The 115,343-nt window shown below is 60.0% G+C and carries 98 protein-coding genes and 2 pseudogenes (1 of these 100 running past the window's edge); 42 read left to right on the top strand and 58 right to left on the bottom strand.

Translation table 11 applies throughout. The features are described 5' to 3' along the window. The 8 genes from ftsW to lpxC all read left to right on the top strand — a co-directional run. Positions 1-737: the 3' portion of a putative lipid II flippase FtsW gene (gene ftsW / locus ACYP2Q_RS23100; RefSeq protein WP_008060279.1), read on the top strand. The gene continues 481 nt to the left of window position 1, outside the view; the window shows 737 of its 1,218 coding nt (coding positions 482-1,218); its start codon lies off the left edge, out of view; its stop codon occupies positions 735-737. Further along, positions 727-1,797 carry an undecaprenyldiphospho-muramoylpentapeptide beta-N-acetylglucosaminyltransferase gene (gene murG / locus ACYP2Q_RS23095; protein WP_459732626.1) on the top strand — a complete coding sequence of 357 codons (1,071 nt, stop codon included), beginning with the start codon at positions 727-729 and terminating at the stop codon, positions 1,795-1,797. The genes ftsW and murG overlap by 11 nt, the downstream gene beginning before the upstream one ends. Next, positions 1,790-3,250, top strand: a complete 1,461-nt coding sequence (gene murC, locus ACYP2Q_RS23090) for a UDP-N-acetylmuramate--L-alanine ligase (RefSeq protein WP_459732625.1) — start codon at positions 1,790-1,792, stop codon at positions 3,248-3,250. The genes murG and murC overlap by 8 nt, the downstream gene beginning before the upstream one ends. Continuing rightward, positions 3,247-4,221: a D-alanine--D-alanine ligase gene (locus tag ACYP2Q_RS23085; RefSeq protein ID WP_459732624.1), complete on the top strand. Its 975-nt coding sequence runs from the start codon at positions 3,247-3,249 to the stop codon at positions 4,219-4,221. The genes murC and ACYP2Q_RS23085 overlap by 4 nt, the downstream gene beginning before the upstream one ends. A gap of 4 nt (positions 4,222-4,225) precedes the next feature. Further along, a complete protein-coding gene (locus ACYP2Q_RS23080; RefSeq protein WP_459732623.1) occupies positions 4,226-5,092 on the top strand; it encodes a cell division protein FtsQ/DivIB in 867 nt (288 codons plus the stop codon). 14 nt (positions 5,093-5,106) lie between these two features. Next, the gene (ftsA, locus tag ACYP2Q_RS23075) at positions 5,107-6,366 is read left to right on the top strand and encodes a cell division protein FtsA (RefSeq protein WP_008060298.1); all 1,260 of its coding nucleotides are present in this window, start codon (positions 5,107-5,109) and stop codon (positions 6,364-6,366) included. An 80-nt stretch (positions 6,367-6,446) separates the two neighbouring features. Further along, positions 6,447-7,640: a cell division protein FtsZ gene (gene ftsZ, locus ACYP2Q_RS23070; protein ID WP_459732622.1), complete on the top strand. Its 1,194-nt coding sequence runs from the start codon at positions 6,447-6,449 to the stop codon at positions 7,638-7,640. 112 nt (positions 7,641-7,752) lie between these two features. Further along, positions 7,753-8,664, top strand: coding sequence for a UDP-3-O-acyl-N-acetylglucosamine deacetylase (lpxC, locus tag ACYP2Q_RS23065; RefSeq protein ID WP_008060300.1), 912 nt, complete (start codon positions 7,753-7,755; stop codon positions 8,662-8,664). Positions 8,665-8,742: 78 nt separating this feature from the next. On the opposite strand, the gene ACYP2Q_RS23060 is transcribed toward lpxC, so the two are convergent. The 12 genes from ACYP2Q_RS23060 to ACYP2Q_RS23005 form a co-directional block, all read right to left on the bottom strand. After that, entirely contained in the window at positions 8,743-10,233 is a 1,491-nt protein-coding gene (locus ACYP2Q_RS23060; RefSeq protein WP_459732621.1) for a GGDEF domain-containing protein, read from the bottom strand. A 119-nt stretch (positions 10,234-10,352) separates the two neighbouring features. Then, the gene (locus tag ACYP2Q_RS23055) at positions 10,353-11,708 is read right to left on the bottom strand and encodes an OprD family porin (protein ID WP_459732620.1); all 1,356 of its coding nucleotides are present in this window, start codon (positions 11,706-11,708) and stop codon (positions 10,353-10,355) included. Positions 11,709-11,871: 163 nt separating this feature from the next. Continuing rightward, positions 11,872-12,093, bottom strand: coding sequence for a hypothetical protein (locus tag ACYP2Q_RS23050; protein WP_459732619.1), 222 nt, complete (start codon positions 12,091-12,093; stop codon positions 11,872-11,874). A gap of 270 nt (positions 12,094-12,363) precedes the next feature. Next, positions 12,364-13,728, bottom strand: a complete 1,365-nt coding sequence (locus tag ACYP2Q_RS23045) for a heavy metal sensor histidine kinase (RefSeq protein ID WP_459732618.1) — start codon at positions 13,726-13,728, stop codon at positions 12,364-12,366. Then, positions 13,718-14,395, bottom strand: coding sequence for a heavy metal response regulator transcription factor (locus tag ACYP2Q_RS23040; protein WP_175391038.1), 678 nt, complete (start codon positions 14,393-14,395; stop codon positions 13,718-13,720). The genes ACYP2Q_RS23045 and ACYP2Q_RS23040 overlap by 11 nt, the downstream gene beginning before the upstream one ends. A 9-nt stretch (positions 14,396-14,404) precedes the next feature. After that, positions 14,405-17,518, bottom strand: a complete 3,114-nt coding sequence (locus tag ACYP2Q_RS23035) for a multidrug efflux RND transporter permease subunit (RefSeq protein WP_459732617.1) — start codon at positions 17,516-17,518, stop codon at positions 14,405-14,407. Continuing rightward, positions 17,515-18,675 carry an efflux RND transporter periplasmic adaptor subunit gene (locus ACYP2Q_RS23030; RefSeq protein ID WP_459732616.1) on the bottom strand — a complete coding sequence of 387 codons (1,161 nt, stop codon included), beginning with the start codon at positions 18,673-18,675 and terminating at the stop codon, positions 17,515-17,517. The genes ACYP2Q_RS23035 and ACYP2Q_RS23030 overlap by 4 nt, the downstream gene beginning before the upstream one ends. Positions 18,676-18,780: 105 nt before the next feature. Next, complete coding sequence (locus ACYP2Q_RS23025; RefSeq protein WP_459732615.1) at positions 18,781-19,095, bottom strand: hypothetical protein; 315 nt, start codon at positions 19,093-19,095, stop codon at positions 18,781-18,783. An 89-nt stretch (positions 19,096-19,184) separates the two neighbouring features. Further along, positions 19,185-19,643, bottom strand: coding sequence for a GNAT family N-acetyltransferase (locus tag ACYP2Q_RS23020; protein WP_459732614.1), 459 nt, complete (start codon positions 19,641-19,643; stop codon positions 19,185-19,187). Positions 19,644-19,670: 27 nt separating this feature from the next. After that, entirely contained in the window at positions 19,671-20,573 is a 903-nt protein-coding gene (locus ACYP2Q_RS23015) for a chemotaxis protein CheW (protein WP_459732613.1), read from the bottom strand. Positions 20,574-20,772: 199 nt separating this feature from the next. After that, entirely contained in the window at positions 20,773-21,249 is a 477-nt protein-coding gene (gene bfr, locus ACYP2Q_RS23010) for a bacterioferritin (RefSeq protein ID WP_180205315.1), read from the bottom strand. Positions 21,250-21,447: 198 nt separating this feature from the next. Further along, entirely contained in the window at positions 21,448-21,666 is a 219-nt protein-coding gene (locus ACYP2Q_RS23005; protein ID WP_008057530.1) for a bacterioferritin-associated ferredoxin, read from the bottom strand. A gap of 305 nt (positions 21,667-21,971) precedes the next feature. Here ACYP2Q_RS23005 and ACYP2Q_RS23000 point away from each other — a divergent pair, with 305 nt between their 5' ends. Then, a complete protein-coding gene (locus ACYP2Q_RS23000) occupies positions 21,972-22,574 on the top strand; it encodes a peroxiredoxin (RefSeq protein ID WP_008057532.1) in 603 nt (200 codons plus the stop codon). A gap of 170 nt (positions 22,575-22,744) precedes the next feature. Here ACYP2Q_RS23000 and rnt read toward each other — a convergent pair whose 3' ends face one another. Next, the gene (rnt, locus tag ACYP2Q_RS22995) at positions 22,745-23,422 is read right to left on the bottom strand and encodes a ribonuclease T (RefSeq protein WP_008057533.1); all 678 of its coding nucleotides are present in this window, start codon (positions 23,420-23,422) and stop codon (positions 22,745-22,747) included. Next, positions 23,419-24,465: a dihydroorotase gene (gene pyrC / locus ACYP2Q_RS22990; RefSeq protein WP_459732612.1), complete on the bottom strand. Its 1,047-nt coding sequence runs from the start codon at positions 24,463-24,465 to the stop codon at positions 23,419-23,421. The genes rnt and pyrC overlap by 4 nt, the downstream gene beginning before the upstream one ends. A gap of 160 nt (positions 24,466-24,625) precedes the next feature. On the opposite strand from pyrC, the gene ACYP2Q_RS22985 reads away from it, so the two are divergent. Next, positions 24,626-25,531, top strand: coding sequence for a flagellar protein MotY (locus tag ACYP2Q_RS22985; protein WP_459732611.1), 906 nt, complete (start codon positions 24,626-24,628; stop codon positions 25,529-25,531). A gap of 129 nt (positions 25,532-25,660) precedes the next feature. Continuing rightward, positions 25,661-26,878, top strand: coding sequence for an argininosuccinate synthase (locus tag ACYP2Q_RS22980; RefSeq protein WP_008032151.1), 1,218 nt, complete (start codon positions 25,661-25,663; stop codon positions 26,876-26,878). A gap of 75 nt (positions 26,879-26,953) precedes the next feature. Here ACYP2Q_RS22980 and ACYP2Q_RS22975 read toward each other — a convergent pair whose 3' ends face one another. Next, entirely contained in the window at positions 26,954-27,715 is a 762-nt protein-coding gene (locus ACYP2Q_RS22975) for a hypothetical protein (RefSeq protein ID WP_459732610.1), read from the bottom strand. Positions 27,716-28,231: 516 nt separating this feature from the next. Here ACYP2Q_RS22975 and ACYP2Q_RS22970 point away from each other — a divergent pair. Next, entirely contained in the window at positions 28,232-28,858 is a 627-nt protein-coding gene (locus ACYP2Q_RS22970) for a response regulator transcription factor (protein ID WP_179055796.1), read from the top strand. 90 nt (positions 28,859-28,948) lie between these two features. Here the strand turns inward: ACYP2Q_RS22970 and ACYP2Q_RS22965 are convergent, their stop codons facing one another. The 8 genes from ACYP2Q_RS22965 to metG form a co-directional block, all read right to left on the bottom strand. Further along, positions 28,949-29,128, bottom strand: coding sequence for a PA3496 family putative envelope integrity protein (locus ACYP2Q_RS22965; protein WP_459732609.1), 180 nt, complete (start codon positions 29,126-29,128; stop codon positions 28,949-28,951). Between the two features lie 106 nt (positions 29,129-29,234). After that, positions 29,235-29,873, bottom strand: coding sequence for an endonuclease III (nth, locus tag ACYP2Q_RS22960; RefSeq protein ID WP_459732608.1), 639 nt, complete (start codon positions 29,871-29,873; stop codon positions 29,235-29,237). 25 nt (positions 29,874-29,898) lie between these two features. After that, positions 29,899-30,486 carry an Rnf-Nqr domain containing protein gene (locus ACYP2Q_RS22955; protein WP_459732607.1) on the bottom strand — a complete coding sequence of 196 codons (588 nt, stop codon included), beginning with the start codon at positions 30,484-30,486 and terminating at the stop codon, positions 29,899-29,901. After that, positions 30,479-31,090, bottom strand: a complete 612-nt coding sequence (locus ACYP2Q_RS22950) for an RnfABCDGE type electron transport complex subunit G (RefSeq protein WP_459732606.1) — start codon at positions 31,088-31,090, stop codon at positions 30,479-30,481. The genes ACYP2Q_RS22955 and ACYP2Q_RS22950 overlap by 8 nt, the downstream gene beginning before the upstream one ends. Next, on the bottom strand, positions 31,087-32,073 hold the full coding sequence (locus ACYP2Q_RS22945; RefSeq protein ID WP_459732605.1) for an RnfABCDGE type electron transport complex subunit D: 987 nt from the start codon (positions 32,071-32,073) through the stop codon (positions 31,087-31,089). The genes ACYP2Q_RS22950 and ACYP2Q_RS22945 overlap by 4 nt, the downstream gene beginning before the upstream one ends. Further along, positions 32,060-33,091, bottom strand: coding sequence for an electron transport complex subunit RsxB (gene rsxB / locus ACYP2Q_RS22940; RefSeq protein WP_459732604.1), 1,032 nt, complete (start codon positions 33,089-33,091; stop codon positions 32,060-32,062). Before rsxB ends, ACYP2Q_RS22945 begins: the two co-directional genes overlap by 14 nt. Beyond that, positions 33,088-33,657, bottom strand: a complete 570-nt coding sequence (locus ACYP2Q_RS22935) for an Rnf-Nqr domain containing protein (protein ID WP_459732603.1) — start codon at positions 33,655-33,657, stop codon at positions 33,088-33,090. The genes rsxB and ACYP2Q_RS22935 overlap by 4 nt, the downstream gene beginning before the upstream one ends. 121 nt (positions 33,658-33,778) lie before the next feature. Then, complete coding sequence (gene metG / locus ACYP2Q_RS22930) at positions 33,779-35,830, bottom strand: methionine--tRNA ligase (protein WP_459732602.1); 2,052 nt, start codon at positions 35,828-35,830, stop codon at positions 33,779-33,781. Positions 35,831-36,007: 177 nt separating this feature from the next. Here metG and apbC point away from each other — a divergent pair, with 177 nt between their 5' ends. Continuing rightward, positions 36,008-37,102 carry an iron-sulfur cluster carrier protein ApbC gene (gene apbC, locus ACYP2Q_RS22925; RefSeq protein ID WP_459732601.1) on the top strand — a complete coding sequence of 365 codons (1,095 nt, stop codon included), beginning with the start codon at positions 36,008-36,010 and terminating at the stop codon, positions 37,100-37,102. Positions 37,103-37,220: 118 nt separating this feature from the next. On the opposite strand, the gene ACYP2Q_RS22920 is transcribed toward apbC, so the two are convergent. After that, the gene (locus ACYP2Q_RS22920; RefSeq protein WP_459732600.1) at positions 37,221-37,979 is read right to left on the bottom strand and encodes an SDR family oxidoreductase; all 759 of its coding nucleotides are present in this window, start codon (positions 37,977-37,979) and stop codon (positions 37,221-37,223) included. A 154-nt stretch (positions 37,980-38,133) separates the two neighbouring features. Between ACYP2Q_RS22920 and ACYP2Q_RS22915 the strand changes: the two genes are divergently transcribed. The 4 genes from ACYP2Q_RS22915 (at position 38,134) to groL (ending at position 41,645) form a co-directional block, all read left to right on the top strand. Beyond that, the gene (locus tag ACYP2Q_RS22915; RefSeq protein ID WP_459732599.1) at positions 38,134-38,865 is read left to right on the top strand and encodes a HugZ family pyridoxamine 5'-phosphate oxidase; all 732 of its coding nucleotides are present in this window, start codon (positions 38,134-38,136) and stop codon (positions 38,863-38,865) included. 66 nt (positions 38,866-38,931) lie between these two features. Next, entirely contained in the window at positions 38,932-39,408 is a 477-nt protein-coding gene (locus ACYP2Q_RS22910; protein WP_459732598.1) for an FxsA family protein, read from the top strand. 247 nt (positions 39,409-39,655) lie between these two features. Beyond that, positions 39,656-39,949, top strand: a complete 294-nt coding sequence (locus tag ACYP2Q_RS22905) for a co-chaperone GroES (RefSeq protein ID WP_020799908.1) — start codon at positions 39,656-39,658, stop codon at positions 39,947-39,949. Between the two features lie 49 nt (positions 39,950-39,998). After that, positions 39,999-41,645 (top strand): chaperonin GroEL, encoded by a 1,647-nt coding sequence (gene groL, locus ACYP2Q_RS22900; protein ID WP_459732597.1) that lies wholly within the window; start codon positions 39,999-40,001, stop codon positions 41,643-41,645. Positions 41,646-41,738: 93 nt separating this feature from the next. Here groL and ACYP2Q_RS22895 read toward each other — a convergent pair whose 3' ends face one another. Then, positions 41,739-42,482 (bottom strand): phosphatase PAP2 family protein, encoded by a 744-nt coding sequence (locus ACYP2Q_RS22895; RefSeq protein ID WP_459732596.1) that lies wholly within the window; start codon positions 42,480-42,482, stop codon positions 41,739-41,741. Between the two features lie 219 nt (positions 42,483-42,701). On the opposite strand from ACYP2Q_RS22895, the gene colR reads away from it, so the two are divergent. From colR to ACYP2Q_RS22870, 5 genes are all read left to right on the top strand, one after another. Further along, positions 42,702-43,385 (top strand): two-component system response regulator ColR, encoded by a 684-nt coding sequence (gene colR / locus ACYP2Q_RS22890; RefSeq protein WP_053155177.1) that lies wholly within the window; start codon positions 42,702-42,704, stop codon positions 43,383-43,385. Next, a complete protein-coding gene (locus ACYP2Q_RS22885) occupies positions 43,375-44,658 on the top strand; it encodes a sensor histidine kinase (protein ID WP_459732595.1) in 1,284 nt (427 codons plus the stop codon). Before colR ends, ACYP2Q_RS22885 begins: the two co-directional genes overlap by 11 nt. A gap of 136 nt (positions 44,659-44,794) precedes the next feature. After that, positions 44,795-45,463, top strand: a complete 669-nt coding sequence (locus ACYP2Q_RS22880) for a class I SAM-dependent methyltransferase (protein ID WP_459732691.1) — start codon at positions 44,795-44,797, stop codon at positions 45,461-45,463. 3 nt (positions 45,464-45,466) lie between these two features. Beyond that, complete coding sequence (locus ACYP2Q_RS22875) at positions 45,467-46,180, top strand: lipopolysaccharide kinase InaA family protein (RefSeq protein WP_459732594.1); 714 nt, start codon at positions 45,467-45,469, stop codon at positions 46,178-46,180. A gap of 2 nt (positions 46,181-46,182) precedes the next feature. After that, positions 46,183-46,410, top strand: coding sequence for a hypothetical protein (locus ACYP2Q_RS22870; protein WP_459732593.1), 228 nt, complete (start codon positions 46,183-46,185; stop codon positions 46,408-46,410). A gap of 54 nt (positions 46,411-46,464) precedes the next feature. On the opposite strand, the gene ACYP2Q_RS22865 is transcribed toward ACYP2Q_RS22870, so the two are convergent. The 5 genes from ACYP2Q_RS22865 to ACYP2Q_RS22845 form a co-directional block, all read right to left on the bottom strand. Next, the gene (locus ACYP2Q_RS22865) at positions 46,465-49,497 is read right to left on the bottom strand and encodes a multidrug efflux RND transporter permease subunit (protein ID WP_459732592.1); all 3,033 of its coding nucleotides are present in this window, start codon (positions 49,495-49,497) and stop codon (positions 46,465-46,467) included. Between the two features lie 14 nt (positions 49,498-49,511). Next, positions 49,512-50,660 carry an efflux RND transporter periplasmic adaptor subunit gene (locus tag ACYP2Q_RS22860; protein WP_459732591.1) on the bottom strand — a complete coding sequence of 383 codons (1,149 nt, stop codon included), beginning with the start codon at positions 50,658-50,660 and terminating at the stop codon, positions 49,512-49,514. 189 nt (positions 50,661-50,849) lie between these two features. Next, positions 50,850-51,950 (bottom strand): DUF1513 domain-containing protein, encoded by a 1,101-nt coding sequence (locus tag ACYP2Q_RS22855; RefSeq protein WP_459732590.1) that lies wholly within the window; start codon positions 51,948-51,950, stop codon positions 50,850-50,852. A 14-nt stretch (positions 51,951-51,964) separates the two neighbouring features. Further along, entirely contained in the window at positions 51,965-53,029 is a 1,065-nt protein-coding gene (locus ACYP2Q_RS22850; RefSeq protein WP_459732589.1) for an imelysin family protein, read from the bottom strand. 26 nt (positions 53,030-53,055) lie between these two features. After that, on the bottom strand, positions 53,056-54,483 hold the full coding sequence (locus ACYP2Q_RS22845; RefSeq protein ID WP_459732588.1) for a di-heme oxidoreductase family protein: 1,428 nt from the start codon (positions 54,481-54,483) through the stop codon (positions 53,056-53,058). A 190-nt stretch (positions 54,484-54,673) separates the two neighbouring features. Between ACYP2Q_RS22845 and ACYP2Q_RS22840 the strand changes: the two genes are divergently transcribed. After that, positions 54,674-58,897: a dermonecrotic toxin domain-containing protein gene (locus ACYP2Q_RS22840; protein WP_459732587.1), complete on the top strand. Its 4,224-nt coding sequence runs from the start codon at positions 54,674-54,676 to the stop codon at positions 58,895-58,897. A gap of 67 nt (positions 58,898-58,964) precedes the next feature. Here the strand turns inward: ACYP2Q_RS22840 and ACYP2Q_RS22835 are convergent, their stop codons facing one another. The 4 genes from ACYP2Q_RS22835 to ACYP2Q_RS22820 all read right to left on the bottom strand — a co-directional run bounded on the left by ACYP2Q_RS22835 (position 58,965) and on the right by ACYP2Q_RS22820 (position 66,870). Then, positions 58,965-60,320 carry an imelysin family protein gene (locus ACYP2Q_RS22835; protein ID WP_459732586.1) on the bottom strand — a complete coding sequence of 452 codons (1,356 nt, stop codon included), beginning with the start codon at positions 60,318-60,320 and terminating at the stop codon, positions 58,965-58,967. Between the two features lie 166 nt (positions 60,321-60,486). Then, positions 60,487-62,538, bottom strand: coding sequence for a putative bifunctional diguanylate cyclase/phosphodiesterase (locus ACYP2Q_RS22830; RefSeq protein WP_459732585.1), 2,052 nt, complete (start codon positions 62,536-62,538; stop codon positions 60,487-60,489). Between the two features lie 317 nt (positions 62,539-62,855). Then, positions 62,856-65,279 carry a glucose/quinate/shikimate family membrane-bound PQQ-dependent dehydrogenase gene (locus ACYP2Q_RS22825; protein ID WP_459732584.1) on the bottom strand — a complete coding sequence of 808 codons (2,424 nt, stop codon included), beginning with the start codon at positions 65,277-65,279 and terminating at the stop codon, positions 62,856-62,858. A 223-nt stretch (positions 65,280-65,502) separates the two neighbouring features. Next, complete coding sequence (locus ACYP2Q_RS22820; protein WP_459732583.1) at positions 65,503-66,870, bottom strand: carbohydrate porin; 1,368 nt, start codon at positions 66,868-66,870, stop codon at positions 65,503-65,505. Between the two features lie 257 nt (positions 66,871-67,127). On the opposite strand from ACYP2Q_RS22820, the gene ACYP2Q_RS22815 reads away from it, so the two are divergent. After that, positions 67,128-67,358 (top strand): VF530 family protein, encoded by a 231-nt coding sequence (locus ACYP2Q_RS22815; protein WP_459732582.1) that lies wholly within the window; start codon positions 67,128-67,130, stop codon positions 67,356-67,358. Positions 67,359-67,360: 2 nt separating this feature from the next. Further along, positions 67,361-68,020 (top strand): Pr6Pr family membrane protein, encoded by a 660-nt coding sequence (locus tag ACYP2Q_RS22810; RefSeq protein ID WP_459732581.1) that lies wholly within the window; start codon positions 67,361-67,363, stop codon positions 68,018-68,020. Positions 68,021-68,124: 104 nt separating this feature from the next. Here ACYP2Q_RS22810 and ACYP2Q_RS22805 read toward each other — a convergent pair whose 3' ends face one another. After that, a complete protein-coding gene (locus tag ACYP2Q_RS22805) occupies positions 68,125-68,910 on the bottom strand; it encodes a siderophore-interacting protein (RefSeq protein ID WP_459732580.1) in 786 nt (261 codons plus the stop codon). After that, positions 68,907-69,482 (bottom strand): PadR family transcriptional regulator, encoded by a 576-nt coding sequence (locus ACYP2Q_RS22800; protein ID WP_459732579.1) that lies wholly within the window; start codon positions 69,480-69,482, stop codon positions 68,907-68,909. Before ACYP2Q_RS22800 ends, ACYP2Q_RS22805 begins: the two co-directional genes overlap by 4 nt. 492 nt (positions 69,483-69,974) lie before the next feature. On the opposite strand from ACYP2Q_RS22800, the gene ACYP2Q_RS22795 reads away from it, so the two are divergent. The 7 genes from ACYP2Q_RS22795 to ACYP2Q_RS22765 all read left to right on the top strand — a co-directional run bounded on the left by ACYP2Q_RS22795 (position 69,975) and on the right by ACYP2Q_RS22765 (position 78,282). Continuing rightward, positions 69,975-70,460, top strand: coding sequence for a CS1 type fimbrial major subunit (locus ACYP2Q_RS22795; RefSeq protein ID WP_459732578.1), 486 nt, complete (start codon positions 69,975-69,977; stop codon positions 70,458-70,460). Positions 70,461-70,569: 109 nt separating this feature from the next. After that, entirely contained in the window at positions 70,570-73,092 is a 2,523-nt protein-coding gene (locus ACYP2Q_RS22790; protein WP_459732577.1) for a CS1-pili formation C-terminal domain-containing protein, read from the top strand. Positions 73,093-73,095: 3 nt separating this feature from the next. Further along, positions 73,096-74,364, top strand: a complete 1,269-nt coding sequence (locus tag ACYP2Q_RS22785; RefSeq protein WP_459732576.1) for a hypothetical protein — start codon at positions 73,096-73,098, stop codon at positions 74,362-74,364. A gap of 62 nt (positions 74,365-74,426) precedes the next feature. Beyond that, positions 74,427-75,167 carry a molecular chaperone gene (locus tag ACYP2Q_RS22780; protein ID WP_459732575.1) on the top strand — a complete coding sequence of 247 codons (741 nt, stop codon included), beginning with the start codon at positions 74,427-74,429 and terminating at the stop codon, positions 75,165-75,167. A gap of 3 nt (positions 75,168-75,170) precedes the next feature. Beyond that, positions 75,171-75,671 carry a CS1 type fimbrial major subunit gene (locus ACYP2Q_RS22775; protein WP_459732574.1) on the top strand — a complete coding sequence of 167 codons (501 nt, stop codon included), beginning with the start codon at positions 75,171-75,173 and terminating at the stop codon, positions 75,669-75,671. Between the two features lie 24 nt (positions 75,672-75,695). Next, positions 75,696-76,946: a hypothetical protein gene (locus ACYP2Q_RS22770; protein ID WP_459732573.1), complete on the top strand. Its 1,251-nt coding sequence runs from the start codon at positions 75,696-75,698 to the stop codon at positions 76,944-76,946. A 76-nt stretch (positions 76,947-77,022) separates the two neighbouring features. After that, positions 77,023-78,282 (top strand): hypothetical protein, encoded by a 1,260-nt coding sequence (locus ACYP2Q_RS22765; RefSeq protein WP_459732572.1) that lies wholly within the window; start codon positions 77,023-77,025, stop codon positions 78,280-78,282. Between the two features lie 21 nt (positions 78,283-78,303). Here ACYP2Q_RS22765 and ACYP2Q_RS22760 read toward each other — a convergent pair whose 3' ends face one another. Beyond that, entirely contained in the window at positions 78,304-81,426 is a 3,123-nt protein-coding gene (locus tag ACYP2Q_RS22760) for a transglycosylase domain-containing protein (protein WP_459732571.1), read from the bottom strand. Positions 81,427-81,906: 480 nt separating this feature from the next. On the opposite strand from ACYP2Q_RS22760, the gene ACYP2Q_RS22755 reads away from it, so the two are divergent. After that, on the top strand, positions 81,907-83,328 hold the full coding sequence (locus ACYP2Q_RS22755; RefSeq protein ID WP_459732570.1) for an amino acid permease: 1,422 nt from the start codon (positions 81,907-81,909) through the stop codon (positions 83,326-83,328). Between the two features lie 130 nt (positions 83,329-83,458). Here ACYP2Q_RS22755 and ACYP2Q_RS22750 read toward each other — a convergent pair whose 3' ends face one another. Beyond that, positions 83,459-84,586 (bottom strand): OpgC family protein, encoded by a 1,128-nt coding sequence (locus ACYP2Q_RS22750; protein WP_459732569.1) that lies wholly within the window; start codon positions 84,584-84,586, stop codon positions 83,459-83,461. Positions 84,587-84,838: 252 nt separating this feature from the next. On the opposite strand from ACYP2Q_RS22750, the gene ACYP2Q_RS22745 reads away from it, so the two are divergent. From ACYP2Q_RS22745 to ACYP2Q_RS22735, 3 genes and pseudogenes are all read left to right on the top strand, one after another. Then, a complete protein-coding gene (locus ACYP2Q_RS22745) occupies positions 84,839-85,213 on the top strand; it encodes a GtrA family protein (RefSeq protein WP_459732568.1) in 375 nt (124 codons plus the stop codon). Next, complete coding sequence (locus tag ACYP2Q_RS22740; protein WP_459732567.1) at positions 85,210-86,151, top strand: glycosyltransferase family 2 protein; 942 nt, start codon at positions 85,210-85,212, stop codon at positions 86,149-86,151. Before ACYP2Q_RS22745 ends, ACYP2Q_RS22740 begins: the two co-directional genes overlap by 4 nt. 1 nt (position 86,152) lies before the next feature. Continuing rightward, positions 86,153-87,661: pseudogene (locus ACYP2Q_RS22735) on the top strand (glucosyltransferase domain-containing protein). Positions 87,662-87,685: 24 nt separating this feature from the next. Here ACYP2Q_RS22735 and ACYP2Q_RS22730 read toward each other — a convergent pair. Continuing rightward, on the bottom strand, positions 87,686-89,305 hold the full coding sequence (locus ACYP2Q_RS22730; RefSeq protein WP_459732566.1) for an FMN-binding glutamate synthase family protein: 1,620 nt from the start codon (positions 89,303-89,305) through the stop codon (positions 87,686-87,688). Between the two features lie 250 nt (positions 89,306-89,555). On the opposite strand from ACYP2Q_RS22730, the gene ACYP2Q_RS22725 reads away from it, so the two are divergent. The 3 genes from ACYP2Q_RS22725 to ACYP2Q_RS22715 are packed head-to-tail and all read left to right on the top strand — an operon-like array spanning position 89,556 to position 91,153. After that, entirely contained in the window at positions 89,556-89,990 is a 435-nt protein-coding gene (locus ACYP2Q_RS22725) for an NUDIX hydrolase (protein ID WP_459732565.1), read from the top strand. A gap of 24 nt (positions 89,991-90,014) precedes the next feature. Beyond that, complete coding sequence (locus tag ACYP2Q_RS22720) at positions 90,015-90,653, top strand: LysE family translocator (protein ID WP_459732564.1); 639 nt, start codon at positions 90,015-90,017, stop codon at positions 90,651-90,653. A 2-nt stretch (positions 90,654-90,655) separates the two neighbouring features. After that, the gene (locus ACYP2Q_RS22715) at positions 90,656-91,153 is read left to right on the top strand and encodes an N-acetyltransferase family protein (protein WP_459732563.1); all 498 of its coding nucleotides are present in this window, start codon (positions 90,656-90,658) and stop codon (positions 91,151-91,153) included. A 14-nt stretch (positions 91,154-91,167) separates the two neighbouring features. Here the strand turns inward: ACYP2Q_RS22715 and ACYP2Q_RS22710 are convergent. Then, positions 91,168-91,245, bottom strand: a pseudogene (locus tag ACYP2Q_RS22710) (outer membrane lipoprotein carrier protein LolA); the annotation flags it as partial. Between the two features lie 35 nt (positions 91,246-91,280). Further along, positions 91,281-92,198: a transcriptional regulator MetR gene (gene metR, locus ACYP2Q_RS22705; RefSeq protein WP_459732562.1), complete on the bottom strand. Its 918-nt coding sequence runs from the start codon at positions 92,196-92,198 to the stop codon at positions 91,281-91,283. A gap of 108 nt (positions 92,199-92,306) precedes the next feature. Here metR and metE point away from each other — a divergent pair, with 108 nt between their 5' ends. Both metE and ACYP2Q_RS22695 read left to right on the top strand, forming a co-directional pair. Further along, on the top strand, positions 92,307-94,619 hold the full coding sequence (gene metE, locus ACYP2Q_RS22700; RefSeq protein WP_459732561.1) for a 5-methyltetrahydropteroyltriglutamate--homocysteine S-methyltransferase: 2,313 nt from the start codon (positions 92,307-92,309) through the stop codon (positions 94,617-94,619). Positions 94,620-95,032: 413 nt separating this feature from the next. After that, complete coding sequence (locus ACYP2Q_RS22695) at positions 95,033-96,067, top strand: alpha/beta fold hydrolase (protein WP_459732560.1); 1,035 nt, start codon at positions 95,033-95,035, stop codon at positions 96,065-96,067. Here the strand turns inward: ACYP2Q_RS22695 and ACYP2Q_RS22690 are convergent. The 6 genes from ACYP2Q_RS22690 to ACYP2Q_RS22665 are packed head-to-tail and all read right to left on the bottom strand — an operon-like array spanning position 96,064 to position 103,328. Further along, a complete protein-coding gene (locus tag ACYP2Q_RS22690) occupies positions 96,064-97,455 on the bottom strand; it encodes a sigma-54-dependent transcriptional regulator (protein ID WP_459732559.1) in 1,392 nt (463 codons plus the stop codon). The genes ACYP2Q_RS22695 and ACYP2Q_RS22690 overlap by 4 nt on opposite strands. Continuing rightward, the gene (locus tag ACYP2Q_RS22685) at positions 97,445-99,217 is read right to left on the bottom strand and encodes a sensor histidine kinase (protein WP_459732558.1); all 1,773 of its coding nucleotides are present in this window, start codon (positions 99,215-99,217) and stop codon (positions 97,445-97,447) included. Before ACYP2Q_RS22685 ends, ACYP2Q_RS22690 begins: the two co-directional genes overlap by 11 nt. Further along, complete coding sequence (locus ACYP2Q_RS22680) at positions 99,214-100,341, bottom strand: GNAT family N-acetyltransferase (protein WP_459732557.1); 1,128 nt, start codon at positions 100,339-100,341, stop codon at positions 99,214-99,216. The genes ACYP2Q_RS22685 and ACYP2Q_RS22680 overlap by 4 nt, the downstream gene beginning before the upstream one ends. A 14-nt stretch (positions 100,342-100,355) precedes the next feature. Beyond that, on the bottom strand, positions 100,356-101,246 hold the full coding sequence (locus ACYP2Q_RS22675; RefSeq protein ID WP_459732556.1) for an alpha/beta hydrolase: 891 nt from the start codon (positions 101,244-101,246) through the stop codon (positions 100,356-100,358). After that, positions 101,243-102,637, bottom strand: coding sequence for an aspartate aminotransferase family protein (locus ACYP2Q_RS22670; RefSeq protein WP_459732555.1), 1,395 nt, complete (start codon positions 102,635-102,637; stop codon positions 101,243-101,245). The genes ACYP2Q_RS22675 and ACYP2Q_RS22670 overlap by 4 nt, the downstream gene beginning before the upstream one ends. Next, positions 102,630-103,328 (bottom strand): MtnX-like HAD-IB family phosphatase, encoded by a 699-nt coding sequence (locus ACYP2Q_RS22665; RefSeq protein ID WP_459732554.1) that lies wholly within the window; start codon positions 103,326-103,328, stop codon positions 102,630-102,632. The genes ACYP2Q_RS22670 and ACYP2Q_RS22665 overlap by 8 nt, the downstream gene beginning before the upstream one ends. Before the next feature lie 218 nt (positions 103,329-103,546). On the opposite strand from ACYP2Q_RS22665, the gene ACYP2Q_RS22660 reads away from it, so the two are divergent. Beyond that, positions 103,547-104,308: a MipA/OmpV family protein gene (locus tag ACYP2Q_RS22660; protein WP_459732553.1), complete on the top strand. Its 762-nt coding sequence runs from the start codon at positions 103,547-103,549 to the stop codon at positions 104,306-104,308. Between the two features lie 139 nt (positions 104,309-104,447). Here ACYP2Q_RS22660 and ACYP2Q_RS22655 read toward each other — a convergent pair whose 3' ends face one another. The 11 genes from ACYP2Q_RS22655 to glpD all read right to left on the bottom strand — a co-directional run bounded on the left by ACYP2Q_RS22655 (position 104,448) and on the right by glpD (position 115,104). Further along, entirely contained in the window at positions 104,448-104,846 is a 399-nt protein-coding gene (locus ACYP2Q_RS22655) for a DMT family transporter (RefSeq protein ID WP_459732552.1), read from the bottom strand. Between the two features lie 10 nt (positions 104,847-104,856). Beyond that, positions 104,857-105,231, bottom strand: a complete 375-nt coding sequence (locus ACYP2Q_RS22650; RefSeq protein ID WP_077185238.1) for a DMT family transporter — start codon at positions 105,229-105,231, stop codon at positions 104,857-104,859. Then, positions 105,228-106,148, bottom strand: coding sequence for an arginase (locus ACYP2Q_RS22645; protein ID WP_459732551.1), 921 nt, complete (start codon positions 106,146-106,148; stop codon positions 105,228-105,230). The genes ACYP2Q_RS22650 and ACYP2Q_RS22645 overlap by 4 nt, the downstream gene beginning before the upstream one ends. Before the next feature lie 131 nt (positions 106,149-106,279). Continuing rightward, on the bottom strand, positions 106,280-106,609 hold the full coding sequence (locus ACYP2Q_RS22640; protein ID WP_459732690.1) for a GlpM family protein: 330 nt from the start codon (positions 106,607-106,609) through the stop codon (positions 106,280-106,282). A gap of 20 nt (positions 106,610-106,629) precedes the next feature. Further along, positions 106,630-107,958: a two-component response regulator AauR gene (aauR, locus tag ACYP2Q_RS22635; RefSeq protein ID WP_459732550.1), complete on the bottom strand. Its 1,329-nt coding sequence runs from the start codon at positions 107,956-107,958 to the stop codon at positions 106,630-106,632. Continuing rightward, complete coding sequence (gene aauS, locus ACYP2Q_RS22630; protein WP_459732549.1) at positions 107,955-109,856, bottom strand: two-component sensor histidine kinase AauS; 1,902 nt, start codon at positions 109,854-109,856, stop codon at positions 107,955-107,957. The genes aauR and aauS overlap by 4 nt, the downstream gene beginning before the upstream one ends. Positions 109,857-110,004: 148 nt before the next feature. Further along, entirely contained in the window at positions 110,005-110,739 is a 735-nt protein-coding gene (locus ACYP2Q_RS22625) for an amino acid ABC transporter ATP-binding protein (RefSeq protein WP_459732548.1), read from the bottom strand. After that, positions 110,736-111,407, bottom strand: a complete 672-nt coding sequence (locus tag ACYP2Q_RS22620; RefSeq protein WP_459732547.1) for an amino acid ABC transporter permease — start codon at positions 111,405-111,407, stop codon at positions 110,736-110,738. Before ACYP2Q_RS22620 ends, ACYP2Q_RS22625 begins: the two co-directional genes overlap by 4 nt. Then, positions 111,407-112,153, bottom strand: a complete 747-nt coding sequence (locus ACYP2Q_RS22615) for an amino acid ABC transporter permease (protein ID WP_020800742.1) — start codon at positions 112,151-112,153, stop codon at positions 111,407-111,409. The genes ACYP2Q_RS22620 and ACYP2Q_RS22615 overlap by 1 nt, the downstream gene beginning before the upstream one ends. A 194-nt stretch (positions 112,154-112,347) precedes the next feature. Continuing rightward, positions 112,348-113,262, bottom strand: coding sequence for a glutamate/aspartate ABC transporter substrate-binding protein (locus ACYP2Q_RS22610; RefSeq protein WP_459732546.1), 915 nt, complete (start codon positions 113,260-113,262; stop codon positions 112,348-112,350). 303 nt (positions 113,263-113,565) lie between these two features. Beyond that, the gene (gene glpD, locus ACYP2Q_RS22605; RefSeq protein WP_459732545.1) at positions 113,566-115,104 is read right to left on the bottom strand and encodes a glycerol-3-phosphate dehydrogenase; all 1,539 of its coding nucleotides are present in this window, start codon (positions 115,102-115,104) and stop codon (positions 113,566-113,568) included. Positions 115,105-115,343: the final 239 nt, after the last annotated feature.

Genomic DNA, 115,343 nt, shown 5'->3' with positions numbered 1-115,343 from the left:
CGTTCATCGTGCTGCTGCCGATGGCGGGCCTGTTGCTGATGGAGCCGGACTTCGGTGCCACCGTCGTGATGATGGGCGCCGCGGCGGCGATGCTGTTCCTCGGCGGGGTCGGGCTGTTCCGGTTTTCCCTGATGGTGGTCCTTGCGGTCGGGGCGGTGGTGTTGCTGATTCAGATGCAGCCGTATCGAATGGCGCGCCTGACCAACTTTGCCGACCCATGGGCCGACCAGTTCGGTGCCGGCTATCAGTTGTCCCAGGCGCTGATCGCTTTCGGCCGCGGCGAATGGCTGGGCGTCGGCCTGGGCAACAGCGTGCAGAAACAGTTCTACCTGCCGGAAGCCCACACTGACTTCGTGTTCTCGGTCCTGGCCGAAGAGCTGGGCGCGGTGGGTTCCTTGTGCACGGTGGCGCTGTTCGTCTTCGTCTGTATTCGTGGCATGTACATCGGCTTGTGGGCCGAGAAGGCCAAGCAGTTCTTTGCCGCCTATGTCGCCTATGGTCTGTCGTTCCTGTGGATCGGTCAGTTCCTGATCAACATCGGTGTGAACGTCGGCCTGCTGCCGACCAAGGGCCTGACTTTACCGTTTCTAAGCTATGGCGGTAGTTCGTTGGTGATCTGCTGTGCCTGTCTCGGCTTGTTGCTGCGCATCGAGTGGGAAAGTCGAACCCACCTGGGCAGTGAAGAGATGGAGTTCCATGAGAGCGACTTCGCCGAGGAGCCGAACCATGGGCGCTAACGTATTGATCATGGCCGGCGGCACCGGGGGCCACGTGTTCCCGGCACTGGCCTGTGCCCGCGAATTCCAGTCCCGCGGTTACACCGTGCACTGGCTGGGCACGCCCCGTGGCATCGAGAACGAGCTGGTCCCGGCGGCGGGAATCGAACTGCATCGGATCAACGCCAGCGGCTTGCGTGGCAAGGGCAAGCTGTCGCTGCTCAAGGCGCCGTTCATGTTGCTCAAATCGGTCTGGCAGGCGCGGGCGATCATTCGTCGTTTACAGCCGGCTTGCGTGGTGGGCTTTGGCGGTTATGTGACCGGTCCTGGTGGTGTTGCGGCCAAACTGGCCGGCGTGCCGGTGATCGTTCACGAACAGAACGCCGTGGCCGGTACCGCCAATCGGTTGCTGGTGCCGTTGGCCGCCCGGGTCTGTGAAGCGTTCCCCGACACCTTTACCCTGTCGAGCAGCCGCCGGACCACCGGTAACCCGGTGCGCACAGAGCTGTTCCTCGAAACACCGCGACCAGCCCTGGCCGGTCGCAAAGCGCGTTTGCTGATCCTGGGCGGAAGCCTGGGCGCAGAACCGTTGAACAAGCTGCTTCCTGAAGCCCTGTCGCAAGTCGCCGTCGACCTGCGCCCGGACGTTTTCCATCAGGCTGGCAAAAACCATGATGAAGTGACTGCGCAGCGCTACCTCGCGGCTGGCGTCGAGGCGCAAGTGCAGCCGTTCATCAAAGACATGGCCCAAGCCTATGGCTGGGCCGACCTGGTGGTATGTCGCGCAGGTGCGCTGACCATCAGTGAACTGGCCGCCGCCGGTCTGCCCTCGATGCTGGTGCCGTTGCCCCACGCGATCGACGATCACCAGACCCGCAACGCCGATTATTTGGCCCGTGAAGGCGCTGCCTTCCTGATGCCGCAAAGAACGACTGGTGCAGCGGATCTTGCCGCGCGCCTGACAGAGGTCCTGATGCAACCACAACGACTCAACGATATGGCCACTGCGGCCCGCCGCCTTGCCAAACCCGATGCCACCCGTAACGTGGTCGATACCTGCCTGGAGGTGGCCCATGGTTGAGAATCAGAAAGCCATGCCACAACCGGAAATGCGCCGCATCCGTCGTATCCACTTCGTCGGGATCGGCGGCGTGGGCATGTGCGGGATTGCCGAAGTGTTGCTGAACCTGGGCTATGAAGTGTCCGGTTCCGACCTCAAGGCCTCGCCGGTCACCGAGCGCCTGGAATCCTTCGGCGCACAAATTTTCATCGGTCACCGCGCTGAGAACGCTGCCGCCGCCGACGTACTGGTGGTGTCGAGTGCCGTGAACACTTCCAACCCGGAAGTTGCCACCGCGCTGGAGCGTCGTATCCCGGTGGTGCCACGGGCAGAAATGCTGGCTGAGCTGATGCGCTACCGCCACGGCATTGCCGTTGCCGGTACCCACGGCAAAACCACCACCACCAGCCTGATCGCCTCGGTGTTCGCCGCCGGTGGCCTGGATCCGACGTTCGTCATCGGTGGCCGCCTGAATGCCGCGGGCACCAATGCCCAGCTCGGCACCAGCCGCTACCTGATCGCCGAAGCCGACGAAAGCGACGCCAGCTTCCTGCACTTGCAGCCGCTGGTGGCCGTGGTCACCAACATCGACGCCGACCACATGGCGACCTACGACGGTGACTTCAACAAGCTGAAGAAGACCTTCGTCGAGTTCCTCCACAACCTGCCGTTCTACGGCCTGGCCGTAGTGTGCCTGGACGATCCGGTGGTGCGTGAAATCCTCCCGCAGGTCAAGCGTCCGACCGTCACCTACGGCTTCGGCGAAGACTGCGACGTGCGCGCCATCAATGTGCGCCAGCAAGGCATGCAGACCTTCTTCACCGTGCTGCGCCCTGACCGCGAGCCGCTGGATGTATCGGTGAACATGCCGGGCAACCACAACGTGCTGAACTCGCTGGCGACCATTTGCATCGCCACCGACGAGGGCGTCAGCGATGAAGCCATCGTCCAGGGCCTGTCCGGGTTCCAGGGTGTCGGCCGACGCTTCCAGGTCTACGGCGAACTGCCGGTGGACGGCGGCAATGTGATGCTGGTCGATGACTACGGTCACCACCCGACCGAAGTCGCGGCTGTGATCAAGGCCGTGCGCGGTGGTTGGCCGGAGCGCCGCCTGGTCATGGTCTACCAGCCGCATCGTTACAGCCGAACCCGCGACCTGTACGACGACTTCGTCAATGTACTGGCCGACGCCAACGTCCTGCTGCTGATGGAAGTCTACCCGGCCGGTGAAGAACCGATCCCGGGCGCCGACAGCCGCAAGCTGTGCAACAGCATCCGCCAGCGCGGCCAGCTCGACCCTATCTACATCGAGCGCGGAGTCGACCTCGCGCCGCTGGTCAAGCCGCTTCTGCGTGCCGGCGACATCCTGCTGTGCCAGGGCGCCGGTGATATCGGCGGCCTCGCACCAAAACTGTTGAAAAGTGAGTTGTTCGCCGGTGCCGTTGCTGCGCCGGAGAAGGGGAAGTTGAAATGACTGCTGCCTACGCCAACCTCGTCAGCACTGTCGCGCCGAAAGACTTCGGCCGCGTCGCCGTGCTGTTCGGCGGCAAGAGTGCCGAACGCGAAGTGTCCCTGAAGTCGGGCCATGCCGTTCTCGATGCGCTGCAAAGCGCAGGCGTGGACGCGTTCGGCCTCGACGTCGGCGATGACCTGCTGCAGCGTCTGCTGAACGAAAAGATCGACCGCGCCTTCGTCATCCTCCACGGCCGTGGCGGTGAAGACGGCAGCATGCAGGGCCTGCTCGAGTGCCTGGGGATTCCCTACACCGGCAGCGGCATCCTCGCCTCGGCGCTGGCCATGGACAAGCTGCGCACCAAGCAGGTCTGGCACAGCCTGGGCATTCCGACGCCACGTCACGCGGTGCTGAGCAGCGAAGCCGATTGTATTTCGGCGGCGACGGAACTGGGCTTCCCTTTGATCGTCAAACCGGCCCATGAAGGTTCAAGTATCGGTATGGCCAAAGTGAGTTCCGCGTCCGAATTGATCGACGCCTGGAAAGCGGCCAGTACCTACGATTCGCAAGTGTTGGTCGAGCAATGGATTCATGGTCCGGAGTTCACCATTGCCACCCTGCGTGACCAGGTGTTACCTCCAATCGCCCTGGGCACGACGCACAGTTTCTACGACTACGACGCCAAGTACATCGCCAACGATACCCAGTACCGCATTCCGTGCGGCCTGGACAGCGCCAAGGAAAAGGAACTCATGGACCTCACGGCGAAAGCCTGTGAAGCGCTGGGTATCGCTGGTTGGGGCAGGGCGGACGTGATGCAGGACGCCGAAGGGCAGTTCTGGTTCCTGGAAGTCAACACGGCACCGGGCATGACCGATCACAGCCTGGTGCCGATGGCGGCCCGTGCTGCCGGTCTGGATTTCCAGCAATTGGTTCTGGCCATTCTGGCCGCCAGCGTTCCCGCTGCCGGCAACGAAGAGCCGCGAGGTTAAGACCATGCAAGGCGCACAGTTGAGACATCAGCCTCCCGTACCCGGCCGCAAGCCGGTGCCGCGAGGTGCCAGCCGAATGGTGGCCAAAGAGCCGATGTCCGCGCGCCTGCCGAAAGCCAACTTCGGTGTTCTCAAAGCCCTGTTCTGGCCGGTGCTGCTGGTCGCGTTGGGGTTCGGAACTTACGAAGGCGCACAGCGTTTACTGCCGTACGCCGACCGACCGATCACCAAGATCGCGGTGCAGGGCGACTTGAGCTACATCAGCCAGCAAGCGGTGCAGCAGCGAATCGCCCCATACGTGGCGTCGAGCTTCTTCACCATCGACCTGGCGAGCATGCGCACCGAGCTTGAAACCATGCCATGGATTGCCCATGCCGAAGTGCGCAGGGTGTGGCCGGACCAGGTGGTGATTCGCCTGGAAGAACAATTGCCGGTGGCCCGTTGGGGCGACGAATCGCTGTTGAACAACCAGGGGCAGGCGTTTACCCCGCGCGAGCTGGCCAACTACGAACACTTGCCGCAGTTGTTCGGTCCGCAGCGGGCCCAGCAGCAAGTGATGCAGCAATACCAGGTACTGAGCCAGTTGCTCAGGCCATTGGGCTTCTCGATTGCGCGCCTGGAGTTGCGCGAACGAGGCAGCTGGTTCCTGACGACCGGCCCTGGCAGTGCCGGGCCCGGGATCGAACTGCTGCTGGGACGCGGCAACCTGGTGGAAAAGATGCGCCGTTTCATTGCCATCTATGACAAGACGCTCAAAGAACAGATTACGAACATTGCGCGCATCGATCTGCGCTACGCCAACGGCCTCGCTGTTGGCTGGCGGGAACCAGTAGCGCCTACGACAGCCCAACCCGCTGTCGCGAAGAATTAAGAGAGGCAGGACCCATGGCAAACGTGCAAAGCGGCAAAATGATCGTCGGTCTCGATATCGGCACCTCCAAGGTGGTGGCGCTGGTCGGCGAGGTCGCGGACGACGGCACGCTGGAAATCGTCGGGATCGGCACCCATCCGTCCCGCGGCCTGAAGAAAGGCGTGGTGGTGAACATCGAGTCCACCGTGCAGTCGATCCAGCGCGCCATCGAAGAAGCGCAGCTGATGGCTGGCTGCCGCATCCACTCGGCGTTTGTCGGCGTGGCCGGCAACCATATCCGCAGCCTGAACTCCCACGGCATCGTGGCGATTCGTGATCGCGAGGTCAGCTCGGCTGACCTTGAGCGTGTGCTCGACGCGGCCCAGGCCGTGGCGATCCCGGCTGACCAGCGGGTGCTGCACACCTTGCCGCAGGATTACGTGATCGATAACCAGGAAGGCGTCCGCGAGCCTCTGGGCATGTCCGGCGTGCGCCTGGAAGCCAAGGTCCACGTGGTCACCTGCGCCGTCAATGCCGCACAGAACATTGAAAAATGCGTGCGTCGCTGCGGCCTGGAAATCGACGACATCATCCTCGAGCAACTGGCATCCGCGTACTCGGTGCTGACCGACGACGAGAAAGAGCTGGGCGTGTGCCTGGTGGACATCGGTGGTGGCACTACCGACATCGCGATCTTCACCGAAGGCGCGATCCGCCACACCGCGGTGATCCCGATCGCGGGCGACCAGGTGACCAACGACATCGCCATGGCGTTGCGCACCCCGACCCAGTACGCCGAAGAAATCAAGATCCGCTACGCCTGTGCCCTGGCCAAACTGGCAGGCGCCGGTGAAACCATCAAGGTGCCAAGTGTTGGTGACCGTCCGCCGCGCGAGCTGTCCCGCCAGGCCCTGGCCGAAGTGGTCGAGCCACGTTACGACGAGCTGTTCACGCTGATCCAGGCCGAGTTGCGCCGCAGCGGCTACGAAGACCTGATCCCGGCCGGCATCGTGCTGACCGGCGGCACGGCGAAGATGGAAGGCGCTACCGAGCTGGCCGAGGAAATCTTCCACATGCCGGTACGCCTGGGCGTGCCTCATGGCGTGAAAGGCCTGGATGACGTGGTACGCAACCCGATCTATTCCACGGGCGTTGGCCTGTTGATGTACGGCCTGCAGAAGCAATCCGACGGCATCTCGTTCTCGGGTATCGGCAGCCGCGACAGTTTCAGCAACGAAGAACCCAAAGGCGCCTTGCTCGATCGCATCAAGAGCTGGGTCCAGGGCAACTTCTAACGAAGTAGTTTCAAGCGACAAGCGGCACGGCAGCAAAAAGCAGTAGGCGAAAAAACTAGAGAACGTAAAGGAGAGGGAAAATGTTCGAACTCGTAGACAACATCCCCGCAAGCCCGGTTATTAAAGTTATCGGTGTCGGCGGTGGCGGCGGCAACGCCGTGAATCACATGGTCAAGAGCAACATTGAAGGTGTCGAGTTCATCTGCGCCAACACTGATGCCCAGGCGCTCAAGAGCATTGGCGCGCGGACCATCCTGCAACTGGGTACCGGCGTGACCAAAGGTCTGGGCGCTGGCGCCAACCCTGAAGTAGGTCGTCAGGCCGCTCTCGAAGATCGTGAGCGCATTGCCGAAGTCCTGCAGGGCACCAACATGGTGTTCATCACCACTGGCATGGGCGGTGGTACCGGTACCGGTGCTGCGCCGATCATTGCCGAAGTGGCCAAGGAAATGGGGATTCTCACCGTTGCGGTGGTGACTCGTCCGTTCCCGTTCGAAGGCCGCAAGCGCATGCAGATCGCCGATGAAGGCATCCGCCTGCTGTCGGAAAGCGTCGACTCGTTGATCACCATTCCCAACGAGAAGCTGCTGACCATCCTCGGCAAGGACGCAAGCCTCTTGTCGGCTTTTGCCAAGGCTGACGATGTACTGGCCGGTGCCGTTCGCGGTATCTCCGACATCATCAAGCGTCCGGGCATGATCAACGTCGACTTTGCCGACGTCCGTACCGTGATGAGCGAAATGGGCATGGCGATGATGGGCACTGGCTGCGCCAGCGGTCCGAACCGTGCACGCGAGGCCACCGAAGCGGCCATTCGCAACCCATTGCTCGAAGACGTGAACCTGCAAGGTGCACGCGGCATCCTGGTGAACATCACCGCCGGTCCTGACCTGTCCCTGGGTGAGTACTCCGACGTGGGTAGCATCATTGAAGCCTTCGCTTCCGAGCACGCCATGGTCAAGGTCGGTACCGTTATCGATCCGGACATGCGCGACGAGCTGCACGTGACTGTCGTTGCGACCGGTTTGGGCGCTAAAATCGAGAAGCCGGTGAAGATCATCGACAACTCAGTGCACACGTCGATGGCTTCCCAGCCGCAACAACAGGCCCCTGTTCGTCAGGAAGCTCCAGCGGTGAACTACCGTGACCTGGACCGTCCGACCGTCATGCGCAACCAGGCTCAGGCCGGTGCTGCGACTGCCGCGAAGATGAATCCGCAAGATGATCTGGACTACCTGGACATCCCGGCCTTCCTGCGTCGTCAGGCCGATTGATGAAATGTATCAGGGCTATGAAGTTGATTGGTGTTCAGCAAAGGCGTGGTCTGCTATCATCGCCAGCCTTTGTTGATACCAGTTCGCAATTTGCGCTGAAGCGGCCCAAGCCATGATTAAACAACGCACACTGAAAAATATTATCCGTGCCACAGGTGTAGGTCTGCACTCCGGGGAGAAGGTATACCTGACCCTCAAGCCTGCGCCGATCGACACCGGCATTGTGTTTTGTCGTGCCGACCTCGATCCTGTGGTGCAGATTCCTGCACGCGCGGAAAACGTTGGCGAAACCACCATGTCGACCACGCTGGTCAACGGTGACGTCAAAGTGGACACGGTGGAGCACTTGCTCTCGGCCATGGCTGGCCTGGGCATCGATAACGCCTACGTCGAGCTCTCCGCGTCCGAAGTGCCAATCATGGATGGTAGCGCTGGACCTTTCGTATTCCTGATTCAGTCGGCTGGCCTGGAAGAACAGGACGCCGCGAAGAAGTTCATCCGCATCCTGCGGGAAGTGACAGTGGAAGACGGCGACAAGCGCGCCACTTTCGTCCCTTTCGAAGGTTTCAAGGTGAGCTTCGAGATCGATTTCGATCACCCGGTTTTCCGTGACCGCACCCAAAGTGCAAGCGTGGATTTTTCCAGCACTTCGTTCGTAAAAGAAGTCAGCCGCGCCCGTACCTTTGGTTTCATGAGTGACATCGAGTACCTGCGCAAGCACAACCTCGCGCTCGGCGGCAGCGTTGAAAACGCCATTGTGGTCGACGCTGATGGTGTACTGAACGAAGACGGCCTTCGCTACGAAGACGAATTCGTAAAGCACAAGATCCTCGACGCAATTGGTGACCTCTACCTGCTGGGCAACAGCCTGATTGGTGAGTTCAAGGGCTTCAAGTCCGGCCACGCACTGAACAACCAGCTGCTGCGCAAGTTGATCGAGCAGACAGATGCCTGGGAAGTCGTGACGTTCGAAGATGCCAGCACCGCACCGATCTCTTACATGCGCCCTGTTGCGGCCGTGTAAGTAAAAAACCTCTCTAGTTTTTTAAGGGCTGCCTTCGGGTGGCCTTTTTTTATGTCCACGCATGTTGCTCTCCGCTCGCTACAGCGCCACCACCCGATTGCGTCCCGTCTCCTTGGCCTGGTACAGCGCCTTGTCCGCGGCAAACATCAGTACCTCCAGGTTGATGTCGGTGCAGGCATTCCAGGTGCTGATGCCAATGCTCACGGTCATCGGCGAGTCGGCGCCGTCGATCAATGGAAGCTGTTCCACGGCCTTTCGAATGTGCTCGGCGATCAGCTGTGCACCGGCCATGTCGGTTTCCGCCAGCACCACCGAAAACTCCTCGCCACCGTAGCGCGCGACCAGGTCGGTCGGGCGCCGTACGTGGCTGCGCAACACTTGGGCCAACGTGCGCAGCGCCTCATCACCGGCTTGATGGCCATGGCGGTCGTTGAAGGCCTTGAAGTGATCGGCATCGATCATCAGTAACGACAACGGCTTGCCGGAGCGCTGGGCGCGAAACCATTCATGACGCAACGTCTGGTCCAGTGTGCGGCGGTTGGCCAGGCCGGTCAGAGCGTCGGTGGCGGCCAATTGCGCCAGTTCCAGTTCGGCATGGTGGCGCAGGCGCAATTCGCGGCAGAGCAACCAGGTCAGCCACAGCAGGCACGCACACAGGGCAATGGTCGCGATGCTGACCACCAACGCCGTGCGTTGCCACGAATCGAACACTTCTGCGCCCGATAGCGCCACGATGACAATCAGCGGCAGATTGCCGACCTGGGAAAAGGTATACAGTCGCTGATCCTGATAACGACTCGAGACACTGCTGAAGCTGCCGTTGCCTTCCTTGACGATGCGCTGGAAGTTGGGGCGGTTGCTGAAGTCCGTGCCGGTCAGGTCTTCGCTCAGGCGAGGGACCTGGGCGAGCAGGATTCCATCCTTGTTGATCAGGCTGATCGAGCTGTCGGGACCGATGTTCAAGCTGTTGAACAGCTGTTCGAAGTAGCTCAGACGCATGGCCGCCTCGGCGACTCCAAGGAACTCGCCTTGGGCGCCGCTGATCCGGCGACTGAAGCTGATGCGCCATTCGTTGTTGGCCATCCGGGAGCGAAAAGGCCGGCTGATGAACATGCCCGGGTCGCTGTTGTTCACGTGGGACAGAAAGTACTCGCGGTCGGCAAAGTTGCCTGACCTGGGCTCTCGTGAAGCCGAATCGGCGAGCACATTGCCCTCTCGGTCGAGCAACAGAATGTCACCCTTGTAGGGTGCCGCGGTGGCGCGATCGAACAAGGCCAGATGACGGATCTGCGGGGAAACCTGCATGAGGTCTTCACGTCGGGAGGCCGCGATCAATCCGAGCAGGGAAACATCATAGAGCTCGACGTTACGCAGGACGTCGGCTTCGATCAATTGCACGATGTTGGACGCGGAGCGGCTGGCTGACAGTTCGGCATTGGCGCGTTCACGCACTAGCAGAAACGCCACGATGCTCAGGATGGCAATCACCAGCAACACGCTGCCAAGAATCACCAGCCGCTCGGATCGCGTGGATCGGGATGTGTGGTGAGATGTCGTGCGCTCGCTCATGGTTCTGGCTTCTGCTGTCTAGGCGTCGGGGACATTCTTTTACAAGAATCGGGCAGCGTCCCGGACACCCGGATAAAAAAAAGGCCAGCAAAACCTGCCGGCCTTTTGTTTATTGAAGCTTAGAAGACATTGAGCGGGTAGTCGAAAATCACCCGGTACTCGTCGGTGTCCTGATCCAGTGCACCATAGCCGTTGCCGCCCCGGTTGGTTGCCCATTGCAGGCGCACTGCCAGGTTCCTCGCCTGGCCGGCCTGGACCACGTACTTGAGTTCGATGTCGCGCTCCCAGTGCCTGGCGTTCTTGCCGTCGGCGCTGTACCACGCGCTATACCCGGGGCTGTCTGGATCGACCTTGGTCAGGTCCAGTTTACCCCGGGAGTAGGACAGCGCCGAAGTCAGTCCCGGCAGGCTGAGCCCGACGAAGTCATAGGCGTACTTGAGTTTCCAAGAGCGTTCGTTCGGGCCGTTGAAGTCCGAGTATTGCTGGGAGTTGTCGAGGAAGACGCTGTCGCCCTGGCTGATGTAGTCGAACGGGGTATTGCCGTTGACCCGCTGGTAAGCGGTGGTGACGCTGTGATTGCCCACGCCGACAGTGAAATGCAGGCTGTAGGTGTTGTTGTCGATGTGGCCGAGCAGTGCATCGCCGGTGTCTTGCGTGTGATAGATGTGCAGGCCCGGGTTGAGGCTGACCGTCTCGTTGAGTGCATAGGTGTAATCGAGGTCGTAGTAGTACTGGTTCCAGATGTCCTTGAGCTCGGCAGCATACAGGCTGCTGGTCAAGCCTGGCAGGCCGCTCCAGGCCACGCCGGCCCAATTGAGATGCTGGCTCTCGTCACCCTCGGCCAGGCTGCCGTAGGACGTACCAATGCGGATATGGCCGCTTTGGTTGTACGGTTTGGTGAAGCTCGCCTGACCCCCTTCGATCAGCCAGCCGTCGAAGCTGTGGTTGGTCAGGCTGACGCCGCGAAAGGTCTGCGGCAGCATGCGGGTTTCGCCACCGGCAATCACCGGGTTGGCGAGAAACAGGTCGCCGGCCTTCAATTCGGTATCGAAGGCCCGCATCTTCAGGGTAGCGCCTGCGGTGGAGAACGAGCCCGGTGCTTTGCCGTTGCCATCGCTGACCGGCAGGATGCTCGAATTGTCCGTACCGCCGCCGCCGTCGAGCTTGAGCCCGAGCATGGCATGGGCATCGATGCCGAACCCGACCGTGCCTTCGGTGAAGCCCGACTCGAAGATGCCCAGCAAACCCTGGCCCCATTCAATGTTGTCGTCCGCCTGCTGCTGGCGATTGCGGTTCATGTAGTAGTTGCGTGCGTTGAATGTAAGGCTGGCGTCTTCGGTGAAACTTTGGCCAGCAGCCGAGTCATCGGTGGCGTGGGCATTGGCGGCCATCGTTGCAGCGAATGCAACGAACAGCGCAAGGGAACTGAGTGGGAAACGCACGGGGGGTAAAGCTCCTGGGTCAGCGGTGAACATCACTGTTCTTTCAGTTGCAGAGGATTCTGGTGAGCGAGGAGGACGCAGCGGGTTGTAAAACCACAACGAAAAAAAGCCGCTGATGGCAGCGGCTTTGAAGACAACTATTCATTGGGAAGAGCCGATGAAAAGTGTCGAGGGAAACTGGAGCGATGCGCGCAAATCAGCTGTCTTTTTCAGCCTGCTTGGCTTGAATGCTCGACGCTTGTGGGGCTTGGGTGGCCTCCTGGGCTTTGGCGGTCATCTCGCTCTGGTGCTCTTCATACGCTGCGGCTCGGGCGGTATTTTGCGCGACGAAGGCGTGCGACTCCTCGGCCATGGCGAACGGAGACAGGAACAGAGAAGACAGAACGAAAGCGCTGGCAATACCCATACTGTTGGACATCTTTTAAACCTTCTTGCTTGGCAAGTGCTGTTTGGTGCGGGCAAAGATAAGGGGCTTGGGAGAAAGGAAAAAGAGCGGATTCATGAAAGGACTGTTACGCAAAGAGCAAAGATCGCTGGCGGCCATACCCGACCCACTGTAGGAGCTGGCTTGTCGGGTCGCCGCATCGCAGCGATGGCGATCCCACCGACGCCATCGCCAGCAAGCCGGCTCCTACAGAGGCGTGTCATGCCGCAAACCCATGGCCGAGGGCGTGGTCTTTTGCGGTCGTCAGACCGGCAAATGCATACCAAAGGTGTTCATCCCATGGTCACTGCGCACGAACACATCCCCGCCATGCATCAGGGCAATCGCCTTGACGATGGCCAACCCCAACCCGTGGTTGTTGCCACTGTTGCTGCGCGAGGCGTCGACCCGGTAGAAGCGCTCGAACAGGCGCGGCAGGTGCTCGCTGGAAATCGGTATGCCCGGGTTTGCCACGCCAATGCTGACCCGGTGCTCGCCCGCTTCGATTCGCACTTCGATGACTTGTCCGGGGCCGGTGTGCTGCACGGCGTTGTTCAGCAGGTTGATCAAGGCCCGGCGCAGGTGGGCGATCTCGATTCGAACCTGGGCGTCGCCGCTGACCTGAACCTGTACCTGGGCATCCTCGAGAATGAAATCCAGGTATTCCAGGGTCGTGGCCACTTCCTCCGCCAGCGAGGTGGACGTCAATTTTGTAGCCTTGCTGCCTTGGTCGGCGCTGGCCAGGAACAGCATGTCGTTGATGATCGAGCGCAGTCGCTCGAGCTCTTCAAGGTTCGATTGCAGCACCTCGAAATAATGCTCCGCCGAACGCCCGCGAGTGAGGGCGACCTGGGTCTGGCCGATCAGGTTGGTCAGTGGCGAGCGCAGTTCATGGGCGACATCGGCGTTGAACGATTCCAGTCGCGAGTAGGCTTGTTCGACCCGCTCCAGCGTCGAGTTGAACGAGTCGACGAACTGATTCAGTTCCGGGGGCAGCGATGACAGGCGCAAGCGGCCTGAACGCAACGGCGGGGCCAGGCGCTGGGCCTCCTGGGACAGCTTGATCAGCGGCTTGAGCCCGATTCGCGCCACCCAGTAGCCCAGCGCCGAGGCCATCAGCACGCCGATGACTGCCAGGCTGACCAGGGCGATCAGCAACTGGTGCTGGGTATGGAAAAACGTTTGCGTGTCGATGCCGATCATGAAGCGCAGGGGCGGGCGCTGGTCCTTGGCCGGGAACTGGCTGACCAGCACTTTCAGCGGGTAGGGGCGATCCACCAGTTGCATGTCGCGCATACCCAGCGGTCCTGCGGCAAAGGCACGGATGCTCGGTGTTGGATTGCCGTATTCATAGTTCGGATCGCCGCTGACGATCCAGAAACTGATGCGCTTGTCTTCCTCGCCGAGCAGCTTGAGCTTGTTGTTGATCTTCACCCAGTGTTCGGGCGTGCCGTAGCGGCCGACGGTGGATTCGAGCACGCTGTAGCGCGCATCGAGTTCCGCTTCGGGCAGCAGGCCCAGGCCTTTGTCGACCTGCTGGTACAGCGCCCAGCCGATCAACAGGAACACCACCAGCGCCACCAGCGTGAACATCCCGCTCAGTCGTAGCGCAATGGAATTACTGGACACCGCGGCTCTCCAGCACATAACCCATGCCACGAATCGTGTGCAGCAACTTCTCTTCGAACGGCCCGTCGAGCTTGGCCCGCAGACGTTTGATCGCGACCTCGACGACGTTGGCGTCGCTGTCGAAATTGATGTCCCAGACCATTTCGGCGATGGCGGTTTTCGAGAGGATTTCACCTTGGCGACGGGCCAGCACACTGAGCAGCGAGAATTCCTTGGCCGTCAGGTCCAGGCGTGTGCCGGCGCGGGTAGCCTTGCGGCTGATCAGATCTATCCACAGGTCGGCGATGCTCACTTGCACCGGTTCGTGGCCGCCGCTGCGCCGGGTCAGCGCCTGCAGGCGCGCCACCAGTTCGAGAAAGGAAAAGGGTTTGCCCAGGTAATCGTCGGCACCGTCGCGCAGGCCCCTGATGCGGTCTTCGACCCGTTCGCGGGCGGTGAGCATGATCACCGGGGTCTGCTTGCGCGCACGCAAGGCGCGCAGTACGCCGAAGCCGTCCAGGCCCGGCAGCATGACGTCGAGGACGATCACCGCGTAGTCGCTCTCCAGCGCCAGGTGCAGGCCTTCCACGCCATCGCGGGCCAGGTCCACGGTGTAACCCTGTTCCGTCAGGCCGCGGTGCAGATAATCCGCGGTTTTTTCTTCGTCTTCGATAATCAGGACGCGCATGACCCCGCCTCAGTCTGTGGTCGCCAGCTTTGGCACTGGCGAAGCTGCTGGTGGGAGAGTTTGCCTATGAAATAAACGCTCCAGCCACAAGTATATGACCGGCGTGGTGAACAGCGTCAGCGCCTGGCTCACCAGCAAGCCGCCGACCACGGCGATCCCCAGGGGTTGGCGCAGTTCGGCGCCGGTGCCGTAGCCGAGCATCAGCGGCAGGGCGCCGAGCAGGGCGGCGAGGGTGGTCATGATGATCGGACGGAACCGGGTGATACAGGCCTTGAAGATCGCCTCTTCCGGCGGCAAACCACCGTTGCGCTGCGCTTCGAGGGCGAAGTCGATCATCAGGATGCCGTTTTTCTTGACGATGCCGATCAGCAGTACCAGCCCGATCAGCGCCATGATCGAAAAGTCCTGGCCGCAGATCCACAGCATGATCACCGCACCGAGGCCGGCCGATGGCAGTGTCGAAATGATCGTCAGTGGATGCACGAAGCTCTCGTAGAGCACGCCGAGAATGATGTACACCGCCACCAGCGCCGCCAGGATCAACCATGGCTGGCTGGCCAGCGAACTCTGGAACGCCTGGGCCGCGCCCTGGAAATTACCGCTGATGGCCGTCGGCATGCCGATGTCGACCTTGGCCTGGTTGAGCATGATCACCGCATCGCCGAGCGCCACGCCGGGTGCCAGGTTGAACGACAGGTTGGCGGCCGGGAACATGCCGTCATGGGCGATGGACAGCGGCCCCACCGTTGGCGCGTCGAATCTCGCCAGGGCCGAGAGCGGCACCATTTCCCCGCTCAGGGGCGAGCGCAGGTAGAAGTAGTTGAGGCTTTCGGCCTTGCCGCGTTGTCGGGTGTCCAGCTCCAGGATCACGTTGTACTGGTTGATCTGAGTCTGGAATTCATTGATCTGGCGCTGGCCGAACGCGTCGTATAGCGCTTCGTCGACATCGCTGGCGGTCAGGCCAAAACGTGCCGCGGCGCTGCGGTCGATGCTGATATGGGTGATGCTGCCGCCCAGTTGCAGGTCGTTGGAAATGTCGCGGAAGGCCGGGTTGCCGCGCAGTTTTTCCGTCAGGCGCTGGGTCCAGGTGCTCAGGACCGCACCGTCGTTGCTCTTGAGCACGTACTGGTATTGGGCCCGGCTCGGGCCGGAACTGAGGTTGATGTCTTGCCCGGCGCGCAGGTACAGGACGATGCCCGGTACTTTCATCAATTGCGGGCGAATCCGGTCGATGAACTCGCTGGCTGACACATCGCGGTCACCGCGTTTTTTCAGGGCGATCCAGAAGCGGCCGTTAGCGATGGTCTGGTTGCTGCCCGACACGCCGACCGAGTGAGAGAACGCTTGAACCGCTGGATCAGCGGCGACGATTTCGGCCATCGCCAGGTGTTTTTTCACCATGTCGCCGTAGGAAATGTCCGCAGCTGCTTCGGTGGTGCCAAGAACAAAGCCTGTGTCCTGGACCGGGAAGAAACCTTTAGGGATAAAGATGTACCCGGCGACCGCCAACCCCAGCGACAGACCGAACACGCCGATCATCAATTTCTGGTGGGCGAGGGCACGGCGCAGGCCTTTTTCGTACCACGCCAGCAGGCGTTCACCGAAGCCCGGTTTATCGTGGGCGTGATGCACGGGCGCGCGCATGAACAGCGCCGCCAGCGTAGGTGCCAGGGTCAGGGACACCACCACCGAAATCATGATGGTCGAGGTGGCGGTCAGGGCGAACTCCTTGAACAGGCGTCCAACTACGCCGCCCATGAACAGCAGCGGAATGAATGCCGCCACCAGCGAGAAGCTGATTGAAACCACGGTAAATCCGATCTCGCCGGCGCCCTTGATCGCCGCCTCACGCATGCTGTCACCGGCCTCGAGATGTCGGTGGATGTTCTCCACCACCACGATCGCATCGTCCACCACAAAGCCCACGGCCACCACGATCGCCACCAGCGTCAGGTTGTTCAGGCTGAAGCCCATGACGTACATCAGCGCAAAGCTGGCAATCAGCGACACACCGAGCACCGCCGATACGATCAGGGTGGCCGACAGTTGGCGCAGGAATAGCGCCATCACCGCCACCACCAGCATCACGGCGATCATCAAGGTGATTTCCACCTCGTGCAGCGAAGCGCGGATGGTCTGTGTGCGGTCGATCAGCACCTTGACCTGCACCGAGGCGGGCAGCATTGCCTGCAGCGCCGGCAGCGCGGCCTGAATGCGGTCCACGGTCTCGACGATGTTGGCGCCTGGCTGGCGGAAAATCACAAGGTTGACGCCCGGTTGCGATCCGGCCCACGCCTGAACGTAGGCATCCTCCGAACCGTTGACGACTTTTGCGACATCCTTGAGGTGAACCGGTGCACCGTCCTTGTAGGAAACGATCAACTGGCTGTATTCGTCGGGGTGGAACAGTTGATCATTGGTCGAAAGCGTCGAGATGCTCGATTCGCCGTACAGCGCGCCTTTGGCCAGGTTGAGACTGGTCTGCTGGATCGCCAGGCGAATGTCAGCCAGGGTCAGGCCGATGGCGGCGAGTTTGTCGGCGGACACCTGGACCCGGATCGCCGGACGTTGCTGGCCGGTGATGGATACTTGGCCAACACCATCGACCTGACTGAGTTGTCGGGACAACAGGGTTTCCGTCAGGTCGCTGAGCTCGGGGCCAGGCATCAGCGACGAGTTGACGCTGAGGATCAGCACCGGGCTGTCGGCCGGGTTGACCTTGCGCCAGGTCGGCAGGTTCGGCATGTCCTTGGGCAGTTTGCCCGCTGCGGTGTTGATGGCGGCCTGGACTTCCTGGGCGGCGGTATCGATGCTTTTGTCGAGGGTGAATTGCAGGGTCAGGTTGGTCGAGCCCAGGGCGCTGCTCGAGGTCATTTGAGTCACGCCGGGAATGGCGCTGAATTGCACTTCAAGGGGCGTGGCCACCGATGACGCCATGGTTTCCGGGCTGGCACCGGGCAATTGCGCGGCCACCTGGATCGTCGGGAATTCTGCCTCAGGCAGCGGCGCGATGGGCAGGCGCGGGAAGGCAATGGCCCCCAGCAGCACCAAGGCAAACGTCAGCAGAATCGTGGCCACCGGGTGGTCGATGCACCAGGCGGATACCGAGCCGTGGCCTTTCATGGCGCCGCCTCCGACTGCACGACCTGCGGCGGTTCGGTCAGCACTTGCACAGTTGCGCCGGGCTTGAGCCGCGACTGACCGTCGCTGACCAGCACGTCACCCGGTTTCACCCCCTTGATGATGCTCTGGCCGCTACCCTGGTAAACCATCTGCACGGGCACGGTTTCAACCTTGTTGCCGTTTACCCGATAGACGAAATGCTGATCAAGGCCACGCTGTACGACGGTGGGCGGTACCACCAGCGCATCTTTATCCAGCGCTGTCTGAATCTTTACCGTCACCAACAGGCCGGGCCAGAGTTTTTGCCCGGCGTTGTTGAATTCGGCCTTGGCGCGTATGGTGCCGGTGTTGGCGTTGATCTGGTTGTCGATCAGGGTCAAGTGACCTTCGCCCAGCAGGTTGCCGGTTTCGCCGTCGGTGTCGGCACCGATGTAGGCCTTGACCCTGGCACGTTCCGGGTCGCTGATCAGGCCTTGCAGGGTCGGCAGCATTTGCTGCGGCAGGGAGAACTCCACGGCAATCGGGTCGATCTGGGTCACCGTGAACAGTCCCAGGGCGTCAGTCATGCGCAGGAAGTTGCCTTCATCCACTGTGCGAATACCGACACGGCCACTGACCGGGGAGCGAATCTGCGTGTACGACAGCTGCACCTGGGCCGCGTCAATCGAAGCCTGGTTGCCTTGGGCAGTGGCCTTGAGCTGATTGACCAATGCTTGTTGCTGGTCGTAGGTCTGTTTGGAAACACCGTCGTCGACGCTCAACAACTTGTAGCGCTTGAGGTTGACCTGGGCCACTTGCAGTTGCGCCTGGCTTTCGCCCAGTTGCGCCCGGGCCTGATCCAGGCTGGCGCGGATCGATCGGTCGTCGATGGTGGCTAACAGGTCGCCTTTGGCCACCAGTTGGCCTTCCTTGACCAGGATTTTAGTGAGGATGCCGTCGATTTGCGGGCGGACCACCACGCTGTGCAGCGACAGCACCGAGCCGATGCCGCTGACGTAGCGGGGCACTTCTTTTTCGACCACGTTGACCACTCGCACCGGAATGGCGGTCGGTGCGGCGATTTTGGCCGCGGACGGTTTCATCAGGTACCACGCGCCCAGCGCCACCAGCACGATCAGAAAGGCTGCAAGAAGAACGGATTTTTTCTGAGTTCGCATGCGAGAGGGGCGCCGGGTCGGGAAATGGAAGTGTGCGCAGCTTTGTCTACCTACGTTATATCCCTGTGACCCGGTCAGGAAGGTGACTGTTAACTGACAGCCGTGTCAGTTTGGTCGTATGGAGTCCCACTCGGTCACGTAGGCCGTTTTGCTTTTCTTGTTGTAGAGGCACAGTTCGGTACCCTGCTGGCCTTTCATGTGTTTTTGCGGGTACTGGCCTTGCAGCAGCAGGGCGGTGTAGCCGACCCGATCATCGAACTGCGCGGCGTTGCCGACGGGTTTGGCATTCGCCAGACCGCTGGCCTTGGTGCAACTGGCGAGGGCGGCTTTGTCGTAGGCGGCCCAGGCGTCGGCGCTGGAGGCGTGGACCTGGGTGGCGAGAGTCGCGAGGCAAACGAAGGTCAGGGTGACAGCTTTCATGGTTCAGGGATCCTTGGGCGGGGGGTGGCCAAGGTGTGAGTATGCCTGAAGGCTTGGAGGGGCGAACGCAGGCCTCGGCGAGGGACGGGTCAGACCGGAACCTCTTCCCGGCGCACCACGTACATCCCGGCGCTTTCATACAACCGCAGTGCGCGAACATTGCCTTCCAGCACTTTCAAATCGACGAACCCTTCGCGCCGCTGTTGAAACACGTTGAACGCATTGAGCAGCAACGCTCGCCCCAAACCGCGGCCTTGAGCCCGGGGATGCACCACCAGACTCTTGATGTAGGCGCTGGTCCAGCACTGACATACGCCAACGATACCCAGGGCATCCAGAGCGATGAAGCACAGTGTCGGATCATATTCAGGATCGGTTTCAAAACGCTGTTGCCATGCGTCCAGGGACGGGACGCGGCCACCTCCTTGCAGGTGACCCAGCTCCATCAGGCGATGCACCTCTTCCGCCCGTTCGGGCCGATACCCGGTCAGGACAATTCCCTGGGGCCAGGTGATGTCGGGCACGGCGTCAGCGAGACAGCGCCGCATGAGGAAGCAGAATTGCCCGTCCAAGACTCAATGACCTTGTTCGGCCACAGCCTTGGCCGCGTCGATCAGGCACTTGGTCAGCTCCGGCGAAGAGAACTTGGTCAGCACCGCATTCGCCCCCGCCAGCCGTGCCTTTTCGCTGTTCATCGCGCTGTCCAGGGACGTATGCAGCAACACGTAGAGGTGCGCGAAGTCCGGGGTTTCACGCAGGGTGCGGGTGAAGGCGTAGCCGTCCATTTCGGACATTTCGATATCGGAGACGATCAGGTTGATCTGCTGGGCGGTGCCTTGCAGGTCCAGCAGGCAGTCGATGGCTTCCTTGGCGCTGCGGGCCGTGTGGCATTGCAGGCCCAGGTTGCGCAAGGTGTGCACCGATTGTTGCAGCGCGACCTGACTGTCATCGACCACCAGGATGCGGGCGCAGCCCAGGATCTCGGCATCTTCCATGCTGAGCTCGGTGGGCGCCATGTCGATGGGCACCGGGGCGATGCCATGGATGACCTTCTCGATGTCCAGCACCTGCACCAGGGTGCCGTCGACCGAGGTCACGCCGGTGATGTACGAGCGCGAACCGCCAGAGCCGAAGGGGGGCGGACGGATGTCGGTGGTCAGGCAGTGCACGATCTTGCTCACCGCCTGTACATGCAAGCCTTGCTTGGAGCGGCTGACGTCAGTGACGATCAGGCAGCCCCCGTCAGGATCTTCCAGCGGACGCTCACCGATGGCACGACTGAGGTCGATCACCGACAACGAGGTGCCACGCAGGGTGGCGATGCCTTTGACGTGGGGATGGGATTCGGGGAGTTTGGTCAGTGGCGGGCAAGGGATGATTTCACTGACTTTGAGCAGGTTGATCGCCATCAGCTTGCCACTGCGCAAGGTAAACAGCAGAAGCGAAAGTGAGTCTGCGCGGGCTTTGGTCGAGGACATAAAAACCTTCTGTGGAAAAAGGTGGTGAGGCGATCAGTAGATCAGCCACAGCTTTCGATGCCAGGTTATCGACTTGTCGGGGGCAGGCTTTAGGAAAAATCCCCTGAGCCTGTTCAGCCCCATAAAAAATGAAACAAAAAAGCCCCGTCTCTTTAAAAGAGAGCGGGGCTTTATTTTGCATCGGCTGGCGGAGGAGAACTTACTCGTCGTCGCCCATCTGCGATTGCAGGTAGTTCTCGATACCGATCTTGTCGATAAGACCCAGTTGGGTTTCCAGCCAGTCGATATGTTCTTCTTCGGACTCGAGGATATCTTCAAGCAATTCACGGCTACCGAAGTCGCCGACGGTTTCGCAATGCGCGATCGCCACTTTCAGGTCGGCATGGCCGGTCTTCTCGATACGCAGGTCACACTCGATCATTTCCTGGGTGTGCTCGCCAATCTGCAGCTTGCCCAGGTCCTGCACGTTCGGCAGGCCTTCAAGGAACAGGATGCGCTTGATCAGCTTGTCCGCGTGCTTCATCTCGTCGATGGATTCGTGGTACTCGTGCTTGCCGAGCTTGTTCAGGCCCCAATCTTCGTACATGCGTGCATGCAGGAAGTATTGATTGATCGCGACCAGCTCATTGGCAAGGATCTTGTTGAGATGCTGGATGACTGTAACGTCGCCTTTCATGGTGGGGTCCTGCCCTGTATTAGCTGTCTATAAGGCAGAGTTTGAGCCGCATAACTAAGAGTGTCAAACCTAAGTTATTGAATAATATATGAAAATTAATCGGAATAAGAATGTTTGTGTTCCGCGTCTAGAGCCTAAGCAATTGATTTTCGGGCATAAAAAAACCGGACATGAGTCCGGTTCTTTGAAATGGGGTATTTATGCAGCAGTAAATTCAACAGGAAAAGGGATCGCGGCCTGGGCCGTTTGCAATTTGGTCAGGGTCTCGCGGACCACTTCCTTGGCGAGGCAGGCACATTTGCCGCATTGACTGGCAACGCCGGTGGCCTGGCGTACTTCCTTGTAGCTGCAGCATCCTTCATAGATCGCATCGCGGATTTGGCCGTCGGTGACGCCAGTGCAGAGGCAAACATACATAAGTGAAAACCGTCGCTGTTTATGTCTCGAATGCGATGGATCTTAATGTTAACGAGAATGATTGTCAAAGTGCTTTGGAAGGGGTTTTTGACAGGCCTGACGAACGGTTGGTCAGCCACGCGCCGTAAACCGAAATACCCTTCGTCCTTTTTTACGCCCATGGGAGAAACCGTTACGGACAGGCCAAAAACGCAGTGTATGATGGCCGGTCTTTTCGAAACGGGTTCGTGTCACAGGGCTGTCGCCTGAGGGTGGCAGGCTGATGCAAACCTTGTTCTTAACGCTTCTACACCAGGAGATATCCAATGAGCGTACTCGTAGGCAAACAAGCCCCTGACTTCACCGTACCGGCCGTACTCGGCAATGGCGAAATCGTCGACAGCTTCACCCTGTCGTCGGCCATCAAAGGCAAATACGGCCTGGTGTTCTTCTACCCACTGGACTTCACCTTCGTTTGCCCGTCGGAGCTGATCGCTCTGGACAACCGCATGTCCGAGTTCAAGGCACGTAACGTTGAAGTGGTCGCTGTTTCGATCGACTCGCACTTCACCCACAACGCATGGCGCAACACCCCGGTAAACGATGGTGGTATCGGCGCAGTTCGTTACACCATGGCTGCCGACATCAAGCAGGAAATCATGAAGGCCTACGACGTTCAGTCCGCTGACGGCGTTGCTTTCCGTGGCGCGTTCCTGATCGACGACAAAGGCGTTGTCCGCTCGCAGATCATCAACGACCTGCCGCTGGGTCGTAACATGGAAGAGCTGCTGCGTCTGGTCGACGCCCTGCAATTCCACGAAGAGCACGGCGAAGTTTGCCCTGCCAACTGGAAAAAAGGCGACAAAGGCATGAACGCTTCGCCAGAAGGCGTTGCGGCCTACCTGACCGAGCACGCTGCTGCGCTGTAAGGCACCAGGTACAAAAAAACCGGCCTCAGGGCCGGTTTTTTTATGGGCGGAATATACAAAACCCTGTAGGAGCGAGCTCGCTCGCGATGGACTCGAGAACGCCGCGGGGTGTCAGGCTCCCAACGTATTTGTTGACGACCATCGCGAGCGAGCTCGCTCCTACAACCACATCAGTCGCCGAAGTCTTCCCAGCCGCCCATTTGCTTCCAGCGATTGACGATGCCGCAGAACAGCTCGGCGGTCTTCTCGGTGTCGTAGCGAGCCGAGTGGGCCTCGCGACCGTCGAAGTCGATATCGGCGGCCTGGCAGGCCTTGGCCAGCACGGTTTGACCATAGGCCAGTCCCGCGAGCGTCGCCGTATCGAAACTCGAGAATGGATGAAACGGGTTGCGCTTCATGTCCAGGCGCGCGACTGCGGCATTGAGGAAGCCCAGGTCGAAACTGCTGTTGTGCCCGACCAGGATCGCCCGTTTGCAACCATTGGCCTTGAGCGCCTTGCGCACGCCACGGAAGATATCGTTCAGCGCCGCTTCTTCGCTCACGGCCATGCGCAACGGGTGATCGAGCTTGATCCCGGTGAACTCCAGGGCTGCCGCTTCGATGTTCGCACCTTCAAACGGCTCGACCCGGAAGAAGTAGGTGTGATCCGGGTACACAAACCCCTTTTCATCCATGGCGATCGTTGTCGCGGCGATTTCCAGCAAGGCGTCGGTGGCCGAGTTGAAACCACCGGTTTCTACGTCGACGACAACCGGCAGGTAGCCACGGAACCTGGCGGCCATTGGGTGACGGGAACCACCGCCACCGCCTTGACCTTCCTGTTCGTCGTCGAAATGGTCTTCACTCACGCGTGTTCCTCCAGCAGGCGCCAGCGCAGTTTTTCACCGGCGCGCAGCGGGATAACGGTCAGCTCGCCAAACGGCAGGCTGGTCGGGGCGGTCCAGTCTTCGCGGACCAGGGTAATGCGATCGGTGTTTGCCGGCAGGCCATAGAAACGCGGGCCGTTGAGGCTGGCGAAGGCTTCGAGCTTGTCCAGCGCATTGCGCTGTTCGAAGGCTTCGGCGTACATCTCGATCGCCGCATAGGCGGTGTAGCAACCGGCGCAGCCACAGGCTGCTTCCTTGGCGTGCTGGGCGTGGGGCGCCGAGTCGGTGCCAAGGAAGAACTTTTCGCTGCCGCTGGTGGCGGCGTCGAGCAGGGCTTCCTGGTGTGTATTGCGCTTGAGGATCGGCAGGCAGTAGAAGTGCGGCCGAATCCCGCCCACCAACATGTGGTTGCGGTTGTACAGCAAGTGATGTGCGGTGATGGTCGCGCCAACGTTGGCCGAAGCCGAGTTGACGAACTGCACGGCGTCAGCGGTGGTGATGTGTTCGAACACCACCTTGAGGGTCGGGAAACGCTCGACCACGCGACGCATGTGCTCATCGATGAAGATTTTTTCGCGGTCGAACACGTCGACATCGCCGCGAGTGACTTCACCGTGGATCAACAACGGCATCCCGACTTCGGCCATGGCCTCGAGTGCAGGGAAGATCTTGTCGAAGCTGGTGACGCCCGAGTCCGAGTTGGTGGTCGCGCCGGCCGGGTACAGCTTGGCGGCGTGAACGAAACCGCTGGCCTTGGCCTCGCGAATTTCTTCAGGCTGGGTGCGGTCGGTGAGGTACAGCACCATCAGTGGTTCAAACGGGCTGCCGGCCGGGCGGGCAGCGAGAATCCGCTGGCGATAGCCGTCGGCTTCAGCCGCATTGCGCACCGGTGGTACCAGGTTGGGCATGATGATGGCGCGGCCAAAGGTGCGCGCGACATCCGCGACGGTATTGGTCAACACGGCACCATCGCGAAGATGAATATGCCAGTCGTCGGGACGCAGCAGGGTCAGGCGGTCGGACATGAGGGGATTCCAGGCGGGTCAAACTGAGGGGAATGCTACCGGAAAAGACTCTTGCAGGCACTCGCTATCAAGTTTTACGGGAAGCTTCCGATATCCAACAGGTATGCCGTGAACATCTGTGTGTCGGTCTTTTTTGTTGTAGAAGCCAGTGGAGCCTCCCGTGCGCCAGCATTATTTAGCCTTGCTCAGTGTGTTTGCCAGTCTTCCCGCGATGGCTCTCACTTTCCAGACTCGCCTGGAGAGTATCGAGTGGACGGTCGAAGGCGACAAATTCGAGTGCCGGCTGACTCAACCGATCACCGATTTCGGCTCGGGTGAATTCGTGCGCCGCGCCGGAGAGCAGGCGACGTTTCGTTTGAATGCCTACAACGCCATGATGGGCGGTGGTTCTGCGACCTTGCTGGCGGCCGCTGCACCCTGGCAGCCGGGACGCGGTGATATCAACCTGGGCACAGTGAGAATCGGCAGCGGCAAGGTCCTGTTCAACAGCTCCCAGGCCCAGGCCGGACGCTTGATCAGCGGCCTGGTCGACGGACGCAGTCCTGTGGTCCGGCACTCCTCGGGCGATGGCCGGGTGTCGGAGGTGCGTTTGTTGCCGGTCAGGTTCACCAAGGCATTTGCCGATTATCAGGGTTGCGTGGCCAAGTTGCTGCCGCAGAACTTCGATCAGCTCAAGCAATCCCAGGTTGGCTTCCCCGGTGGAGGCATCGATCTGGATGCGGCCGCCAAGACCAGGCTGCAAGTGATGCTGGAGTACATGAAAGCCGATCCGACGGTCAATCGCATCGAGCTTGATGGCCATTCCGATAACAGCGGCAATCGCCTGGCCAACCGTGACCTGTCACGGCGCCGGGCGCTGGCGGTGATGGACTTCTTCAAGGCCAACGGCATCCAGGAATCGCAGATCACCTTGCGCTTCCATGGCGAGCGTTATCCCCTGGCGCCCAACACCAGCAACGCCAACCGCGCGAAAAACCGCCGGGTAGCGATACGCCTGGAGCGGGGAGCCCCTGCGGAGCAGGTGGCCCCCCAAGCGACGAAGCCGGCCGCCTCGGCAACTTCCTGACCTTTTGGTCATCGTCGCGCTCTCGACAGAATCTGTCGCTTCGTCGTCATAAGCTGTCGCGCCACTGTAAATTATCTTGCGCGGGCGGTAGACTTGACGGCTTTCCGTAGAACCCCGTGGAGTGATGGCATGGCGGACGTAAACAAGGTCGTTCTGGCGTATTCCGGCGGCCTGGACACTTCGGTGATCCTCAAGTGGCTGCAGGATACTTATAACTGTGAAGTGGTGACCTTCACCGCTGACCTGGGTCAGGGCGAAGAGGTCGAACCTGCACGTGCCAAGGCTCAAGCCATGGGCGTGAAAGAGATCTATATCGACGACTTGCGCGAAGAGTTCGTGCGCGATTTCGTTTTCCCGATGTTCCGCGCCAACACCGTTTACGAAGGCGAGTACCTGCTGGGTACTTCCATCGCTCGTCCGTTGATCGCCAAACGCCTGATCGAAATCGCCAACGAAACCGGCGCTGACGCCATTTCCCACGGCGCCACCGGCAAGGGTAACGACCAGGTTCGTTTCGAACTGGGCGCCTACGCCTTGAAGCCAGGTGTGAAAGTGATCGCTCCGTGGCGTGAATGGGACCTGCTGTCCCGTGAAAAGCTGATGGATTACGCCGAAAAGCACGCGATCCCGATCGAGCGCCACGGCAAGAAGAAATCCCCGTACTCGATGGATGCCAACCTGCTGCACATCTCCTATGAAGGCGGCGTGCTGGAAGACACCTGGACCGAGCACGAAGAAGACATGTGGAAATGGACCGTCTCCCCGGAGAAGGCTCCCGACAAGGCGCAGTACCTGGAACTGACCTACCGCAACGGTGACATCGTCGCGCTGGACGGCGTCGAAATGACCCCGGCCACCGTGCTGGCGACCCTGAACCGCATCGGTGGCGAGCACGGTATCGGCCGTCTGGACATCGTCGAGAACCGTTACGTGGGCATGAAGTCCCGTGGCTGCTACGAAACCCCTGGCGGCACCATCATGCTGCGCGCCCACCGTGCGATCGAATCGATCACCCTGGACCGCGAAGTGGCTCACCTCAAGGACGAGTTGATGCCCAAGTACGCCAGCCTGATCTACACCGGTTACTGGTGGAGCCCTGAGCGTCTGATGCTGCAACAGATGATCGACGCTTCCCAGGCGCACGTGAACGGCGTGGTTCGCCTGAAACTGTACAAGGGCAATGTGATCGTCACCGGTCGCAAGTCCGACGAGTCGCTGTTCGATGCCAACATTGCCACTTTCGAAGAAGATGGCGGCGCCTACAACCAGGCTGACGCAGCGGGCTTCATCAAGCTCAACGCCTTGCGCATGCGCATCGCGGCGAACAAAGGTCGCAAGCTGTTCTGAGACCTTTGAGGCAGTGGAATGTGTGGCCCGGTCGTCGACGGGGCCACACATTGAAAAGGGGGGAACCTGCCCGCATCAGCATTCTTCCTGGTTTTTGCTATGACCTCTCTCATCCTTCCCTTCTGATTGATCGTCAAACACTTCGGATTCCCGTGCTTCCATGGGCAAGTGTTGATCAATGAGCGTCAAACCCTGTGAATTCATGTTGTAGGCAGCACAGAATGTTGTGCGGCAGTGTTTCTTCACGTGTTTTGAAGGGGTGGCTGCGCTTTGCTTCAGTATTGAATCCGACTCGGTACAGGTGAGGAACACGACTGCACGTGCAGCTTTTCCCGGTTCGAACTGAATGCTCTCCAACAAATGGTAGAACTCGGTCTGGCCTGACCTCCCGCGTGCATCAATGACATACAGGTCCCTCAACCGTTCAGGCAGGCGTAGGTGTTGGCGCGGCGAAAGGGCGGCACCAGAGACCGTTTCTGAAGGTGGGTCTTGTGCTTTTGAGGGGCGGCGAGTGGATTGGCCGTCAGTGACCGATGCTCTGGCAGCGGACTTTCTGGACTTCTTGTTCTCGGTTTGCTCGACACCGTCCATGACTTTTATGAAATGTTTTCCCTTTTCAAAGTCGGAGGGGGCATAAAGGGATCGATAGTTGAAGTTGAGAGTGGCGAAGAATAGCAACAGTAGATAAAAGGGAAAACTGATCAGGAACCAGATGTAGACGTCTCTGTCCTCGTTATCAAGAAAGGGCAACGAAACGGCCGCTGATGTTTCAGACAGTGTTGCGAATATTGCAATCACTGTCATGGGGTTATTTATTCTCTTTTTGAGTTTGTCCATTTTCATTCTCTTTATTGGGGGAATGCATTCTTTAAATTTAATACATCTGGCTGATGTTGGGTGGTCGGCGGTTCTGTTTTTCGATTTATTTGATTTCCGGCGGTCGCTCTTCGTTTTTTGGGTTTTATGATAATCGATGATGTGTTGGTTTTTACTGTAAGAGCGAGCGGATAAGTTGTGTGTGATATTTCTGGAGCGAGGGTTAAAGCTGGATAACTCCAGTTACTTTTTAGATCGTGAGTCGGACCGATAGGTGTCTGTTCGCTGTCTGGAGATCAATTTATCTTAATTTTTTTGTTGCAGGTCGATACAAAAAAATAATCATAATTGGAAAGTCAAGGTCTCAATAAAAGTTTTCTACCCCACGAGTTCTGGGGTTTTTTGTAGGAAAAATCTTGGATGTTTGTAGGGAATGTCTCTTGGTGCGAGTCGCTGGGGGGGGCGACATGCAAGGATGGAAACGACTAGGCTATTGTGCGGGCTCTAAAAATTCGAACAGCGAAATTGGACTTGCCCATGAATAAAGTGCTGATTGTGGATGATCACCCCGTCATTCGTCTTGCGGTACGAATGCTGATGGAGCGTCATGGCTACGAAGTCATTGCAGAAACAGATAATGGTGTGGACGCATTACAACTAGCCCGTGAATACATGCCGGACATTGTCATCCTGGATATTGGAATACCGAAACTGGATGGGCTGGAAGTTATTGCGCGACTTTCATCAGCTGCGATGCCGATGAAAGTGCTGATTCTGACTTCTCAGTCTCCTGGGCATTTTTCCATGCGCTGCATGCAGTCGGGCGCCGCCGGATATGTCTGCAAGCAACAGGACCTCACGGAATTACTCAGTGCAATAAAGGCTGTCTTGTCAGGCTACAGTTACTTTCCCAATCAGGCATTGCATACGGTGCGTGCCAGTCTTGGCAACGCCAGTGAAGCCGATATGGTGGATCGCCTGTCAGGGCGGGAAATGATGGTGTTGCAGCAGTTGGCCCGGGGCAAGACCAATAAAGAGATTGCTGATGGGATGTTTCTCAGCAACAAGACCGTCAGTACCTACAAGACTCGACTGCTGTTGAAACTCAATGCGCGCTCCCTGGTCGATCTGATCGAGCTGGCCCAGCGTAACGGCCTGGCATGATGAGCCTGGGAATGACGAAGTGCGACAGGCGAGCATTCATCGCGGTTCGACACTTAGTAAAAAGCCTCCGTTTCAGGAGGCTTTTAGGTTTCACAAGTCAAAATCGTAATCGGCCAATTGCTTTTGCAGTCGGCGCTCCTCCAACAGATTGTCGATGGTCCGGCGCTTGCTCAGGTTGGTTTTCGCTACTTCAACCACCGGCTCGGCCTCATCAGCCTCTACCGGAGTGAAGTCGTCATCTACGTCCAATTGCTCTTTGCCAGTGCTCATTTAGTTACTCCAGGCGAAGAAGGCCTTTGGGGCTCCTTATATCGACAATCCTGCGACGGGTAAAAAAGATTTTTTCAATCGATGAATGGACAAACCCAATAGCGGCTCAATCGTCCGAGGTCTTGTGCTTGTATTCGCACAAGTCTTCGATCCGGCAACTGCCGCAGCGAGGCTTGCGGGCCAGGCAGACATAGCGTCCGTGAAGGATCAGCCAGTGATGGGAGTCAAGCAGGTACTGCCTGGGCACGAATTTCATCAATTTCTTCTCGACCTCAACCACGTTCTTGCCGGGCGCGATGCCGGTGCGGTTGCTGACCCGAAAAATGTGGGTGTCCACGGCCATCGTCAATTGGCGGAATGCAGTATTGAGCACCACGTTGGCGGTCTTGCGGCCAACGCCAGGCAAGGCTTCCAGTTCTTCACGGGTCTGCGGCACTTCACCGGCATGACGCTCAACCAGCAGGCGGCAGGTCTCGATCACATTTTTGGCCTTGCTGTTGTACAGGCCGATGGTCTTGATGTACTCCGACAATCCTTCGACCCCCAATGCATGAATCGCCGCCGGGGTATTGGCAACCGGAAACAGTTTTGCCGTGGCCTTGTTGACGCCGACATCGGTCGATTGCGCCGAAAGAATCACCGCAATCAGCAATTCAAAGGCTGTGGAGTAGGCCAGTTCGGTTTTCGGTTCGGGATTGTCTTCATGCAGCCTGCGGAAAATTTCCAGACGTTTTGCGGCATTCATGGGCGATGCGTTTCCTCGAAGGCGGTCAGTTTGAACGTGGCGGGCGGCGCCAGGCTTGCCAGGCGGCGATCAGCAATCCCAGCAGTATGAAACCACCAGGGGCCAGCGTGGCCAGGCGCAGGCCACCGTCAGCGGTCAGCACCCAGCCCTGCCAATTGGCGTGGGTCGCAGCAGCCAGCCACGGTAGATGATTGCCCAGTGTCCCGTCACCGATGAGTTCGCGCAGCAGGCCCAGCGCCACCATTGCTGCGCCGAACAGGCCACTTAGTCGCCAGCGCTCTCGCCATGGGCTCTGGAAGAAACCGCAGTGCTCCAGCACGACACATTGCAAGGCGATCAAACCGGCATAGATTCCGACATGCTGGTGCCATTGCAGCGACCAGACCTGCGCGCCGAGTTCGGCGCAACTGGTCAACGTGGCGGCCAGCAGCACGCTTGCCGGCAAACGGGCCGCCGGGAGCAGGCGTGAGCGCAAGGCGTTCATGCCCAGGCCGAACACACTGATCACGACAATGAACAGCGCCCACAGACCCAGGGCGTTCACCAGTGAGTCGGTGGCGCCAATCAGCGGCACGAACATCAAGGTGTTCTGCAGTTGCGACGGTTTATTCATCGGAAGGACTCCCAAGCAGTGACTGCCGGTGCTCATCGAAATAACGCAAGGCGTCATGGGTGGCGCTGATCACTGCTCTTGAGGTGATGGTCGCTCCCGCAATCTGATCGAACTGACCCAGGTCCTTTTTCAAGGCCCAACCGTTGTCACCCGGATCGGTTCGCGACTTGCCGGAAAAGGCTTCAAGCCAGGCATTGGGCCATTCGGCGATACGTGCACCGAGCCCGGGGGTTTCTGTTTGCTTGAGGGTTTTGACCCCCACCAGCCTGCCGTCGAGATCGATGGCGATCAACAAGTCGATGGTGCCCGCGTAGCCCAGGGTCTGGCTGCGCAACAGCACGGCATAGGCGTGGCCGGCCTTGGTCGCGCGGTAACCCGCCAGCAGCGTGCTGTTGCCCAGCGCGGGCTTGTCGAGCGTAAGCGTTTGCTCCAGCGGCTGGTTGTCGTAGCTATCAGGCGGTAGCAGGTCGAGCAGGTAACGACTGTCGATCAGGCGTTGCTCAGCGGCAATCCGTGGCGCGCTGGCATGTTGCGCAAGATAGCTCAGGCCAGCGCCGAAGGCGGCCAGTAATACCAGGATGGCGGCGCTCGAGGCTCGACTCATGGTGCGATCCGCTCCTGCCTGGCCGCGACAAGTCGCTCCAGCGCCGGCACACAGAGGTTCATCAACAGCACAGCAAAGGCCACGCCGTCCGGGTAGCCGCCCCAGGTGCGAATCAGATAGGTCAGCAAACCGACGCCTGCACCAAACAGCAAGCGCGCCCCGGGGCTTTTGGCGCCGGATACGGGTTCCGTGACGATAAAGAATGCGCCCAGCATGCTGGCGCCGGTGAGCAGATGAAACAGCGGCGAACCATGGGAGTCCGATCCCGAACCGTTCCAGCACACCAGGCTGATGACGAACAGGCTGGCGAGCATGCCGACCGGCGCGTGCCAGCTGAACACGCGCCGTTGCAGCAAAAACGCGCCACCGGCGAGATAGGCCAGGCTTACCCATTCCACGCCGCGACCGCCGAAACGACCAAAGGCCGGATTCGCCGAGAACAGTTCGTCCATGGTCAGGCTCCTGTTGATCCGCAGGCTGTCCAGTGCCGTGGCGCGGACCCAGGCATCCGGGCTTTGACCAAAACCGAACACTTGCTGCACACCTGCCCACAGGTCCATGCCCTGGGAGGCTGGCCAGTGGGTCATCTGTTGTGGAAACGTCACCATGACAAGGGCGAAACCGAGCATCGCCGGGTTGAACGGATTGCTGCCGACTCCGCCATACAGGTGCTTGCCGAACACCATGGCCAGTGCAGCCGCACTGACCGTCAGCCACCAGGGACAGTAGGGCGGCAAGGCCAGGGCCAGGAGCGTGGCACTGACCAGGGCACTGCCGTCGCTCAAGGTGGGCTTGAGCGCACGCTTGCGCAAGCGCAGCACCGCCGCTTCCGTGGCCAACGCGCCGGTGCCTGCCAATATCAGGTTGAGCAACACCCCCCAGCCGTAGAACCAGAACAGCGCCAGCATCCCTGGCAGCGTCGCCAGCAGAACCAGTTTCATCGCCTGTTGCAGCCGCTCGTCGACCGATTCAAGGGGTGGCATGGGCTTCCACCTGGCGTTCGGCTTCGCTCAGGGCCCGCTCCAGGGCTTCGATCTGCTCGGCGGGTGCTGCACTGGCCTGGGCTTTCTTCAGCTCGGCGCGACGCATGGCCAGCTGGATTTTTGCGCGTTTCAGCTCGGCGTCCTGCGTCGGAGCCGGTGTTGCGACGGGCGCCGGGGTAGGCGGCATATCGCGTTCCAGTTGGGCCAAGGCTTGCTCGGCGGCTTCGAACTGCTGTTGCAGGACAATCAGCTGCGATTGCTGTTCGAAGGTCGGCGGATGACCGAAGGCCTTGAGCGACTTGTTCAACTGCGCCCGGCTCATCGCCAGGTCGATCTTGGCTTTTTTCAGCGCCGCATCGGCGTTCGCGGCCTTTTGCGCGCGGACGCGTTCCAGGGCTGCCTGTACCGGGTCGAGCGTTGTTTGTGTCTGTGTAGGAATACCGGGTTGGGCGGCCCGTTGCGCACGGGCCTCGCGCTCGGCGATTTTTTGTTGTTCTTCACGCTGCAAGCGGGCATTGCGCTGCTCGAAACGCCGCCGTGCATGGTTGCGTTTGGCAGCGCGAGCCCGTTGCTCTTCCAGGCTGAAGGCCAGGCCACCGACAATCGGCAACACGTTGTTCAATGGCAGCGGATGCATTTCGATGCAATCCACTGGGCAAGGCGCCACGCAAAGGTCGCACCCGGTGCATTCGTCGATGATGACCGTGTGCATCAACTTGGCCGCGCCGACAATGGCATCCACCGGACAGGCCTGAATGCATTTCGTGCAACCAATACATTCAGCCTCGCGGATATAGGCAATCTGCGCCGGGGCCGAGCCGCGACTGATGTCCAGCTCCAGCACTGGCACGTGCAACAGTTCAGCCAGGGCCTTGATGGTTTCACTGCCGCCGGGTGGGCACTTGTTGATCGGCTCGCCGCTGGCGATGCCTGCGGCGTACGGCTTGCATCCAGGATGGCCACACTTGCCGCATTGGGTCTGCGGCAGGAGGGCGTCGATGCGTTGAATCAGACTCATGTTTTGATCAGTCCGCTGAATCCGAGAAAGGCCACTGCGATCAAGCCGGCACCGATCAGATCGATCGGAAGGCCGCGAAAGGGCAGGGGCACATCGTTATCGAGTGTGCGCTGGCGCAGGTCGTTGAACAGGTTCAGTACCAGCCAGAAACCCAGCCCGGCGCCGAAGCTCAAGGCTGTGGCGTGAAAAAATCCCTTGTCCTCCCGGGCGTTGAGCAATGCCACGCCAAGCACCCCGGCATTGCACAGCAGCAACAGCCAGAGGCCTTCGAAGGACAGTGTCGAAAACACCCGAGCAAGCAGCTGCAACAACGGGCCGATCAGCAGCACGCTCAATGGCAGAAACACGAACAGGTGCAACGCCGTCAACTCCAGCGGCACCAGCAGCCAGTGATAGAGCCCATAGCCGAGTATCCCGGTGATCAGCATCACGCACGTCGTCGCGATGCCCAGGGCATGGACCTGGCGACGTTCGCTGGCCAGCAGCGGATCAACACCCAGCGGCCAGTGCAACACGAGGTTGTTGAGCAGGGCGGTGCTGATGAGCGCAAGCAGGGTTTCGGTCATGATCGTCCATATCCGATGCTGGGATCCCTGTAGGAGCCAGACCATAGAGATAGTATGGGCCAGACATGAAAATCCCACAGTCGCGCCAGGCACGACTGTGGGATCGGTTTGCCGCAGTGCCTTACTTGATCCGCTGACCAGGCTTGGCGCCGCTGTCAGGGCTGAGCAGGTAGATTTCTTCGCCGCCGGGACCTGCCGCCATCACCATGCCTTCGGAGATGCCGAACTTCATTTTTCGTGGCTTGAGGTTGGCGATCATCATGGTCAGGCGACCATCGAGCTTGGACGGGTCCGGGTAGGCGCTCTTGATGCCGGAGAACACGTTGCGTTGCTCGTCGCCGATGTCCAGGGTCAGGCGCAGCAGCTTGTCGGCACCTTCCACGTGTTCGGCCTTGACGATCAGGGCGACGCGCAGGTCAACCGCGGCAAAGGTGTCGAACTCGATTTGCGGCGACAGCGGATCTTTCGCCAACTCGCCGTTGCCGGCCGGTGCGGCTTCGCCGGTGTCGGTCTGGCTGGCGGTCAGGTCTTCTTTCGAGGCGTCGGTCATGGCTTGCACTTTTACCGGGTCGATACGGGTCATCAACGGCTTGAACTCGTTCAGCTGATGGTTGGCGAGCAAGGTCGCGTGATCGTTCCAGGTCAGCGGCGCGACGTTGAGGAACGCCTCGGCATCGGCGGCCAGCAGCGGCAGCACCGGTTTGAGGAAGATCACCAGTTGACGGAACAGGTTGACGCCGGTGGCGCAGATGGCCTGGACCTCATCCTGCTTGCCTTCCTGCTTGTTCAGTGACCACGGTGCCTTGTCGGCGATCCAGGCGTTGGCACGGTCGGCCAGGCCCATGATCTCGCGCATGGCGCGGGCGAAGTCGCGGGCTTCATAGGCGTCGGCGATGCTTGGCGCGGCGGCCAGGAAGGCTTCGGTCAGCTCCGGCGCGGCGTTGGTCTCGACCATCACGCCGGCATTGCCCTTGTTGATGAACCCGGCGCAACGGCTGGCAATGTTGACGACTTTGCCGACCAGGTCGGAGTTGACCTTCTGTACGAAGTCTTCGAGGTTCAGGTCGAGGTCGTCGACGCCACGGCTCAGCTTGGCTGCGTAGTAGTAACGCAGGTATTCCGGCGACAGGTGGTCGAGGTAGGTCCGGGCCTTGATGAACGTGCCACGGGACTTGGACATTTTCTGGCCGTTGACGGTCAGGTAGCCGTGCACGTTGATGCCGGTCGGCTTGCGGTAGCCCGCGCCTTCAAGCATCGCGGGCCAGAACAGGGCGTGGAAGTTGACGATGTCCTTGCCGATGAAGTGGTACAGCTCGGCGGTGGAGTCCTTGCCCCAGAACGCGTCGAAGTCCAGTTCCGGCGTGCGGTCGCACAGGTTCTTGAAGCTGGCCATGTAGCCTATCGGCGCATCCAGCCATACGTAGAAGTATTTGCCCGGCTCGTCGGGAATCTCGAAGCCGAAGTACGGTGCATCGCGGGAGATGTCCCACTGTTGCAGGCCGGCATCCAGCCATTCGGCGATCTTGTTCGCCACGGCGTCCTGCAGGGTGCCGCTGCGGGTCCAGGTCTGCAGCATTTGCTGGAAGTCAGGCAGCTTGAAGAAGAAGTGCTGGGAATCCTTGAGCACCGGGGTGGCGCCGGAGATCGCCGACTTCGGATCCTTCAGGTCGGTCGGTGCGTAGGTCGCGCCGCATTTTTCGCAGTTGTCGCCGTACTGGTCTTCGGTGCCACATTTCGGGCAGGTGCCCTTGATGAAGCGGTCGGCCAGGAACATTTTCTTTTCCGGGTCGAAATACTGCGTGATCGAGCGTTGGGCGATATGGCCGGCGTCGCGCAGCTTGAGGTAGATCTGGCTCGACAGCTCACGGTTTTCTTCGGCGTGAGTGGAGTGGAAGTTGTCGAAGTCCACCAGGAACTCGGCAAAGTCGGCGCTGTGTTCAGCCTGGACGTTGGCGATCAGTTGTTCCGGGGTGATGCCTTCCTTTTCCGCGCGCAGCATGATGGCCGAACCGTGGGCGTCGTCGGCGCAGACATAAATGCATTGGTTGCCGCGGTGCTTCTGGAAGCGCACCCACATATCGGTCTGGATGTACTCCAGCATATGGCCGAGGTGAATCGAACCATTGGCATAGGGCAGGGCGCTGGTGACGAGGATCTTGCGTGGCTCGGACATGGGGCTCGGCTACTTGATGAAACGGAGGTCGGCCACTATAAAGCGCCCGAGTATATTTTTCACCCTGTGCACCTGTTTCATTGGATGAACAGCGGGAAGATCTTCGAAGACCCCGCCAATCGATCAGAACAGGTACGATACCCGCCATCTTTTCCCAGTCTTGTTTCGGAGTTGCCCATGAGCGCCGTCAATCGTGCAGCGGTGGAAGCCGTCCTTCGCCAATACACCGACCCCTACCTGAACCAGGATCCGGTCAGCGCCGGGTGCGTGCGCAACATCGAGATCCAGGGCGACCGCGTCAGCGTGCAGCTGGAACTGGGTTATGCCGCCGGTCTGTTCAAGAGTGGCTGGGCGCAGATGCTGGAAATGGCCCTTCAGGGTCTGGACGGCGTGACATCGGCCCGAGTCGACATCACCAGCGTCATTGCCGCGCACAAGGCTCAAGGGCAGATTCCCGGCCTGGCGAACGTGAAGAATGTCGTGGCCGTTGCCTCCGGCAAGGGCGGGGTGGGCAAGTCCACCACCGCCGCCAACCTGGCCCTCGCCCTGGCCCGCGAAGGCGCCAAGGTGGGTATTCTCGATGCGGACATCTACGGTCCGAGCCAGGGCATCATGTTCGGTATCCCCGAGCGCACCCGTCCCGAAATCAAGGACCAGAAGTGGTTCGTTCCGCTCAAGTCCCATGGTGTCGAAGTGATGTCCATGGCGTTCCTGACCGACGACAACACGCCGATGGTCTGGCGCGGGCCGATGGTCTCCGGCGCCTTGCTGCAACTGGTGACGCAGACCGCGTGGGGCGACCTGGATTACCTGGTCATCGACATGCCGCCAGGCACCGGCGATATCCAGCTGACCCTGGCGCAGAAAGTCCCGGTGGCCGGTGCGGTGATCGTGACCACCCCCCAGGACCTGGCACTGCTGGACGCACGCAAGGGCGTGGAGATGTTCCGCAAGGTCAACATTCCGGTGCTGGGCGTGGTGGAGAACATGGCCGTGCACATCTGCTCGAACTGCGGGCATGCCGAGCATCTGTTCGGCGAGGGCGGCGGGGTGAAGCTGGCCAATCAGTACGGCGTCGAGCTGCTGGCTTCGTTGCCGCTGGCAATGGCCATCCGCGAGCAGGCCGATGGCGGCAAGCCAACGGTGATCGCCGAGCCTGACAGCCCGATCGCCCTGGTTTACCAGGAGCTGGCCCGCCATGTCGGCGCACGGATCGTGTTGCAGGAAGCGTTGACGCCGGCGATGCCGAATATCAGCATCAGCGACGATTGAGGTAGTCAACGCAGCCCCCTGCAGGAGCGAGCTTGCTCGCGAAGGTGTGTCAGCTACATCAATGTGCCTGACCCAGCTTCGCGAGCAAGCTCGCTCCTACAGTTGTTTTGTGGTGGCCTTAGATACGCAATCCGCCGTCCAACTCCAGGATCCGACCGGTGTAGTAGTCGTTTTCGAAGATGTAAGCCGCCGACTGGGCGATTTCTTCAGGTTTGCCCATGCGCTTGAGCGGAATCCCCGACGTCATCTTCTCCAGCGCTTCAGGTTTCATGCTCAGGGTCATTTCGGTTTCGATGAAGCCCGGTGCAATGCCGGCCACGCGAATACCGTAGCGCGCCAGCTCCTTGGCCCAGGTCACCGTCGCGGCGGCGACACCGGCCTTGGCCGCGGAGTAGTTGGTCTGGCCGACGTTGCCGGCACGGGAAATCGACGAGATATTGATGATCGCGCCGCTGTTGTTCAGCTCGACCATTTTCGCCGCGACTTCTCGGGTGCACAGGAATACGCCGGTCAGGTTGACGTCGATGACCGCCTGCCACTGGGCCAGGCTCATCCTGGTCATTTCGCCGTCCTTGACCTTGAGCAGCAGGCCGTCACGCAAAATCCCGGCGTTGTTGATCAGGCCATGGATCGCGCCGAAGTCGTCGGCGACCTGGGCGACCATGTGGCTCACTTGCTCTTCGTTGGCCACGTTGCACAGGTAGGCGCGGGCCTCGACGCCCTTGGCCTGGCAGGCGGCAACGGCGTCGTCGAGTTTTTCCTGGTTGAGGTCGACCAGCGCCAGCTTCGCGCCTTTATCGGCGAAATACTCGGCCATGGAGCGGCCTAAACCCTGGCAACCGCCAGTGATAATGATTACTTTGTCGGTGAGTTTCATTCGCAATGCCCCGGTAGGTCTGGGTGTTTTATCATGGGCATCTTCTCCATCACGCCTACCTTGGCACATGAGAACTGCCCCCAATGGTCAACTGGTACCTGTGCCAGTCGCTGATCCGTTTTTTTTTGACGGATTCTAAGTAAGGAGTCATAAATTGAGCGTTGAAGCGGCTAAGCATGCACGAGAATTGCTCCTCAAGGAATACCGTGGGGTGCTCTCGACACACTCCAAGTCGATGCCAGGTTTCCCGTTTGGCTCCGTGGTTCCGTACTGCCTGGACGAGCTCGGGCGGCCCTTGATCCTGATCAGCCGCATCGCCCAGCACACCCACAACCTGCAAAAGGATCCAAAATGCTCGCTGTTCGTGGGCGAGCGTGGGGCCGAAGACGTCCAGGCCGTTGGTCGCCTGACCTACCTGGCCGAGGCGCAACAGATCGAAGACGAGGCTGCCATTGAAGCCGCCGCCGAACGATACTACCGCTACTTCCCGGATTCGCAGAGCTACCACAAGGCCCATGATTTCGATTTCTGGGTGCTCAAGCCGGTGCGCCATCGTTACATTGGCGGCTTTGGCGCGATCCACTGGGTCAACGAGTTGACCCTGGCCAACCCGTTTGCCGGCAAAACCGAGACGAGCATGATTGAGCACATGAACGCCGATCACGCCAAGGCCATCGCGCATTACGTCGAACTGGCCGGCCTGCCGAGAACCTCGCCGGCAAGGCTGGTGGGCATCGACAGCGAAGGCATGCACCTGCTCATCGGTCAGGGGTTGCACTGGTTGCCGTTCCAAACGCCTTGTAATACGCCGACACAAGTTCGCGAAGCCTTGGTTTTCCTGGCTCATGCCGAGCATTGGCCGAAAAATGCAGTGGCTGACGCTTGAATTCACGAAACGGCGACGTCATCTAAGGATTACTGGCAAGGCATTCTTGCGTTGAGGAACCATTTGATGCGCCCTTTTTTGTTGCTCTTTCTGCTGTTTCCGGTGTTGGAGCTGTTCGTATTCGTCAAGGTGGCAGGGGCGATCGGGTTTTTCCCGGCCCTGCTGCTGGTCATTCTCGGCTCGATGTTCGGCGTGTTCGTGTTGCGAGTCGCCGGGCTGGCCACGGCGCTGCGTGCCCGTGAAAGCCTGAACCGTGGCGAGCTGCCGGCCCAGACCATGCTCGAGGGCCTGATGCTGGCGTTGGCCGGTGGTCTGTTGATCCTTCCGGGCTTCATCAGCGACGTGATCGGCCTGATCATGCTGCTGCCGGTCAGCCGTCGCCTGCTGGCCAATAAAATGCGCCAGCGTGCCGAGGAACAAGCGATCCGCCAGCGAGCATTCGCCGATGATCTTGCACCCCGTGGCGGTCCTGCCCCTCGCGAGCCGCTCGGTCGCGAGCCCAACGTGATCGAAGGCGAGTTCGAACACCGTGATACCAAGTGATACGTCCTGCACACGGCACCTTCGGGTGCCGTGTTCGTTTTCGGGAGATCGGCGTAAAAATTTTTCGATCCCTGCCCTTGTAATCAGCTTGTACGCCCTTATGTAACGGTCACCGCAAGGTTTCTGGCGAACACGCCAGACAGACTTCCGCGGTTCGCTCGACGAACCGCACCCGGCACCGCCGGACTTTGTTAAACCCGCCGGGACTACACCGGCCGATGAAAACCACAATTAGGAGAGATCGACAATGAAGCTTCGTCCTCTGCATGACCGCGTCGTCATCCGTCGCAGCGAAGAAGAAAAGAAAACCGCTGGCGGTATCGTCCTGCCAGGTTCGGCTGCTGAAAAAGCCAACAGCGGCGAAATCCTCGCTGTCGGCACCGGCCGCGTACTGGAAAACGGTGAAGTGCGTGCACTGTCCGTGAAAGTGGGCGACAAGGTTGTGTTCGGTCCTTACTCCGGCAGCAACACTGTGAAAGTCGACGGCGAAGACCTGCTGGTAATGAGCGAGAACGAAATCCTCGCTGTTGTCGAAGGCTGATTACCCGCTCATTTTCCCGTTACTACAAAGTATTTAAGGAATATCGATCATGGCTGCTAAAGAAGTACTGTTTGGCGATTCCGCCCGCAAGAAAATGCTCACCGGTGTCAACGTCCTGGCTGACGCAGTAAAAGCGACCCTGGGCCCGAAAGGCCGTAACGTGATCATCGAGAAGAGCTTCGGCGCTCCGACCATCACCAAAGACGGCGTTTCCGTAGCCAAAGAAATCGAACTGGAAGACCGTTTCGAAAACATGGGCGCGCAGCTGGTCAAAGACGTTGCCTCCCGTGCCAACGATGACGCAGGCGACGGCACCACCACCGCAACCGTTCTGGCTCAATCGATCGTCAACGAAGGCCTGAAAGCCGTCGCTGCCGGCATGAACCCGATGGACCTGAAGCGCGGTATCGACAAAGCGACCATCGCTATCGTCAAAGAGCTGAAAGCCCTGTCCAAGCCATGCGCTGACACCAAGGCCATCGCTCAGGTAGGCACCATCTCCGCCAACTCCGACAACTCCATCGGCGACATCATTGCCGAAGCCATGGAAAAAGTCGGTAAAGAAGGCGTGATCACCGTTGAAGAAGGCTCGGGCCTGGAAAACGAACTGTCGGTTGTTGAAGGCATGCAGTTCGACCGTGGTTACCTGTCCCCGTACTTCGTCAACAAGCCAGAGACCATGGTCGCTGAGCTGGACGGCCCGCTGATCCTGCTGGTCGACAAAAAGATCTCGAACATCCGCGAAATGCTGCCAGTGCTGGAAGCCGTTGCCAAAGCCGGCCGTCCACTGCTGATCGTGGCCGAAGACGTTGAAGGCGAAGCCCTGGCGACTCTGGTTGTGAACAACATGCGTGGCATCGTCAAAGTCGCAGCCGTCAAGGCACCAGGCTTCGGCGACCGTCGCAAGGCCATGCTGCAGGACATCGCCGTCCTGACCGGCGGTACCGTAATCTCCGAAGAGATCGGCCTGAGCCTGGAAAGCACCACCCTGGAGCACCTGGGTAACGCCAAGCGCGTGACCCTGTCCAAGGAAAACACCATCATCGTTGACGGTGCTGGCGTTCAAGGCGACATCGAAGCACGCATCAACCAGATCCGTGCCCAGGTTGCCGAGACTTCCTCGGACTACGACCGTGAAAAACTGCAAGAGCGTCTGGCCAAGCTGTCCGGCGGCGTAGCAGTGATCAAGGTTGGCGCTGGTTCCGAAGTTGAAATGAAAGAGAAGAAAGCCCGCGTTGAAGACGCCCTGCACGCTACCCGTGCAGCCGTTGAAGAAGGCGTGGTACCTGGCGGTGGCGTAGCGCTGATCCGTGCTCTTGAAGCCATCCTGGACCTGAAAGGCGACAACGCTGACCAGGACGTAGGTGTTTCTGTTCTGCGTCGTGCCGTTGAAGCACCGCTGCGTCAGATCGCTGCCAACAGCGGTGACGAGCCAAGCGTTGTGGTAAACGAAGTCAAGAACGGCAAAGGTAACTTCGGTTACAACGCTGCGACTGGCGAATACGGCGACATGATCGAAATGGGTATCCTGGACCCAACCAAGGTCACCCGTTCCGCTCTGCAAGCTGCATCGTCGATCGCCGGTCTGATCCTGACCACCCAAGCGGCTGTTGCTGATGCACCGAAGAAAGACGGCGGTGCTGGCGGCGGTATGCCAGACATGGGCGGTATGGGCGGCATGGGCGGCATGATGTAAGCCAGCCTTACCCCTGTACTGAAAAACCCCGCCTGCGAAAGCAGGCGGGGTTTTTTATTACCGTCTACAAGATCATTGTCAAAAGATCTTTGTTCAGGCTCTGGCTGTTTGGGCTTTCACCACGGGCTCAGCGCTGGAAGCGGGGCGATACAAAATCCAATAATACGACCCCAGGCAAATCAGCCAGCAAAACACCGCTGTCCACACGTTGTGGGAGAAAAAGTGTGCTCCCTGCAGCATCCTGCCAATGGAAAACACCGAACCCAGGGCGAAGGCGAAAACCAGCGCCGCACGTGCCATGCGGGGGCGGCGATCACGCAACACGAAGAACAGCGCAAACAGGGTGAAACCGGTCGCGGCGTGACCGCCAGGCCAGCAACGGCCCGGCTTTTGCGTGGCCGGACGCGGGCTCAACAACTCGCTGTAGGTCTCGTGACCGCCGAATTGCTCCAGGCTCCACGGGCATTGCACCGCCGTTACCGCTTTCATCGGCGTGACGAAGGACGTCGCCAGTCCCAGGGACAGCACCAGGCAACCCAGTTCCCGCTTGAACGGCTTGAGCCGGGTCATGAAGAATGACCCGGCAAAACCGAAGATTGCCAGCACCGAAAACGCGATGACCACTTGCTTGGCCCGGTCATGCAGGACGGTTTCCAGGAAGTAACTGTGCCGCCCGATGAAGTCCCCGGCGACCGGGTCGTAGAACAGCCTGGCCAGGTCCATGTCCAGGGTCGTCAGTTCGAGCAGTACCAGAATGATCGCCGTTACGGCGGGAACCCCCAGGCACACCCAGAAGTTGAGCGGGCGAGAAGCGGGGCGTGCAGAGATCGAAACCATGGCAAATCCTTGGTCGGTGAAATGTTCTTGAATACGCAGCCGCGCGGAGTCTGCGCTCTATCCTGTCGTCAACCTGTGAACCGATAGTGAAAAAAACGTTGAGGCTCGAGCCGGTCGTTTCGCCAAACAAACGACTGCACGCGACCCTCGCGCTGAGCCACACTAGGCCTTAAGCTGCGCGGGCCAAGACGGCCGTTACTGTGTACGGAGAAGATGCCCATGCGAATTTTATTGGTTGAAGATAACCGCGATATCCTGGCCAACCTGGCCGATTACCTGGGACTCAAGGGCTATACCGTGGATTGCGCACAGGACGGTTTGTCGGGCCTGCATCTGGCGGCCACCGAGCATTACGACTTGATCGTGCTCGATATCATGCTGCCCGGCATCGACGGTTACACGCTGTGCAAACGCCTGCGCGAAGATGCCCGCCGCGACACCCCGGTGATCATGCTCACCGCTCGCGATCAACTGGACGACCGGCTGCAGGGCTTCAAGTCCGGTGCCGACGATTACCTGATCAAACCCTTCGCCTTGTCCGAACTGGCGGCGCGGGTCGAAGCGGTCATGCGTCGCACCCAGGGGGGAGGGCGCCGGACCTTGCAAGTCGGCGACCTGAGTTATGACCTCGATACCCTGGAAGTGACTCGCGAAGGCCGCTTGCTCAAGCTCAACCCGGTGGGCCTGAAATTGCTGGCAGTGCTGATGCAGAAAAGCCCGCATGTACTGCGCCGCGAAATTCTCGAAGAGGCCCTGTGGGGCGATGACTGCCCGGACAGCGACAGCCTGCGCAGCCACGTCCATCAATTGCGCCAGGTGATCGACAAGCCGTTCGCCAAACCGCTGCTGCAAACCGTGCACGGCGTGGGTTACCGCCTGGCCGAGGGGCGTGATGGAGTTTAAGCAGAGCCTCGCTCAACGGATCATCATTGCCTTTGCGCTGATGAGCGCGCTGGTGGCGGGCGCCTTTGCCATGGGCATCGTCGCCACCGTGCACCTGGTGGAAGAAAAGCTGATTTCGGCGGGCCTGGGCGGCGATTTGCAGCGCCTGTTGCTGATGGACAACGTTTCGGACTGGAGCCATCGCCCGGAACCGGACCAGCTGTTCTATTTCAGCGGCGGGCCGGGCGACTTCGAGTTGCCCAAGGATTTGCGCCACCTGGATTCGGGGTTTCACGAGGTCTTTCGCGAGCAGCTGTCGTATCACGCGATGGTCGAGATCGTCGATGGCCGGCGTTATGTGCTGTTGCAAGACCAGAGTGACTTCGAAGAGCGCGAGCGGGTGCTGTTTGCCGTGGTGCTGGTGGGCTTCGTGCTGAGTCTGGCACTGGCGGTGTTCCTCGGCTGGGTGCTGGCACGCAAGGTGATGGCGCCGGTGGTCAGGCTGGCGCGCCAGGTACGCCATCGCGATCAGTTGCTGGGCTTGGCACCGCCACTGGCACCCGATTACGCGGCCGACGAAGTGGGTGAACTGGCCGTAGCCTTCGACGCCACCCTTGGCCGTTTGCGTCAGGCACTGAGCCGCGAACGCTTGTTCACCAGTGATGTCAGCCATGAACTGCGCACGCCCTTGATGGTGCTGGCCAGTTCCTGCGAGCTGCTGCTGGAAAACCCCGGTATCGATCAGCGCGGCCGCGCTCAAGTCGAGCGAATGGCCCGCGCCAGTGAAGAAATGCGCGAACTGGTACAAACCTTCCTGATGCTGGCCCGCGCTCAGCGCGAAGACGCTGGCATGTCTGTGCAGCAGACGTTGGGCGAAGTGGCTGACGGGTTGATCAGCCTGTGGCGCGAGCCGATCGAGGCCAAAGGTCTCAAGCTGATTGTCGACTGGGGAAGCCCAGACAAGACGTGTTACAACGCGACGCTCCTGCATGCCGTTATGGGCAACCTGTTGCGTAATGCGCTGCATTACACCGACCGCGGGTTTATCCGCCTCACCCTGATGCCCATGGGGTTCATGGTCGAGGACAGTGGCGTGGGTATTCCCGAGGAAAAACGCGAAGCGATGTTCGAACCTTTCGTGCGGGGTAACGAGAAACGCGGAGAAGGCTTGGGGCTTGGACTATCCTTAGTACAGCGGATTTGTGAAAACCAGGGCTGGAGCGTCAGCCTGACAACCATGGAACCCAATGGCTGTCGTTTTCAGGTCCAGTTCAATACGTCTAGTGTGAGTTGATCGGTATCGGTGCCTTGTAAAATCTCGAAACGATTCGGAATTTGTCATTACAAATTTTTCACAATTGCATGACCTGAAACTGACACATCGCTACCTAAGGTGGTTGGAATCAGAAGCTCAGGAGACATTGAAGATGGTGGATGGCCCGATCAAACTGGATTTTTCCAACAAGTACGATGATCAACACGCCCAACGTTACCTGAAAAAACATAAGGATGGCGTGGGCCGCCAGTTGTCGCACTGGCGTGACGTACAAATGGCACGCAAGGCGCTGACGTTGGTCGGTGAACCTGGCCTGGTCCTCGATCTTCCCTGTGGCGCGGGGCGGTTCTGGCCAATGCTGGCGGAAAAACCCAACCGTGTGATCATCGGTGCCGACAACTCTGAGTCCATGATCAAGATCGCTACACAGTCGCAACCGGCTGAAGTGGTAAAACGGGTACAACCCTTGCAGACATCTGCGTTCGACATCGCCTTGCCGGATAACGCCGTCGACAGTATTTTCTGTATGCGTTTGCTGCACCACATCGGCGAAGCCGAGCATCGACTGGCGATCCTGCGCGAATTCGAGCGCGTCAGCCGCGACAGCGTCATCCTCTCGCTGTGGGTCGACGGCAATTTCAAAGCCTGGAAACGCAAGCGTGCGGAGAGAACCCGTGGGCAGGAAGGTTACCAAAATCGATTTGTGTTACCGGCGGCTACCGTAGAAAAAGAATTTGAGCAGGCAGGTTTCCGTATTCAGGAACGTATCGACTTTTTGCCGCTCTATGCCATGTGGCGAGTTTACGTATTACGCAAGAGGTAACAGATGGCAGAGCAGTGTGCAGCAGGATCAGACCTGGCTTCCCAGGATCGCTTCGATTACTTCTGGAATCAGCGCGGCGAGTGGGTGGAAGAGCCCAACGTCCGGCGCGGTGGTGAGAGTGGCGTGCAGCGCCTCATGGGCACTGATGGGCAACTGCTCTACGTAAAACGCCAGACCGGCCATATCCATCGGGGGCTTTTGCACCCGTTCGGACGGCCGACGGTGTTACGTGAGCGTGACGCACTCACCGGCCTTCGCCTGCTCGACGTGCGCGTTCCGGAAATCGTTTTCTGCGAAGCACAACGCGATCCCGTGCATAAATGGCGCGCATTGCTGGTAACCAAGTCCCTGGACGGCTTCGAGGAAATCGAACAGTGGTACGCCGCAGGTGGACGCGAGCGCCATGGTGAGGCTGTGCACGATCGCGTGCTCAAGGACCTGGCCGAGAATTTGGCGCGCATGCACAAGGGGCGTTGGCAACACAGCTGCATCTATATCAAGCACGTATTTGTTCGCGTCACCGGTGAGGGCGAGGCGGCCAAAGTCGAGGTTGCCTTGATCGATCTGGAGAAGTGCCGGCAGCGATTGAGCGCTCGGCAGGCGGCTCCCCATGACATGAAGCAGCTGCGCCGCCACTCGTCATTCAGCGCTACGGACTGGAAGAAACTCGTCTATTTTTATGAGACGGCGTTTGGCAGCGCTATCAAAGGTTTATAGAAATGAAACTTGAAGTTGCGCGAGGTTTGTTTCTGGTAGGAGCCTTGGCAGTTGCTTCACTCGCGGTGGCTGCATGGGAGCAGCCCCGCCCGCAAGTCCTCAGTTCAGTACACAGTGACGCGCACTGTCCGTTGCCACGGGTTGCCAGGTCATCCGTAGCAACTCAACCCGATCATGATTTGTTGCTGTTCATGTTCGGACTTTCTCAAGGACTGAGGCCGCAAAGTTGAACAGATTGAAGCCCAAATAAAAGGCCTCGCTGATGCGAGGCCTTTTTTATTGTCTTAGCGTGAGGGTTTATCGGGTTTGGCCAGCAGCGTGTACACGCACGGCAACACAAACAGGGTAAACAACGTACCAATCGACATCCCCGTGGCAATGACCGTACCGATATCGAACCGGCTCACGGCACCCGCGCCCGTGGCGATGATCAATGGCACCATGCCGAACACCATCGCCGCCGTGGTCATCAACACCGGACGCAGACGAATGGCCGCGGCTTCCTCCACCGCCTCGCGGGGCGTCAGGCCTTTGTCCTTGCGTAGTTGGTTGGCGAACTCGACGATCAGGATCCCATGCTTGCTGATCAGGCCGATCAACGTCACCAATCCGACCTGGGTATAGATGTTCATGCTCGACCAGCCGAGGAACAGCGGCAGCAATGCACCGCAGATCGACAGCGGTACGGTCACCAGGATCACCAGTGGGTCACGGAAGCTTTCGAACTGGGCAGCCAGTACCAGGAAAATGATCGCCAATGCCAGGCCGAAGGTCACCCATAGCGCACTGCCTTCCTGGACGTATTGCCGCGATGCACCGGCATAGTCGAAGGCAAAGCCCGCCGGCGCTTCTTCCCGGGCGATCTGGCGCACGGCGTCGATGGCTTCACCCATGCTCACCAACGGCACCCCTGACAGGATCGCCGAGTTGAGTTGCTGGAACTGGTTCAGTTGCCGCGGCCGCGCCCGGTCGGTCACGCTGATCAAGGTCGAGAGGGCGAGCAGTTCGCCCTGGGTGTTCTTCACGTAGTAATTGTTCAGCCAGTCGGGGTTATCGCGGAAGGGTCGCTCGACCTGGGCAATGACTTTGTAGCTGCGCCCATCTACGGTGAAGCGGTTGATTTCCGCCTCACCCAGCAAGGTCGCCAGTGTCCCGCCCAGGTCCTGCATCGACACACCCATCTGGGCAGCCTTGGCACGATCGATATCCACCACCACTTCCGGCTTGTCGAAGGCCAGGTCGACGTCGACGAAGGCGAATTTGCCGGACTCCATCGCACGTTTTTTCACCCGGTCGACCACCTGCAGCAGCAACTCGTAGTCGTTGGCAGTATTGATGACGAACTGGAACGGCAGACCCTCGCCGGTGCCCGGCAGGGAAGGCAGGTTGAAGCCGAACACCTGCAACCCGGAAATGCTCTCCAGCTTGGCCTGGACTTCGGGCAGGATCTCCATTTGCGTGCGGCTGCGGTCGTTCCAGGGCTTGAGCAGGAAACCGCCGATGCCCGATTGCACACCGTTGAAGCCGTTGATCTGGAACGACGAGTAGTACTCGGGAAACGCCTTGAAGATCTCGATGAACTCGTCGGTGTAGGTGTTCAGGTAGTCGAGGTTGGTCGGTTGCGGCGCGTTGGCCAGCATGAAAATGATGCCCTGGTCCTCATCCGGTGCCAGTTCCGACTTGGTGAACTTGAGCAGCACCGGAATCAGGCACAGCACGATCACCGCGAACACCAGCACCACCGGCCGGGTGTTGAGGGTGCCGTGGAGCATTTTCTGGTAACGGCGCTTGAGGCTTTCGAAAATCCTGTCCAGGCGGTGGGCCAGGCCCGTGGGGTTTTCATCGTGGCGTAGCAGCAGGGCGCACATCATCGGCGACAGGGTCAGGGCGACGATGCCGGAGATCACTACCGCACCGGCCAGGGTCAGGGCGAACTCCTTGAACAAGGCCCCCGTCAGGCCCGTGAGGAAGCCGATGGGTGCATACACCGCCGCCAGGGTGATGGTCATCGAGACCACCGGCATGGCAATCTCGCGGGCGCCCTCGATGGCGGCGTCCAGCGGAGTCTTGCCCTCCTCGATGTGACGGTGGATGTTTTCCACCACCACGATGGCGTCGTCCACCACCAGGCCGATGGCCAGCACCATCGCCAGCAGGGTCAGCAGGTTCAGGGAGTAACCCATCATCTGCATGAAGAACATCACGCCGATCATCGACAGCGGAATGGTGACCACCGGGATCACCACCGAGCGCAATGCACCGAGGAACAGGAACACCACCACGATCACGATCAGCACCGCTTCGAACAGGGTCTTGATCACTTCGTTGATCGAGGCCTGGATGAACAGCGTGGCGTCGTAGGCAATTTCCCCCTTGAGGTTGGGTGGCAGCTGGGCCTCCAGCTCCGGCATGAGCTTGCGCACTTCCCTGATCACGTCCAGCGGGTTTGCCGCAGGCGTGGCCTTGATGCCTATGTACACCGAGGGCGTGCCGCCGAACGAGCTGATGGTGTCGTAGTTCTCCGCACCCATCTCCACCCGCGCGACATCGCTCAGGAGCACGCGACTGTCACCGTCGACCTTGAGCGGGATCGCGGCGAAGGCTTCGGCGGATTTGAGTTCGGTGTTGGCGTTGATGCTGGTGACCACGTACTCGCCTTTCACTTCGCCGGCGGCGGAAAGGAAGTTGTACTGGCGTACCGCGTTGGTCACGTCGCTGGCGCTCAGGCCGAAACCGGCCAGTTTCACCGGGTCCAGCCACAGGCGCATGGCGAATACCTGGTTACCGAGAATCTCGGCTTCGGCCATGCCCGGCAGGGTCGCCAGTTTCGGCTGGATGACTCGCGACAGGTAGTCGGTAATCTGCGGGTTGCTCAGTTCCTTGCTGAAGAAACTGATGTACATCAGCGCCGAGGCATCGGCGGCTTCCTTGCTCAGCACCGGGTCTTCGGCGTCCTGGGGCAGCTGGTTCTTGACCTCGTTGGCCTTGGCCAGCAGTTCGGTGAACAAGCGGTCGGTGTTGGCGCCGATGCGCGCATAGATCGAGATCACCGAGAAGTTCTGGCGACTGACCGAGGTCATGTAGTCGATACCTTCGGCACTGGCCAGGCTCTGTTGCAGCGGTTGGGTGATGTAGCCCTGAATGGTTTCCGCGTTGGCCCCGGGGTACGCGGTGGTGACCGTGATCAGGGCATTTTCCATTTGCGGATATTGGCGCAGCGGCAACTTGCTCCAGGCCTGGAAGCCCAGCAGCACAATCAACAGGCTGACCACGGTGGCGAGCACCGGGCGACGGATGAACGGGTCGGTAAAAGCCATTGGGGGTTCCTTGATCAGTCAGCGCGAGGCTGACTGTTCTTCTCGGCCAGGGTCTTGTCGTCGCTGATGGCGATGTGCGCACCGTTGTCCAGTTTGATCTGGCCGGCCGTGACCACTTTTTCGCCGCTATTCACACCTTTGGTGATCACCACCTGGCCGTCGCGGCGTTCACCGGTTTCGATGAATCGTCGTTCAGCGATCAGGAGCGGTTGGCCCTTGTCGTCTTTTTCGAGGCTGCCGTCTTCGGCCTTTTTCTCTGCGACCACATAAAGGGAGTTGCCATAGAGCGTGTAGGTGATCGCGCTTTCCGGCACGACGATGCTCGGTCGCGGGTCGGGCAACATCACCTGCAGGTTGGCGAACATGCCGGGCAGCAGCTTGCCATCGGGGTTGGCGAGGGTCGCGCGGACCTGCATGTTGCGCGTGCTGTTCTCCAGTTTCGGGTTGATCGCACTGATGGTGCCGGGGAAGGTCCGGGACGGATAAGCCGCGACGATGATTTCAACCGGCTGGCCGATGGCGACCTTCGGTACCGACTGCTCGGGCACGAAAAAGTCGACGTAGAGACTGCTGAGGTCTTGCAGGGTGGCAATCTTGGTGCCACTGGCCAGATAGTCGCCAACGTCCACCTGGCGAATGCCGATGGTCCCGCTGAAGGGGGCGACGATACTTTTTTTGCCGAGCGCCGCCTTGAGTTGATTGACCGTGGCCTTGCTCTTTTTCAGGACCGCCGACAGGCGATCGAACTCACCTTTGGAAATGGCCTGGCTGCCCACCAGCTGGCTGCCGCGACCGTAATCGAGTTGGGCCAGCCCAAGATCGGCCTGGGCGGTTTCGAGCAAGGCGCTTTCCACGGCGCTGTCGAGGCGCAGCAGCGGTTGACCGGCCTTGACCTTCTGCCCGGACTCGAACTGCAAATCGACGACCGTGCCATCGGTCTCCAGGCTCAGGTCCACACCTTGCAGCGCCTTGAGCGTGCCGACCGTGGGCAGGCGGGCTTGCCATGGCCGTTCGGTTGCGGTGGCCACGGCGACGCTGATCGGCGGTTTGGGCGCGGAGAAGCCTTGGATCATCGTGTAGATGGAGAAGGCTTTGTAACCGGCCAGGACCAGCACGATCAACAGAACAACACCCAACATGATCAGCATGCGGCGACGCAGCATATTCCAGTTCCTTGGAGAAAATCAGGTGAGACAGTTGGGAACCTTACCCCGACTCCGCGGGTGATTCCAATGGATGTTTTGGGGGCTTGCCCCTATCTGTAGGAGCCGGCTTGCCGGCGAAGGGGCCATTGGATTTGCAGCGATCTTTCGGACGCCTTCGCCGGCAAGCCGGCTCCTACAAAGTCTCCATCACGCCATCAAGTGCAAATGGTTGTCCCAGAGCCCCGCCGGTAGCTCCAGCGGCTTTGCAACCAGATTTGTCTGGCGGCAATCATAGTACCGGCAGCGCCCCTGGCCCGAAGTCACGACAAACCCGTTGGCCACCGCACCCACCCCGGCGCAATCGGGCAGTGGCGCGTCCAGGCGCACTTCGCCGCTGTCCAGGTCCCAGATGAAAAAGCGGTTGCCCCGAGGCGCGGTCAACGCGACCAGGCGCAAGTCGCTGTGCACAGCAACGCTGGCGGTGTAATGCCCCATGGCCTGCAGTTGATGCTCAGGGACCGGGAACGCTACGAACGCCTGGCCGGGACGCTTGATTGCCAACAGCTCCGAGTGCTCGTGCGCCGCCCCCATGAATTGCTGGCCGGCGACGATGGTGCCGTCGCTGGCAATGCCCAGGTGACGCACGCTGTTCATCTGCTGGCCGAGGGTTTCCTTGCTCAGCAGGGTGCCGTCGCGCTGCATCAGGACCAGGCTCGGCTCCATGGCATTGAGATTCATCTCGACCCGGCTTTCGGCTTCGGTGCGGATGCCGCCGTTGGCCACCACCAGGGTTTCGCCATCGGGCATCCACGACACTTGATGGGGGCCGATGCCGTGGGTGGAGATCTCGCCGCTGTGGACCAGGCGTTCGCCTTCGAACTTGTACACACCGAGCAGGCCGCGACCCGGATCGCTGGTGTCGTTTTCGGTGGCGTACAGCCAGTCACCGCTGTGGTGAATCACCGCGTGCCCGTAGAAGTGCCGGTGCGGCTGCGACGTCAGGGTTTGCAGCAGCGTGCCGTCACGCAGGTCGATCAGGTAGCTCTCGGTGCCGGGACGGCGGGCAACGAACAGCGCGATCGGCAGCGCAGGGTGGTTGATGATGTCATGGCAGCGCTGGCCGACCTGGGTGGCAAACACCCGGGTGCCGTCCAGCCGGTAACCGACGGCGTAGTGCTTGCCATCGGTATCGTCCCGCGCCGAGAGCAGCAGCGGGCTTTCATCCTTGTGCCTGGACAGCGTCCAGCCGCCCAGTGTCACCGCACCCAGCAGCAAACTCCCTAACTTCAGAGCCTGGCGTCGCAGCATGGAACTTGCCCTCATCAGTCACCGTCGTTGGCGTTGAAGCCCAGTTGGATGCCCAGCGCCTTGGCCAGTTCGCCTTCGTGCAGGCGGTGGACGACGTTGAGGCTGTCGTAGAGATCATTGAGTTGCTGGCGACCGGCGTCGTCGTTGAGCATCTCGGTCAGCGAGCGCTGGCTGCTGGCGAACAGTTTCAACGAGGCGGCGTAGGCCGCGTCGATCTTGTCGGCCAAGGGTTTCTGCTCGCTCGGCAACAGGCCACGCAGGCCTTTGTTGTCGACACCTTCCCATACGGTTTTGGCGGCCGAGAGGCTGGCTTCGAGACTGGTCAGGGACGACTGGCTGCGCCACGCATCGGCCTGGAACGGCTGCGGCACGCCTTTGCTCTGGCGGCCCATCGGCGTGCCGAGCTTTTTCTTCAAGGTATCGAGGGCGGTGACCTGCACGCGCAGCAGATCGGCGATCGCTTCGTGGGAGTCGGCGTAGCGCTGGTTCGGGAACTTGCTCATCTGCGCGAGCATGCCGTCGGTGTTGTTCCAGCTCTTGAGAATCTCTTCGGCCAGCTGTTTCTGACGCTCGCCAATGGCAATCAGCAGCGGGCAGTACCTGGCCTTCTGCTCGGCGTTGGCCACATCAGGCTTGCTGTCGAACAGGATGTATTCGTAGGCGGACAGGCCTTGCACCACGACGCTGGACTTGGCCAGTGCAGCGGCGTCGATCTGTGGTTGCGCGCTGACCAGTTGTTCGACCTGACGGCCGACCAGGTTCTTCTTGTCGGGCCAGAATTGCACCTGCCAGGCACGGTTGCCCTCGGCCAGTGGGCCGATCAGCAGCGGCTGCAGCTCTGCCCAGGCTTTTTGCGCGTGCAGGAAGTCGGCGCGGGCGGTTTCGAGGTTTTGCTTGCCTTCGCAATAGGCGAGGGCGCTGACGGCCAACTGGCGGTCTGCTTCAACCCAGCGGGTGTAAGTCGGCAGGATCACCGACTTGGCGATGGCTGCCGAAGTGACGGCCTGTGGGTCCTGCGGCGAACAGGCGCCCAGGGCGAGTGCGGCAAGGCTGGTGAACAACAATTTGGGACGGAACATGTCGGGCTCCCGCTGGAAGATGCGTATTAAAGGGAATTCAAAAACGCCAGCAACGCAGCGCGCTGCTCGGCATTAAAAGTCAAAACCTGTTGCTGCGCCGCCTTTGCCTCGCCGCCATGCCAGAGCACGGCTTCGAGCAGATTGCGGGCGCGGCCGTCATGCAGGAACTGGGTGTGGCCACTGACCGCCTGCGTCAGGCCAATGCCCCACAACGGCGGGGTGCGCCAATCGCGGCCACTGGCCTGGAACTCGGTGCGGTTGTCGGCCAGGCCGTCGCCCATGTCGTGCAGCAGCAGATCGCTGTACGGGCGAATCACTTGATTGGCCAGCTCAGGTTCGGCGGCGTTGGCGGCGGTGGTGTACTTGGGGGTGTGACAGGACTGGCAGCCGGCCTGATAGAACAGGCTCTTGCCGGCCAGCACTTCAGGCGCGCCGACATCGCGGCGCGCCGGCACGGCGAGGTTGCGGGTGTAGAACAGCACCAGGCGCAGGATGTTGTCGCTGACTTCCGGCTCGCCATCGGGGCCGTTGCCACTCGGTGCCTGTTTGCAGGCCGTTTGCGCGTCGGTGCAGTCGTCAAAGGGTCTCAGGCCGGTCGTGAGGCCCATATCCCCCGAAAACGCATGCACATTTTGTTGATTGAGGTTCGGTTGCCCGGCTTTCCAGCCAAAGCGCCCGAGCACGGTCTTCTGTTGCACGTCATCCCAGACCCGGTTGGGGCGCCCGGCGATGCCGTTGCGGGCCTTTGCCTGGGCTTGGGCGTTGGTCAGGATCGCCTCTTCCGGGATGGCCTCCAGCAAACCCAGGCCAATCATCGGTGGCGCCACCCGGGCCGAGAATCGCGTGTCCGGGTGCATCGGGCCGTAGTTCAGCTGGGTGATGTTCAAGCTTGGTTTGCGCAGCTCGACTTCGGTGCCGTCCTTGAAGCGAACCGGCACGGGCGTGTAGTCGACCCGCACCTTGCCTTCCGGCGTGACGCCGGGTACGGCCATGTCCTGGAACTGCCCGCCATAGACCGGCTCCGGCACCACACCCTGTTGCTCGATGACCTTGGCGTAGGCCGGGGCGTCCGGAATCGACAAGCGTACCAGCATCGACACGGCATTCGAGGCATCGGCGGGCGGCGGGTGACCGCGGCCATCCTTGATATGGCAGCCCTGGCAGGCATTGGTGTTGAACAGCGGGCCCAGGCCGTCGCGAGCGGTGGTGGTCGACGGCGCGATCACCCAGGGGCTGCGAAAGAAACTGTTGCCGACGCTGAAGTCCACGCGCCGCGACGGCGGCAGGTTGGCGGAGGGCAGCGAAAAGGCGTTCTGATCGGTCTTGCGCACGGTCGTGCCGCCGCCGGAGCGAGCTTCGCCGGGTTCGGCCTCGGTGAACTTCGGGGCGTCATCGCAGGCACTCAGGCCCAGGGCCAGTAGCAGTGCGGACAAGCGAAGAGGCAGCGAGGGCATCAGACATCCTGCAAGACGAGCAAAACAAGGGCGCAAAGTCTAACAGGGCAGGGGGTTTTGAATAAGAGGAATTATCGTTTGCCTGATTGCAACAAAGACCCAGGCCTGACGCATCCCATACATATGTAACGCACCAGGGGTTTATCCCAGGGGCACGATGAGGGCTGTTTACCCACAGAAGAGATTCGCCATGCTGCATGAACCTTCCTCCCTGGCAACGCTACCTGCCGTCCGGGACAACCCCTTACAAATCAGCCTGCGAAGGGAACTGTCGACACTGAATATCCAGCTCGCAGAGCTGTTCAAGAATCAGCCTGCCTTCCATGCTTTCGTGCAACACCGCTTCGATCTGGCGTTCCCCGACATGACGCCTCGGCTGGATCTGCTGCGCAGCTTTATCAGGAGTGGCGAAAATGACGATACATCAGATATTCAGGTCTTGATGTCCAGTCTGATGGATGCGGTGGTGCAACGTATTGCGGGGCAAGCCGCAGACTTCGCCGTGCGCAAGGCCCGCTTCTATCGTGTGCCCGCAGCGGGCGGGGAGCCAACGCTCTTTACCGTGCTCACGCCCGCTGCATTCGATACGTTTCTTGATGGCCTGGCCGGCGGGCTGCTGTCGCACTATGGACAATACCTGGATGCCTACTGGGCTGGCGCCGTGAGCCCGACCGATTCGCGCACCCGCCAGCAATGGTTGATTGAAACTCGAACCCAGGCGTTGAAAGCTGAAGTCGCCTTGCTCAAGAGTGATGGCCTGCTCGACGCCACGGATGAGGCACTGTTCAACAAAGTGTTGCGTTACCCGGATGCCCAGGCTCGACAGGTTTTGACCAGTTATCGTCCTTGTGTATATGGGTTGGTTCTCAAGGACGGTGAGGCCCCGCCGATCCCTTTGCATGGTGCGTTCATTCTGACCGCCCGGGATCCGCAAGACTCGCAGGTAACGTGGGATACCACGGTCGTCCCCCAGACGATCCGTCCCGTAGTGCCGACAGCGAATGTAGGCCGGGTGTTGTTGTTTATCCCGGACGCCGGCCTTGAAGCGTTCGACTCGTTGGCCAGCCTTGACCGTGAATTGCATCGACGATTGAGCCATGCCGCCGAGTTCACGACGCTGCTGGCCATGATGGCCGACAAAGACCAGGCTCGCGGCCTGGCGCTGCATCGTGCTGCCCCCATGCGCGACCTGGTGCACTACCTTGAGCGTCTGGACTCCCCCTTCAGCCATGGCATCGAAGCGCAATGCCTGCTGATTCGGGAAAACTTCGCCTCGACCCTCGCCAGGTATCAAGCTTCGGGGACGCAGGTCGATCTCGCTGGATTGCCCCACGGGATTGACCGGGTGACCGATTTGCGCCGTGCCTTTGATGTCGAGCCGGTGTTGTCGGCGAGGCTCAAGAAGCGTTGCCAGGCCCGGTTGCTGGCCTTTGTGCGAGACGCAACCGAGGCCGACAAAAATGCCTGGGCCACAGCGATGGCCAGTTATAGCGAGGAACTGGCCAACCTGGCCGAACCCGAAGGATTTCCGTCATTAGCCCAGTACAGCAGCCGCCGCGAACTGCTGACCTACAGCAACCGCCGACTGCGCGCGGTGCTTGAAGCCGAATATGGCCTGACGGTAAATCCGGATGACATCATTGTCCACAGCCGGGAGCCATCAACCCCTGCGATGGTTGTTCCATCCGGTGCGCCCGGCTCCACTATCCGGGACCCGGGCGAACCGCAGTACAAGCACCACCGGCGGACGTTGACCGAACTGGCCTTGGAAAACGTTGGAGGAATGGATTTCAACTTCACCGGATTCTCCAGGCTGACCTTGAAGACCCAGGGCGACACCAAGCCCGATGAAGCCTTGCGTCCCGAGGATATACGGGCAGCGCAAGCGGCCGAGAGTTTTGACGGCTTGAGCCTCGATCAGGTCAAGGACCTGATCCGCAGGCTCAACGTTGGTCAAGGCTATGACGCTTTCTTGAAGGACGCATTGATCACTTCCACCGGGGCGGCTCTACGCAAGAAAACCTACGTCCGGGTCATGGAGCGGCAACTGCGCCTGGACGCCATTGAAGCCAAGATCAATGGCGATTTTTACCCGGACCGGATGGCGCGTGGTTTCGCCTGGGTTCAGGCGGTGCTCGATGCGCCGGTCGACAACGATCAGCGTCGCGAGGTGGAGGGGCACCGGATAGTCGCACAACAGTTGATGTTGCGCGGTCAGCGGGTGCGCGGGGTGTTGTTGTTCCGAACGTCCGTGGCCAGCAGTTCGATCGTGGTGTATACGCCCCAGGCGCCTGGCGGTCGAATGTTCCATGAGTTTGTCGGTGAGAACTTCATGGTCGATTTCACCCATAACAGTCACTGGCGAGAGTATCTGATCGGGCGGGTAGAGCGGGCGTTTCAACCTCAGGTCCGGACCGCGTTGAGAGGCCGGGGCGATCTTTCAATGGTTCACATGTCCAGGATCGCGAATAACCTCTTCGAAAATGCCTACGAGGTTGAGGCCAATTTTGCAATCAACGATGCATCGGCTCAAGTGACCACTACCGAGCAAACCAATGTCGAGACCGGACTTTCCATAGCCACCACGCTGTTTGATGTCGTGACGATGGTATTGCCAGTCCAGGTGACGTTGCCCTTGGGGCTGGCCAGGAGTCTGTACTCCGTCTTCAACGTGATTGAGGCGGTGGGCCGGGGGGACCGAGCCGGCGCGGCCCATCACGTAGTCCGGGCAATGGGCGAGTTTGTCGGTGCATTGGTCGATGGTGTCGTCGGCTCGCGACATGTCAGTGGCGCCCCGAAGGTCGCTCCCGGCGCTCGATGGTTGAACCCGGAGATGGCCCTCGGTAAAAAGCCCGAAGGCCTGTTGCCTTTGCCGGGGTGGGAGGGCAAGGGCATCTACCACAAAACGTCGAAAGTCGATGGTCCAAAGCAGTATTTCCTTAATGACCGAAACCATTGGTACTCGATACTTGATGAAGGCTTTGAGGAAGCCTGGCGAGTGAGGGATGCTCGCAATCCGGTGCAGTGGCATTACTCACCGATCCGCCGAGATTCGGCGGGGCACTGGGAAATCGGCACTCATTACGATGCGCCCGGGTTGGGCGGCGGGGCCACGGACAAAGCACTTAGGGATCTCTATCCGCTGCTTGACGAAGCACAGGCCAGGCGCGTATTCGACTCATTCAATTTTCCGCGAGGACGTGAAAGCGAGTTTGAATTGAGCCTGGTTCATTACCTGCGCGCAGGTACGGCCCTGAATGACTTCGACCAATATCTGACGATATCTCCCGCTCGTTTGCGGTTACGCCTCAGAGGTCTGGACTATGCGCGCTCGTGGAGCGGCGGGGAGGTTGTCGACGCCAGCCGAACAGGCCCCGTCGAACCGACGCCAGGACCGAGCCGGCCGACTCCCGCTCCGTCGCGCCCTGTTCGTCCCGCCAATGAGAAATTTGCCGATTGGGGGCAAGTCATAGATCCCGCCGAACTTCAGTTGCATAACGCTGAAATGGGGATCTATCGACGAACGGCGGGCGACCCGGCGTGGGTGGGCCGCGACTACGTCAAGATCGATGAGCGCTTTTTTCCGATTCTGCCGACGGGGAGAGCCGGGAGACCTGGTGTCGTTTTCATGCATGACCCGGCCATTGAGCTCAATAACTTTGTGCAATTCGAGCAAATGCTTCACACAGATCGGTTCAGTCAGCCAAGAGTGGCCAGGTTTAACACCGCACTGTCCCGGTGGCGGCATGTGGATGAGTTGCCTTTCGAGAAAAGTATTGCTGCGTACGTGGAAGATGGGTTTCCGACGTTCACAGGCGCGACACAGATGCAGGTGGCCAGCACGCTGTTCCATCGGGCCAATCCGACGGGACTGACAAACTGGGGGATTGCTGCCCTTGAACGCACCCTGCAGAACTGGCGCTCCGGGGGGGAGGTAACACGTGTTTCACTGGGCGACCCTTTGTCCTTGTTACCGAGAATGCCGAGGGCACAAGACAGTTCTTGGACGCTCAATGACCTTCCAGGTTATTACAGTCGGCTGCAGTTCAGGACTGGCGGGGATTCGTTACTGTTGCATGAGGCGCTAAGTAGCGGAAATTCAAGGACGCTACGGGCATTGATGATCGAGCGATTGGTTGGCAGTCGCTACGAAATGGTCGCAGGCGGTAGTGTGTCCGAACTGGTTTTCAAGCGTCCGGGGCGTGATCAGCTGTATTGGCTGACATTACGACGCGTTGTGGGGGAGGTGGTCGACGGCAGTCATTATATCGCTCCAAGGGCCTACCTGATGGACCCCGCGACACGTGCGTTGTTCGTTCAAGCTCAAGCCAGCGACAACCTGGTGGCATTGATCGGTGGTATCCATTGGCCAGTGAATGGTGGCGCGGCCGATATTTTCATTTTCCGTACCTGACGCTAGCGAAGCAGCAAAAAAATGCCCCGATATGTCGGGGCATTTTTATTGGACGGGACTGCGTTGATCAGAACTCGTGATCAGCGTTGTCCGGGTTCAGGTCGCTGATACCCAGTTTGCCAGCGGCGGCTTCGATCGAACCGGTCTGCTTGACCAGGGATGCGATGGCGTCACGGACGATCTGGTTGCCGGCGGTGTTGCCGGCAGCGATCAGTTGGTCGTAGTGCTCACCCTTGTTGGCGTGGTCGACGATGACTTGCATTTTGGCTTCGGTGGCGGCCAGGTCGGCTTTCAGCGCGGTATCTGCAGCCGGGTCGGCCTTGGCCACCAGGGACGACAGGCTGGCGCCGGTCATTTTGGTGCCATCGACGCGGGTGTATTCGCCCAGGTACACGTTACGGATGCCTTTGGCATCGTAGAATTGCGAGTTGTGGGTGTTGTCGCTGAAGCAGTCGTGTTCGTCTTCCGGGGAGTTGGCTTCCAGGGAAACCTTCATGCGCTCGCCCGCCAGTTCGCCCAGAGACAGGCTGCCCATGCCGAACAGCATTTTGCGCAAGCCGCTTTCCGCCGGTTCCGCTTCCAGGGTGGCGCGGTAGTTGTCGGCTACGTTCGGCTTCCAGTTACCGACCATTTCTTCCAGGTCGCTGACCAGCAATTGAGTCACGGATTTCAGGTATGCGCGGCGACGATCGTTGTGACCGCCGGTGGCGCCTTTGCCTTCCAGGTAGTCGGAAGCTGGACGGTTGCCGGCGCCAGGGCCGGTGCCGTTCAGGTCCTGGCCCCAGAGCAGGAATTCGATGGCGTGGTAGCCAGTGGCGACGTTGGCCTCTGAACCGCCCAGCTCGTTCAGGCTGGCGAGTTTTTCCGGGGTGATGTCTTTGACGTCGACCTTGTCTTCGCCGACCTGGATCTCAGTATTGGCGATGATGTTGGCCGTGGCGCCAGGGTTACCCAGTGCGTGCTCGTAGGATTTGTCGACGTAGTCGATCAGGCCTTCGTCCAGTGGCCAAGCGTTCACCTGACCTTCCCAGTCGTCGATGATGGTGTTGCCGAAGCGGAACACTTCGCTCTGCAGGTAAGGAACGCGGGCAGCGATCCAGGCAGCCTTGGCGGCTTTCAGGGTGTCGGCGTTCGGCTTGGCGAGGAAGGCATCGACGGCGGTTTGCAGGGTTTTCGCGGTGGATTCGGCATCGCTGTAAACAGCAAAAACCATGTCGGCGTAATGCGCGACAACGGCCTTGGCAGCGGCTTCGTCGACCTTGCTGGCAGCGGCAGGAGCAGCGGCTGGAGCGGCCGGGGCAGCGGCGGTGCTGGCCGCTGGCGCAGGAGCGGCAGCTTTTTCTTTGTCTTTGCCTTCACCGCAACCGGCGAGGGAAATTGCGATGGCCAACAGACTGGCGGTAGCCAGAGGCATACGAATCATGGCGAACATCCTGCTTCGAGAGGGGGTGGTATAACGCGTCCAGCGCGCAAAACTGCCACATAATGCAAATCTTTCGCATTATGTGTAAAGGGTTGTGCTTGGAAATATTTCTTATTCACGCAATGGCGCGCTTCACCCTGCAGGAGCGAGCGCGCGCCTACACAGGTTACAAAATAGCCGCATTGCTACGCTGGGCCTGCCTGAGGTAAGCGCTCAATTCCCGCGCCGGCAGGGGTTTGCTGTAGAAATAGCCCTGACCCTCGTGGCAGCCCTCGGAGATGATGTAGGCCTCCTGCTCCAGGGTTTCCACGCCTTCGGCAATCACCTGCATGCCCAGGCTCTTGCCCAATTGAATGATGGCGCGAACGATGGTCGCGTCGTCGTCGTCATCGAGCAGGTCCTGCACGAAGCTCTTGTCGATCTTGATCTTGTCCAGCGGCAGGCTTTTCAGATAACTGAGTGACGAATAACCCGTCCCGAAGTCGTCGATCGCGATCAGCGCGCCGGAGCGGCGCAGGCTGAGCAAATGCTGGGCGGCGGTGCTGATGTCTTCCATCAGGCCGGTCTCGGTGACCTCCAGTTCCAGGCTGCGCGGTGGCAGGCGATACATCTGCAGCAGGTTGTTGACCACTCGCGGCAGCTCGGCGTGGTGCAACTGCACGGTGGACAGGTTGACCGCCATGCGCAGGTCGCTGAAGCCCTGGTCGTGCCAGTCGCGCAACTGCTTGCAGGCCTGGTCCAGCACCCACTCGCCGATGGCGATGATGGTGCCGTTCTGCTCGGCCAGTGGGATGAACAGGTCCGGAGGCACCATCCCGTGCTCGGGATGCTGCCAGCGAATCAGCGCTTCCACGCCGACCACCCGGTGATCGCGATAGCTGATCTGCGGTTGGTAGACCAGGTAGAACTGTTCGCGGGTCAGTGCCTCGCGCAGGTCTTTTTCCAGTTCGCGACGCCGACGCATTTCCGTGTCGACGCTGGCGATATAGAACTGATAACGGTTGCGCGAGCGCGTCTTGGCCAGGGTCATGGTCTGCTCGGCTTTTTGCAGCAGCTTCTCGGTACTGTCGCCATCCTCGGGGAACAGGGTAATGCCGATGGTGGCGCGCAGGCGGATCTGCTGATGATCAAGGGCAAACGGCGCTTCCAGGTCATCGAGAATGCTTTGCGCCAGTTCAGCGGCTTCGTAGGGTTGCTCGATATCGGCCTGGACCAGGGCGAACTGGTCGCCACCCAGGCGGGCGAGGGCGCCAAGGCGTCCGCTGTGCGCGCGCAGGCGATCGGCCAGGGCCAGCAGCAACTGGTCGCCGGTCTGGTAGCTGAACTGTTCGTTGATGCCCTTGAAGTCATCGAGCCCGACACACAACACCGCGACCCGGCGTTGCAACTTGCCGGCATCGACCAGGATCTTGTCCAGCTGCGTCTGCAATTGCTGGCGGTTCGGCAGACCGGTGAGGAAATCGTACTGGGCCATGCGCAACAGGCTGTTTTCCGCTTCGTGGCGCAGGTGGGTGTTGCGCTCGATGGATTCGAGCAACTGGTTGGCGGTGTTGATCCAGACCCCCAGTTCATTCTTTTCGTGGCCCTTGAGCAACGGAATCTTGTGCTCACTGGGGCGATCGGGATTGATTTCGGTCAGGTGCTCGATGATTCGCGACAGGGGTTTGGTCAGCAGCCAGTGATAGACCAGGTACAGCACCAGGCCCATCGCCAGGGCGCGCAATACCCCGGAAATGAAGATGATTACCGAACTGACGATAAAGCCCTTGCCGTAGGTGGCGGTGTCGAGGGTGATGCTCAGGTCGCCGTAATACTCGCTGTAAGGGCCGCGTCCTACCAACTGGGTGGTAAAGGTGCGTTCCTTGCCGAGGATCAGGTCGGTCAGCCAGCGACTGCTGGAGTGCTGCAACTCACGGGATTTCTGCGCCAGCATGGCTTCGTTGGGGTGGCCGATGGATGCCTGGCGCACGGCATCGTCCTGGAACAGGCCTTCGATCACCTGCATGCCCATTTCCCGGTCCAGGCTGTAGACGGCCTGGGTCGAGGGGTCGCGGAACATGTCGAGGATGCGTTCGGCATCGCCGGCGACGGCCTGGCGTGTTTTATAGGCATCGAAAACGATCTGCGCGCAGCTCAAGACCACGCCGACGATCAATGCCGACAGGAGCACGACCCGGAGCAACTTCACCGACAAGCTGTTCTTGAGTTCCAGCTTCAAAGGGCTATTCCTTGTTCCGTGCGGGTAGCATCAAGTTGCCATGAGTATTGGCAATCCCGTGATGGCAGTCAAAGGGACAATCCACACTGCGGGATTTTGCCTGCAGCTTGGCCGATTTGCTGTTGTCTGGGGCAATTGCCCGATGAGTACTGTGTCGGTAGTCGAGTCCTTCAACTTGAGGGGATTGGGACAAAATTTCCTTTTGATTGATGTTAGACGGCTGTGGCGTTGAGGCAAGGGGGGGCGCGCTGGTTTCAGGACACAAAAAAGGCGACCCCCCCTGCGAGAGTCGCCCTGGCATTAACTACGGTTGGCGCTTATTCCGACAGTTTGTAGGCAATCACATAGTCACCCTGCTTGGTGCCCAGCGAACCGTGACCGCCAGCCACGACCAGCACGTATTGCTTGCCATCCTTGCCGGTGTAGGTCATCGGCGTGGTTTGCGCGCCGGCCGGCAGGCGGCCTTCCCACAACTGCTTGCCGTTTTTCACGTCGTAGGCACGCAGGTACTGGTCGAGGGTGCCGCTGAGGAAACCTACGCCACCGGCGGTGGTGAAGGTGCCGCCCAGACTCGGTACGCCCATGCTCAGGGGAATCGGAACCGGCGAGCTGTCGCGCACGGTACCGTTCTTGTGCATCCAGATTTTTTCATGGGTGGTCAGGTCGATCGCGGCCACGTAGCCCCACGCGGGCGCCTGGCACGGCAGGCCCATTGGCGACAGCAAGGCTTCGAGCACCACGCCGTACGGCGCGCCCTTGTTGGGCTGCACGCCTTCGGTTTCGCTTTTGCGCGGGCCTTGGGCGGCGATTTCGGCGGCCGGGATCATCTTCGATTTGAACGCCATGTAGCTCGGGTTCACGAACGCGATCTGACGCACCGGGTCAACCGAGATACCGCCCCAGTCGAACACACCGAAGTTGCCCGGATACACGATCGAACCCTGCAGCGATGGCGGGGTGAACGGGCCGTCGTAGCGCATGGATTTGAAGTCGATCCGGCAGATCAGCTGGTCGAACGGCGTAACGCCCCACATGTCGCGCTCTTGCAGCGGCGGCGGCATCAGGTTCAGCTCGGATTTCGGCTGGGTTGGCGAAGTATGGTCGCCTTCCACCGCGCCTTGCGGCACCGGCACTTCGTTGATCGGCACGATGGCCTGGCCGGTGCTGCGGTCGAGCACGTAGATGCTGCCTTGCTTGGTCGACGCCAGGACGGCCTGTTTCACCCCGTCAGCGGTCTTCAGGTCCATCAGGGTTGGCTGGCCGCCGACGTCCATGTCCCACAGGTCATGGTGGGTGAACTGGAAGTGCCAGCGCACTTTACCGGTGGCGATGTCCAGGGCGGTCAGGCCGGCCGCGTGCAGTTCCGACTCGGGGGTGCGCGCGCCGCCGAACTGGTCCGGGGTCTGGTTGCCCATCGGCAGGTAGAGCATGCCGAGTTTTTCATCGACAGCGAACATCGACCACATGTTCGGCGAGTTGCGGGTGTAGGTCTTGCCTTCGGCAATCGGCGTCGTATCGTCCGGGTTGCCGCTGTCCCAGTTCCACACCAGTTTGCCGGTGTGCACGTCGAACGCGCGGATCACGCCGCTTGGCTCGTCGGTGGAGACGTTGTCGGTGACGTGGCCGCCAATCACCACCAGGTCCTTGGTGACCGCGGGAGGCGAAGTGGAGTAGTAACCACCCGCCGTGAAGCCGCCGATGTTCGCACGCAGGTCGACCTGGCCCTTGTCGCCGAAGTCTTCGCACATCTTGCCGGTGTCGGCGTTCAGGGCGATCAGGCGGGTGTCGGCGGTCGGCAGGAAGATCTTGCGCGGGCAAGCGCTGGCCGGGGCCGGGCTGGCCGGGGCCGGGCTGGCCGAACCGGTCGGGCTATGCTCGGAGGCATACACCGCGTCATCGTGATAGGTCACGCCACGGCAGGTCATGTGCGCCCAACCCTTGAAGTTCGCCGCATTCTGCGTCGAGAGCTTCGGATCGAAACGCCAGATTTCCTTGCCGGTGTCCGGGTCCAGCGCGATCACCTGGCTGTGCGGCGTACACACATAGAGCATGCCGTTGACTTTCAGCGGGGTGTTTTCGGCGGTGGTTTCGCCCGGGTCGTTCGGCCCTGGCAGGTCACCGGTGCGGTAGGTCCAGGCCGGTACCAGCTTGTTGACGTTTTGCGGGGTGATCTGCGCCAGCGGCGAGTAACGGTCACCATGGGCACTGCGGCCATAGGAATTCCAGTCACCGTCGGGCATGGCCGGGGCAGTGTTAGTCATGCCCGGTACGCTGTCGCGGTCCAGTTGACCCTTGATTTCACCCGGGTTGGTGAACTGGCTGGCCAGGGCGGTCGCGCCCGCGATCACCACGGCCACGCTCAGGGCGCCGGTGCCCATTGGAGCGGCGCCATCACGCAGCAGCGGACGACGCAACCACGGCAGCAACATCACCAGGCCCAGGGCGAACAGCATCGCCAGGCGCGGCACCAGCTGCCACCAGTCGAGGCCGACTTCCCACAGTGCCCAGACGGTGCTGGCGAACAGCACCAGGGCGTACAGGCCCAATGCGGCACGGCGCGCGGCGATCAGCAGGATGCCGGTCAGCGCCAGGCCGATACCGGCCAGCAGGTAATACAGCGAGCCGCCGAGCATGCTCAGCTTGATCCCCCCGGCCAGCATGGCCAGGCCCATCAGCAAAAGCAGAATGCCGAGCAGGCTCGGTAACAGACGGCTTCGACTCGAAGCACTGTCAGTGCTCATAGTGTGGTTCTCCGTGACGTTTCAAGTTGTCCCGCGCAAGTTCACTGTAGATGACGATCCCGCGTGGGCATGGTTCATATAAAAACAGGTGGTTGACGCAATCCCCCCTGTAGGAGCGAGCTCGCGAAAAACCTGAGCACGATGCGGGGTGTCAGGTTTTTGCTGCGTTATCGTTCACGAGCATCGCGAGCAAGCTCGCTCCTACAAGGGGTTTGTGGTGTTTTTAGAACGACGACTGGATCTTGATCCCGCCAATCAGCGCGTCATCGACCTCGTTCACGCCACCGGGGTGGCGGATGTATTGCAGGTTCGGGCGCACGGTCAGCCAGTTGGTAACGTGCACGCCGTAATAAAGCTCGGCGCTGTATTCGGTGTCCTGGGGCGGCAGGAAGGCCGGGTTGTCGTAGTCGAAGACCGCCTTGGCCTGATTGCTCGCCTCGGCATTCTTGCGATACGCCGGGTTGACGTGCACGCGTGCCATGGCAACGCCGATGTCATCCCTGGCGCGGGCATCGAACAAGCCTTTGTAGACGAGGCCGGCCTGGACATAGTTGTCGATGGCGTTGGTTTTCTTGTCGTGCATCGTGCCATTGGCGAACAGGCTCAGGCCGCGGGAATGGTCGCTGGCGATGCTGGTGACTTGCTGTTGAACGCCCAGCCATACGCCGTGCTTGCTCGACGCACTCCGGTAAGCCTCGCCACTCAGGGCCGCAGGCTGGCCGTGGCTGTCCTTGTAGACATCGGTGGCGTCGGCGTTGCTGTAGTAATAGCCGGCACGGTATTCACCCGGCAGACCGTTGAGCTTTGGCGTCCACACCAGTTCCACCGGCAGGATCGCCCCTTGGGTGCCGCTGCCGCTGAGCTTGAAGCCGTTGTCGCGATCGAGGTTCGACGGGTTTTGCTCATACGCGCCGACCTGCGCGTACAACTCGGGCGTCAGGTGATACTTGACCCGCATCGCCCACTGGCTGACTGGCCAGTTGTACCAGATATCGCCCACCCAGTTGCCGACCTGGGAGCCGCAGAACGCCAGGTTCTGGAAGTCGCAGGGAAAACTGTTGAAGTCTTCGCCTTCGCCGAAGCGGCCGACCTTGATGTCGAGCTTCTGGTCGAGGAATTTCTGCTGGTACCACATCTGCGTCAGGCGCGTGGTCTGGCCACGGCCCCAGACTTCCTGCGCGGAGGTGAAGCCGCCGACCCGCGGGTCGTTGATCCGGTCGTTGCTGATGTTGTTGCCACTGCGCTTGGTGAGGGTCAGCTGGAACTCGGCGTCATCCCAGCCGAGGATTTTCTGCAGGTCCAGGTGAGTGCCAAGGGCGAACTGATCACTGTAGCGAGCGGTGCGATCGTGATCGAAGCCGCCATGCAGATTGCTGCCCATTTCGCCGGTGTAGTCGATCTTGAAATCGTAGCCCTTTGCCGAGAGTTCACTGCGGGTGCCGTTCCAGTCACCGAGCATCCACGGTGAGTCGCTGTCGAAGGCGGGCGCCGCCTGGGTGCAAGTGGCGAGGCTGAAAGCGCCAAGGCCTGTAAGCAGGCAAGCAGCGGTCATAAAGACAGCGCTGTCTTTGGGAGATTGTAAATCAGGCATAGGGAAGAAATTCTTGATCTTTTTCTGGGGGATGAACGTGACGGCAGACGCGGTGTGGGCGGCAGAAGCGTTTCAGCTAAAACGGGCGTAAGGATAATGTTCTGTTACAAATAGAGAAAGGGCTTTTCATGACACGCACCCTTTCAGATTTGGTAACAGTCCTGTAGGCGTTGCCGCTGGCTGCGATCTTTTCCGTTTCACCTACATTTAACGTAAGGTGCGCGGCTTCCAATTCCCCCTCTGCTCAAAGGCCTGGCATGAACGAACACAACCCCGATCCGCTGCACGGCGTGACCCTGGAACAGATCCTCAACGCGCTGGTTGAACACTACGAGTGGTCGGGGCTGGCCGAGCGCATCGATATCCGCTGCTTCAAGAGCGATCCGAGCATCAAGTCGAGCCTGACGTTCCTGCGCAAAACCCCGTGGGCGCGGGAGAAGGTCGAGCGTCTGTATGTGAAGTTGATGCGCACCAAACGACCGCTTTGAATATGGTCAACCCGTCCGCGTTACGCCGTCGTTTTGCGGTCGTGGCTGCCACGCTCGGCTGGGTGGGGTTGAGCATCCAGATGTACCTGATTTTCCATTCGCGCTGGACGCTGGGCGCCAGCCTGCTCGGCGGCCTGATGAGTTTCTTCAGCTATTTCACTGTGCTGAGCAACACCCTGGTGGCGACCGCGCTGACCTGTGCCGCGACGTCCCGCGAGTCGGCGGCGCGTCGCTGGTTCCTGCAGCCGTGGGTCAGCAGTGGCATTGCCGTGAGCATCACCGTGGTCAGCCTGGCCTACAACCTGCTGTTGCGGCATTTGTGGCATCCGCAAGGCTGGCAATGGCTGGCCGATGAGCTGTTGCACGACGTGATGCCGCTGCTGTTTATTTTGTATTGGTGGCGTTGCGTGCCCAAGGGCAGGCTGCGGGTGGGACACATCGGGTTGTGGGTGATCTATCCGCTGGCCTACTTCGCCTATTCGCTGCTGCGCGGGCATGTGCTGGCGGTTTATCCCTACCCGTTCATCGATGTCGAGAAACTGGGTTATCCACAGGTGTTCATCAATGCCGGTGGATTGTTGCTGGGGTTTGTCTTGATTGCGTTGTTGCTGATCGGCTGGGACTGGTGGCTGGGGCGTCGTAATAAAGGCCTGGATTTGTAGTGTAGGTAACATCGCCATCGCCAGCAGGCTGGCTCCCACAAGGCTGTGATCTACACAGATCCCATGTGGGAGCCAGCCTGCTGGCGATGGGGCCTAGAAGCCGGTCACTCCTCGTCAGTGTCATCCAGACGCCAATAACCCACGGCCTTGATGAACTGCTCATCCAGCCCATGCTCATCGAGCAACACCCGACGAATCTGCCGCGACGCTTTGCTCTCGGTCGCCACCCACGCGTACAGGCTGCCGGCTGGCACCTGGATCTGGCGCACAGTGTTCAACAAATGATCTTTGCCCCCTTCGCGCAGCACCCAGATCACATTGACCTCGGCAGCGCTCTGCAGCACTTGCTGTTCCTTGCCGTTTTCCACTTCGATCACCACCAGCGCCTTGCGATTGGCTGCCAGGCCTTCAAGGCGACGGGCGATGGCGGGCAGGGCGGTCTCGTCGCCGATCAGCAGGTAGCTGTCGAAGATATCGGGCACGATCATCGAACCCCTTGGCCCGCCGATGTGCAGGAACTGCCCGGGTTTGGCCTGTTCAGCCCAGGTCGAGGCAGGGCCGTCGCCGTGCAGCACGAAATCGATATCCAGCTCCAGGGCCTCCAGGTCGTAGCGGCGCGGGGTGTAGTCGCGCATGGCCGGCTTTGGGCTGTTGTCCTTGCCGGCGCCAAGCACCAGGGTGTCCAGCGCCGCCTGTTGCTCCGCGTTCTGCGGGAACAGCAACTTGACGTGGTCGTCGGTGCCCAGACTGATGAAACCGGCCAGCTCAGGGCCGCCCAGGGTAATGCGGCGCATGCGCGGAGTCAGGTCGACGACGCGCAAGACTTCAAGGCGACGACGTTTGATCTCGTGCATGACACGGTGAATGGTTGAGGTATCGACTGCGGTCATTCGGCGATCTCCTGGCCAGCCTGAACGGCGGGGCCGTCGACAATGGCTTTGGCGGTGTTGTTGAGCAGGGTGGCAACGCGCTGGATTTCTTGCGCACTCCAGCGGCCGTGGTGCAGTTGCAGGGCATGGCGCAGGTTATGTACCGCCTCGTGGATTTCCGGCGGGCGATCATGCCCGCGCAGCGAGCGTTTGCTGACATCGATGCGTACCCGCACGCCTTCCAGGGCAATGGCTTGTTCACTCAGGGAGTGGCGGCCGGCGTCGGTGACGCTGTAGCGTTTTTTCCCGCCTTCGGCATCGCCCTGGATCATTTCGCTTTCTTCCAGAAAGGTCAGGGTGGGGTAGATCACGCCGGGGCTGGGGCTGTAGGCGCCGTCGAACATGCCTTCGATCTGGCGGATCAGGTCGTAGCCGTGGCAAGGCTGTTCAGCGATCAGTGCCAGCAGCAGCAATTTCAAATCACCGGGGGCAAAGACCCGGGGTCCGCGTCCTCCGCGTTCGCGGCCGGGGCGTTTTTCGAAGCCGTCGCGACCGTCGCCGTGTTCGCGGTGGGGGGAATGATGGTCTCTCATTTTTTCCTTCTCCTGTCGTGTCTAGATACAACGTAAGATATATCTTATGGCCTGTGCAAGCTTTATTGACCGACGGTCGAGAGACCAGATCCCCCCACCGGTCCGGCGGGAGAAGAGAACGCTGGCTATTTTAGAGTAATTAAACTAATTATCAGGCGTTCAACTATTGTTGGGCGTTAGTTTCTGGGGGTAAGTAGTATTGTTCTTACAGAAGTTGTTTTAGTATTTGTCTGCATGCTTTTTCAGCTCAAACTGTGTGTAGGATATGGCTGATGGATGAATATCATAGTTGACTGATTTGAATGCTTTTTCTGTCGATGTGTGAGTCACTTTTACTACATGTTGCGCAGAACTTTCGTACTTACTTTCTTAGGAAATTGGTCGATCATTCTCCGTGTCGAAAGTTGAGCCGAAACGCCATCACTCTGGTTGTTGGCACGGATCATTAAACTTTCGATAGACCAAATCCTTTGAAAACACAGGTACTCGACAATGTTCAAGAAGTTTGCAATCGCCGTCCCGATGACTCTCCTGGCCCTTAGCTCGTCGCTGGCGTTCGCTGCGGAAGAAGCGCGCAGCTCCATCAACATCAGCGCCAACATTCCAACCCAGGTCTTCCATGCCCAACCGGTCAATCCTGATTTCGGTAAGGATGAAAAAATGGCCTACAACCTGGCGGCCGGCACCTTGGACCCGCTGCGTGCGACTTACGATATCCGACACACCAACGGTTCGGTCGGTGCTTATGTGGAGGGCGGGCCGCAACCCCTGTTCAACGGTAACAACAACATCGATCTGACCTACACCTTCAACGGCGTAACCTTGACCGGCGTATCTCAGGAAGTGGTTGGCGATACCGAGTCCAACGGGGGCATGCGGGCTGACCTGGTGATTGCCGCGGCCAAACCCACTGCCACTCAAACAGGCGCGTACACAGCCACTCCAGTGGTGATCTTCGATGCCATCCCGCGCATCTGAAACAGCCCTGACTTAAGGCCCGGCCTTATTCGTTAACACTTGCCGGTCGATGGGTAGTCACTGCCTGTCGATCGGGTTTTAACGCACTTATTCTCAGAGTATTTCGTTCATGTTCCCGATGACTCCCATCGCGACGGCGCTTGCCCTATGTTTTTGCGCAACTGCCCTGGCCGCGCCCACGGACAACGGCCATACACCTCGAAGTTTGCTGGCGCAGGCAAAAGGTTTGCCGAGCGAGTTCGAAGAACATTTCTTTGATGTTCCGCTGGCGGTGCGCGTGGAACTTGACCACCAATTTCTCGGTGAGGCAATGGTCGTGTTATCACGCGACGATCGCATCACCCTCGTTGACTTCGCTGATATCAGCGACAGTACGATCAAACCCAGTGAGCGCGACACCTGGTCGAACTACCTCAAACAAGGTGTAGCGCTGGGCGGTTGCCAGGCCAATTGCCCGCAGCAACTGATGGCGGTGCACTACAGCCTGGAAAACTCACTGGTTTCAATCCTCACCGAAAACGCCGAGCGCGACGACCAGCAGCAGCGTTACTACAGCCTGCCCGAAGGCGGCAGTACCGGCCTGATCGTGCGCAACCAGTTGAACCTCAACGGTGGCCAGAATCAGGACCTGGGTGGGCGTTATGGCCTTGAGGCCAGCAGCAGCCTGGGCAACTGGACCCAAGCGGTCAACATTCAACTGTCTCGACTGGGTGGCCTGGATAACCAGCTATATCACTCGGTGAACGAGTTCTTCACCCAGCGCGAACTGGAAGGCAGTTTTCTACGTTTGGGTTTGTTCACGCCCTCGTCGGAGGGCTTGACCCGACAACCGCGTACGTTCGGCACCAGTCCCGACACTGCATTGGGCGTCATGTATGGCAGTTCCGACAGTCTTGCCATCAATAACCCGAAAGCGGCGGTTTATCCGATCTATGTCACCGCCAATCGCCAAGGCTCGGTGGAAATCTACCGCGACGGTTTGCTGATCAATACCCAGGCGATGCCAGCCGGCTTGCAGACCCTCGATACCCGCCCGCTACCGGGTGGCATCTATGAAGTGGAAGTGCGCCTGATCGAAGACGGCCAGATCACTTCCAGCACACAGGAGCTGGTCTACAAACCGAGCAACTGGCGCGATCACGAAGAACGCTGGCGCTACAACCTGTTTGCCGGCCGCGAGAGCAAAGTGCTGAGCAACTGGGACGAGCAGGACGACGGAGACATGACCGCGGGTGCGGCGTTCAACTATCTGCTGCACCCACGTGTCATCCTCGGGTTGAGCGGACGCCAGGTGCGCGATTCCTTCCAGTACGGCACCTCGATCGACTGGGCGATCGTCAACAATGCCAGTCTCTTTGCCAACATCTACCAGACTGAAGACTACGGCACCGGCCTGGATGTGCAGGGGCTGTACTCCTACGGCAGCGGCAGTATCGTTGCCAGTCATAACCGCAGCTGGCTCGATACCACCCGGCTCTACGACACACTGCCCGATGGCACACGGGTGCGACAACGCAACGTGTTTGTCGGCCAGACCAGCAACTCGTCTCTGTCGGTGAACCATCGGCTGAGCAGCAAAAGCTCGGTCAATGCTCGTGTGTCCCACAGTGAAGGCAACACCGAAGGCACCGGCGTGGATCTGGGCTGGACCCAGCGCACCCGACTGTTTGGCAGCGATGCCAACTGGCGGCTGTCACTGTTCGACCGACCCGGCAGTTTCAGCTCGGGTGACGACCGCAACCGTGGCATCGACCTGAGCGTCAACATTGCCTTGGGCGGCCCGGGAGAGCAGATCTCCGGCAGTATCGGCACCCGCACGGCCCGTGATGGCGGCCGGGACAACAACGCGTCGGTCACCTACCGCAAAGACCTGCAGGATCACCTGCTGCAAAGTGTCTCGGCCACGGCGATCACCGACACCTATGGCGTCGGCTTGAATGCCATGGCCACGATGCAATCGGACCTGGTCCATGGCGACGGATTCATCCAGCGCTCCTCTTTCAACAACGACCTCACCGGTGGCTTGAACCTGGACAGTACCGTGGCTGTCGGCGCGAACAAGGTGGTCATGACCAGCCAGTACCACCGCAACGGTGCCGGGATGATCATCGATGTGGAGTCCGACATCGACGGCATCGCACTGCGCGCCGACGATTTGAGCGGCGGCAGCGCGGTCCTCAGGCCAGGGCGCAATTTCGTGCCGATCACCGCCTACAAGAGCAGCTCAGTGAGTTTCGATTTCGAGGGCAATCATGTGCCCGCCGCGACCATCCAGCCGGCCCGTTCCAGTTATCACTTGAACAAGGGCGGCGTGGGTTACCGCAAGGTGCAGGTGATGAAAACCGTCACCGTACTGGGTCGCCTGGTCGACCCGCAGGGCAACCCGCTCAAGGGCCATCACATCATCAACCACGCCAGCCGCGGTGTAAGTGAAGTCGACGGCTTCTTCTCCATGGAAATGAACGCCGGCTCGCCGACCCTGGAAGTGCGCCATGGCAACCAGTTGCTGTGCCAGTTCCGCCTGGACCCGAGCAATGGGCGCACTGAAAACGACGTGCTGATGATCGGCGACTTGCGCTGTACGCCGGACACCTTGGCGGATGCGGCTAAAAAGATTGAGAGCGCAGGTTAAAAAATGAAGAGTGGCGAAATACTAAAAGGGCTGTCGGTTGCCATCCTGTCCGCTTTATTGGTGTCAGCTGTTGTTGCCGATGAAGTCGAGATTCTCGCAGAGTTTGTACCTGATCCATCGAACCCGGGGGCGAACAGATTCATCAATAAAACGCCGCCCAGTGGTTACTGCGCGATCTATCCCACGGTATGTGCCCAACAAAATATATTCAGCATTGAAACTAACATTATTGCTGCAGCCAATGCGCCCATTCGCGCCAATCATGGTTTGCGCCAGGGGCCGATGTTTCAAATACCGTCGCATTGGACTGAAGTACAAGTTGTTCATGCAGAGGGAGATTCGGAAACCCTGCAGTATCGGGTGAGGAGTATCGGTGGCAACTATCGTTTGGATCGGCCTGTGCAGGAACTGATCGGGCAACCCGAAGGGAACAATAGCAAGGCTCTCGGTATGTTATGGGGCGGGGTGGGAAATAACGCTCCTCTGGCCACCTGGATGTATCCGCCCCGTCCTTGTACCAGAACAACCAATGCGTTCAGTTTAAATAGCTACGGAGAAAATTTCTACTGGAACATTCCTGCGGGCCAGGTCTGCAGCAAAACTGCAGCCTTCGATATTCCTGATTTCTCTTATACGAAATTCGACATCATGTATGAATTGGCCACGCCAAACCCGTTGAATATGAAATCGGGAACTTATACCGGGCGTTTACCATATGGCGTTGGTCCGGGGCTGGCCTTCGACTTGGGAGACGTCATGGTCCCCAGTGAAAGTGAACTCGCATTCAACTTCACGCTCACCGTGAATCATATTTTCAAAGTTGAAATTCCACCGGGTGGAAATAAAGTGTCCTTGTCGCCTGAAGGGGGGTGGCAGAGTTGGTTGAATCAAGGTCGCAGACCGACACGCTTGTTTCGTGATCAAACCTTCAATATCTGGTCTTCGACGGCGTTCAAGATGCAAATGGAATGTGAACATTACGCTGCCAATAGCACCTGCGCCTTACAGGATGATAAGAACAATCAAGTGCCGGTGCAGGTCTCGGTGAGTTTGCCTCATGGGCTAGGCGACACGTCCGGGCAAGCGGTGAGTCGTCGCCCATTACGAGTGGATGGTGTCGGTACTGAACGTTTCGAACCAACGCTATACATCGATCGTAAACCCGGAACCTTGCACTTTGAAGTGGATAAAGCTGCAGTGGCTGAAATGTTGCGAGGAGGAGCCCGTCAATATACCGGTGGAATCACGGTTGTTTGGGATTCACAAATTTGATTTGTAATTTTTACAGTTTGGTTCGGCTTCGCCATATGGTCTATTAATGAATGAGGTTCGCAATGATTAAACGTCTGTTGATACTGGGTGCTTATTTGTTTTCTAACATGGTCTACGCCACGCCGAGCATCAACATCGGCACTGTCTACGACTATCTGGACGCGGACAAAAGTACCTACCTGAAGCGGGTCTTCAATGGCGGCGACAGCACGGCGTTCGTCAAGGTCAACATTCTTGAAATCCTCTTCGCCGCGGATGGCACTGCCCAGGAAGTGCCGCTCAAGACCCAGGCCGACGGCACCGCCCGAGACGGCCTGATGGCCAGTCCCGCACGGCTGATCGTGCCGGCCAACGGCATGCAGGGCACTCGGTTGTTGTACATGGGCGAACGTGAGCGCGAGCGCTACTTCCGCGTACGGTTCGTGCCGGTGGTCCCGGAGAAAGAGGACGAGTTTGCGGTCTCCAGCGAAGAGCGCGATGAGTACAAGAAAACCCTTTCCGCCGGGGTCAACGTGCTGGCCGGTTACGGCGCGGTATTTTTCGTGCGGCCCAAGGACGCGCGTTTCGACAGCGTGATCGACAACGCGGCTGGTAATTATCGCATTCGCAACAACGGCAACACCGTGGTGGTGATCGATGAGTTCAAGGATTGCTCGATCAAGAACGAGCAAGACTGTCAGCCCACCACCAAACATCACATCCTCGCAGGTCGCACTTTTGAGTTCGAAAAACAGGCCGGTCGCGAATACCACTTCACGCTGGTGGAAGGTGAAAAAAGTAAAAAACTCGATGTGAAGGGCTGACCCATGTTCAAGAAACTGACCCTTGGCCTGCTGTCATTGGTGGCGTTGTCGCTAAGCCCTGCGGTGTTTGCCGCCAGGGAAGAACATCGGTTCGACGTGTTCGTGACCATACCGACCCAGGCGTTTTACGTCATTCCCTCCGACCCGGACTGGATTCACCGCGAGCAGCAGCTGCCGTGGAACCTGGCGTCATCGACGCTGGGCGGCTTGCGCAAGTATTTCGACGTGAAGAACGCGGCGGGCTCGATCGAAGCCCGGCTTGAAGGCCGGCCTTATCTGTCCAATGGGACCGATGGTCATCACATTGATTTGCGCGTGCTGTTCAACGGGCAGTTGTTGAATGAACGGGAAAACAGCGAAGTGATTTCCATGGCCGAGGCGGCTTTGGGCAAGCGTGTGTTGTTGGAAATCAACCCGGTGCCGCCTGCCGATGGCGTTTACAAACCCGGCAGTTATTTTGGCAGCGTCAACATGATCTTCAATGCCGTGCTGCCGGGCGCTTGAGTGATAAAGGATGGAATTCAAGAAATGAATAGAACTTCGAGCCTTTTTGTTTGGATCATCATGATTTTCGGAGGTATTCCACCTGTGATGAGTGCCTCCATGGATATCAAGGCGATATTTCGGCCGGACCCATCCAAACCCATGGATAACAAGTTCATCAATCAAACTCCTGTTACCGGGCATTGCCAATTACAACCGGCATTCTGCAATGATAGAGGTCTGTTTTCTCTGCTGATGCCGATCGATTTCGTATCCGTGGCCCCGATCGAACCTCGGCACCCGGATTCACGCAAAGGTGCGATGTTTCGAGTGCCTGCTCAGTGGCAGATACTTCGTGTCAGGAATACCGAAACTCAGGAATATTCGGACCTGGAAGTGCGCATAGCATCTATTGGAGGCCGTTATCTCCTTCCTGATACCGCTGAAAACCTTGTGGGTGAAGGAGAACCCACCACCGTTCAGGGGTGGCACACACGCTTATGGGGTGACTGGACATGGTCTCCGCCAGCTCCCTGCCAAGCGACAGGAGGCATGTATACCGCGCCTGCCAGTCGTACCTTTTTCTGGATGACACCGACTGTGAGTGAATGCGCGGCAACCGCCAATTATCGTATTTCGAATCTGAGCTACGACACGATGCAGATCGGCTATGAGCTGCGTACCCCTGACCCGTTGAACATGTCTTCGGGCCTGTATACCGGCAACTTGACCTATACCGTTGGTCCCGGGATGGACTTCGATATGGGCGACATCATGGTGCCCAGCAGTTCTTCCCTGACCTTGAATTTCGAACTGGATGTTCATCACATCCTTAAGGTTGATATCCCCCCGGGTGGCAATCGTGTGGAACTGGTGCCTCAGGGTGGCTGGCAGTCATGGCTGACGCACGGGCGCAAGCCGACCCGCCTGTTCCGCGACCAAACCTTCAATATCTCCGCCAGTTCACGTTTCAAAATGCAGCTCGAATGCCAATACACCCAGGATGGACAAAATTGTTCATTAAGAGAGCCTGTGAGCGGTCACATCGTTCCTGTGAATGTCAGCGTCAGCCTTCCCCATGGCTTGAGCGATGCCAGTGGGCAACCCGTCAGTCGCCAGCCGCTACGGCTGGATGGCAGTGGCACGCAGCTGTTTCAACCGGGCATCTATGTGGATCGCAAACCGGGAACGCTGCACTTCGAAGTGCCAGCCTCCGAAGTCGCCGGGATGATCCATACGGGCCAACAACGACAGTATGCGGGTAGTGCGACGGTGATCTGGGATTCGGAGGTTTAGTGGTTTTGCCCAAGGAGGGGTAGTTCATGATGTGAGGCCATGTGGCTGGGTATTGTTGAATTTAAGGGGCTTAGGGATGAAGCGCGCTCAAGCGTTCCAACGATACAGGAGCCGCCGTATAACAGCGGCGTTTTTACTTACAGCCTGGTTGTCATCAGCCTGGGCAGAGGAGGTGTCGATACAGGCCTCGTTCAAGCCGGATTCGGCTAATCCTCAGCGCAATAAATTTACCAATGACACCCCGTCCAGTGGTTACTGCGCACAACACCCTGAGGAATGCGTGGGCAACGAAATGTTCAGTCTGCAGGTGCCGATCCAGTTCGATTCCAGCGGTCCGATCATGGCCAATCACACGGACCCGCGCCAAGGCGCGTGGATCAAGGTCCCGGCACAGTGGCGAGAGTTGACCGTACTCCATGAAACCACGGGTGAACCGGAAATTGTAAAGGTCCGCATTGCTGGCATGGGTTCCAGGGTTGTGACGGACGATGTGATCGGTCTGGTGGGCGGCGGGGACGATTATCGGCTCGCGCACAATCAACTGTGGGGCAGCAGTTGGGTTTACGCACCGGTCCCTTGTATTTACAGCGGCGTCGGCTACTTCTCGGCACGTACATACGCATTTTTCTGGAAAACCCCGACAGAAAGCTCATGCGTAAAGCAGGCACAATTTAATGTGCCATGGATGCAATTTCAGTATCTCGACTTTGCCTACGAACTCGTGACCCCTAATCCATTGGGTATGTCGTCAGGAAAATATGTCGGTAATTTGACCTATTCCCTCGGGCCGGGGATGGACTTCGACATGGGCGACATCATGCAGCCCAGCAGTCCGACCCTGACCTTGAACTTCTCTCTGAACGTCCAGCACACCCTCAAGGTGGATATACCCCCGGGGGGCAACCAAGTGGAACTGGTGCCGCAAGGTGGCTGGCAGTCGTGGCTGACGCAAGGGCGCAAACCAACACGGCTGTTCCGCGATCAGACCTTCAATATCTCGGCGTCATCGCGCTTCAAGATGATTTTGCAGTGCGAAATAGAAGGACTGTTCGATTGCCAGATTCGTGATCGCAATACCGGGCGCAACGCAGTGGTGAACACCAGTGTCAGCTTACCCAATGGCTTGACGGACCTAGCTGGACAACCGGTCAATCGTGTCCCGCTGCAAGTAGGCCAGGCATACGCGAAAGAATTCAAGCCCGGCTTTTACGTAGATCGGAAACCGGGTGTCCTGCATTTCGAAATTTCACCCTATTACGTGAATCGCATGCTGCAACCCGGTGTTGCGGCCCACTATGCCGGGAGTATTACCGTGATCTGGGATTCGGAAGTGTGATGAGTAAACGCGCCGATTTTGTCAACGCCGGACCACCTCCACAGGCAGGCACGCAGTGTTACTGCCGGGTTGCAGGTACGACGTCAGGATCGGCGCCATGCCCTTGAGTACCTGCACCGGCAGCGCCGAGGTGAAGGTGAAGTTTTCCGCCGAGCGCCCCGGCACGAATGCGGTCAGCGTACCGAAATGGTGATCGCCGATGTAGAACACGAAAGTGGCCGTGCGATTGAGCGACTTGGAGCTGAGAATTCGCCCGCCGGAGCCAATGGCTTCGATACGGTTGTCGCCGGTCCCGGTCTTGCCGCCCATAGCCAGCGGCTTGCCATCCGGCGTGGTGAAACTGCCGGACACACGCCTGGCCGTACCGGCGTCCACCACCTGCGACAAGGCTTCGCGCATGGCCGTGGCGACTTCGGACGGCATCACCCGTTTACCGACGTCCGGGTCGTTGATCAATTTGGTTTCGTACGGTGTATTCGCCGCAAAGTGCAGGCTGTCGATACGTAGCGTCGGCATGCGTACGCCGTCGTTGAGGATGGTGCCGATCAGCTCCGCCAAAGCCGCCGGACGGTCACCGGAACTGCCGATGGCGGTGGCCAGCGACGGCACCAGGTGGTCGAACGGATAGCCGACTTGCTGCCAGCGCTGGTGAATGTCGAGGAACGCTTCGATTTCCAGGGTGGTGCGAATACGGTTGTCACGGGCGCCCTTGTGACGGCTCTTGAACAGCCAGCTGTAGACTTCCTGGCGTTCGAACTGGCTGGCTTTGACGATGTCCTTGAACGTGGCGTCCGGGTGGGTCAGCAAGTAACTCATCATCCACAGGTCCAACGGGTGGACCTTGGCAATGAAGCCCTGGTCAGGCAAGTCGTAGGTACCGGGCCCATAGGCGAGGTACAGGCGTTCGAGGCGTTCGTCGGTGAGTTTCTCCTTGTCGGTGGACTTTTCGCCGGTGAGGTGCGAACGCACAAAAGTGTTGAAGCTTTGCTGACTGGCGTGCGGCAACAGGTAACGGTGCACGGCGGCCAGGCGGATGGGGGTCGGGCGCATGCTGTCGAGGAAGGTCTCGAGCCGCTCCTGGGTGTCCTTGTTCTTGTATTTCTTCCAGAACTTGAGCAGGAACGACGTGCCTTCGCGGTCGGCGAACGAGGCCAGGTACTCCTGGCGCCGAGGGTCACGGTCGTCCTTGAGCAATTCGGCCCTGTTGTTGGGGCCCGAATAAGTGGTGTAGCGCACCAGGTCGCGCATCAGGCGGATGAACGGCAGGTTGATCGACTCACGCAGGGCATCGCGCAGGGTCGGGTTACGTCCGTTGTCTTCCTTGCGGAAGTTATGAAACACATGCAAACCGCCACCGGTGAAAAACGCTTCGCCGGGGCTGGCGGAGTACTTGCGATCCAGCGCGGCACCGAGCATGGGTTGCAGGCTGCGGTCCTTGTTCTGGATCAGGTAATCGACGACCCACCGGCTCAGGCGATCCTGCTCCGGCACCTCGACTTTCTTCAGGTCCGGGACGCTCATCTCGGCATATTTGTCGTGAAGCTCGGCAATGATTTGCAGATAAGTGGTCAGCACGCGCATTTTTGCGGTGGAGCCCAGTTCCAGTTTGCTGCCTTCGTTGATATCGAACGGCTGGTCGGTGCTGTCGGTCTGTACCCGCACCCGCGAGCCATCCGGTGTCAGCTCGAACAGCGTGAAGCTGTAGCGCACCTGGGTGGTGCTGGTGGGGGTCAGCAAGCGCTCGCCCATCAAGCCGATTTCCGCGGCATAGGCCGGGTCGGCCAGGCGTTTGAGGTAGGCGGTGGCCTGGGTTTGCAGGTCGCCTTGCAGCGTGCTGGTGGCCGAGAGGTCGAGCCGGTCGAGATCGTACAGCGGACGGTTGAGCAGCCCGGCCAGGCGGCTGCGTGCCACGCTGATGCCCTTGTTGGTGACGATCGGTTGAATGGTCGGTTGGGTAGCCCAGTCGCGATACGTCACTTTGCTGGCCAATGCTGCGGCGGCAAAGGGCGCATCGATCACGCCATTTTGTGCCAGCAGGCGAATGTGGCTGTCGGTGAGCTCGCCCAGTTCATCGCGACCCTTGGTCAGGTAATGGGAAGGGCGGCGCTGGGCGATCATCAAGGACAGCATCTCACGCAGGGCCAGGCCCTTTTCCGCCAGGCTTTTAGCATCCGTGGCGTCGCTCGCCAGGGTCTCGTTGGCGGTGTTGAAGTCGGCGCCGTACCACACGCGCAAACCCTCCGCCATGCCATGCACTTCACCATGGCCCGGCACCGCCGACAGCGGCACGCTATTGAGGTAGTCACGCACCACGTTCTGCCGGGCGATGAGCGTTTGCGGCCCGTCCTGATAGGCGCGCACGGTGGCGGAAATCATTTGGCGAATTTTTTCCCCGCCGGACACGGTCAACCCGTCCGGTGAGTGCCGATACTTCTCGAGTTGCGTTGCCAGGGTACTGCCGCCCGCCGATTGACCGGGCAGGTGCAGCATCTTGGCGACCTGGGTATATGCCGCCATGCCAAATCGCGGCCAGTCCACAGCCGGGTTGGCGAGGGGCTGACGCGGGTCGAGCAAGAAGCGGTTTTCGATGAATAGCAGGCTATTGACCACCACCGGCGGGATCGCCTCGAAGCTGGAATAGAGCTGTTGTGGATACTTGTACTGGTACAAGGGGTTGGCGCGGCAATCGGTGATCGACAATCCCGCCTGGATTTTCTCCGCATAGGGCACGAACAAGCCTTTTTCCGTGTAGTCCATCAGTGCCGGGGAAAACCGGGTCTGCGCGGAAATGACGTAATCACGCTTGAGCAAGCGTGGCAGGAACTCGCCCAGCGAGCTGTAACCCAGGCGCAGGTCGAACGGGCCAGCGCCAGGGTAGCGAATGGCGTCGGTGGGACCGGGTTTGAGTTCATAGCTCAGGGTTTTGGCAAACTTGCTGGCTTCCCGGGCTTGAAACCTCGATGTGCGCATCTCCTTGGACGCCGCCAGGCCCAGGACAATCGCAATGATCACCAGTAACAGCCAGAACGCTTTCCAGCCGTGCTTGATGCGACTGCGAGGAGGTTTTTCAGGTGTTGGCGCTTCATCCACAGGTTCAGTCTGGACCACGGTTTTACTCGAATCGGTTTGTTCTAAAGCGCCCATAGTCGATTGATCCATTCACGCAGATTGATCGGACTTGTTTGAAGCTTAGTCGGTGGTTGGCGTTGGTGAAAAAATTGTGAGGATCGTACGAGCCAGGTGTGCCGGCGAAGGTACCCGAAAGATCGACGCAAGGCTCAAGGACGCCTTCTCCGGCGACCCTGGCTCCCACATGGAAACATGACGACGCACCAATACCGTGCAATACTCGCCGCCGTTTCAAAAGCGAAAAATCCTACAAAGCCCAGATAATTCATCTCCGTGAACAGCGCTTTTACCGAGATTTACGCCTGATTTTTGTGGTTTATAGAGTGAAAATCTCTGTCGCGAGCTTTTTATACTGCACCCCCCGCTGATCGCGCAGGTTTTGCCCTGCAAGACGGTTCTGCCCATGAAGCAGGATCGGTTACGGGAGGCGATGGCTTATCGGTCAGCGCTTCGCCACTCGGTGGATATATCCAATAACAAGACGAGGTTGTACCCATGCCCGTAGGCAATCAGTTGCCCCACGGCGAGACCGCTCAAGGCGGCCCGCTCAAACGCGAACTCGGCGAACGGCACATTCGCTTGATGGCGCTCGGTGCCTGTATCGGCGTCGGCCTGTTCCTGGGTTCGGCCAAAGCCATTGAAATGGCTGGCCCGGCCATCATGCTGTCCTACATCATCGGCGGCCTGGCCATCCTGGTGATCATGCGCGCGCTCGGTGAAATGGCCGTGCACAACCCGGTCGCCGGCTCGTTCAGCCGTTACGCCCAGGACTACCTCGGCCCATTGGCGGGTTTCCTGACCGGTTGGAACTACTGGTTCCTGTGGCTGGTGACCTGTGTCGCGGAAATCACTGCCGTGGCTGTGTACATGGGCGTGTGGTTCCCCGATGTGCCGCGCTGGATCTGGGCGCTGGCGGCATTGGTCAGCATGGGCTCGATCAACTTGATCGCGGTAAAAGCCTTCGGTGAGTTCGAATTCTGGTTCGCCTTGATCAAGATCGTCACCATCATTGCGATGGTATTCGGTGGTATCGGCGTCATCGCCTTCGGTTTCGGCAACGACGGTGTGGCCTTGGGGATTTCCAACCTCTGGACCCACGGTGGTTTCATGCCAAACGGCGTGCAGGGCGTGTTGATGTCCCTGCAAATGGTCATGTTCGCCTATCTCGGCGTGGAGATGATCGGCCTGACCGCCGGTGAAGCGAAAAACCCGCAGAAGACCATTCCCAGCGCCATCGGCTCGGTGTTCTGGCGGATTCTACTGTTCTACGTCGGCGCGCTGTTCGTGATCCTGTCGATCTATCCGTGGAACGAAATCGGCACCCAGGGCAGCCCGTTCGTGATGACCTTCGAGCGTCTGGGCATCAAGACCGCCGCCGGCATCATCAACTTCGTGGTGATCACTGCCGCACTGTCGTCCTGCAACGGCGGCATCTTCAGCACCGGGCGCATGCTCTACAGCCTGGCGCAGAACGGCCAGGCCCCGGCCGGTTTCGCCAAGACCTCGAGCAACGGCGTGCCGCGTCGCGCCTTGCTGCTGTCGATAGGAGCCCTGCTGCTGGGCGTACTGCTCAACTACCTGGTGCCTGAGAAGGTGTTTGTCTGGGTGACGGCGATTGCCACCTTCGGCGCGATCTGGACCTGGGTGATGATCCTGCTGGCCCAGCTCAAATTCCGCAAAGGCCTGAGCGCCAGCGAGCGTGCTGGCCTCAAGTACCGCATGTGGTTGTTCCCGATCAGCTCTTATTTGGCGCTGGCATTCCTGGTGTTGGTGGTCGGCCTGATGGCGTACTTCCCGGACACCCGCGTGGCGCTGTATGTGGGACCTGCGTTCCTGGTGCTGCTGACGGTGCTGTTCTACGTGTTCAAGCTGCAACCGACCAATGCAACGCAAGGTGCGGTGAGTTCGGCTTCGTAAGTCCTGACACCTGAAATGCAAAAGCCCCGGTCAAATGATCGGGGCTTTTTTCATTCTGTAGGAGCCGGCTTGCCGGCGAATTGGGCGATGAGGGGGGGCAGGTACGGCGCCTTCGCTGGCAAGCCAGCTCCTACAAGGCGGTGACCGCTGGGGCCGGTCGATTCAAGCGCTTGTTGAATTCCAGCCATACGCCCAACAAGGCCATCAGACCTGCGCCGCCCAGCGCCGTGAAGACCTGCATGGCGAACGCGTCGCCTGTCAGCGCATTGAGCATGTCCGCCAGGGGCGCCAGCAATACACCCAGGCAGAAGATCTCCAGGGAAAAACGCCCCATGCGACAGCTTTGCTGTGCCAGCCAGTTTTGCGTCCAGCCGGTATCGGGAAGCAATTTCGCGGTGACGTAGGCCAGCGCCAGGAAGTGCAGCAGGCGTACCGGCGACAGGTTGGTCTTGCTGATCGGGTACAGCAGATTGCTCAGGCTTGCAGGCATCAGGGCGTCGTGGATCTGCGGCCAGCGCCAGGCGACCGTCAGCACCGCGGCGAGTACCGCATACACCGCCGCCGTCATGAACAACGGCTGGCGCACCAGTGGCCGGGTGTCGGGCAAACGTGGGCGTTGAGCATGAATCGCCGCAGCACCGCCGAGGACGAACAGCAGTTGCCAGGCGACAGGGTTGAAATACCAGACGCCATCCTTGATCGCGGCCAGGTTCCAGCCAAACAACGGCACGGTCATGTACAGAGCAAAGGACACCGCCACCACCGGCCAGACCTTGCGCACCAGTATCGGCAGCACCAGCGGCAAGCCTGCCAGCAGCACAATGTACAGCGGCAGCGGGTCCATCAGGTTCGGTTTGAAACGCAACAGCAGTTCATCGATCAAGGCCTGCTGAGGGTCGCTGATGAAATGGTGCATGCCCATTTCTTCCACCAGGTCGCGGGTTTCCACGTGGCTGTTGGCGAAGAACACAATGCCCATCAGCATCGCCAGCAGGAAGATGTGCACCACATAGAGCACCCAGGCGCGGCGCAGGATTTTCACCCAGGCGATCAGCAAACCCTCCCGCGCGAGGACTTTGCCGTAGGCCAGGACGGCCGCGTACCCGGCCAGGAACACGAAGACTTCGGCGGCATCGCTGAAGCCGAAGTTGCGCAGGGTGATTTGACCCAAAGGGTTGTGGGGCACGTGATCCCAGAAAATGAAGATCAGTGCCAGGCCGCGAAAAAAATCGATCCGATGATCGCGCGCTAACGTCATGACGGCAGGCTCGTAAATAAACAGGTGTTGAACAAAGGATTGGCCGAAGGCGCAAAAAGTTGCTTGCCACCTATTGGCGGCGCGCAGGGTGGACTGATTCGCCGGCAATTGCAAAGGCGGGATATTTCGTAATGTCTCCTGACGTTGGCGCAGACCCTGACCGCTGGTCTGAAAGGTCGCCATACCTGCGATTTCTGACAGTAGAGAAGCTCAAATACCTGTGTAGGCAGCGTTCTATCGCAGGAGCGTCAAGTGAGACTTTCATACAAGGGCTTGTCCAGCTACTGCGTGATTGGCGTCGCCAATACGCTGATTCACTGGCAGATCTTTTTTCTCTTGAGCGTGGCTTTTGGCTTGACGCAAGCGGCCAGCAACCTGGCAGCCTTTTGCGTAGCGGCCTCGTTTTCCTTTTATATGAACGCGCTCTACACCTTTGATGCCAAGGCGTCATTCGGCGGTTACCTGTTGTTCATGCTGGCAATGGGGGCGCTCAGCCTGGGCGTCGGCCATGTCGGTGATGTCTGGCGGTTGCATGGCTTGCTGACCGTGGTGCTGTTTTCTGCGTTGAGCCTGGTGTTTGGCTTCCTCTTTTCCAAGTACGTGGTGTTCCGTGAGCGTGACGTATGAAGGTTTCGCTTATCGTCCCGGTGTTCAACGAAGAGCAGGCGATCGATCTGTTTTACCAGGCGGTACGACGTGAGTTGAAACTCGACGGGACCGAAGTCGAGATCGTGTTCATCAATGACGGCAGCACCGATGGCACGGCCGAACGGGCGTCGGCCCTGGCGCAGGTGGACGAACTGGTCGTGCTGATCAATTTTTCGCGCAATTTCGGCAAGGAACCGGCGCTGTTTGCCGGCCTGGAGTATGCCAGCGGCGACGCGGTGATCCCGATGGACGTCGACCTGCAGGACCCGATCAGCGTCATCCCGTTGTTGATCGAGCAATGGCAAAAAGGCGCGGACGTGGTGCTGGCCAAGCGCCGCGACCGCACCGCCGATGGTTACCTGAAACGCCACAGCGCAGCACTGTTCTATCACCTGTTGAATCGAATTTCCTACACCCGGATCGAAGAAAACGTCGGGGATTTCCGCCTGATGGACCGCAAGGTAGTGGATGTGATTCGGGCCTTGCCCGAGCATCAGTTGTTCATGAAGGGCGTGCTGTCCTGGGCCGGCTTCAACACCGTGGTGGTGGAGTACGAACGAGCCAGGCGGGTGGTGGGGGACAGCAAGTTCAATGGCTGGAAACTGTGGAACCTGGCGTTGGAGGGTGTGACCTCGTTCAGCACGGTGCCGCTGCGTTTATGGACGTACGTCGGTGGGTTTGTGTCGATCTTCGCCGGGTTCTATGCGGTGTACATGGTGCTGGACAAGATTTTCTTCGGTAACAGCGTGCCCGGCTACCCTTCGATGATGACCGCTATTCTGTTTCTCGGCGGCGTGCAACTGATCGGCATTGGCATCCTCGGTGAGTATGTCGGGCGGATCTACATCGAAGCCAAGCACCGGCCGCGCTATGTGGTCAAGGACATCATCGGCGGCAAAGACAGGCGCAAACCCTAGCATGAGCAGGTTCGGCGATTTTTTCACCAAGGAACTCACGCGGCGCCAGGCCTGGCTGTTTTTTCTGCTGGCGACCCTGGTGTATGTCCTGCCGCTGATCCTCGCGGATTATCCCTACATCGATGACAACTGGCGCTCGCTGTCGGCCGGTATGGCCTGGGCCAAGGAAGGGCGCCTGTTCGCCGAGTTGTTCTATAACGCGCTGACCTTCAGTAGTGGCGCGCCGAACATCTTTCCTCTGCCGTTATTGATCGCCACACTGGCCATGTCCTGGGCGTTGACCAGCCTGACTTTTCATCACTTTTGCCAACCGACCATTGGCTGTTGCCTGGTGCTGTTGCCGCTCTGGTACAACCCGTTCTTCCTGCAGAGCTTGACCTACCAGTACGATGGCCCGGTCATGAGCTTGAGTGTGGTGGCGGTGATCTACGCCATCACCTTTCGTCACCCTTCGCGCAGCCTGCAATGGCTGGTGCCGTCCTTCCTGATTGCGCTGGCGTTGGGCCTGTACCAAATCAGCATCAATGTGTTTCTTGGCCTGTGCTGTCTTGAAGTACTGAGGGCGGTCAATGACAAAGTGGCCTGGACGCGCTGGGGCGCTTTGATCGGCTGGAGAATTGCCCAGCTGTTTCTCGGTTGGCTGATTTACCTTGTCAGTGCCTACCCCTTCATGGGGCAGGGTCGCACGGTGTTGCTGGACTGGGCAGCGCAACCTTTGTTGCAGATCCACATCAACATCGCACGGGTACTGGAAAAAGTCGTGTTGTTGTTCCATGGCGGATTTGCCTGGGTGGCGGCCGGGCTGTTGCTCTGAGCCATTGCCGGTGCCCTGTGTTTGGGATTGAAGGTGATCGAGCGCAAGGACAGCGGGCCGAAGAAACTGCTGATCGGCCTGCTGTGTTTGCTGACGGTGCCGGTTGTGGTGCTATTGGTGTCCGGTGTCGCGCTGTTCTTCCGCGACTTCAACGAAGGTGCCAGGACCTTGATGGGGTTCGCGGTGTTGCTGGTGCTGCTGTTCTATTTGAGCCATCTGGCGCTGGTCACGCTACACGAGCGATTGCCGCTGTTGCTGCTGGTGCCGCTGCTGGCCATGTTGTCATTGTCGTTCGCCTATGGCCGGGTCCTGACGATGCAGAAAGCCTTCGCCAGCAGTGCGCTGACCAGTCTCGAACGCGACATCGCCAGCCATCAACCCTTGCGGGTCGCCAAGCGCATCTACATGTCGGTGACCTATTCCGATCATTGGCTATTGGCGGCCTCGGGCTCGTTCAAGCAGATGCCGGTGCTGCATTATCTGCTGAACGTCGACTTCTTCATGCTGGCTGAAAACCTGCCCAAGGTTGGCATCACCAACGTGGTGGCGGAGAAGGAGCGACGCAACGCGACGCGGGTGGGTTATCAAGGTTACTCGCCGTTGGTGGAGAGTCAGTTCTACCGGATCTACCTGATGGGCGATTACGGTTTTATCGTGATGAAAGAACCGGCTCCGATCAAATCACTTCATTGGTGAAGCGCAGTGTCGGAGCCGTACAGGTCAGGCCGCAGCCTCTTCATTGGGCTCGAAACTGTCTGCCCGCGCCATCTGCCACATCCGCGAATAAAACTCGCCATTCACTTCCCCGGTGAGCAACTCCCCCGGCTTGAGGAACACATGCAACTGTGAGAACAACTTGATCTCGGTGGCCGACATGCGCCGCACCAGGTGCTTGGCCGACAGCTGCGATGGGTGCTCCAGTCCGGCGGCGGCGAGCATCTCGGCCAGGCCCTTGAGGGTGTTGCGGTGGAAGTTGTAGACGCGTTGGGCCTTGTCCGGCACCACCAGCGCACGCTGGCGCAGGGTGTCCTGGGTGGCGACGCCCGTCGGGCATTTGTTGGTGTGGCAACTTTGCGACTGGATACAACCGATGGCGAACATGAAACCGCGCGCCGAGTTGGCCCAGTCGGCGCCGATGGCCAGCACGCTGGCGATATCGAACGCACTGACGATCTTGCCGCTGGCGCCGAGCTTGATCTTGTCCCGCAGGTTCAGGCCGACCAGGGTGTTGTGCACGAACAGCAAGCCCTCGCGCATTGGCACGCCGATGTGGTCGGTGAACTCCACGGGCGCGGCGCCGGTGCCACCTTCCTTGCCGTCGACCACAATGAAGTCCGGGAGAATGCCGGTTTCCAGCATGGCCTTGGCGATGCCCATGAATTCCCACGGGTGACCCAGGCAAAACTTGAAGCCTACCGGTTTGCCGCCGGACAGCTCGCGCAATTGCTGGATGAAATGCATCATCTCGATCGGCGTGGAAAACGCACTGTGGCGTGACGGCGAGATGCAGTCTTCGCCCATCTGGATGCCGCGGGTATCGGCGATCTCGCGGGTGACCTTGTGCTTGGGCAGGATCCCGCCGTGACCGGGTTTGGCGCCCTGGCTCATCTTGATTTCAATCATCCGCACCTGGGGCGTTCGGGCCTGCGCGGCGAAACGCTCCGGGTCGAAGCGGCCATCAGGGGTACGACAGCCGAAGTAGCCGCTGCCCAGTTCCCAGGTCAGGTCGCCACCGTGTTCGCGGTGATAGGGGCTGATGCTGCCTTCGCCGGTGTCATGGGCGAAGTTGCCGAGCTTGGCGCCCTGGTTCAACGCGCGGATGGCGTTGGCGCTGAGCGAGCCGAAGCTCATGGCGGAAATGTTGAACACCGACGCGCAATACGGCTGGGTGCACTGCGGGCCGCCGACGGTGACGCGGAAACCGCTGGGGTCGCTCAAGGGCGCCGGGCGCATCGAGTGGCCGATGAACTCGAAACCCGACTGGTAGACGTCGATCAAGGTACCGAACGGTTTGTCGGCGCTTTCATTCTTGGCCCGGGAGTAGACCAGCGAGCGCTGGGCCCTGGAAAAGGGCAGGGCGTCGCTGTCGGATTCGAGCAGGTATTGGCGGATTTCCGGGCGAATGGCTTCGACCAGGTAACGAATATTGCCCAGGATCGGGTAATTGCGGCGCACCGCGTGGGGGCTTTGCAACAGATCGAACAGGCCGATCAGGCTGAGCACACCGGTGACGGCAGTGAAAGGCCAGAGCCAGTCGTGTTGGAGGAAGGGCAGGCTGGCGAGGGTGAAGATCACGCAGGCGGCAAAGAAGGCGTAGCGGCTCAGGAGTGACAGGCTCATACGGTTTCCTTGGGTTCGGACTATATCAATGACCTGTAGGAGCGAGCGCTGCTCGCGATGGTCGTTAACGATTACGCGTGTTGTCTGGATGTCCGCGTTGCCTTGACGTTTTTCGCGAGCGAGCTCGCTCCTACCTTGCTGCGCATACTGGCGCACACACCGCGAGGGGGCAACCTTGCGGCGCTCCAGCCCTTTGCCCACGAGCCGCGGACATGTGATCCTTGCCGCCTTTATGTCAAAGGCCTTTTTCATGTCGACGCTTGCTACCCAACCCTGCGGACTTATCCACATTGCCGCCGCCCTGTTGATCGGCCCCGACGGCCGAACCCTGCTGGTGCGCAAGCGCGGCACCCAGGCGTTCATGCAACCGGGTGGCAAGATCGAGGCCCATGAACAGCCTGCCCACGCACTGGCCCGTGAGCTGGAAGAAGAGTTGGGCCTGGTCATCGATCCGACACACGCCACGTTCCTCGGCCAGTTCTCGGCCCCCGCCGTCAATGAGCCGGGTTTTGTCGTGCAGGCCGAACTGTTTCTGCTGACCATCGACGCGGACGTGACCCCCGCCGCCGAGATCGAAGAGGTGATCTGGATTGACCCGGCCAGCGATGCTGGTGTCGTTCTGGCGCCATTGACACGGGACCTGATCCTGCCGTTTTATCGAGCTTCGCTGACCGCCATCGCCTGATCATTCACGCAAGGGACTTCGCCCATGATCCCCCTTCAAGACCTGCTGATTTTCGCCGCTGCCGCGTTGTTGATGGTGCTGACACCGGGGCCGAACATGATCTACCTGATCTCCCGTTCGATCTGCCAGGGACGCAAGGCCGGGGTCACCTCGTTGCTCGGCGTCGTCGCGGGTTTCTTCGTGCATCTGTTCGCCGCCGCCGCCGGTTTGACCGCGGTGTTCCTGGCGGTACCGATGGCCTATGAAGTGTTGAAGTGGGCCGGCGCGCTGTACCTGTTGTGGCTGGCCTGGCAGGCGGTCAAGCCGGGTGCGCGTTCGCCGTTCGAAGCGCAGCAGCTGCCACCGGACTCGTCGCGAAAGCTGATTACCATGGGTTTTCTCACCAGCGCCCTGAACCCGAAGATTGCGGTGTTCTACCTGTCGGTGTTCCCGCAATTCATCAGTCCCGAGCACGGTTCGGTGTTCACTCAAAGTATCGTGCTGGGCCTGACCCAGATCAGCGTCAGTTTCTGCGTGAACCTGATGATCGCCCTGTTCGCGGCGGGCATCGCATCATGGTTTGTCAGCAATCCGACCTGGCTGGCGATACAGCGTTATTTCATGGGCTTCGTCTTGTCGGCGCTGGCGTTGCGCTTGATGCTCGAGCAAAAACGGATGGCCTGAACATGTGGATTCAGCGACTGGATGCCAGCCATGCACTGGACTATCGGACGATGACGCTCGAGGCCTACGACCGACACCCGCATGCGTTCACCTCCAGCGTGCGCGAGCGCGCAGCGATGCCCTTGAGCTGGTGGGAGTCGCGCCTGACCGGCAAGCTGGATGTGGTGCTCGGTGCCTTCGACGAGGGCCGGTTGGCGGGCATCGCCGGGCTGGCTCTCGAGCCCCGGGAAAAGGCCCGGCACAAGGCGACGCTGTTTGGCATGTACGTGTCCGCCGACGTGCGCCAGCGCGGGCTCGGCCTGCAACTGGTGCAGGCGGTACTGGCGCAGGCGCGGACTCATCAACATCTGCGGCTGATCAAATTGACCGTCACCGCCGGCAACGATGCCGCGTTCAACCTCTATCGACGCTGCGGCTTCGTCCAGTTTGGCCTGGAACCGATGGCGGTGCGGGTGGGGGAGGATTACTTCGACAAGATCCACATGTGCCGCGAACTCTGACATCCACGCCCCCCTGTAGGAGCGAGCCTGCTCGCGAAAAACCTCAGAGCGCCGCGGGGCGTCAGGTTTCCAGCGTTATCGTTGGCGACCATCGCGAGCAGGCTCGCTCCTACAGGTCAGAGGTGTTTCAACGAACGGCGCTTACCCCGTCCAACGTCGAAAATGACGTGTCCTTGGCCGTCAGCAAAAAGTCCCTCATATACGGCGCATCGAGCATATCGGCCCGAATCGCCGCATACAGCGTCGCAAACAAGCCTTTCTCGCCCAGGCGCTTGGCCTTCACGTAGCCCCGTGAACTGTATTCGTGCAGCGCCCAATGGGGCATGCCGCACACGCCGCGACCGCTGGCCACCAGCTGCATCATCATCACCGTCAGTTCCGAGGTGCGGACCTGCGCCGGTTCGACGTCGGCCGGTTCCAGGAAGCGCGTGAAGATATCCAGTCGGTCACGTTCCACCGGGTAGGTGATCAGGGTCTCGCTGAGCAAGTCCTGCGGGACGATGTAGGCCTTGCTGGCCAGGCGGTGCTGGTTCGCCACCGCCAGCATCGCCTCATAGGTAAACAACGGCACATAGGTGATCCCTACCAGGTCCACCGGGTCGGACGTCACCACCAGGTCCAGGTCGCCACGGGCCAGGGCGGGCAGGGGGGCGAAGGAGAAGCCCGACGCCAGGTCCAGCTCGACTTCCGGCCAGGCATCGCGGAACTGGTCGATGGTCGGCATCAGCCATTGGAAGCAACTGTGACATTCGATGGCCATGTGCAAGCGCCCGGCAGTGCCACCGGCCAGCCGCGCGATGTCGCGCTCGGCGCCGCGCAACAGCGGCAAGGTGGCATCAGCCAGTTGCAGCAGGCGCAAACCGGCGCTGGTGAAGCGCACCGGCTTGGTCTTGCGCACGAACAACGGCATCCCCATGCGTTCCTCAAGCTCCTTGAACTGATGGGACAGCGCCGACTGGGTGAGGTGCAGGCGGTCGGCCGCATCCACCAGGCTATCGGCTTCGCGCAAGGCGTGCAGGGTCTTCAGGTGACGGATTTCAAGCACCGGGGGGGCTCCATGAGGAAAACTTGTGATCAACACGAAAAGGTTGAGTTTGTCTCATGATGCCTTGGCTGTCGACAATAGCGCCATCTTTTACAGGAGCAATTCGACATGGCCGTAGCCCACACCCTTGGTTTTCCCCGCATCGGTGCCGACCGCGAACTGAAAAAAGCCCTCGAATCCTACTGGAAGGGCGACCTCGACCAGCCGTCGCTGCACAGCGTCGGTCGCCAGTTACGCGCCACCCACTGGCAATTGCAGAAAGACGCCGGCATCGACTTGCTGCCGGTCGGAGACTTCGCCTGGTACGACCAGGTACTCACCCATTCCCTGGCGTTTGGCGTGATCCCCGAGCGCTTCGACGACACCAGGGACGAGCGCGGCCTGCCGACCCTCGACACGTTGTTTGCCATGGCGCGTGGCGCCACCGTGAGTTGCTGTGGCAGCGAGCACGGCCAGGCGCAATACGCCCAGGAGTTGACCAAGTGGTTCGACACCAACTATCACTACCTCGTCCCGGAATTCACCGCTGACCAGCAATTCAAGCTGAGCTGGGAACAGCTGTTCAACGAGATCGACGAAGCCAAGGCCCTGGGGCACACCGTCAAGCCCGTCATCATCGGCCCGCTGACCTACCTGTGGCTGGGCAAGGTCAAAGGCGACGCCTTCGACAAACTCGACCTGTTGGAACGCCTGCTGCCGGTCTACAACGAAATCCTCGTGCGCCTCGCTGCCCAAGGGGTGGAGTGGGTACAGATCGATGAGCCGATCCTGACCCTCGACCTGCCGCAAGCATGGAAAAACGCCTTTGAACGGGCCTACCACATCCTGCAGTACTCGCCGCTGAAAAAACTGCTGGCCACCTACTTCAGCGGCCTGCAGGACAACCTCGGCCTGGCCGTCGGCCTGCCGGTGCAAGGTTTGCACATCGACGCGGTGCGCGCGCCGGATCAACTGCTGCACGTGCTCGATCGCCTGCCGACCTACAAGATTCTCTCGGTGGGGCTGGTCAACGGCCGCAACGTCTGGCGTTGCGAACTGGAGCCGGTGCTGGCACAACTGCAATTTGCCCAGGAACGCTTTGGCGACAACCTGTGGGTCAGCAGCTCCTGCTCGCTGCTGCACAGCCCGGTGGACCTGGAGCGCGAAGACAAACTCGATCCGGAGCTGAAAAGCTGGCTGGCGTTTGCGGTGCAAAAGTGTGGGGAGATCGCCGTATTGCGCGACGCCCTGAACGATCCGCAGGCGCCCAAGGTGCAAGCGGCGCTGGCCGAAAGCCGTGCCATAACCGCCAGCCGCGCCGAGTCGCCGCGCATCCATAAAGCCCAGGTGCAAGCCCGCATCAACGCCATCGGTGCGGCGGACAGCCAGCGCCATTCGCCGTTTGCCCAACGCATCGAGCAACAGCGTGCACGGTTGAAACTGCCGGCGTTCCCGACCACCACCATCGGCTCGTTCCCGCAGACCGCATCGATTCGCCTGGCGCGTCAGGCCTTCAAGCAAGGCAAGCTGTCGGCCAACGACTATACCGACGCCATGCACCACGAAATTCGCCACGCCGTGCAAATCCAGGAACGCCTGGGCCTGGACGTGCTGGTGCACGGTGAAGCCGAACGCAATGACATGGTCGAGTACTTTGCCGAGCAGCTGGATGGCTACCTGTTCACCCGTTTCGGTTGGGTACAGAGCTACGGTTCGCGCTGCGTGAAACCGGCGATCATCTACGGCGACCTGAGTCGTCCCAAGGCCATGACGGTCGACTGGATCACCTATGCGCAGCGCCAGACTGACAAGGTCATGAAAGGCATGCTCACCGGTCCCGTGACCATGCTGATGTGGTCCTTCCCACGCGAAGACGTGTCGCGCAAAGTGCAGGCGCAGCAACTGGCCCTGGCCCTGCGCGACGAAGTGCTGGACCTGGAAGCCGCCGGCATCAAGATCGTGCAGATCGACGAAGCCGCGTTCCGCGAAGGCCTGCCACTGCGCCGGGCGCAATGGCAGGAATACCTGGACTGGGCGGTGGAGGCGTTCCGCTTGAGCGCCAGCGGTGTGCGTGATGAAACGCAGATCCACACCCACATGTGCTACAGCGAGTTCAACGATGTGATCGAGGCCATCGCCGCAATGGATGCCGACGTGATCACCATTGAAACCTCGCGTTCGGACATGGAACTGCTGGAAGCCTTCGAAGCATTCGATTACCCGAACGACATCGGTCCCGGTGTCTACGACATCCACTCGCCACGGGTGCCGGATACCGCGCATATGGTCAAGTTGATCAGCAAAGCCGCGCAGCGCATTCCCGCCGGGCGGTTATGGGTCAACCCTGATTGCGGATTGAAAACCCGGGCGTGGCCGGAGACGGAGGCGGCGTTGGTGAACATGGTCGCGGCGGCAAGACAGCTGCGCAGCCAGCTGGCTTGAGGGGCCCGCAACGGGAGCGGTTTGACCGCTCCCATCCTGCGTTTCAGCCCTGATCGAAATGTCTGAGCGCTGCTGATTTCTTGCCGATATCAGCGTAAGGCAGGCTGGCGTCATCGGCGTGGGTCAAGGCGCGATGTTCGGGCAGCTTCAGATGCGCTTTCGGTTGGCGAGGGCGCGGGGAGTGTCGGCAGCAGTCTTTGGGTCATGGTGACGGGGCTCTTCCTAGGGGAGCGGCGGGTCCACTCCTGATCAAGCGCCATTACAAAAAAATCCCCTGTGCCGGTGGCACTACATAGTTATCGCATCGACCATTGAGCGGCATTCATGAAACTGTCATGCAACTGTGGCAGCGCGCTTGAACAAACTTCATCAGACTCGCGCTCTACTGGGGTTCTGCGTTTTGGTGTTTTTCCATGGGTGCTTGGTTTTTTTCACGAATGGTTTTGCTGGCCGCACTGTTGTTCGGCCTGCCTTCTTTGGCGGCGTCTCGCTGTGACGTCAATGTTGCAACCCAACGGGTTGATCTGGTCCAGGTAAGCCTGGCGTACCAGAGCATTGGCCGCGCTTCGGACCCGGCACTGCTGCTGGTGATGGGGCTGGGCGGGCAGTTGATTCACTGGCCTGACGAGGTGGTGGTCGCTTTGTGTCAGCAGGGTTTTCGGGTGATTCGTTATGACAATCGCGACGTCGGCCTGTCGACCTGGCGGCAAACGCCGGCCGATACCAACCTGACCTTCGAAGTGCTGCGCTATAAGCTCGGCTTGCCGGTGTCGGCGCCTTACACCCTGACCGATATGGCGGACGACGGCCTGGGGCTGATGGATGCGCTGCACATCGAGCAGTTTCACGTGCTGGGCGCCAGCATGGGCGGAATGATTGCCCAGCACATGGCGGCGATGGCGCCACAACGGGTCGAGAGCCTGACCCTGATCATGAGCACTTCAGGCGCCGAAGGTTTACCCGCGCCGAGTGCGGCACTGTTGCAGTTGCTGGCGCGTCGGGGTGCACCCAACCGTGAAATCGCCCTGGAGCAGCAGGCGGACCTGCTGGCGGCACTGGGCAGCCCGGCGGTGACGGATGATCGCCAGGCACTGCTGCAGCAGGCGGCACTGGCGTACGACCGGGCATTCAATCCCGAGGGGGCCAAGCGCCAGATCCTGGCGATCCTGGCCGAGCCGAGCCGCGTGGCATTGCTCAACCAGTTACGGGTGCCGGCGCTGGTGGTGCATGGCACGGCCGATCCGTTGTTGCCGGTGATGCATGGCGTGCACCTGGCCGCGCATCTGCGTGGTAGTCAGTTGAAGCTGATACCGGGCCTGGCTCATCGTTTCCAGGAAGCGTTCAAGGCGCCGTTGCTGGCAGCAGTGTTGCCGTATCTGCGGGCTCATCGAGAGGACACTTCGCATTGGGCGCAGATTGAGCCTGTAGCCGAACACAACCTGCTTTAACGCACGATCTTGTCCACGTGGATTCCCAGTTTCTTCAGCCGGTACCAGAAGCTGCGCTCGGAGATACCGATCAACTGCGCCGCCGCGGCTTGCACACCGTTGCTCTGGGCAAGGGCTGCCAGGATGTAGCTCCTTTCGACTTCTGCCAATGCGGCCTCCAGGTCTGACGGCACCCCCATGCCTTCGTCGGGAATGGTGCTGCTGGTGGCGGCTGATGAAGCAAACAGGTATGCCGGCAGATCGTCATCGTCGATGACAGTCCCTGACGCGACGATGGTCGCGCGTTCCACGCAGTTCTGCAGTTCGCGAATATTGCCAGGCCACGAATATTGGGCCATGGCCTGCAACGCCGCCGGGCTGAAACCGCTGATGCGTTTGCCGGCGGTGGCGCCCAGGATATGGGCGAAATGCCGGGCCAGCGGGGCAATGTCCTCGACCCGTTCGCGCAGGGCCGGGAGCGGAATCGGGAATACGTTGAGGCGGTAGTAGAGGTCTTCGCGAAACTCCTTGTTGGCCACCGCGTCCAACAGGTTTTTGTTGGTTGCCGCAATCACTCGTACATCCACCTTGCGCTCGCGGGGATCACCGACCGGCTCAATCACACGCTCCTGCAGCGCGCGCAGGATCTTCGCCTGCAAGGCCAACGGCATTTCACCGATTTCATCGAGAAACAGGGTGCCCTTGTCCGCTTGCAGGAAGCGCCCGACGCGGTCGGCTATGGCTCCGGTAAACGCACCTTTGCGATGGCCGAACATTTCGCTTTCCAGCAATCCTTCGGGGATGGCCGCGCAGTTCACCGCGACGAAGGGCTTGTCCGCGCGACTGCCATGTTTGTGGATGGCCCGGGCGACCATTTCCTTGCCGGTGCCGCTTTCGCCGGTGAGCAAAATCGTCGCATTGCTTTCGCGCACTGAGTCGATCGCCTGCAACACCCGACGGAAACTCGGGCTGTCACCGATCAGGCTGTCGATTTGCTGGTGTTCATCGAGTTCGGCGCGCATGCGCTGGTTGTCTTTGAGGATGTCGCGAAATTGCAGGGCCTTGTTGACGGTGATGTCCAGTTCATCGATGTCGAACGGTTTGGCGATATAGTCGAACGCCCCGTTGCGCATCGATTGCACGGCGTTTTTCACGGTGCTGTAGGCCGTCATGACAATCACTGGCAGGTGCGGAAAGCGGCTTTTGATTTCCGCCAGCAATTGTGGACCGTCCATGCCGGGCATGCGCCAGTCGCTGATGACCAGGTCGATGTCTTCGGCCTCCAGTACTTTCAGGGCGTGCAAGCCATTGCCCGCCGTGAACACCGTGATGCCGTTCTGGTTCAGCGCCGACGCCAGCAGGTCGCAGAGCTTGGGCTCGTCGTCGACCACCAGTACGTTATGTGTCATCGCTAACCTCGTCGAACTCTTCGCCCTTGGCTGGAATGTAAAGGCTGAATGTAGCGCCGGCATTTTTGCCGCTGGTGCACTCGATGCGCCCTTCATGACTTTCCATGATCGAATACACCTTCGCCAGGCCCAGGCCAGTGCCCGAGGCCTTGGTGGTGACGAACGGCGTGAATATGCGCTCGAGCATGTCCGGCTCGACACCCGGTCCGGTGTCGCGGACGCTGATCACCGTGTACGGCGGATCGCTGCTGATCGCCAGGGTCAAGTGCCCTCCGTCGGGCATGGCATCGATGGCGTTGACGATCAGGTTCAGGCCGGCCTGCTTGAGTTGCCGCGGGTCGGCGTGGACGGTGGCGCCGGGTGCCTGATCGTCAATGTGCGCGTCGATGTGGTGACTGGCCAACTCTGGCGCGCAAAAGCCCAGCAGTTCCTCTACCAGCGCCCGCACCGCTTGCGTCGAGCGCATGGGCGCGCTGGGCTTGGCGAACTCGAGAAAATCGCTGATCAGGTCGTTGATCCGGCTGACTTCGCTGACGACGTATTCCAGGTGGCGCTTGTCGGACTCTGGCAGATCGGCGCGCCGATGCAGCAGTTGTGTCGCGGTCTTGATGATACCCAGCGGGTTGCGGATTTCATGGGCCAGGCCCATGGCAACTTCGCCCAGGGCATGCAATCGGTCGCGGCGACGCAGTTGCGATTCCAGGTGCTGCAGTTGGCCCAGGCGCTCGCTCATGTGATTGAAGGTGCTGCTCAATTCCGCCAGTTCGTCGCTGCCAGTCACTGCCAGGCGTTGGCGATAATCCCCTGCAATCACCGCCTGCACACCCTCGGATAGCCCGCGCAGGGGTTTGGTCAGCCGTTGCGAAACCAGCCAGCCGACTGCCAGTGAGGCCGCCGAGCTGAGCAGGAAAATCAGGATGAACAGGTTGCTCTGGTTCACCAGCCCGACCAGGCTGCTGTGGCGCAGCAGCCCGCTGAAGATCACGCCTTGCAGCTCGCCATTTTCGTTGAGTATCGGTTGGTAGATGCCGCTGTAGCGGCTGGTAAATTGTTCGATGGGCTGTTTGCTCTGGCGCATGGACTGTTCGATTTTTGCCGGCACCTGCAGGGGATGATCCTCGAAGCGTTGGGTCGAGAAGATTTCCGAGAAGTCACCCGCCTTCGCCAGGTACAGGCGCAGGTCCAGGGAGTGAACGTCGGCCACGCTGGTGAGGAAACTGTTGTCCAGGTAGGTGGCGATCACCAGTTTGTACGCCAAGCCGTCCTGCTCGGTCTCGAAGGTCGAAACCACGGTGCCGGTTGCTACGCCGGCGACTTGCAAGGTTTGCAGCACGGCTTTGGGGGCGGTGCTGATCTGGCGGACGACATCGTCGGCGACGGTGCTGAACAGCACTTTTTGATCGTTGCTGCGTACCAGCGCCACCACGTCGATGCCCATTGAATCGGCGATGTCGGTGGTCAATTTGTCGTGGCGGGTGGACAGTCGGTCCGTGGGCGGGCGCGTAAAACGCAGGAATAACTGCGCAGCCCGGGCGTGGTCGCGCAGGATTTCGCTGATTTCGTCCTCGACGATCCTGGTCGATTCCTGCAGCCAGATCCGCACGTTGCTGTCGAAAATCTGCGACAGGGTGGTGGCCGCCAGTTCAGCGGCAATCATCGTCGGAATCACGCTGACCAGCCAGAAAGCCAGCACCAGTTTGCGCTGCAGGCTCCAGCCGGAAAGGGCGAAGGGTCGGGCGTTGGGGCGTGGGGTTTTGGTCATCGGGTTTCGCTTATGGCAGCAGCCATGGCAGGGTCGGATCGGTCCGGGCGGATAAACATTTTTACCCCACGTAACAAGCCATTGAGCCAACGATTGCGGTGGCGGAAAAACAGGGTATTGCCGGTAAACGAGCAACCCAGGCGAAGCTTACCGGCATAGCCCGCCTGGCCGCATGCATAGATCGTAAGGCCATGTTCAATACAGTAGTCGACATTGGCCAGCCAGCTGCGCATGTACAGATTGTGCTTGCGGGTGCGGCCAAGGTCGTGGGCGAAAAACTTGTCCACCAATCGCTGGTCGTCCAGCAATACCAGGTTGAACGCGACCAACTCTTCGCCGAGCCAATAGAGTACGCAGGCGGCTCGTTCATCGAGTTGTTCCAGCACCTGGCGGAAGTAGGTCGGCGGCAAATGTTCGAACCTCAGGTCACTGCGGTCCAATGTGGCTTCGTAGAGCGGCATCATGACGGGCAGCAGATCTGTCACTTGCCGCCGCCACTCGATACGAGGCCCCTGGGTGCGCAAGGTGCGGCGCAGGTCCTTGCGTGTGGATTTGCCGAGGGTACCGAGGTAGGCATCGAGGCTGGCGAACGTGATGGGCAGTTCGGCGCCGGGCAAGCCAGGCATGCTTTGCAGGCCGGCGTCGTGGCAGGCCTGCAACCACTGCGGGTCACGGTCAGATGCGTCCTTTACTGCCATTAGGCCGATGCCGGCCTGGTCCGCATCGTTACGGGCCAGGATCAACAACTGTTCAAGCAGGGCGGGGCGTCTGGCAAGTTCGATTCGCCGGGACGTGCCCACATGACAGCGCTCGGCCACCGGCGAGCCCAAGGCATAGAGCGGGATGTCGAGCAACCCCGGACACCAGCGGCGCAACCTTTGACTGATGCGCTTGCCCAGGCCTTGCACCGTGGTGTCCAGTGAATAGGCCGTGGTGAATGCCACGGCTGCGGCGATCAATACCTGTTGCTCGTACAAAACCAGATAGCGCCATTGAAAACCGGCAATGCCTGCCCGTTCAACTGCCAGGTAGTAATCCCAATCCTCCAGTTCGGCAGGGAAGCATGCGTTCCAGGCACCGCGGTCGATGGCCTCTATGGTAGAAAAGGCGAGGGAGGTGATCACGGGGTTTGCTCCTCCTACGCCATTTGCCGATACGCGTGGCGCACGGGAAGCGGGGTGTTGGACTGCTGCTTGAAGCGTTGCTCGATAAAATCCACGCTCAACGCCACTACCTGCCGGTATTGCAGGTCGACAGTGATCATGTGGTAACAGTCGTCGAGCAGGATTTTCACCACCGGGCCGCCGAGTTTGCGTTCCACATAGTCGGCATTCCAGCGGCTGGTGATATCGTCTTCACGCGAATGCACCACCAGTGCCTGGGTAGTGATGTGCGCCATGCGTTTCTTCACCGCCGCGACTAACCGGTGCAATTCGCGAACACTGACCCCGGACATGGTCAACAGCCCGGCATTCGCGCTTTCGCCTGCCTTCATCTGCCGCTCGACGATTGCCCGCAGACGTTCGTCCTTGATGCCAAAAGGTGATTTTTCTTTGAAACGGCACAGGTGCACACCGAATGGAATCGCCATCAGCAGCGGTGTGAGTAGCGCCGCCCTGGGCATGTTCCAGCCGTCGTAACGCAGGGTCGTCGAGTAGAGCAGCAAGCCTTCGATCTGTCCCGGGTGTTCGGCCGCCAGGTACATCGACAGCACGGCGCCCATGGACAGGCCGCCAACGAAAACGCGTTCGTGTTTGCGCCGCACGTCGAGGTAGGTGTTGCGCGCACTCTCATACCAGTCGTGCCACCGGGTGGCTTGCAGGTCGGCGTTGTTGCCACAGTGGCCGGCCAGGGTCGGCACGTAGACCGTATACCCCGCCGCGGCCAGGCCCATGGCCACGCGACGCAGCTCCGTCGGTGTGCCGGTCAGGCCGTGAATCAGCAATACCGCCACACTCCCGCTGCCGAGAATGTACCCGGTGTTACCTTCGCCCATGTCGACCGCTTCGGGTGAAGAGCGGGCATTCATCGTTGCATCGCCCGATGCAGCAAGCGGTCGAGTAGGGCGATGGCCAGGTCTATTTCCGGGTAACTGATTTCCAGCGACGGCGCCAGGGTGATCACGTTTTTGTAGTACCCCCCGACATCAAGGATCAGGCCCAGCTGGGTGCCGTCGATTTCGATGTCGCCCTTCATGCCTTCCTCGACCATGAAGTCCAGGGTTGCCTTGTCCGGCGTAAAGCCGTCCGGACCGCAGATTTCACAACGCAGGGCCAGTCCGAGACCGTCGACATCACCAATGATCGGATAGCGTTTCTGCAAGTCTTTCAAGCCTTCGAGGAAATACTTGCCCTTGTTCAAGACCATCGCGCCGTAATCGAATTCGCGGGTCATCTTGAACATCTCCAGGCCGACTGCCGTGCCCAGGGGGTTGGAAGCAAAGGTCGAGTGGGTCGACCCTGGTGGGAAAATCTTCGGGTTGATCAGCTCTTCCCTGGCCCAGAGGCCACCGAGGGGATTGAGGCCGTTGGTCAAGGCTTTGCCGAAGACGATCACATCCGGCTTGACGTCGAAGTGCTCGATCGACCACAGCTTGCCGGTACGATAGAAGCCCATCTGGATTTCGTCGACCACCAGCAGAATGCCGTGCTGGTCCAGCACATGCTTGAGTTCGCTATAGAAGTTCATCGGCGGGATGACATAGCCGCCTGTACCCTGGATCGGTTCGACGTAAAACGCAGCGTATTCGCACTGGCCGACTTTCGGGTCCCAGACGCCGTTGTATTCGGTCTCGAACAACCTGGCGAATTGCTTCACGCAGTGACTGCCGTACTCTTCCTTGGTCATGCCTTTCGGGCCGCGAAAGTGGTACGGAAAGGGGATGAAATGGGCGCGTTCGCCGAAGTGACCGTAGCGGCGTCGATAGCGGTAGCTGGAGGTGATCGAGCAAGCACCGAGTGTGCGCCCGTGATAACCACCCTCGAAGGCGAACATCAGGCTCTTGCCCTGGGAGGCGTTGCGCACGACTTTCAACGAGTCTTCGATGGACTGTGAGCCGCCTACGTTGAAGTGCACGCGTCCGTCGAGGCCGAACTTGTTCCTGGCATCGACCGCGATCATCTCCGAGAGCTCGATCTTGCCCTTGTGCAGATACTGGCTGGCGATTTGCGGCAGGGCATCGATCTGCTGTTTCAGCGCATTGTTCAGGCGTGGATTGGCGTAGCCGAAGTTGACCGCCGAGTACCACATTTGCAGGTCGAGGTAGGCCTGGTCGCTGGTGTCCCAGACATAAGAACCTTTGCAGCGGCTGAAAATGCGCGGGGGCTCGATGTAGTGGACGGTGTCGCCGTAAGAGCAGTACCGGGCTTCTTTTTCCAGAAGGATCTGGTCCTCGGCGGTGGCGATTCGAATATCAGACATGGTGGAAAAGCTCCTGTGTGTCGAGATTGAAAGAACGGGTGTTGGCTGCGCTGACGCTTGGCAGCAGGGCCAGCAAGGCTGGAAGTTCGGCGAAGCTGTCGAAGCGTGCGTAGGCAATGTTGTTGCGTTCGCAGTGCTCGGCCAGGCGATCCTTGGCGAACACGAAATCGGCGGTGGTAGCCACGCACATGTCGGACTGGCCGTCGCCGATCACCAGCACCCGACGGGCCATGGGCGCAGACCTGCACTTGCAGTTGCCGGCAGCGGTGCGGCAGGCGTCGCTGGCATGCGGGAAGTCGATGCGCCAGCGACTGTGGTCGACCTGGCGCAAGCGGTTGGCGAGAATCGGCAAGAGATTGACGTAGTGGCGTGCCAGGATTCTTGCAATGGCTTGCTCGATGCCGTCGCTGACCACTTCGAAGGAGGCGCCGAGGTCCATGACGTGGTCGACGAAGTCGGGGAAGTGCGGATCGATCTCGATGCTGTCGAAGAGGTCGAGCAATTGGGTGGGCGTGGCCTTCACCTGCGAAAGCTGGCGACTGAGGCATTCACGGGAACCGATATCACCCGCCAGCCATGCGTTTTCGATCGCTTCCCAGCTCGGGTCGGCGAAACGCTGGAGGATGCTGTCGATCACGTCGGTGCGGGTGATGGTCCCGTCGAAATCACACACGATATGCCAGTCAATCATCTGTCGTACCTATTGGGCAGGGTGCGCTCTGTGCGCTTGCCAAGGGGTAGAGCAGGGACTGTGCCAATCGTGTCTGGCCCCGTGGCGCCGGGGGGTTGGCAGATTTTGTTGGAGGCGGGGCTACAATTTTTGTAGGTCCCTACAATCAACATGAGTGCTTGCGTGATCGGGGCAATCCGAGGATTGATGCGCGCATGTCCCGTTCCAGGAATCGCCTCATGTCGAGGATTACCCTTGCGCTGTTTGCAGCGCTGACCTGCCTTTCAATCAACGCCCGCGCCGATGCCATCAGCGGTGAAGTCGGCTTGGGCCTGAGCTTTCAACCCCATGACCCGACTGGCAGCCGCTACGAAACCCGGCCCGTGCCCTACCTCGATCTGGACTGGCGCGATGTCAGCCTGAGTACCGACGACGGGCTGACCTGGGATGCGTTCCAGGCCAACGGTTTCAGCGCCGGGCCGTTCGTAAATTACCTGCGGGGCCGGACTTCGAACGGTCAGTTGCAAGGCCTGCGCGATGTGCCGGACATGGGCGAGGTGGGCGGGTTCGTGCAGTACGCTCCGGCTGATTTCTGGCGGGTATTTGCCTCGATTGGTCAAGCGGTCGGCGGCCGCAGCGGGCAGGGTGGGGGGCTGGGTCGGGTCGGTGGCGAGGTGGGTTATCCGGTGGGAGGCGGCGTGATCGGCAGCACCAACCTGACGGCGCATTTCGCTGATGCCCGACAGACACAGACCTGGTTCGGCGTCAGTGCCGAAGAATCACAGGCCTCGGGGATACCTCGCTACAACGCAGATGGCGGGCTGCAGAACGTGGCGCTGACCCAGAGCTTCGAGTTTCCCCTGGCACTGCACTGGTCGCTGCTGACCAGCGCGAGCTGGATTCACCTGACCGGTTCGGCGGCGGACAGCAGTATCGTCAAAGCCGTTGGCGCCACCAACCAGGGTGAAGCGCAGGTGGCGATTGCCTACAAGTTCGACTGACCCCCGAATCGCTGCCAGAACCCCGATCTGTAGGAGCCGGCTTGCTGGCGATCCATGCGACGCGGTGTGTCAGGCACGCCGCTTTCGCTGCGATGCGGCGACCCGACAAGCCAGCTCCTACAGGGGGCAATGGCGATGGTCAGGTCTCTTGACCTCCAGCCAACATCACGATCCCGGCCATGATGACCGCTACGCCTACCCAATGAAGTAAGCTGATCTGCTCGCCCAGGCCCAGCCACGATCCCAAAAGCACCCCGACAAACACCAAAGAACTCAGCGGAAACGCCAGGGACAGACTGCTGCGTCGCAGAATCAGCATCCACACGAAGAACGCACCGATGTAGCAGGCAATGGCCAGCCAGACCCCGGTGTTTCCTGCCACCGCCAGCAGCCATTGCAGGTTGAAGTCCATTTGCCCCAGTTGATCGCCACCGACCTTGGTCGCGATCTGGCCTGCGCTTTCCAGGCCGATCAACAGTGCCCACAGGACAAGGGTGCCAAGGCGTTCGTGCAGCCAGTCGGCCTTGCTACGGATCATTGTTCGATCTTCATGCATTGACGGCACACACGAGCATGACGCCCGCCGTGATCACCAGCGTGCCGAGCCAGCGTCGTCGGCTGACGTGTTCGCCGAGGATCACCTTGCCCGCCAGCACCACACCGCAATACGCCAGCGCCGCCGCCGGAAACAACAGGCTCAGCGGTGCCCTGGACAGGGCTTCGAGCCAGATGAAAAACTCGATCACGTAGGCGCCGACCCCGCACCACAGGAGCGGTGCGCTGAATACCTGGCCCCAGAATGCATTCAGGCGAAACCCGCCTTCGAGCTCCGGCAAGCGGTCCAGGCCGAGTTTGAAACAGAGCTGGCCGATGACGTCCAGCACTATGGAAATCGCCACCAGCACGATCACGGTGAAGGTCATGGGTACAGCTCCTCCAATAAGTCGATCAGGGCCTGGTTGCTCGCGGCATTGCGCAACAGATCGGCTTCGCACCAGCGCTCGGCCGGGGGTTGGTCGGACCTGGCCTCCCAGCGCTTCAGGGCATTACTGAAGCCCGGTCTGGCGTAGTCGCCACAGACGTCGATGCCGAGGATGCGTTTACCGGCTGCCAGCATGCGAATCGCCAGCAACAGATGACTCAGACGCATCGAGCCCTGGTCCCAATTGGTGGCGGCGTCCTCGCTGGCCAGCACATCCTTGTCGATCGTGATCCACACCGTTTGCGTGGGCAGGCTGGCGATCAGTTGCTGGAGGAATGCCGGCCAGTCCAGCCCGGCCAGGTTGTGCCAGTGCAGCAGGTTTTCCTGTTGTCGATGCCCGGGACCATCGCCGATCAGCCCCCAGATCCTCGACGGTGCATGCTGCCAGGGAAACAGTTGCAACTCGCCGCGCCTGAGCGCTTGCAGGTTGCCACCCTTGAGCTGTGGATTTTGCAGGTCGTCGCTACAGGGGCCGAGGGTGACGATGCGCTGGATATTCGGCAGCTTCAGCGCCTGGTTGACCCATGATCCACAATGCCGGCGCGGTGCGAACCGGACCCAGTCGGGATGGTTGTCGAAGTGGATCAGGCTGGTTGGCTCCGGCAAATCGGCAAGAAAGGCCGGGGTCAAATGGTGGTAGTCGCCGGAGCCGACGAAGAATATTTCCGGCTGCGGACCGCTGTGCCGGGGGCGTTGTCGCAGGCGTTCGCAAAAACGCCGCCAGGTGCGTTCGCTGGACCAAAGCCGCAGTTTCGGGCCGAGGTCGAGCAGGTCCAGGCGTTTCGCGCGGCCGCTGTCGAGCAGCTGCGCGATCGGTGCCTGGGCCGTCAGGCTGTGGTCGAGATCTAGAATGTTCAAGGTCAGCATTCACCCTTGGCAGACCCCTCCCGGACACCGGCATCATCGAGCATGAAGGCCGGCCGAGGGGCTTTGAGGGGTAAATGCAAGGGACGGGCCAGCGACTGCAGGCACTCATGAAAGGGGGGCGATCAGCCGTGCAGGCGAACCCAGACGCTGACCAACGCCGTCGCTGCGATCAACCACGCCACGGCCGCGACGGCCAGCGAGGCCTCGAGGCGCAGGCGGTCAACCATCACATAGAGGGTCGCCAGGTAGATGAAGTACGGAATGATCGACCACATGCCGAACACGATGGTGGTCTTCAAGTCATCCAGCGAACGGCCCTTGCCGACGATGTAATGGGCGATGAGCGCAAAGGTCGGAAACAGCGGCACGAGCCCGGCGATGTAGTAGTTTCGGGTCTTGGCCAAGGCGGCGAGGATCACCACCACCGCCGCGCCCAGGGCTGCTTTGAGTATCAGGTCCACACAGGTCTCGCTTAATGGCTCAGGCCGTACTTTTTCACTTTGTCGAACAACGTGGTCTTGGCCATGCCCAGTTCCAGGCTGGCCTGGGTCAGGTTGCCGCCGCTGCGTTGCAAGGCATCGCCCAGCAGGTTGCGCTCGAAGGCCTCCACCGCTTCAGCGAAAGCCAGGCCTTGGGCGCTGCCGCCCGCGCCGGGTTTCTTGAACGCCGGCAGGCCCAGGGCAAATCGCTCGGCGACGTTGCGCAGTTCGCGCACGTTACCTGGCCAGTCGTGGCTCATCAGGTTTGACAGGGTCTGGTTGTCCAGTTCCGGCGCGGTGCGGTCGAAGCGCAAGGACGACTGCTGCAAAAAGTACTCGAACAATTGCAGGATGTCTTCGCGGCGCTCACGCAGGGGTGGCAATTCCAGGGTCACCACGTTGAGGCGGTAGTACAGGTCGCTGCGAAATTCTCCCGCCTTGCTCGACTCGTCGAGATCGGATTTGGTCGCCGCGATCACCCGGCAGTCCACCGCCACGCTCTGGTTCGAGCCGAGGCGTTCGAGGGTGCGTTCCTGCAACACCCGCAGCAGTTTGATCTGCAGGGGCAGGGGCATGCTTTCCACTTCGTCGAGGAACAGCGTGCCGCCGTCGGCGTGCTCGATCTTGCCGATCCGCCGTTTGCCGGCGCCGGTGAAGGCGTTGGCTTCATGGCCGAAGATTTCGCTTTCGAAGAGGTTTTCCGGCAGACCGCCGCAGTTGAGCGCGACGAATTGCCGGGTGTGCCGACGACTGAAGTCATGCAGGCAGCGCGCGACCAGTTCCTTGCCGGTGCCGGTTTCGCCTTCGATCAGTACGTTCGCCGAAGTATCGGCGACATTGGCGATCAGTTCGCGCAGGTTCTGCATGGCCGGCGAGCGGCCGATGATCCGCCCTTCGAGGGAGTCGCGCTCGGCCAGTTGCCGGCGCAACGACGAGACTTCCCGTGCCAGGCTGCGTTGCTCCAGGGCGCGGCGGGCGACATCCACCAGACGTTCGGGCGAGAAGGGTTTCTCCATGAAGTCATAGGCGCCTTTCTGCATGGCGCCGACGGCCATGGAGATATCGCCATGCCCGGTAATCAGTACCACCGGCAGGCTGCGGTCGCGGGCCTTGAGTCGGTTCAGCAGTTCCAGGCCATCGATGCCCGGCAGGCGAATGTCACTGATGACGATGCCGGCGAAGTTGTCGCCGACCCGTTCCAGGGCTTCCTCGGCACTGCCGACTCCGATGCAGGGAATGTCTTCCAGGGTCAGCGCCTGTTGGCAGCCGAGCAGCACATGGGGGTCGTCTTCGACGATCAATACACTAAGGTCGTTGTTCATATTGGCTCAGCGGGAGTGGGGCTTACCAACGGTAAACTGAGGACGAAAGCGGTACCACCGCTGGCCGGATGTTCGACACCCAGGTGACCGCCAGTGGCGGCGGCCAGGCTCGCGGAAAGGGTCAGGCCCAGGCCCAGGCCTTGTTCGCCGGGCTTGGTGGTGAAAAACGGTTCGAACAGGTGCTTGCGCGCGTCCAGGTCAATGCCGTGGCCATTGTCCCGCACACGCAGCCGATATTTACCCTCGAAGACTTCGCCCTCGAGCCACAATTCCGGCTGCGGTTGCGCCTGCATGGCGTCCAGGGCGTTGCCGATCAGGTTGACCAGGATTTGCTCCAGGCGGGTCTGGTCGATCCGCACCTGCACATCGTCGAAGTGGCGATGCAATTGCAGATGGGCGTTTTCCACGCGCGCACCGAGCAATTGCAAGGCCGCATCCACGGCTTTGCCGAGACAGGCCTGGCCCTTGTCGTCACCGCGCCGGGCAAAGGAGCGCAGGCTGGCGGTGATGCGGCCCATGCGGTCGATCAATTCGTTGATGGTCTTGAGGTTGGTGCTGGCCACGTCCAGTTGACCGCGCTCCAGGAAACGCACGGTGTTGCCGGACAGGGTACGCAGCGCCGCCAACGGCTGGTTCAATTCGTGGGCGATGCTGGTGGACATCTGGCCAATCGCGGCAAGTTTTCCGGCCTGCACCAGTTCATCCTGGGCACGGCGCAGCGTCTCTTCGGCGTGCCGGCGTTCGCGGATCTGCCCCTTGAGCCGTTCGTTGCTGGCGCGCAGGTCGGTGGTGCGTTCGGTAATCCGACGCTCCAGTTGATTGTTGGCTTCCTGCAAGGCTTCCCGGGCGGCCAGGCGGGTGGCGATCACCTTGCGCCGCTCGTTCCAGGCGATCAGCAGGAACGCCACCAAGGCAAACGCCACGGCGACCAGGATCCCCTGGTTAATCGCTTCGCGGCGCAAATCCTGTAGCGGCGTGAGCAGGGTGAAATTCCACGGCGTATCGCTCAAGGGCCGGGTTTGCGACAGGTAGCTGATGTTTTCGGCATCGGAGACCAGTTCGCTATTGGCGGGGAAGGTGAGTTTTTCCACGCCCTCGGACAGGGTTTCCCGGGCCAGCGGTTGCAGTTCGTTGAGCGGGAACCAGTAGTACTGGAGGCTGCGGGCGAGCTTTTCCTTGGTGTCTTCGCTCAGCGGCACGACAGACTTGAGGCGTCGCGCCGGATCGCTGGAGAGAATGATGATGCCGTTCTCGTCGCTGACGAAGGCTTCCAGGCGCGCTCGCTGCCAGCGTTCTTCCATGGTTTCGAGGCGCACCTTGACCACCGCGACGCCGATGATCTTGCCGTGCTCCTCCAGGCCATGGGCCAGGTAGTAACCGGGTTCGCCGTTGGTGCTGCCGATGCCATAGAAGCGCCCGGGCTGGCCGCGTACGGCATTCTGGAAATAGGCACGGAAGGACAGGTCTTCGCCCAGATAACTGTCGACATCGCGCCAGTTGCTGGTGGCCATCACTCGGCCAGTGGTGTCCATCACATAGATGGCCCGGCTGCGGCTGCGCCGGTTCAGGCCTTCGAGGTAATCATTGACGGCCTGCCGGTGTTCCGGCGTCGGGTCGGCCAGCAACGTGGAAACACTGGTTTCGAGTTCCAGCAGGCTGGGCAGGTAGGTGTATTTGCTGATCTCGCTTTCGACGGCGCGGGCATGCAGTTCCAGCTGGCGCTGGCCGTTTTCGCCGAGGCTGCGGATACCATAGTGTTCACTGGTCCAGAAGCCGATGTAACCCAGTCCGATCATCAGCGCGATGATCAGCGGTGGGAGAAACAGATGGCGAATCAGGCGGGGTTTCACGGCGAGTGATGGCGACGTGGCGCGATAGAGATTGGGGTCGCATTTCATCACAGATGCCTTGGGTCAACCACAACACAAATCTGAACCGTGCACCGACCCCCTGTAGGAGCCGGCTTGCCGGCGAAGCGATCGGTCAGTCAGACCGTGTCGCCTGGATCGCCAGCAAGCCGGCTCCTACAACGGAGCGGCGTGCTTATCAGTGTTGCAGAATCTTGTTGAGGAAGTGCTGCGTACGCTCGGCACGGTGGCTGATGTCGCCGAAGAAATCCTCTTTCTTGCAGTCTTCGATGATCTTGCCGGCGTCCATGAAGATCACGCGGTCGGCCACTTTGCGGGCGAAGCCCATTTCGTGGGTCACGCACATCATGGTCATGCCTTCGTGGGCCAGTTGCACCATCACATCCAGCACTTCGTTAACCATTTCCGGGTCCAGCGCCGAGGTCGGTTCGTCGAACAGCATGACGATCGGGTCCATCGCCAGCGCACGAGCAATCGCCACGCGCTGCTGCTGACCGCCGGACAGTTGGCCCGGGTGCTTGTGGGCGTGCGCCGAGAGGCCGACACGTTCCAGCAGTTGCAGGCCTTTCTTGGTGGCCTCTGCCTTGCTGCGGCCCAACACCTTGATTTGGGCGATGGTCAGGTTTTCAGTGATCGTCAGGTGCGGGAACAGTTCGAAATGCTGGAACACCATGCCGACCCGCGAACGCAGTTTCGGCAGGTTGGTCTTCGGGTCGGCGATGGACGTACCGTCGACCACGATGTCGCCTTTCTGGAACGGTTCCAGGGCATTGACGCATTTGATCAGGGTCGATTTGCCGGAACCGGACGGTCCGCACACCACGATCACTTCGCCTTTCTTGACCTCGGTGCTGCAATCAGTCAGTACCTGGAAGTCCCCATACCACTTGTTGATGCTTTTGATAGAGATCATACGGCGAACCTTTTTTGCAGACGCTTGACCAGCAGCGAGGCGGAAAAGCTGATGATGAAGTACACGAGACCTGCGAAGATCAGGAACTCATTGGAGCGGCCAATGATGTCGCCACTGGCGCGCGAAGCATTGAGGAAGTCCACCAGGCCGACGGCGTACACCAGCGAGGTGTCCTGGAACAGGATGATGCTCTGCTGCAGCAACAACGGAGTCATCTTGCGGAACGCCTGCGGCAGGATGATCAGGCGCATCATCTGGCCATAGGTCATGCCCAGCGCCTGGGCGGCACCCATCTGGCCCTTGGGAATCGACTGCACACCGGCGCGGACGATTTCGCAGAAGTACGCCGCTTCGAACATCATGAACGCCACGATGCACGAGGTGAACGCACCGATCGGGGTGTCTTCGCCAGTGATCCAGCGCAGCACGAACGGTACCGCCAGGTAGAACCAGGTGATCACCAGCAGCAACGGGATCGAGCGGAAGTAGTTGACGTACGCGCCAGCCAGGTTAGACAGCAGCTTGTTGTGCGACAGGCGGCACAGCGCCAGGATGGTGCCGAGGATGATCCCGCCGATCACGCCCATGGCCATCAGCTTGAGGGTCATGAGCATGCCGTTCCACAGGCCCGGCAGGGACGGGATGATGCCCGAGAAATCGAATTCCATCATTTACCCCCTACGGAAATCAGGCCCGGCACGGCGACTTTCTTCTCGACCAGGCGCATCAGCAACATCAGGCTCATGTTCAGGGTGAAGTAGATCAGCGTGGCCAGGGTGAAGGCTTCGAACAGGTTGGCGGAGAACTCGGCGGTCTGTTTGGTCTGCGCCAGCAGCTCCATCAAACCGATCAGCGAGGCCACTGAGGTGTTCTTGAAGACGTTCAAGAATTCCGAGGTGAGCGGCGGAATGATGATCCGGTAGGCCTGGGGCAGCAGCACGTTCCAGTAGATTTGCGGCAGCTTGAAGCCCATGGCGCGGGCAGCGGATTCCTGGCCGCGGGGCAGCGCCTGGATACCGGTACGCACTTGTTCGCAAACGCGGGCGGTGGTGAACAGGCCCAGGCACACGACGACGCTGAGGAAGGCCGAGGTGGTCGGGTTCAGGTCCTGCTTGTACCACTCTTGCAGGTCTGCAGGCAGCAGGTCGGGTACCAGGAAGTACCAGATGAACAGCTGTACCAGCAGCGGCACGTTACGGAAGAGTTCGACGTAGCAGGTGGCGATGCCCGATACGATGCGGTTTGGCACGGTACGCATGACACCCAGGATCGAACCCAGTGTCAGGGCAATGATCCAGGCCGCGATGGCGATGCCGATGGTCCAGCCCAGGCCGGCGATGTACCAGTCGAGATAGGTCTCGCTGCCAACGCCGGTGGACTTGAAGAACACGCCCCAGTCCCAGTTGTAATTCATTAGGGTCTCCCCTCAGATCGATCGATGTACAGGTACCCGCTTGGGGGAAGCTCCGTTCCCGCCTGATCTTTACGATCAGGCACACGCTCCCGGCTCGACAGCCACCGGTTCGAGTGTTTCCAAAAAATGCCAGCAGGGAGTGACAACCTCCCGAAAGGGCCGAGGCCCTCTCAGGAGATAAGGTTAGTCAGAAATCAGGACTTCTTGTCGTCAGCCGCTTTATCGGTCGGATTGGCGATCAGGGCCTTGAGCTCGTCGCTCATCGGGAAGTTCAGGTTCAGGCCTTTTGGTGGAATTGGCTGCATGAACCATTTTTCGTAGATCTTGTTGATTTCGCCCGAAGCGTAGGTGGCCTTGATGGCGTCATCCACGGCCTTTTTGAACGGCTCGTCGCCTTTGCGCACCATGCAGCCGTAGATTTCGTAGGACTGTGGAGTACCGGTCACGGCCCAGTCACTGGCTTTCTTGGCCTTGGCCGCTTCACCGGCCAGCAAGGCGTCATCCATCATGAAGGCCACGGCACGGCCGGTTTCCAGCATCTGGAAGGATTCGCCATGGTCTTTTGCGGAGATGACGTTCATGCCCATCTGCTTGTCGGCGTTCATCGCCTTGAGGATGCGCTCGGACGTGGTGCCGGCGGTGGTCACGACGTTCTTGCCAGCCAGATCCGGGAAATCCTTGTACTTGGAGTCTGCCTTGGACAGCAGGCGAGTACCGATTTCGAAGATGCCAACGGAGAAATCAACTTGCTGCTGACGCTCGACGTTGTTGGTGGTGGAGCCGCATTCCAGGTCCACGGTGCCGTTCTGCACCAGCGGAATACGGGTTTGCGAGGTGACCAGGTTGTACTTGACCTGCAGGTTCGGCAGGTCCAGGTCTTTTTTCAGGGCTTCGACGACTTTCAGCTGGATGTCGTGGGAGTAGCCGACCGGTTTGCCGGAAGCGTCCGCGATGTAGGAGAAAGGAATGGAAGCGTCACGATGCCCGAGGGTGATGACACCGGACTCTTTGATCTTCTTCAGGGTGCCGGTGAGTTCGGCGGCGAAAACTGGCGTGCTGATCAGAGCGGCAGCAATGGCTGCGCCCAGGATATGGGGAACGATGCGCATCAAATTTTCCTCGACTTTGTTTTTTTTATGGAGCCAGTTCTTCGGCCCTTTTGTGCTTCGAATGCCTGACGGCTCCTGAAGTGTTGGCGAAACAGGCATTCGTCCAAGAGTGTAGAGCATGACTCGTGCCAGGCCAGGCAGTCAGACTTAATATGTTGATTTATAAGGAGATTAAATATTTATGGAGGGCATTGGGGGGCAGCGGGAATCCGGTTTACCGAATTGACCGCCAAGTCGCGTTCGGAAAACCGAATGTGCATCTGTAGGAGCCCGGCAAGCCGGGCTCCTACAAAAGGGGGGAGATCAGGCCGCTTCGATCTTGCTGCGGTTCTGCTCGACCTTGCTCAGATAATCGGCGAGCCGTTGCTGTTGCTCGGGGGTGGTGAACAGGCCGAGTTTGCTGCGGCGCCACAGAATGTCGTGGGCACTGGTCGCCCACTCTTCGCTGCACAAATAATCGACCTCACGGGTATAGAGGCCGCCGCCAATGTGTTCGCCCATGTCATTGAGGCTCTGCACGCCTTCGAGCATGCGCCAGGTGCGACTGCCGTAGGTGGTGGCCCAACGCCGCGAGATTTCGCTGGGGATCCAGTCGTACTTGTCGCGGATCAGCGAGCTCAGCGCCTGCGGCGTGCTCATGTCTTCGCCGCCCGGCAGGGTCGAGGTGGCGGTCCAGCTTGGCTTGATCTGCGGGAAGTGCGGCGCCAGTTGCGCAAGCGCCGATTCCGCCAGCTTGCGGTAGGTGGTCAGCTTGCCGCCGAACACTGACAGCAGCGGCGCTTCCTCGCCGCTGCCCGACAGCGCCAGGGTGTAGTCGCGGGTGACGGCCGACGGGTTGTCGGACTCGTCGTTGCACAGCGGACGAACGCCGCAATAGCTGTGCACGACATCGTCGCGGCTGATCTGTTTTTTGAAGTGGGCGTTGACCACTTGCAGCAGGTAATCGGTTTCGCCCTCGGTGATCGCCACTTTGGCCGGATCACCGGTGTACTCACGGTCGGTGGTGCCGATCAGGGTGAAATGATTGAGGTATGGAATGGTGAAGACGATGCGCTGATCTTCGTTTTGCAGGATGTGCGCGTGATCGCCTTCGTACAGCTTTGGCACGATCAGGTGGCTGCCCTGGATCAAGCGAATGCCGTACGGCGATTCCATTTTCAGGTCGTCACGAATGAACTTGGCGACCCAGGGGCCGGCCGCATTCACCAGTGCCTTGGCGTGGATCGAAAACAGGCTGCCATCGGCGCGTTCCAGATGCAGGTGCCACAGGCCTTTGGTGCGACGCGCGCTGACGCAGCGGGTCTGGGTGTGGACGTGGGCACCGTTTTCCCGGGCTGCCATGGCGTTCAATACCACCAGGCGCGCATCGTCGACCCAGCAGTCGGAATATTCGAAACCCTTGGTGATTTCGCTTTTCAACGCGCTGTCCGGGCCGAACTTGAGACTTTTCGAACCGGCCAGTTTTTCCCGTTTGCCCAGGTTGTCATAAAGGAACAGGCCGGCGCGGATCATCCAGGCCGGGCGCAGATGCGGGCGATGGGGCAGGACGAAGCGCATCGGCTTGACGATGTGCGGGGCCTTGGCCAGCAGCACTTCGCGCTCGGCCAGGGCTTCGCGCACCAGGCGGAATTCGTAATGTTCGAGGTAGCGCAGGCCACCGTGGATCAGCTTGCTGCTGGCTGACGAGGTGTGGCTGGCCAGGTCATCCTTTTCGCAAAGGAACACCGAGAGACCGCGACCGGCGGCATCTGCCGCGATCCCTACGCCATTGATGCCGCCACCGATGACGGCGATATCGTAGACCTCGGCGAGAGGAGGCGTAGGCAAAGTAGAAGTGGGCATCGGCTAAGGCCTCGGAATTCTTTGATTTTCTGTATTTGAATTCGAACATTTATGTTCATTTGCGAAAATCTTAGCCCATAAAGACGCCCGCAGCCAGTCGCATTCGATTGAAAAAACTGATCGAAGGGCGGCTAAAGGAAAATATTCGAACATTTTGCAAAGAAGAGGGTGTCGCAAGAAGTTCTGTAGGAGCCCGGCTTGCCGGCGATGGCGGCTTCAGATTGCCATCGCCGGCAAGC

The sequence above is a fragment of the Pseudomonas sp. MHK4 genome, assembly GCF_054600775.1.
Note: the sequence above shows the minus strand (reverse complement) of the source record. Positions and strands in the feature narration are given on the sequence as shown.

Excerpts from the sequence above, each read along its gene's own strand:
- ACYP2Q_RS22845 (WP_459732588.1), bottom strand. The coding sequence starts at position 54,483 with ATGCCCTCGCTGCCTCTTCGCTTGTCCGCACTGCTACTGGCCCTGGGC.
- ACYP2Q_RS22615 (WP_020800742.1), bottom strand. The coding sequence starts at position 112,153 with ATGAATTACAACTGGGACTGGGGCGTGTTCTTCAAGTCCACCGGCGTT.
- ACYP2Q_RS22980 (WP_008032151.1), top strand. The coding sequence starts at position 25,661 with ATGGCGGACGTAAACAAGGTCGTTCTGGCGTATTCCGGCGGCCTGGAC.
- rsxB (WP_459732604.1), bottom strand. The coding sequence starts at position 33,091 with ATGAGTCTGATTCAACGCATCGACGCCCTCCTGCCGCAGACCCAATGC.
- groL (WP_459732597.1), top strand. The coding sequence starts at position 39,999 with ATGGCTGCTAAAGAAGTACTGTTTGGCGATTCCGCCCGCAAGAAAATG.
- ACYP2Q_RS22820 (WP_459732583.1), bottom strand. The coding sequence starts at position 66,870 with ATGCCTGATTTACAATCTCCCAAAGACAGCGCTGTCTTTATGACCGCT.
- ACYP2Q_RS23060 (WP_459732621.1), bottom strand. The coding sequence starts at position 10,233 with ATGAGCGAGCGCACGACATCTCACCACACATCCCGATCCACGCGATCC.
- nth (WP_459732608.1), bottom strand. The coding sequence starts at position 29,873 with ATGAATGCCGCAAAACGTCTGGAAATTTTCCGCAGGCTGCATGAAGAC.
- ACYP2Q_RS22685 (WP_459732558.1), bottom strand. The coding sequence starts at position 99,217 with ATGACCAAAACCCCACGCCCCAACGCCCGACCCTTCGCCCTTTCCGGC.
- ACYP2Q_RS22695 (WP_459732560.1), top strand. The coding sequence starts at position 95,033 with ATGGGTGCTTGGTTTTTTTCACGAATGGTTTTGCTGGCCGCACTGTTG.
- ACYP2Q_RS23030 (WP_459732616.1), bottom strand. The coding sequence starts at position 18,675 with ATGCGAACTCAGAAAAAATCCGTTCTTCTTGCAGCCTTTCTGATCGTG.
- ACYP2Q_RS22775 (WP_459732574.1), top strand. The coding sequence starts at position 75,171 with ATGTTCAAGAAACTGACCCTTGGCCTGCTGTCATTGGTGGCGTTGTCG.
- ftsZ (WP_459732622.1), top strand. The coding sequence starts at position 6,447 with ATGTTCGAACTCGTAGACAACATCCCCGCAAGCCCGGTTATTAAAGTT.
- ACYP2Q_RS22715 (WP_459732563.1), top strand. The coding sequence starts at position 90,656 with ATGTGGATTCAGCGACTGGATGCCAGCCATGCACTGGACTATCGGACG.
- ACYP2Q_RS22870 (WP_459732593.1), top strand. The coding sequence starts at position 46,183 with ATGAAACTTGAAGTTGCGCGAGGTTTGTTTCTGGTAGGAGCCTTGGCA.
- ACYP2Q_RS22770 (WP_459732573.1), top strand. The coding sequence starts at position 75,696 with ATGAATAGAACTTCGAGCCTTTTTGTTTGGATCATCATGATTTTCGGA.
- ACYP2Q_RS22665 (WP_459732554.1), bottom strand. The coding sequence starts at position 103,328 with ATGATTGACTGGCATATCGTGTGTGATTTCGACGGGACCATCACCCGC.
- ACYP2Q_RS22865 (WP_459732592.1), bottom strand. The coding sequence starts at position 49,497 with ATGGCTTTTACCGACCCGTTCATCCGTCGCCCGGTGCTCGCCACCGTG.
- ACYP2Q_RS23040 (WP_175391038.1), bottom strand. The coding sequence starts at position 14,395 with ATGCGCGTCCTGATTATCGAAGACGAAGAAAAAACCGCGGATTATCTG.
- ACYP2Q_RS23005 (WP_008057530.1), bottom strand. The coding sequence starts at position 21,666 with ATGTATGTTTGCCTCTGCACTGGCGTCACCGACGGCCAAATCCGCGAT.
- ACYP2Q_RS22720 (WP_459732564.1), top strand. The coding sequence starts at position 90,015 with ATGATCCCCCTTCAAGACCTGCTGATTTTCGCCGCTGCCGCGTTGTTG.
- bfr (WP_180205315.1), bottom strand. The coding sequence starts at position 21,249 with ATGAAAGGCGACGTTACAGTCATCCAGCATCTCAACAAGATCCTTGCC.
- ACYP2Q_RS22920 (WP_459732600.1), bottom strand. The coding sequence starts at position 37,979 with ATGAAACTCACCGACAAAGTAATCATTATCACTGGCGGTTGCCAGGGT.
- ACYP2Q_RS22800 (WP_459732579.1), bottom strand. The coding sequence starts at position 69,482 with ATGAGAGACCATCATTCCCCCCACCGCGAACACGGCGACGGTCGCGAC.
- ACYP2Q_RS22625 (WP_459732548.1), bottom strand. The coding sequence starts at position 110,739 with ATGATCTCTATCAAAAGCATCAACAAGTGGTATGGGGACTTCCAGGTA.
- ACYP2Q_RS22755 (WP_459732570.1), top strand. The coding sequence starts at position 81,907 with ATGCCCGTAGGCAATCAGTTGCCCCACGGCGAGACCGCTCAAGGCGGC.
- ACYP2Q_RS22875 (WP_459732594.1), top strand. The coding sequence starts at position 45,467 with ATGGCAGAGCAGTGTGCAGCAGGATCAGACCTGGCTTCCCAGGATCGC.
- ACYP2Q_RS22885 (WP_459732595.1), top strand. The coding sequence starts at position 43,375 with ATGGAGTTTAAGCAGAGCCTCGCTCAACGGATCATCATTGCCTTTGCG.
- glpD (WP_459732545.1), bottom strand. The coding sequence starts at position 115,104 with ATGCCCACTTCTACTTTGCCTACGCCTCCTCTCGCCGAGGTCTACGAT.
- ACYP2Q_RS23000 (WP_008057532.1), top strand. The coding sequence starts at position 21,972 with ATGAGCGTACTCGTAGGCAAACAAGCCCCTGACTTCACCGTACCGGCC.
- murG (WP_459732626.1), top strand. The coding sequence starts at position 727 with ATGGGCGCTAACGTATTGATCATGGCCGGCGGCACCGGGGGCCACGTG.
- ACYP2Q_RS22850 (WP_459732589.1), bottom strand. The coding sequence starts at position 53,029 with ATGTTCCGTCCCAAATTGTTGTTCACCAGCCTTGCCGCACTCGCCCTG.
- ACYP2Q_RS22730 (WP_459732566.1), bottom strand. The coding sequence starts at position 89,305 with ATGAGCCTGTCACTCCTGAGCCGCTACGCCTTCTTTGCCGCCTGCGTG.
- ftsA (WP_008060298.1), top strand. The coding sequence starts at position 5,107 with ATGGCAAACGTGCAAAGCGGCAAAATGATCGTCGGTCTCGATATCGGC.
- ACYP2Q_RS23035 (WP_459732617.1), bottom strand. The coding sequence starts at position 17,518 with ATGAAAGGCCACGGCTCGGTATCCGCCTGGTGCATCGACCACCCGGTG.
- ACYP2Q_RS22955 (WP_459732607.1), bottom strand. The coding sequence starts at position 30,486 with ATGAATAAACCGTCGCAACTGCAGAACACCTTGATGTTCGTGCCGCTG.
- ACYP2Q_RS22690 (WP_459732559.1), bottom strand. The coding sequence starts at position 97,455 with ATGACACATAACGTACTGGTGGTCGACGACGAGCCCAAGCTCTGCGAC.
- colR (WP_053155177.1), top strand. The coding sequence starts at position 42,702 with ATGCGAATTTTATTGGTTGAAGATAACCGCGATATCCTGGCCAACCTG.
- ACYP2Q_RS22655 (WP_459732552.1), bottom strand. The coding sequence starts at position 104,846 with ATGATCCGTAGCAAGGCCGACTGGCTGCACGAACGCCTTGGCACCCTT.
- ACYP2Q_RS22975 (WP_459732610.1), bottom strand. The coding sequence starts at position 27,715 with ATGGACAAACTCAAAAAGAGAATAAATAACCCCATGACAGTGATTGCA.
- ACYP2Q_RS22810 (WP_459732581.1), top strand. The coding sequence starts at position 67,361 with ATGGTCAACCCGTCCGCGTTACGCCGTCGTTTTGCGGTCGTGGCTGCC.
- ACYP2Q_RS22905 (WP_020799908.1), top strand. The coding sequence starts at position 39,656 with ATGAAGCTTCGTCCTCTGCATGACCGCGTCGTCATCCGTCGCAGCGAA.
- murC (WP_459732625.1), top strand. The coding sequence starts at position 1,790 with ATGGTTGAGAATCAGAAAGCCATGCCACAACCGGAAATGCGCCGCATC.
- ACYP2Q_RS22740 (WP_459732567.1), top strand. The coding sequence starts at position 85,210 with ATGAAGGTTTCGCTTATCGTCCCGGTGTTCAACGAAGAGCAGGCGATC.
- metE (WP_459732561.1), top strand. The coding sequence starts at position 92,307 with ATGGCCGTAGCCCACACCCTTGGTTTTCCCCGCATCGGTGCCGACCGC.
- ACYP2Q_RS22750 (WP_459732569.1), bottom strand. The coding sequence starts at position 84,586 with ATGACGTTAGCGCGCGATCATCGGATCGATTTTTTTCGCGGCCTGGCA.
- apbC (WP_459732601.1), top strand. The coding sequence starts at position 36,008 with ATGAGCGCCGTCAATCGTGCAGCGGTGGAAGCCGTCCTTCGCCAATAC.
- ACYP2Q_RS23055 (WP_459732620.1), bottom strand. The coding sequence starts at position 11,708 with ATGTTCACCGCTGACCCAGGAGCTTTACCCCCCGTGCGTTTCCCACTC.
- ACYP2Q_RS22660 (WP_459732553.1), top strand. The coding sequence starts at position 103,547 with ATGTCGAGGATTACCCTTGCGCTGTTTGCAGCGCTGACCTGCCTTTCA.
- ACYP2Q_RS22965 (WP_459732609.1), bottom strand. The coding sequence starts at position 29,128 with ATGAGCACTGGCAAAGAGCAATTGGACGTAGATGACGACTTCACTCCG.
- ACYP2Q_RS22935 (WP_459732603.1), bottom strand. The coding sequence starts at position 33,657 with ATGACCGAAACCCTGCTTGCGCTCATCAGCACCGCCCTGCTCAACAAC.
- ACYP2Q_RS22765 (WP_459732572.1), top strand. The coding sequence starts at position 77,023 with ATGAAGCGCGCTCAAGCGTTCCAACGATACAGGAGCCGCCGTATAACA.
- ACYP2Q_RS22855 (WP_459732590.1), bottom strand. The coding sequence starts at position 51,950 with ATGCTGCGACGCCAGGCTCTGAAGTTAGGGAGTTTGCTGCTGGGTGCG.
- ACYP2Q_RS23025 (WP_459732615.1), bottom strand. The coding sequence starts at position 19,095 with ATGAAAGCTGTCACCCTGACCTTCGTTTGCCTCGCGACTCTCGCCACC.
- ACYP2Q_RS22815 (WP_459732582.1), top strand. The coding sequence starts at position 67,128 with ATGAACGAACACAACCCCGATCCGCTGCACGGCGTGACCCTGGAACAG.
- lpxC (WP_008060300.1), top strand. The coding sequence starts at position 7,753 with ATGATTAAACAACGCACACTGAAAAATATTATCCGTGCCACAGGTGTA.
- ACYP2Q_RS22785 (WP_459732576.1), top strand. The coding sequence starts at position 73,096 with ATGAAGAGTGGCGAAATACTAAAAGGGCTGTCGGTTGCCATCCTGTCC.
- ACYP2Q_RS22675 (WP_459732556.1), bottom strand. The coding sequence starts at position 101,246 with ATGAATGCCCGCTCTTCACCCGAAGCGGTCGACATGGGCGAAGGTAAC.
- ACYP2Q_RS22725 (WP_459732565.1), top strand. The coding sequence starts at position 89,556 with ATGTCGACGCTTGCTACCCAACCCTGCGGACTTATCCACATTGCCGCC.
- ACYP2Q_RS23085 (WP_459732624.1), top strand. The coding sequence starts at position 3,247 with ATGACTGCTGCCTACGCCAACCTCGTCAGCACTGTCGCGCCGAAAGAC.
- ACYP2Q_RS22795 (WP_459732578.1), top strand. The coding sequence starts at position 69,975 with ATGTTCAAGAAGTTTGCAATCGCCGTCCCGATGACTCTCCTGGCCCTT.
- aauR (WP_459732550.1), bottom strand. The coding sequence starts at position 107,958 with ATGAACAACGACCTTAGTGTATTGATCGTCGAAGACGACCCCCATGTG.
- ACYP2Q_RS22945 (WP_459732605.1), bottom strand. The coding sequence starts at position 32,073 with ATGCCACCCCTTGAATCGGTCGACGAGCGGCTGCAACAGGCGATGAAA.
- ACYP2Q_RS22825 (WP_459732584.1), bottom strand. The coding sequence starts at position 65,279 with ATGAGCACTGACAGTGCTTCGAGTCGAAGCCGTCTGTTACCGAGCCTG.
- ACYP2Q_RS22950 (WP_459732606.1), bottom strand. The coding sequence starts at position 31,090 with ATGAGTCGAGCCTCGAGCGCCGCCATCCTGGTATTACTGGCCGCCTTC.
- ACYP2Q_RS23020 (WP_459732614.1), bottom strand. The coding sequence starts at position 19,643 with ATGCGGCGCTGTCTCGCTGACGCCGTGCCCGACATCACCTGGCCCCAG.
- ACYP2Q_RS22835 (WP_459732586.1), bottom strand. The coding sequence starts at position 60,320 with ATGATTCGTATGCCTCTGGCTACCGCCAGTCTGTTGGCCATCGCAATT.
- ACYP2Q_RS23015 (WP_459732613.1), bottom strand. The coding sequence starts at position 20,573 with ATGTCCTCGACCAAAGCCCGCGCAGACTCACTTTCGCTTCTGCTGTTT.
- ACYP2Q_RS22910 (WP_459732598.1), top strand. The coding sequence starts at position 38,932 with ATGCGCCCTTTTTTGTTGCTCTTTCTGCTGTTTCCGGTGTTGGAGCTG.
- ACYP2Q_RS23050 (WP_459732619.1), bottom strand. The coding sequence starts at position 12,093 with ATGTCCAACAGTATGGGTATTGCCAGCGCTTTCGTTCTGTCTTCTCTG.
- ACYP2Q_RS23080 (WP_459732623.1), top strand. The coding sequence starts at position 4,226 with ATGCAAGGCGCACAGTTGAGACATCAGCCTCCCGTACCCGGCCGCAAG.
- pyrC (WP_459732612.1), bottom strand. The coding sequence starts at position 24,465 with ATGTCCGACCGCCTGACCCTGCTGCGTCCCGACGACTGGCATATTCAT.
- ACYP2Q_RS22895 (WP_459732596.1), bottom strand. The coding sequence starts at position 42,482 with ATGGTTTCGATCTCTGCACGCCCCGCTTCTCGCCCGCTCAACTTCTGG.
- ACYP2Q_RS22670 (WP_459732555.1), bottom strand. The coding sequence starts at position 102,637 with ATGTCTGATATTCGAATCGCCACCGCCGAGGACCAGATCCTTCTGGAA.
- metG (WP_459732602.1), bottom strand. The coding sequence starts at position 35,830 with ATGTCCGAGCCACGCAAGATCCTCGTCACCAGCGCCCTGCCCTATGCC.
- ACYP2Q_RS22650 (WP_077185238.1), bottom strand. The coding sequence starts at position 105,231 with ATGACCTTCACCGTGATCGTGCTGGTGGCGATTTCCATAGTGCTGGAC.
- ACYP2Q_RS22970 (WP_179055796.1), top strand. The coding sequence starts at position 28,232 with ATGAATAAAGTGCTGATTGTGGATGATCACCCCGTCATTCGTCTTGCG.
- ACYP2Q_RS22805 (WP_459732580.1), bottom strand. The coding sequence starts at position 68,910 with ATGACCGCAGTCGATACCTCAACCATTCACCGTGTCATGCACGAGATC.
- ACYP2Q_RS22620 (WP_459732547.1), bottom strand. The coding sequence starts at position 111,407 with ATGGAATTCGATTTCTCGGGCATCATCCCGTCCCTGCCGGGCCTGTGG.
- ACYP2Q_RS22790 (WP_459732577.1), top strand. The coding sequence starts at position 70,570 with ATGTTCCCGATGACTCCCATCGCGACGGCGCTTGCCCTATGTTTTTGC.
- ACYP2Q_RS22610 (WP_459732546.1), bottom strand. The coding sequence starts at position 113,262 with ATGCGCATCGTTCCCCATATCCTGGGCGCAGCCATTGCTGCCGCTCTG.
- ACYP2Q_RS22780 (WP_459732575.1), top strand. The coding sequence starts at position 74,427 with ATGATTAAACGTCTGTTGATACTGGGTGCTTATTTGTTTTCTAACATG.
- ACYP2Q_RS22860 (WP_459732591.1), bottom strand. The coding sequence starts at position 50,660 with ATGCTGCGTCGCCGCATGCTGATCATGTTGGGTGTTGTTCTGTTGATC.
- ACYP2Q_RS22840 (WP_459732587.1), top strand. The coding sequence starts at position 54,674 with ATGCTGCATGAACCTTCCTCCCTGGCAACGCTACCTGCCGTCCGGGAC.
- aauS (WP_459732549.1), bottom strand. The coding sequence starts at position 109,856 with ATGAAATGCGACCCCAATCTCTATCGCGCCACGTCGCCATCACTCGCC.
- ACYP2Q_RS22760 (WP_459732571.1), bottom strand. The coding sequence starts at position 81,426 with ATGGGCGCTTTAGAACAAACCGATTCGAGTAAAACCGTGGTCCAGACT.